Consider the following 110,357-nt stretch of genomic DNA (forward strand, 5'->3'; position numbering starts at 1 on the left):
GGCCAGCACCTGCGGCGGTGCCAGCACCTGCGGCGGCACCAGCACCTGCGGCGGTGCCAGCACCTGCGGCGGCACCAGCACCTGCGGCGGTGCCAGCACCTGCGGCGGCACCAGCGCCTGCGGCAGTGCCAGCACCTGCGGCGGCACCAGCGCCTGCGGCGGTGCCAGCACCTGCGGCGGCACCAGCACCTGCGGCGGTGACAGCGCCTGCAGCGGCGTCATCGTCGGTGGAGCCGTCCGGCAAGAGGGTGTTCATGGGCGAGCGCTGCAAAGGCGTGACGGTCTATATCCAGATCTACGACAACAGCCAACGGGACGTTGTCCGAACCTATCGCGAACCTTGGCAAAAAATGCTCGCCAATGTGCCGCCGATCGAAGACGTCAGCGAGTCCGCACGCAAGTACAACCGTCTGCCCCCCCGGCAGGTGAACCAGCCGACGGTGCGCTTTCACGACGAGGCCTCGATCGACTGTGCTGTCGCACTGGGCCCGCAAGTCGGTTATCCCAACTGGCTGGTCGAACCGTTGTCGCCTCGCCTCAATCCCACTCGCCGCACGGTCGAGGTCTGGATTCCGACCTCCGCGTCATTCCCCGCGCGGTAGGTCTTTCTGCGCCCGCCCGCGCGCCTGCACCGCCTCGCGCCGCGCGCGCAGCACCTCGGGCGTGAGCGACGCGGCCCATTCGCGCGTGGCGGCCTGCTCCAGCGCCATGCCTTCGGCAAAGCTGCGCGCATGGCCGTCGTCGATCAGGCGCTTGTAGACCGGCAGCATCTCGGGCAGCGCGCTCGCGATGTCGGCGGCCAGTGCCAGCGCCTGGGGCATCAGCTGCTCGGGCGTGGTCACGCGGTTCACCAGCCCCCAGCGCTCGGCCTGCTCGGCGCCGACGAAGTTGCCGCTGAAGGCCATCTCTTTCGCCCGCGCAATGCCGATGAGCCGCGACAGCCGCTGAGACAGCCCCCAGCCCGGGATCACGCCGATGCGCGCGTGGGTGTCGGCAAAGCGCGCCTCGCTCGACGCGATCAGCAGGTCGCAGGCCAGCGCCACCTCGAGGCCGCCGGTGATGGCCGCGCCGTTCACGGCGCCGATCACCGGGCGCGGAAAGTTCGCGAGCGCGGTGGCCACGTCGGTGCCGGCGTCGCCGGTGATGGCGCCGGGGTCGATCTCGCGCAGGTCCAGGCCGGCGCAGAAGGCGCGGCCCGCGCCGGTGAGGATCAGCACGCGCACGCTGTCGTCCTGCGCGAGCGCGTCGAGCGTGCGCACCAGCGCGCGCCGCAGCGCGAGCGACAGGGCGTTCATGGCCTGCGGGCGGTTCAGCGTGAGGCAGGCGCAGCCGTCCTGCGGGCGGGTGAGCAGGAGGATGTTGTCGGCGTCGTGGTCGGTTGCAGGTGTGTTCATGGCGTGTCAGTGTTGGGCGCAGGCCGGGCCGCGGCATCGTCGGAACGGACGAATCCGGCGGGCTTGTCCCGCTCACGACTCGAAACCCGCGCCCGCGTCGGCACCATGCGCCGCATTGTCTTCAATCCGTCCATCCTTGAATTTCACAGAGAAAGAAGGAGCGTCCCACCATGGACTTCAGCCTCACCCCGGCCCAGCTCGACCTGCAGGAACGAACGCGCCGCTTCATCGCCGAGGAGGTGATTCCGCTCGAATCCGACCCCCGGCAGGATTCGCACGGCCCCGCCGAGGCGCTGCGCGACGAGCTGGTGGCACGCGCGCGCCGCGCCGGCCTGCTCACGCCGCACGCATCGAAGGAACACGGCGGGCTGGGCCTGTCGCACGTCGACAAGGCCATCGTGTTCGAGGAGGCGGGCTATTCGCCGCTCGGCCCGGTGGCGCTCAACATCCACGCGCCCGACGAAGGCAACGTGCACCTGATGGAGGTGGTGGCCACGCCGGCGCAAAAGGCGCGCTGGCTGCAGCCGCTCATCGACGGCCACGTGCGCTCGTGCTTCTGCATGACCGAGCCGCCACCCGGTGCCGGCTCCGACCCGTCGATGATGCAGACCGTGGCCGTGCGCGACGGCGACCACTACGTGATCACCGGGCGCAAGTGGTTCATCACCGGCGCCACCGGCGCGGGCTTCGCGATCATCATGGCGCGCATGGAAGACGGTTCGTCGACCATGTTCCTGGCCGATATGGACCAGCCCGAGATCGTGATCGAGCGGCAGATCGACGCACTCGACAGCTGCTTCACCGGCGGCCACGGCGTGGTGCGCTTCGACGGCCTGCGCGTGCCGGCCACCGACGTGCTGGGCGCCATCGGCGAGGGCTTTCGCTACGCGCAGGTGCGGCTGGCGCCCGCGCGCCTCACGCACTGCATGCGCTGGCTCGGCGCCGCGCGCCGCGTGCACGAACTCGCCGCCGACTACGCCCGCCGCCGCCAGGCCTTCGGCCATGCGCTGGTGGAGCACGAGGGCGTGGGCTTCATGCTGGCCGACAACGAGATGGACCTGCACGTCTCGCGCCTGACCATCTGGCATTGCGCGTGGGTGCTCGACCAGGGCGGCAAAGGCCGCCACGAGTCCAGCGTGGCCAAGGTGCTGTGCTCGGAGGCCGAGTGGCGCGTGGTCGACCGCTCGGTGCAGATCCTGGGCGCGAGCGGCGTGTCGGACGAGACCGTAGCCGCGCGCATCTTTCGCGACATGCGGGCCTTCCGGATCTATGACGGCCCGTCGGAAGTGCACCGCTGGAGCATGGCCAAGCGCCTGGCCAAGGCCTGAGAGCGTAGGGGCGCAAGGCGCCGCCGCCCAAAATCGTCGGTTCCGACGACGCTGTGCGGCGGCGCGGCGCCAACAATGCGCTGGACTGCCGAACCGAACCCATCACCGGAGATTTCACATGCCCGAAGCCTATATCGTCGCCGCCGCGCGCACCGCCGGCGGCCGCCGCAACGGCCGCCTTGCCGGATGGCACCCGGCCGACCTGGCCGCCCAGGTGCTCAACGCGCTCGTGGAGCGCACCGACGCCGACCCCGCCCTGATCGAGGACGTGATCATGGGTTGCGTCGGCCAGGCCGGCGAGCAGGCCTCCAACGTGGCGCGCAACGCGGTGCTGGCCTCGCGCCTGCCCGAGTCGGTGCCCGCCACCTCGGTCGACCGCCAGTGCGGCTCGTCGCAGCAGGCGCTGCACTTCGCGGCGCAGGCCGTGATGTCGGGCACGATGGACATCGTCATCGCCGCCGGCGTCGAGAGCATGAGCCGCGTGCCCATGGGCCTGCCCACCACGCTGCCGCTGAAGAACAACCTGGGCTTCTACGTGAGCCCCGGCATGGAAAAACGCTACCCCGGCATCCAGTTCAGCCAGTTCACGGGCGCCGAGATGATCGCGCGCAACTACGGCATCGAGAAAGAAGCGCTCGACCGCTACGCGCTCGAAAGCCACCACCGCGCCATCGCCGCCACCAAGGCCGGCCACTTCGAACGCGAGATCGTGCCCGTGGCCGTGCGCATGGCCGACGGCACCGAGACCGGCGAGCTGCACACCACCGACGAGGGCATCCGCTACGACGCCACGCTGGAGAGCATCGCCGGCGTCAAGCTCATCGCCGAAGGCGGGCGCTGCACGGCGGCCACCGCCAGCCAGATCTGCGACGGCGCCAGCGGCCTCATGGTCGTGAACGAGCGCGGCCTGAAGACGCTGGGCGTGAAGCCGCTGGCGCGCATCCACCACATGAGCGTGCTGGGCCACGACCCGGTCATCATGCTCGAGGCCCCGCTGCCCGCCACGCAGCGCGCGCTGCAAAAGGCCGGCATGAAGATCGAGGACATCGACCTGTACGAAGTCAACGAAGCCTTCGCGCCCGTGCCCATCGCCTGGCTCAAGGCACTGGGCGCCGACCCGGCCCGCATCAACGTGAACGGCGGCGCCATTGCGCTGGGCCACCCGCTGGGCGCCTCGGGCACCAAGCTGATGACCACGCTGGTCAACGCCCTGGGCCAGCGCGGCAAGCGCTACGGCCTGCAGACGATGTGCGAAGGCGGCGGCATGGCCAACGTCACGATCATCGAACGGCTCTGACGAAGCCGGGCGGACCTTGCGCCGCCAACCTGGCAGCGCCCGCGGGGGCGGCGCTGACCTTTTCCGTTCCCTCAAAAAAAGAGATCGACGCATGATTCATGACACCGATCGCGGAGACAAAGAGAACACCCCCCTGTTGCGCATCGACGCGGTGTCGGTGCGCTTCGGCGGCATCGTGGCGCTCGACGGCGTCTCGTTCGACGTGCGGCGGGGCCAGATCTGCGGCCTCATCGGGCCGAACGGGGCGGGCAAGAGCACGCTGTTCAACTGTCTCTCGCGCCTGTACGAGTGCAGCGCCGGCCGCATCGAGTTCGACGGCCATCCGCTCACGCGCCTGCCGCGCCACCGCATGGCGGGCCTGGGCATCGGGCGCACCTTCCAGAACCTGGCGCTGTTTCGCACGATGACCGTGCGCGACAACGTGCTGGTGGGCTGCCACAGCAAGCACCATGCGGGCTTCCTGCGCAACGCCTTCCGGCTGCCCGGCGTGGCGGCCATCGAGTCGCAGGCGCGCGCGCGGGCCGACCAGCTGATCCACTTTCTCGACCTCGAGGCCGTGGCCGAACGCGAAGTGGCCGACCTGCCTTTCGGCACGCAAAAGCGCGTCGAGCTGGCACGCGCACTGGCGGCCGAGCCGCAGCTGCTGCTGCTCGACGAGCCGGCCTGCGGCCTGAACCACGAAGAACTCGAAAGCCTGGGCACGCTGATCCGCGACATCCGCGACCGCCTGAACGTGACGGTGCTGCTGGTCGAGCACCACATGAGCCTCGTGATGGGCGTGTCGGACAAGGTGGTGGCGCTGAACTTCGGCAAGAAGATCGCCGAGGGCACGCCGGCCGAGGTGCGCGCGCACCCCGAGGTGATCCGTGCCTACCTGGGCGAAGAGGCAGAAGCGGAGGCGATGGCATGACGACCAACATCCTCGAAGTGCGCGGCTTGCACGCGGCGTACGGCCCGACGCGCGTGCTGCAAGGCATCGACCTCGACATTCCCACCGGCCAGGTCGTGGCGCTGCTGGGCGCCAACGGCGCCGGCAAGACCACCACGCTGCGCGCGCTGTGCCAGATGATGGTGAGCACCGAGGGCCGCATCATGCTGGCCGGCCAGCGCATCGACGGCCGCTCCACCGAGCAGATCGCCAAGGCCGGCGTGGGCCACGTGCCCGACGGGCGCGGCACCTTCCTGGGCCTCACGACCGAGGAGAACCTGCGCTTGGGCGCCTACGCCCGCGCGAGCAGGGACGGCATCGACGCCGACATGGAGCGCGTGTTCGGCTACTTCCCGCGCCTGCGCGAGCGCCGCGCCCAGCAGGCCGGCACGCTCTCGGGTGGCGAGCAGCAGATGCTCGCCATCGGCCGCGCGCTCATGGGCAAGCCGCGCCTGCTGCTGCTCGACGAGCCCTCCTTCGGGCTCGCGCCGCTCATCGTGAAAGACATCTTCTCGATCATGCGGCGCATCAACAAGGAAGAGCGCGTGTCGATCCTGCTGGTGGAGCAGAACGCCAAGCTTGCGCTCGACCTGGCCGACTCGGCCTACCTCCTGGAAACCGGCCGCATCGTGCTCTCGGGCACGGCCGCCGACATCCGCCGCAACGACGCCGTGCGCAAAGCGTACCTGGGCGAATAAGGGCCACACACCGATGAATGCATTCCTGCACCAACTGCTGGCGGGCCTGGCCACCGGCGGCATCTACGCCAGCGTTGCGCTGGCGCTGGTGATGATCTACCAGGCCACGCACCACATCAACTTCGCGCAGGGCGAGATGGCGATGTTCTCGACCTTCATCGCCTGGAGCCTCATGCAGGCCGGCCTGCCGTACTGGGCCGCCTTCGTCGCGACCGTGGCCCTGTCCTTCGTGCTCGCGGCCGTGGTGGAGTTCACCGTGATCCGGCCCATGCACGACAAGCCGGCGCTGTCGGTGGTGGTGGTGTTCATCGGCCTGCTGGTGATCTTCCACAGCCTGGCGGGCTGGCTCTTCGGCTACACCATCAAGCAGTTCCCGAGCCCGTTCCCGTCGGACGCGTGGTTCGGCAGCGCCATGATGTCGGCGCACGAGATGGGCGCCATCGGCGTCACGCTGCTGGTGGTGCTGCTGCTGTTCGCCTTCTTCCGCTTCACGCCGCTGGGCCTGGCGATGCGCGCCGCGGCGCAGAACGCGGCCTCGTCGCGGCTGGTGGGCATCAACGTCGGGCGCATGCTGATGCTGGGCTGGGGCCTGGCCGGCGCCATCGGCGCGGTGGCCGGAATGATGGTCGCGCCCGTGGTCTTCCTCGACCCGCACATGATGACCGGCGTGCTGCTCTACGCCTTCGCCGGCGCGCTCATCGGCGGCATCGACAGCCCCGTGGGCGCCGTGCTCGGCGGCTTCATCGTCGGCGTGCTCGAGAACCTCATCGGCACCTACGTGGTGGGCACCGAACTCAAGCTGTCGGTGGCGCTGGTGCTGATCGTCGGCGTGCTCATCGTCAAGCCTTCCGGCCTCATGGGCCGCAAGTTGGTCACCCGGGTCTGATCGCATGAACTCTCCCCAAGCTTCCTCCCTGCCGACCGCCATGGCACCGCTCGCCGGGTCGACCGATGCACGCGCCACCGCCAAGCCCTCGCGCTCCCCGCTCGTGTGGGTCGGCCTGCTGATCGTGCTGGCCATCGGCATCACCTTCGTGGCGCGCGGCTACCAGCTGTTCCAGGCGACCATGGTGATCTCGTATGCCATCGCGTTGCTGGGCCTGAACATCCTCACGGGCTACAACGGGCAGATCTCGCTGGGCCACGGCGCCTTCTATGCCATTGGCGCCTACACCACCGGCATCCTCATGGAGCACGCGGGCGTGCCGTACTGGCTCACGGTGCCGGCGGCGGCCGTGGTGTGCCTGATCGTCGGCTACCTGTTCGGGCGGCCCGCGCTCAAGCTCGAAGGGCTGTACCTGGCGCTGGCCACCTTCGCGCTCGGCGTGGCGATGCCGCAGCTGCTCAAGTACAAGCACCTCGAGGCCTGGACCGGCGGCGTGCAGGGCATCGTGCTCATGAAGCCTGCCGCGCCCTTCGGCCTGCCGCTCAACGAAGACCAGTGGCTCTACCTGTTCTCGCTGTTCGTCGCGGTCGTGATGTTCTTCATTGCCCACAACCTGCTGCAAAGCGGCAGCGGCCGGGCCATGCGCGCCATCCGCGACCACGCCATGGCGTCGGAGGCGATGGGCGTGGACAACAGCCACTACAAGGCCATGACCTTCGGCGTCTCGGCCGCGTACACCGGTGTGGGCGGTGCGCTGTCGGCCATTGCGGTGCAGTTCGTGGCGCCCGATTCGTTCACGCTCTTCCTGTCGATCTCGCTGCTGGTGGGCATCGTGGTGGGCGGCGTGGGCACGCTGTACGGCGCGATCTTCGGCGCCATCTTCATCATGTTCGTGCCCTCGCTGGCCGAGAAGGTCTCCAAGGCCGCGCCCTGGGCGGTGTACGGCGTGGTGCTGATCGCCTTCATGTTCGCGATGCCCGGCGGCGTGGTCGGGCTGCTGCGCAAGCTCCAGGCACGCGTCGCCCGTGCACGATGACGCGACGCTGATCGCGAACGCACTGCAGCGGCTGGCCGGGCGGCTCGTGCCAGATGGCCATGCGGTGCAGGCCGTGCGCCGGCTTTCGGGCGGCGCCAGCCAGCAGACCTGGGCTTTCGATGTGACGACCACCGGCGCGGGCCAGACCTGGCCGCTGGTGCTGCGCCGCGCGGCCGATGCCAGCGGCGCGCGCGCCCTGGGCACCGCGGGCCTGGCGGCGGAAGCGCAGCTCATCGAGGCCGCACGCGCAGGCGGCGTGCCCGTGCCCGGCGTGCGCCATGTGCTGCAGCCGGCCGACGGGCTCGGCGAAGGCTTCGTCATGGACCGCATCGAGGGCGAAACTTTGGGCCGCCGCATCGTGCGCGACGAACGCCTGGCCGGCGCGCGCCGCGTGCTGGCGCGCCAGTGCGGCGCGGCCATGGCGCGCATCCACCGCCTGCCCGCACACGGCCTGCCGCCGCTGCGCACGGCCGCCGCGCGGGCCGAGCTCGACTTCCAGATCGGCCTGCACCGCAGCCACGGCACCGCGCGCCCCGTGTTCGAACTCGCGTTCCGCTGGCTGCGCGCGCACGCGCCGGCCGATGTGCCCGCGCCGGTGCTCGTGCACGGCGACTTCCGCAACGGCAACCTGATGGTCGGCGAGGAGGGCCTGCGCGCTGTGCTCGACTGGGAACTCGCGCACGTCGGCGATCCGATGGAAGACCTCGGCTGGATGTGCGTGCGCTCCTGGCGCTTCGGCCACGGCGCGCTGCCCGTGGGCGGCTTCGGCACGCGCGAACAACTGTTCGAGGGCTACACGGCCGAGGGCGGGCAGGTCGATGCCGCGCGCGTGCGCTGGTGGGAGGTGCTGGGCACGCTCAAGTGGGGCATCGTCTGCGAGGCCATGGTGCATGCCTGGCTCAGCGGGCGCGAGCGCGACGTGGAGAAGGCCGCCATCGGTCGCCGTGCGTCGGAGGCCGAGTCGGACCTGCTGGCGCTGCTCGCCCCCGAGGAGGAGGCCGCCTGATGCAGGACCGCCCCGACGTTGACGAGCTGCTCGAGGCCGTCGCCGCCTTCCTGCGCGAGCAGGTGGTGCCGGCCACCGAAGGGCAGGTCGCGTTCCATGCGCGCGTGGCCGCGAACACGCTCGACATCGTGCGGCGCGAAGTGCAGCTCGGCCCTGTCGCGCAGGCCAGTGAGTTGACGCGGCTGCACACGCTGCTGGGCCCTGGCGCACCCGCCGACCTGGCGGACGCCAACCGCCTGCTCTGCACCCGCATCGCCTCGGGCGAACTCGACGCCGCCACCCCCGGCCTGATCGACCACCTGCGCCAGACCACGCGCGACAAGCTCGCCATCAACCAGCCCGGCTATGCCGCCGGCACGAAGAAGAAAGACTGAGCCATGGACTTCGACCTGCCCCGCGACCTCGTCGACTACCTCGCCGAGCTCGACGCCTTCATCGACCGCGAGATCGCGCCATTGCAGGCGCAGGACGACAACGAGCGCTTCTTCGACCACCGCCGCGAATGGGCCCGCACCGACTTCGAGAACGGCGGCCTGCCGCGCCCCGAGTGGGAAGCGCTGCTGGCCGAGGCGCGCCGCCGCGCCGACCGCGCGGGCCACCTGCGCTTTGCATTGCCCGCCGAATTCGGCGGGCGCGACGGCAGCAACCTCTGGATGGCCGTGATCCGCGAGCACTTTGCGGCGCGCGGCCTGGGCCTGCACAACGACCTGCAGAACGAACACTCGATCGTCGCCAACAACCCCTTCGTGCTCGCCATTCGCGACTTCGGCACGCCCGCGCAGTGCGACGAACTCATCCAGGGCATGCTCGACGAGCGCGTGCGCCTGACCTTCGGCCTCACCGAGCCGCAGCACGGCTCCGACGCGACGCACATGGAAACCCGCGCCGTGCCCGAGGCACGCCATGGCCGCGCCGGCTTTCGCATCGACGGCGAAAAGATGTGGACCACCGGCATGCACACCGCCACGCACTGCGTGCTGTTTGCGCGCACGAGCGGGCGCGACGGCGACGCGCGCGGAATCAGCGCCTTGCTCGTGCCCGCGCAGGCCGAGGGCGTGAAGATCGAGGAGTACCTCTGGACCTTCAACATGCCCACCGACCACCCGCGCGTGAGCTTCACGAACGTGTGGGTGCCCGAAGACGCCGTGCTTGGCCCGCTCGACGGCGGCCTGGCCATTGCCCAGCACTTCGTGCACGAGAACCGCATCCGCCAGGCCGCGTCGAGCCTGGGCGCCGCCGACTACTGCGTGCGCGAGAGCGTCAAGTACGCGCGCGAGCGCAAGCCCTTCGGCGAGGAGCTGGCGCGCAACCAGGGCATCCAGTTTCCGCTGGTCGAGCTGGCCACGCAGGTCGAGATGCTGCGCCTGCTCATCCGCAAGACCGCGTGGCAGATGGACCAGATGCCCAAGCCGCAGGTCGAGAAGCAGCTGTCCGACAAGGTCTCGATGTGCAACTACTGGGCCAACCGCCTCGTGTGCGAGGCCGCCGACCGCGCGATGCAGGTGCACGGCGGCATCGGCTATTCGCGCCACAAGCCCTTCGAACACATCTACCGCCACCACCGCCGCTACCGCATCACCGAGGGCTCCGAAGAGATCCAGATGCGCAAGGTGGCGGGCCATCTCTTCGGCTACATGGGGCCGAACCGGGCCACCTCCGCCTGAACCGCTTTCCGACGACGACTGACGACGCAGGCCACCCGGCCACTCAGCAACACAGAAGGAGACACGCGACATGGTTCATCCGCTTTCCCGCCGCACCGCCCTGGTGGCTGGCCTTGCCACGCTCTGCATCAGCCTGCCGGCCCTGGCCCAGAAGAAGCCCGAAGCCGGCGTGAGCGACGCAGAGATCGTGCTGGGCATGCCCATGCCGCTGTCGGGGCCCGTGTCGGGCTACTCGGTGGTCGGCAAGGTGGCCGAGGCCTACTTCAAGAAGCTCAACGAGCAGGGCGGCATCCACGGGCGCAAGGTGCGCCTGTTGATCTACGACGACCAGTACTCGCCGCCCAAGACCGTCGAGGTGGCGCGCCGCCTCGTCGAGGAAGACCAGGTGCTCGCCATCTTCGGCAACCTGGGCACCGCGCCCAACATGGCCATCCAGCGCTACATGAACGCGAAGAAGGTGCCGCAGCTGTTCGTGCAGTCGGGCGCCGCGCAGTTCGACGACGCCGCCAAGTACCCGTGGACCGTGCCCTTCCTCGGCAGCTACCAGGGCGAGGGCCGCGTGTTCGCGCGCCACATCATCGACAACCGCCCCGACGCGAAGATCGCCGTGCTCATGCAGAACGACGACCTCGGGCGCGAAGTGCTCAAGGGCCTGCAGGAAGGCCTGTCGAAGCAGGGCAAGGCGAAGATCGTGGCGCAGGCCACCTTCGAGGTGACCGACCCCACCGTCGATTCGCAGGTGGTGCAGCTCAAGTCGTCGGGCGCCGACGTGCTCGTGATGGCCGCCACCGCGCGCACCGCCGCGCAGGCCATCCGCAAGGTCGCCGATGTGGGCTGGACGCCCGACCGCTACCTCAACTTTGCCGCCGCCTCCGTGAAGATGGCCTTCGAGCCCGCGGGCGCCGACAAGGCCAAGGGCGTGGTCGCGCTCGCCGTCTACAAGGAGCCCATGAGCCCGCGCTGGAGCCGCGACCCCGAGGTGCTCGAGTACCTCGAGCTGCTCAAGACCCACGCCAGCGGCGTCGACCCGAGCAACGGCAGCGGCGTGTCGGGCTACATCGTCGCGCAGCTCATGGCGCATGTGTTGCGCGAGGCCGGCGCCAACCCCACGCGCGAAAGCGTGCGCGTGGCCGCCAGCACCCTCAAGAGCCCGCGCATCTCGATGCTGCTGCCTGGCGTGGCCATGGCCAATTCGGCCGCCGACCTGCACGCCTATGCATCGATGCAGCCCGTGCGCTTCAACGGCGTGGACCTCGACCCGGTCGGACCCGCGCTGAACATGAAGTGAAACCCCCTTATCTACTCACGCCCTTCGGAGCCCACCCATGAGCCAGCCTGACGACCAGGACCCCCTTCTGTACGAACGCGACGGCGACGTCGTCATCCTCAGCTTCAACATTCCCAAGCGCCTCAACCCGCTCACCGTGCCGCTGCAAGAGGCCTTGCGCCAGCGTCTCGCACAGCTGCGCGACGAAGGCGAGGTGCGCGCCGTGGTGCTCACCGGCATCGGCAAATCGTTCTGCGTGGGCGCAGACCTGGGCAGCATGGACGCCAGCGCGCCCGGCAGCCTGGGCCAGCGCACGGCCGACGCGATGGAAGCGATGTCGAACCGCCTCATCGAAGACCTGCGCAGCATGCCCATTCCCGTGGTGAACGCCATCAACGGCCCCGCCGCGGGCGCCGGCGTGGGCGTGGCGCTGGCCGCCGACGTCGTGCTGGTCGCGCGATCGGCCTACTTCTACCTGCCCTTCATGCCGCGCCTGGGCATCGTGCCCGACCTGGGCACCACCTGGTTCCTCGAACGGCTCGTGGGCCGCGCAAGAGCCATTGGCATGTCGCTGCTCGGCGAGCGCCTGTCGGGCGAACAGGCCGCGCAATGGGGCCTCGTGTGGGCCTGCGTGGACGACGCCGAACTGCGCGCCCAGGCGGTGGCCGTCGCGCAGCGGCTCGCGCGCCTGCCCGCGCATGCGGCGCACGAGATCCGCGCCGTGTACGAATCGGCCGCGAGTCAGTCCCTCGTCGGCCAGATGCGCCACGAGGCCGAGCGCCAGCGCGAGCTGATCGACCGGCCCGACTTCGCCGAAGGCGTGAAAGCCTTCCTGGAGAAACGCGAGCCCGTGTTCCGCCGGCCATGAGCGCAGCTGCAGACGCCACCCCAGCAGGCATCGAGTTCGACGCCGACCGCCTGCAGCGCCACCTGCGGCAGGCGCTGCCCGAGCTCGAAGGCCCGATGCGCCTGGCGCGCATCGGCGGCGGACAGTCGAACCCCACCTTCTTCGTCGACTTCGACAACCGCGCGCTGGTGCTGCGCAAGCAGCCGCCCGGCGAGCTGCTGCCCTCGGCCCATGCGGTCGACCGCGAATACCGCGTGCTGCGCGCACTGGCCGACACCGACGTGCCCGTGCCGCGCACCGTGCTGTACTGCGACGATCGCGCCGTGGTGGGCACGCCCTTCTACGTCATGGAAAAGCTCGAAGGCCGCGTGCTGTCGAACTACGCGCTGCCCGGCATCGCGCCCGCCGAGCGCCGCGCGTACTACTTCGCCATGGCCGAAACCCTGGCGCGCCTGCACGCGGTGGACCTTGCCGCCGTCGGCCTCACCGACTACGGCCGCCCCGGCAACTTCTTCCAACGCCAGATCGCCCGCTGGACCCGGCAGTGGGAGGCGTCACGCACCCGCGAAGACGCGAACATCGAGCGCCTCATCGCCTGGCTGCCGGCCAACCTGCCACCGGGCGACCAGACCACCATTGCCCACGGCGACTTCCGTTTCGGCAACCTCATGTTCCACCCCACCGAGCCGCGCGTGATCGCCGTGCTCGACTGGGAGCTGTCCACCCTGGGCCACCCGCTGGCCGACGTGGCCTACAACTGCATGGCCTGGCACACCGGCGCCGACGAGTTCGAAGGCATGCAGGGCATCGACCTCGCGGCCGAAGGCATTCCCACGCAGGCCGAGTACGTCGCCCACTACCAGCAGGCCGGCGGCTGCGCCGAGCCGGTGACGAACTTCCACCTGGCGTTCTCGCTGTTCCGTTTTGCCGTGATCCTCGAAGGCATCGCGGCGCGCGCGAAGAGCGGCAGCGCTGCGGCGACCGATGCGGTGCAGGTGGGCGCGCAGGCCGCGGGGTTTGCGCGGCGGGCGGTGGCGTTGATCGATTAGCCGGTAGCGAACCGGCTGGTGCAGGGCAGGGCGCCCGTCAGCCGCCGATGGGCGAGCACAGCTCGACCAGCGTGCCGTCGGGGCAGCGCACGTACGAGACCACCTGCCCCCAGGGCTTGGTCACCGGCGCCGACAGCTGCGTGGCGCCGGCCGCGAGCGCGCGGCTGTGCGCGGCGGGCACGTCAGGCGTCACGAGGCCCAGCTCCATGCCCAGCGGTTGCGCGGATTCCGAGGCGGCGACATGCCCGCCCGGAAAGTTGGAGTCGCCGAGCGCGTGCGCGGCGAACGCCAGCGTGGTCTCGCCAGTTTCGAGTTCGCCATAAGTGCCCGATTCATGCAGGAAGCGCGTGGGCAGACCGAAGGCTTGCTCGAAGAACTTCAGCGATTGGGCGACGTCGGGAACGTAGACGATGGTGTAGCCGAGTTTCATGGTGTGCGGAGGGTGACTTGGTTACTGTGCTTCCAGCCGCTCAGCAATCTCGCGCGCCCCGAGTTCCCGCACCGTGGCCAGCCGCTCCAGCTGCGCCGCACGCGGGCGCGCCTTGCCTTGTTCCCAGTGATAGATCGTCTGGCCCGACACACCGACCAGCTGCCCATAGATCGCCGCGGAAAGCCCGAGCTTGGCGCGGTGCGCGGCCAGCCGGTTGGCGCTGAAGCGGCGCTTGGGGCCACCTGCGTCGGCGTCGTCGCCCGCAGCACCGGCTGCGGCCGGCGCTTGGCGCGCGGAGCCCTTGGCGACCTTGCGCAATTCCTTTTCAAGCGCGCTCACCTGACGGCGCAAGTCGGCAATCGATGCCCGGTGTGCGACGGAGGCCTTCTTGAGTGTTTCGATTTCCGCTCGCACTTCCTTGCGAGCGACACGGGAGATTTCGGCTTTGAGGATGGAGGCGATGTTTGGCATGAGGGGATTGTGCTCAATTTGGGGACACAAATGCGAAGCCGCGTAGTTTGTGATTTCAGTCGTTTGCGGACAACAGGGGCTGAAGGCTTCGGCGTACTTTTAGTTTCAGGAGTTCGACGCTGAGTCGAATGGTGTCAGTCCGTCGTTGTTTGCATGCGGCCTTTCGGCTATCTTGAAACAACTTGTACGGAGCGTGCCGCATGGTAGTGCGCGTCGCGAAAACGGTAGTGAAAACAAGAAATTCAAGGTGGTTTCTATGAGGATTGAGGGAGAGAAGACAGGTTCTATCGGCGCTTTCGCTTGTGCGATCAAGGCGATGTTGTGTGCTCTTTTGCTTGGCGCTTCAAGCGCGCACGCAGTGATTCCGATGACCGTCGAGCACCGAGTCGAAATGCTCGCTGGAGACGGGACTTTCTACGCCACCGATTGGTATCGCACAACACCAGAAGCCTGTGTTGCCAGCGAGTGGTTTATGAAAAAGGTGATTTACTACGAATTTGGTTGGCAGCTGCTAGCCACCGAACCACATGCATCTGTCTGCGCATGGGCTAACCGATATGGGTCTCCTGACGGTGCCCCGATCACTCGAGCCATCTCGGCGAACCAAGCGGTCTACTGTCCTGCCGGAAGCACGCAGCAGGGCTCGGGTTGCGGATGTACCGATGGCTTCATGGAGGACTCGGCCGCTGGCATCTGCGTAGGCGCGACGCCCAGCGAGCCCAAGCTGGCCCCTGACATGTGTTTGGCGTCCGAATCGAATCGATGGGCAGAAAGTGCGATTGGCAATCCCATACGTCCGACCACGGGGGAGAAGGTTACCGAGGAGGTTGACTACTCCGAACTGGGAATCGCGGGCATCGAGTTTTCTCGCATCTACAGCAGTCGTGCTGCGAAAGATTCCACCAACGCCCAGATGCTTGGACGGGGATGGTCACACAACCACGCCTGGACAATGCGAAAGGGACCAGAGGGGGCGTCCGTTGGTTTCAGAGCGGTCGTCTCGCCGGATGGGGGGCTTCGTGGGTTCTTCAAGGTAGATGGCGCAGCAAGCTGGACCACCAGAAATAGCACCGATAGTCTTATTGCGAGTGGTGATGGCTGGATTTACAAACGCGCGGAAGACGACAGTACTTTTGCTTTCTCCTCTGATGGAAAGCTTCAGACCAGGACGGAACGGGGTGGGAAGATTGCGTCGTATGCCTATGACGGGTCAGGGCGCTTGTCCTCGGTATCCAACGCATTCGGCCGTACGCTGGTTTTTTCATATGCCAATGGCAAGCTTTCTTCTGTCACGTTGTCAGATGGCCGAGTCGTCGCCTATACCTATGACGGACTCGGCCGTTTGGTTGCCGTCACCTATCCTGACGCCAAGAATCGAAAATTCCTTTATGAGAACAGCGCTTACCAGTTTGCGCTGACCGGCATCGTAGATGAGAGTGGGGTGCGATTCGCAACCTATTCCTATGATTCTTTTGGGCGCGGGATTTCTACAGAACACGCGGGGGGCGTTGATCGCTATCAGGTCAGCTATCCGAGTGGGGGGCAGACCTATGTGGTCGATCCCCTCAATACCGGGCGCGCTTACTTTTTCGCAACTCGTGCCGGCTACCTTGCGTTGGGTAGCAGTGCGGTGTCGGGAACAAGTTCGAATAGTGCCTCGTGGCGAGGTATCGACGACAACGGACTGATTGTTGGTGTCGACGACTTTCGAAGTGTGCGCACCAATATCTCGTGGAACATCTCTCGCCGATTGCCCACGGCGGTTATTCGGGCTTCTGGCACCCCCGAAGCACAGACCACCACGACCCAGTGGCATCCCACCTTCTCGCTCCCCGCGCTGGTCACCGAACCCGGCCGCACCACCGCCTACACCTACGACACCGTAGGCAACACGCTCTTAAGAACGGTCACCGACACCGCCACGAACAAGGCCCAGCTCTGGCAGTGGACCTACAACGCCCAGCAGCTGGTGGCCACAGCCACGGAACCCAACGGTGCGGTCACGAGCTATACCTATGACATCCGGGGCAATGCCCTCACGTCGACCAACGCGCTGGGCCACGTCACCACCTCCACCTACGACAACGCCAACCGCGTAGCCAGCACCACCGCCCCCAACGGCCTCGTCACCACCTACACCTACGACCTGCGCGACCGCCTGCTGACCCAGACCGTCGGCGCGGGCCTTGCCGGTGCGCAGACCACCACGTTGACCTACAAGCCCTTCGGCACCGTCGAATCGGTGACGCTGCCCAGCGGCCTCGTGCTCACCTACACCTACGACGCCGCCCACCGCCTCACCGGCTGGAGCAACAACCGCGGAGAAAGCGGCAGCTACACGCTCGACGGCATGGGCAACCGCACTGCCGAACAGATCAAGGACAGCGCCGGCAACGTGGCCTGGAGCGTGGCGCGCACGGTCAACAACATCAACCGCCTCTCGGCCGCCACGGAAGGCCCCAATCAGGCCAACACCTTCGGCTACGACGCCAACGGCGAACTGACCCGCACCACCAACGGCCTCAACCAGAGCACGCAGTACGGCCTCGACAGCCTGCGCCGCGTCAAGGCGGTGACCGACGCGGCCAACGCCACGGCCACCCTCAAGTACAACGCGCTCGACGCAGTCACCGAAGCCAAGGACTTCAAGGGCGTGGCCACCGCCTACACCCGCGACGCACAGGGCAACGCCACGGCCGAGACCAGCGCCGACACGGGCGGCGCCAGCACCCAGTACGACAGCCTCGGCCTGCCCAGCCAGATCACCGATGCCATGGGGCAGGCCACCACCATCGCGCGCGACCTGCTCGGCCGGCCAACCAGCCTCGTCTTCGCCGATGGCAAGACGACCACGCTGCGCTACGACCTCACGGCCACGAGCAAGGGCTACCTCTCGGAAGTCATCGACCGCAGCGGCGCCACCGAGTACACCCGCGACGCCTTCGGGCGCGTCACGCTCAAGAAGCAGACGCTCGCAAACGGTGGCGTGCAGCAGGTGAGCTACGGCTACAACGCCAACGGCACGCTGGCCAGCATCGGCTACCCCAACGGCGCCACGCTCACCCACCTGTACGACGCCACCGGCCGCCTCGCGGGCCTGAGCTGGAACGGCAGCCCGCTCGTCACCGGCATCGCATGGAACCCGCTCGGCCAGCCCACTGCGTGGCAATGGGCTTTTGCCGCCGCACCGCCGGCGTCCGTGGCCGCCAGCCGCGTGTACGACACCGCGGGTCGGCTCACCGGCACCGAGTTCAGCAGCTACGTGTACGACGCGGCAGGCCGCATCACCAGCCTCACGCAGAACCTGTACCGCCCCGGCGACGCCGACCCGACGCACACCACCGTCGCGAACGGCAACCTCACTTGGAGCGTCGGCTACAGCCCGGTCGGCCGCATCACCGGCTTCGATGCCACGGGCAACACCGCCAGCTTCGGCTACGACGCCAACGGCAACCGCGCGAGCAGCACGCGCGTGCTCGGCGGCCAGAGCACCCAGCGCACCTACACCGTGGGCGCGGCAAGCAACCGTCTGACGGGCTTCACCCAGAGCATCAACGGCGCGAGCAACACCAGCGTCACCTATGGCTACAACGCCAACGGCGACCTCGTGACCGACGGCCTGCGCAGCTACGCCTACGACGCCGAGGGCCGGCTGGCCGCCGCCACCACGGGCGCCACCGACATCAGCCCGACCACGCGCTACGCGCACAACGCGCTGGGCCAGCGCGTGTTCAAGACCGAGCCGCTGTACCCGCCGAGCCAGGGCGACGAGGCCGACCCGGGCTTCATGCAAAGCCTGATCGCGTTCTTCACCCGGCTGTGGAGCCCCGCGGCGAACCAGGCCGAGCAGCAGGGCTACACGTATGTCTACGACGAGCAGGGCACGCTGATCACCGAGGTGGGCAGCGGCGGCACCAACAGCGGTGGGCAGGCGCAGTACATCTACCTGCCGACAGCCAACGGCCCGATGCCGATCGCGGCGGTGATCAACGGTGCGACCTACGCCGTGCACAGCGACCACCTGAACACGCCGCGCAAGCTCACCGATGTGAGCGGGCAAGCGGTCTGGCAGTGGGGCTACAGCGCGTTCGGGGAAGACAAGCCGACGACGGCGAGGAATCGGTTTGCCGACTTGGATGTGACGCCGAATCCGGGTGCCACGGGCGTGTCAGAGGTGAAGTTCAACCTGGGGTATCCGGGGCAGCATGCGGATGAGGAGTCGGGGTTGTTTTACAACGGGTTCCGAACCTACATTCCTTCAATTGGGCGCTATACGCAAAGCGACCCGATCGGGCTTGATGGCGGATGGAATCAGTTTGGCTATGTCGACGGTGATGCTCTGAATTGGGCGGATCCCGACGGCTTGGCAAAGCAGCCCATGAAGCCAATCGACTTCGAGCCGCTGCGAGGCGGAGGAGGTCCAGGCGGTCCTGCTAGTGGCGGAGGCAATGGGCTTGGAGGCGGTGGCATCGGCGGCGGTGGACGGGTAGGTGGCTCTGGTGGAACCTCCGGTTCGACTTCTGCGCCTCCTCCTCCGAAATTTTGCCCTCCTTCAATTCAGTCTCAAGCTGAGGCGCTTCATCGACGAAATGGAAGAAACATAACGATTGAAACTCCTGGAAGAAGGATTCACTTCGATTTGATTGGTCCGGCACATAAGGGGGTAAATACTCCGCACGTGCAAAATAGCTATCCGAACATAAATCCGAATACGGGAAGGCAGTTTTGGAACAAAAATAAATCAGCAGAAGGAGTGCGTCCGATGGATCAGAGTGATATTAGATTGCTGAGAAATTATTTGGATCGTAAAAAATGAATGGCGACTGGTCAAAAACAAAACACGTCTGGACAGATGCTGATTTTTCCATGATGAGTTGGCATGATTGCAGAGTCTATGGAATCGAATTTCCAAAGGAGGATTTTAGTTTCCGGCTAGGCATTGACTATATTTTTGAATGGGTCAAGGCAGGAGGTGGGAATTTTTCTGGATTTTGGGTTGCGCCATGCGAGTTAACATTCTTCAATGTTTCTGACTTCGAAATTTCATTAAAGCAGCGTGACGAATTTCCATTTTCTTTGGGTGAGATTAAGAGGGGTGGTGAGAGGGTCGCGCCGAATGGAAAATTGAGAGAGTGGGGCTATGAAATTCAATTTGATCAGGGTTGGATTCGATTTCTTGCGACCGGATATTCCATGCGGTTGATGGCCGATCCAATACTGTCCGCATATCAAGACTTAGGTCGGAATTAGGAAGCCATATGACCATCCGAGCAGCTTCCGCACAATCAACGGTCCCATTAGCCCCGTCGGTGGAACTAGCAGTACTCAATGATCGAGAAGCTTGAACTCCTGGGGCGTCCGGTCAACTTTGCGGTCGTCCAACTCCCAGAGCGCAACTACCCGGGAGTGGTCATCCAAGGCGACACGCTGAATGGTCTGGTGCGCCGTCTTGAAGAGATGGGAAATCTCGTGAAATCCAAGCAGCCAGATGATCTAGAAGATTTGGCTGCGGAGATTCAGATGTTGTGGGAGCAGCTCTCTGCAGCGCGCGCTTCCTACGAAGCTACCTGCGCGGGGCTCGGTATCGAATTGCCGTACCCTAAGACGGTTCCGTGAACATGGACAGCACAGCTTTCCCGCTGAACCTTGCTCATCACTGCCCGAAGAATTCTCGAGCGATCGGCGGGTCAGGTAGCCCCATCAGGAAGGGGCCTTGACTCCGACGGATGGCACCATTCAGTGCTTGACGTCAATTAGTGATTGAAAGCGAAGTGCCTGGAACTGAAGAGCTGACATGCGAAATGGAAGCGATGAAGAAATACACCTTCTCTGTGGAGTTTGATGGCGGTACATACCTGTCTCAGGTAGATGCAGACAACGAGGTGGATGCTGTCGCGGCTTGGGGTGAGAAGTTTCAGACAGAAGCTCCGTTGGCAGCCCGCTCAAAGCGGCTAGTCCAAGCTGTTAGACGAGGCCTCTTCGACGAGAAGCTAACCAGAGTTGAAGGCCTGACTGGAACCTGGTGCTTCTCTACGCTATTTGCCAAAAAGGTTGTCTTGGGGCACGTCATTCTTACGGCTCAGGAAAAGATCGAAAACCCTTGATCGGGGTGGTTCGGTGTTGACCCAGACAGAGACGATGAATCACATACTCTTTCCGAAGGGCTTCGCAGTCACTAGACAAGAGAAGGCACCCGACATGAGTCTCGGAGGTTGCTTCTATGACTATCTTCGATCTGTCGATGGAAAGGTGGCGGGTGTCAGGTACTGGGTACTTGAGCCTGTGAAGTTCGAGGATCACCCTGTCTACTCCCAGTTCTTGAGTGATGGGCGGTTTCTCTTCAATCAGGCAGGCGACTACGTTGACATCGCGTTTGATGAACACTTCGCAGTGCTCCTTCAGAAGGAGCAACTTGCCGTCGACGTGGTGCAAGAATTTGGCGGGGAAAGCGTTGTGAGATGCGGGGAGAAATTCGGCATCGCTTTCTCGATGCCTGACGAAGGTTGACCAGCCGAAGAGCAAGAAGACATAGGGGATCTCCACATGAAATTTTCTTCAATTTCTCAAGCTCGAGCTGAGTCTTTCGACTTCAGTAGTGCGCACGTTGCGACGATTTCATCGAGCCTCTCAGCCCTTGCGAAGAAACTCAGCTTTGGCTTCAAGCATGGACTCGACGACCTGGAAGAGTGCAACATCGCCTACCTGAAACTGGATGACGGGTTTCACTTTTACCTTTGCAAGTACAAGAGTCGTCCCGAGAACACCGTGGAACTGTTCTTTCGCTCGAAGCTGGATGACTGGGAGTTTCGGATGGAGCAAGTGGCGGCTGCCCTGGGCATTACTTCATCCGAGCTTCTCTGGAAAAACGCCGAGTACATGAAGACCCCGTGAAGAGGTGCGATGTCCTCGCAAAGAGAAGGAAACGCTCCGAATGTTCGACTCGATCAATGATTCGCCAATCTCAGGCCAGGCGGTCGCCGAAGTGCTCATCGCCCAGTTCGGTCGAGATGAGCGTTGGCTACTGTTTGACATCGAAACTCTTTCGAACGGCGAGGCTCTCGCACTCGGCGATCTTTGGCATCGCACACAGCAGGCACCAATTTCTCTTACGACAGGAGATCTTTGCTCGGCGCTAAATCTGGCGAGTCAGATCGTTTTCCTTGATATCCGCATGGAGTTGGACCCAGCCGTCCAGCTCCTGATCGAGGATGGGTGCCGAGTGATTTCCCGGGAAGACTCATGCTGAGAAGATTCATCGACTGGGCACGGACAGTTCAGGCTGATCCCTCTCAGGGGAAAGAGAACATCGACATGCGACTGAACGAAAGCGAGCCTTCGGCCAATCCCTCGGCGCGCCTGGATGTCGATGCGCCGACAGCGATAGGTCGGATCACCGTCTGGGAAAGTGGTGACTACGAGATTGAATCTATCGATCTCGACACCGAGCGGTTGCTCTACGCTGATCGCGGGACCCTGCAACGGGACGATGAGACGTCGAAGAAGTTCTCCCCGATTTTTACGTCGTTGGGAGTTGTCGTGAGCCGCGAGAGGCTGCACGCCCGTGGAGCCCTCATTGAGGCCCTGTGGCTTCGTCTTCAAACCACACTGTCCACGTTCGCGGGGAAGATTGAGATGCGCGATTCATCCGTGATTCGCGATGTGAGACGTACCAGCAATGAAGCGTTCTTGCTCAGGGCGTACCTGGCCTTCCGGCGGCGTGTTGATGGCGAAGAGCTCGCGATCACGGTGGATATCCGGGGCGACGACAAGCAGATGGCGATTGAATCTGACGTGTGCAAAGAAGACGGTACGGTGTTGGTGATAGGGCCTCTTGCGAAGATTCAGTGGACTGAGAGTGTTCAGCCAGCGCTAGACGACTGGATGCGTGAGTTCGAGCAGTTCCTGTCAAAGAGCTAGGCAGAAATCGCCGCCGCCGTTTCGCGATTGAAGAGTTGATGTGCTGGCACGCTCGTGTCGAAGTCCGAAAGCATGGAGGTGGTCAGTGATGGATGAAGAAAATTCGAGTGATACCGAGAACGAAACGCCCTGCTACTACAGCATTCGATTGCTCATCACTCACCCGTCCATGTCAGCCGACGAGATCACCGTCGCCTTGAATATGGGACCCACGCACGCCTGGAGTGCTGGGGCGCGTCGTTTCACCCCGGGTGCGATGTGGAGTCATACCTCATGGACTGAGGGAAAGCGTTTCTTCTTCGAAGAGATCCATGATGTTCTGAAATGGCTGGAGGAAGCGCACGAGTTCGTCGCGCGCTTGTTGTCTTCTGGCGGCAAATTGCAGGTGATTGCGCAACTGCCGGGCGCCGTCAACATTGGCAGTGATCTATCACTAGAGACAATGGCGCTCGCTGCAAGACTTGGTGTTCGCATCGGCGTCGAGGTTTTTCCCAACATGCCAAGGCCGGCATAGGCTGGGTGCTTCGGGCGGACCCTTCGCACCTTTCGTTCGAAGATTTCTCGAACGGCCGCGATGCCCTCGCTGCTCTCGGGGCTAGAAATTCGTTAAAGAATCGAGGTGCAAAAAATGAGAAAAAGAAGGACAGGATTTTCTATAAATCCTAAAGATCGCCACGATGCTCGTGTTCTGTTGGAAGCCGCATGCGAAGCCCACGAATCTGGTGACTTGGCGGCGGCAATTCGGTACTACCGGCGTTCTGCCGCGCTTGGGTCACCAGAGGCTAAGGTCAATCTCGGAAACTTGTACAGCGCAGGCGAAGGCGTTACCAAGAACGCTCTGCTCGCCAAGCAGCTTTATAAGTCCGCGTTCAGGCGAGGGAGTGCGTATGGGGCGACGGCGCTTGGCTCGCACTATCGAAGTGAAGGCAATACCAAGTTGGCGAAGATCTGGTATCGACGTGCCGCTGCGAGGGGAGAAGAATGGGCTCGTGAATCCTTGGCGGAGTTGACTATCGGTCCTGGCAGTTCGAGCACATGAGACGGAGGGCGATCAGGGTGTTCAGCATGCCATTGACGACTGTGCCCGTGAGTTCGAGCGGTTCCTCTCAAGCAGTAAAGCAGAAATCGTCGCAGTCGTTTCGCGATTGAAAAAGCTGATGTGCCGGCATGTCCTTACATCGTTCATGGAGTTGTTTAGTCATGAGTGATTCGATTGACCCCATGGTGAATCTCGCATTCACCGAGCTGCTGATTTTCTGCCGACTCGGCAATTGCTCGAACGTGTTCAAGAAGAGTCTTGACCAGCCAGCAACTGACCCTGTCGAAGGATGGTCAGAAATGATGGCTCGCTCCGCCCGAAGTGAAGGGTGGTCTGTTGATTCGGCGGGGCTTGTGCTTTGCCCCGCGCATACGAAGCGAGTGCAACCAGAGAAGGGGTGAAAGGGGAAAATGGGTCGTCGTGGGGACCGCGACGGCACGGATTCCGAGCACAAGGTCAAACGCTTCTTGAATTCCGTTCCAGGGGGACTTCTATGTGGTACGCGGCACACGCACTGTTCTACTTCAAGCTGATTGATCAGAGCCAAGACTCCTTCCTCGTGCATGAGAACGTGTACGTCATCAATGCAGCTGACTCAGGCGAAGCAAGAGCCAAGGCGGAAATCATCGCCAGGGCAAACGAGGACTCAGGAGCTGAAGGGCACTTGGAGCTGAACGAAAAGAAGGCGAGCTACCTTTTCGCAGGCATCAGAAAAATAGTCGGAGCAGAAACAGCGCCGTTGCCTGAGCGCGCAGCGTTGGCGAGTGGACAAGAGCTGACCTATTCGGTGCTCGAGGTCGATACGTTCGATGAAGTTCTCGCCTTGGCAAGAGGCGAAATGGTGAACGTCTTGTATCGTGAGTAATCGATGGCGCTGAGGTCGGTCATTGCACACCGCCTTCACCAAGCGCCGCACGCAGTGACTGAGTCGTTGCGTCGGCGGCTTCGATCCGCCGCAACAGCTCCTCATTCACTAACCGCACCAACGCCCCCAACTCCGTGCGCGTCGGAAAGACTTCCTCCGTCTCCCCCACACGCTGCGGAACGATGAGCTTCTCGATGCACGCGTAGGCACGTTGCACCGCATGCAGACTGTCGACGTCATCACACGCCCGCAGCGCGAGCGATTCGGCACTGGCGGTTTCGGAAGATGGAGAAAGCGAAGACGCGTGCGCGGACGCGCGGGGAGATGCAGATGCAGCCATGAATGGCCTCCAAGGGTTTCGGTTTGCTGAAACCGACGCACCCGAGGCCAATCGGAGGCGGCGGCTCGACGGGTTGGCCTACCGGGAAACCACTTGCGTGAAACCGGCCGGGCTTGCGCCCGCCCATCGAGCCGCCTAAAACAGGAAGCACGAACGACGAAGCCGCAGACCCTGCGGGGTGGCTGCGGCTTTTACGTCGCAGTGATTTCAACGGGAGGCCAATCCCGATCACGCCCTGTGTAGACGTGACCGGCGCAGTATAGCCACGGACATGGCTTCGACGCCACGGGCAACACCGCCAACTTCGACCGCGACGCCAACGGTATCCGCGCGAGCAGCACGTGCCTGCTCGGCGTCATCCGAAGCGGCGTCCGAAGCACGACCGGTCGCAACGGTTTGAACCTTGGGCGGGTTCGCGATACCGGGATACCAGGAGTGGCAAGAGACGCTACCTCCCGGATAACACGCCGCGATCATCGCCATGCTCGGAACAATCGCGCTGATTAGCTCCGCGCGATTCAAGCGCGGATTTCAACCTGCCAGTCCAGCGATGCCCGGAACTCCGCATCTACTTGCGATTCTTCGAAGAGAGCTTGCCGACGCCGGTCTCACCCTCGGCGACGTGGCGAGCGCGATCGGCACGTCCGAACGGCGTGCACAAGACTTGATGGCGAACGGGACCATGAAACTGCGGGATATCGACAAGCTTGTCGAACTGCTGCACCTGGACTTCGACGAAATCCTGAGCGAGGTAGGCTATCCCCGACCATTCGGCGCGCCGCTGGCTCTTTCAGCTTCCGTTTCGAGCCGATTTGAAAAGGGGTGAATGGCGCGAGGCGCTCATTGCACACCGCTTCCACCAAGAGCTGCACGCAGTAATTGGCTGGTCGGGCGAGGGCGGATTCGCAGACCTGTCGACCTATCATCCGGCCCTGCTGAACCTCAACCCGCAGCACACGGCATCGTCACCTTTCATCCGCAAAGCAGACATGAAAAACGAGAAATGGGAAAAGACCATCCTGAGCGACACGGCGCACGAGCACCTCGTCGCGGAGCTGAGTTTCGATGGTCAGTTCCTGTTGCTGCTCGACCGCGAGGAAGGCCGGGACCAGCTCTGCGTTGCGTTCCCCGCGAAGGACGGAAGCCTGGGCTCACGGATTCCGCTGCCCGACTTCATCGCGCAACTGAACGCCGCGGCAGCCGACCTGCGCCGTTAGCGGGCCGAGGCGCCGCACCACCTCACGGCGCCGCCAGATACGCCTCCACCGCCTTCCCCCACAGCCCCTGCTGCCCGAGCAGCCCGTGCCCGCTCGCGCCACCCTCCAGCGTGAAGCTCTCGAAGCGCCCCTTGCCGCCCGCCTCGCGAAAGGCTTCGAAGTTCTTGCGGCTGTGCGACATCGCGTAGAACGGGTCGTTCTCGCCGTAGAGCCACAGCGTGGGTTTGGCAAAGGCCGCGCCGCGGCGGAAGGTGGCGGGGTTGATGGCTTCGGCGGCGTTGCCGGGGCACTTGTCGCCCATCCAGCCGCCGACGAAGTTGATGACGCCCTGGAACATGTCGGGGTGCAGGCCCGCGTAGGCGACGGCGAGGATGCCGCCGCGCGAGTGGCCTGCGATTTCCATGCGGCGGGTGTCGACGTCGGGGTCGCGCTGCAGCCATGCGACGGCGGCGTCGAGGTCGGCCACGGCGCGGTCGAAGCCGGCCAGGGCGATGGCGGGCTCGCAGCTGTAGTGCTCGCGCTTGGCGGTGAAGCCTTCGTCGTACAGGCCGTCCGATTGGCCGCGTCCGCGCCGCTGCGGATAGGCGATGAGCCAGCCGCGCTGCGTGAACCAGCGGGCGGTTCGCTCGGGGGCCCAGGTCTGCTTGAACAAGGCCGGGTCGTTGCCGATGCCGGTGGAGCCGTGGTTGAACACGACCGTGGGGAACGGGCCGGCGCCCTCGGGCTTGTAGATGACCATCTCGAGCGTGACGGGCGCGCCGTTCTCGACGAAGGGGGTGGGCACGCGCACGACACTGCGTTGCAGTGGCTGCTGCTGCCCTTGCGGCTGTTGCTGCTGCTGCTGCTGCGGCTCCGGTCGCTGCGCCCAGCCCGCGCCGCAGAAGGCGAAGAGCGACGCGAACGAGGCGGCCACGAGCGTGGCGGTGCGAAGGCGATTCATCTTTTTCTTCATGGGCGAGTGCTTTCGGAAGTGGGCAAGGACGCCGCCGCATTCTGCCCCGGGCCCTGCCGCTCGCTGTCGCGTGCCGCCGGCCCCCGCCACCGCAGCGCGCCGCTCGCGAGCACGACGCCGGGCACGACGAACGACAGCGCCAGCAGCGCGGCGCGCGTGACGGGCTCGTTCATCCACCATGCCGCGCCGAGGGTGGTCAGCACGGGCACGAGCGCGGACGACAGCGCGGCGCGTGCGGCGCCCAGCCGCGTGATCGCCACGCCGTAGACCACCAGCCCCAGCAGGCCGGCGACCACGCCTTGCCCTGCGGCCTGCATCGCGATGTCGGTCCACGGCGCGGCGAACAGTCGCGGCGGGCCGGCGAGCCACAGCAGCGGCAACAGCAGCAGGGTCGACGCGCCGTTGACGAAGGCCGCGCCCTGCCAGGCGCTCATGCCGCAGCGGCCGAAGGCCAGGGAGTAGACGGTCCACAGCAAGGCCGCCAGCAGAAAGAGCAGGTCGCCGCGCCAGTGCTGCTGGCGCAGGCCCTCGCCGAAGCTGCCCGCCGCGAACACGGCCATGCCGACAGCGATGCCCACCAGCCCGAGCAGGCGCAGGCCGTGCACGCGTTCGCCCCGGTAGACCCACGCGCCCAGTGCGGTGAAGAGCGGCAGGCTGCCGGCCATGAAGATGCCCATGTGGCTGGCGGGCGCCCATTGCGCACCGGCCAGCACCAGCAGGCCGAAGGGCAGGCCGCTGCCGACGACGAGCAGCACGAGCGCGCCGCGCGACGCACCCGGCGGCACGAGCCTGCCGCGCAGCCACAGCGGGCTGAGCAGCAGCGCGGGAATGCCGTAGCGCAGCAGCGCGATGTCCATCGGCCCGAGCGCGGTGGCGGTCACGCCGTGGCGCGACAGCAGCTGCCAGGCGCTGCCGATGAGGGCGGCGGCCAGCGCGGCGAGCGCGCCGGTCCAGAGGGTGCGAGGCGATGTCGTCATCGGGCCAGTCTGTGGCCCGGGCGGCGCGAAAGCTATCAGATTCGTGCGCCTGCTGCGCCGGCCGGCCCGAGCACGCGGCGGGCCTCGCCGAGCGTGACGCCTACTGCGCGCCGGAACACGGCGCCCAGGTGGCTCTGGCTGCAGTAGCCCAGGTCGTGCGCGAGGCCGGCCAGATCGCGCTCGCCGTCGGCCAGCCGCTCCATCGCCGTCGCCAGCCGCAGGTGCTGGCGGTACTGGTGCAGGCTCAGGCCGGTCTGCTGGCGAAAGCGCCGCGCCAGGTGAAAGGGCGAGCGCGACACGGCCTCGGCCAGTTCGTCCAGCGAGAGAGCAGGCCGCGCGCCCGGGCCGCTGCCTTCGGACAGCAGCAGCTGCCGTGCACGCGCGACGGCGCCGTGCCAGGGCGCCTGGTGCGGCGCGCTGCCCAGCACGGCAACGAGCGCGGCCACCAGGGCCGCGGCCTGGGCGCTGTCGGTGTCCGGCAACTGGCGCCGTGCCGCGTGCATGCGGTACAGCGCCTGCGGCGTCAGCAGGCAGACGCTCACGCCCGCAGCGCTTTCACCGTGGGCCGGGCTCACCGATGCCTGGCCGCTGACCACGAGGCTGTGCCGCACGGTCGCGGTCTCGGGGCGCAGCCGGTAGGCGGTGGCATCGCCGAAGCGGATGGCGGTGAGCGCGTCGGTCAGCCAGGTGTGATCGCCCGAGCGCACGTCGAGCCGCGTGCGCCCGATGGGGAAGACGACGCGCGGCGAGGCCACGGTGTACAGGTCGCTCCATGCCGGCCCCTGCGGCGCATGCAGGCGCACATGCGCCACTTCGAACCCGCGTCCTGCGTAAAGAAGGGTGCGGTCTTGAGGCATGGAAAGCGTGAAGGGCGGATCAGCCCAGCGCGGTCCAGCTGCAGCGCAGCTCGTACTGCGCGCCGCGGTAACTGAGCGTGCCCGTCGCGCCGGCCACGCGCAGCGCCACGGCCACCTGCGGCCGTTCGAGGCCGGTGCCGCGCGCGCGGATGAGCTGCTGGCGATGGTCGACGAAGCGCTGCTGCAGGGTGAAGCGCTCGCTCCCCTCGGTGCCCGGGCCGGTGCGCGCGACGACCAGTTCGGTCAGCTGGCCGGTCGAGAGGCTGAACTGGATCTCGACCGCGTACGGCCGGCCGTCGCACTGCAGGCTGCCGTTCGCGAAGGCGGGCGACAGGCCAATGAGCAGAAAGCAGGGCAGGGCGAGAGCGAGGAGGCGGCGGTGCATGTCGCAGAAGGTGCAGGTGCAGGTGGCGGCCCGCCACCATACCCCAAGCAGGTGAAACACACCCGCATACATCCGCACACACACCCGCCGGCGCGTCACCCCACCTTGCGCGCGCGCCCTTCCCAGTGCGGCTCGCGCAGCTTGTACTTGAGCATCTTCCCCGCCGGCGACAGCGGAATCTCTTCGCGAAACTCCACGCTGCGCGGGCACTTGTAGCCGGCGATCAGCGTCTTGCAGTGCGCCACCAGCGCCTCGGCGCTCAGGGCCTCGCCGGCGCGCAGCACGACCACGGCATGCACGCGCTCGCCCCACTGGTCGTCGGGCACGCCGACCACGGCGCACATCGAGACCTGCGGCAGCTGCGTGATGGCGTTCTCGACCTCGGCCGAGTAGATGTTCTCGCCGCCGCTCACGATCATGTCCTTGAGCCGGTCGACCACGTAGACGAAGCCGTCGGCGTCCATCACGCCGCCGTCGCCGGTGTGCATCCAGCCGTCACGCAGCACCTCGGCGGTCTGCTCGGGCTTGTTCCAGTAGCCGGCCATCACCATCGGCCCGCGCGCGGCGATCTCGCCGACGGTGCCGTTCGGCACGGGGTGTCCGTCGGCATCGACGATGCGCACTTCGGCGATGGGCACGGGCCGTCCGGCCGAGCGGCGGCGCGCGGCCGGCTGGTCGGGGTGGTGGCACCACGTGGGCAGCACGGTGACCACGGGCGACAGCTCGGTCATGCCGTAGAGCTGGCAGAAGCCCGCGCGCGGCAGCTTGTCGATGGCCTGCAGCAGCAGCGCGTCGTCGATGGGCGCGGCACCGTACAGCACCAGCTGCAGCGGCGTGGTGTCGAACTCGCCGAAGCGCGGGTGCTCGATGAGCCGCTTGAGCATGGTGGGCACCATGAAGGTCTCGCTGGCACGCTCGTTCTGGATGGCCTCGAGCACCTTCACCTCGTCGAAGGCCGGAATGATGACCTGCGTGCACAGCCGCATCATCAGCTGCAGCGTGAGGCCGGTGCCGCCCACGTGGAACATGGGCGCCATGTTCAGGCCCACGGCCTCGGCGGGGCGCGTGGCGGCCATGTTGGCCGAGAGCTGGCCGGTGTAGAGGTTGCCGTGCGTGAGCATCACGCCCTTGGGCAGGCCGGTGGTGCCGCCGGTGTACATCACGGCGGCCAGGTCGGCGCCGCCGCGCCGAGCGTCGGGCACGGGCTGCGCCTGCGCCATGAGCGCCTCGGCGTCGGCCATGCCGTCGGGCGCGGGGCCGTCGCCGAAGTGCACCAGCGTCTTCAGCGAACGCGAGAGTTCGCGCTGCTGCTGCGCCACGGCGCCGAAGTGCGCGTCGGACAGCAGGATGCGCGTGTCGCAGTCGTCCAGCGAGTACGCGACCTCGCGCGCGCTCCAGCGGATGTTGACGGGGTTGATCACGCCGCCCGCCCACCAGGTGGCGTACAGGTACTCCACGTAGCGGTCGGAGTTCAGCGCCAGCAGGCCCACGCGGTCGCCGGGTTGCAGGCCCAGCGACTGCAGCACGCCCGCCAGCCGCGCCACGCGGTCGACGAACTGGGCGAAGGTGCTGCGGCGCTCGCCGCACACGAGGGCGGTGGCGCCGGGGCGTTCCTGCAGGGCCTTGTGCAGGGGCTGGGTGAGGTCCATGGACTGCGGTCTCCGTCGGTCGGTTCGTTGTTGTGCGCCGAGTATGGAAGGGACGCGCCGCGCCGGCATCGTCGGAAGCGACGGGATCGAAAGCGCTGCGGCGGCCAAAGTCGTCCGAAGCGACGGTGACCGGCCAAGGGCTGCGCGCGACCATCGCCGCAGAACGACAGATTCGACTGACCGACCGAACGACCGACCGGAGACAAGCCATGCATTCCTTCCCGACCGACCCGGCGCGCCGCCGCCTGATCCACGGCGCCGCGCTCGCCGCCGCGGGCACCGCGCTGCCCTTCCTGGCGCGCGCCCAGGGCCTGTTCGGCAAGCAGCCGATCACGCTGCTGGTGCCGTACCCTGCGGGCGGCGCCACCGACGTGCAGGCGCGCGCGCTGGCCCTGGCGGCCTCGCGCGAGCTGAAGCAGCAGATCGTGATCCTCAACCAGCCCGGCGTGGCCGCGACGCTGGCGCCGACCACCATGGCGCGCAAGGCCGCGCCCGACGGCTACACGCTGTCGCTCATGCTGAGCTCGCTGTACCGGCTGCCGCACCTGCAGAAGGTGAGCTACGACCCGGCCACCGACTTCACCTACGTGGCCAACGTGACGGCCGCCACGCTGGGCATCACGGTGCGCCAGGACGCGCCGTGGAAAGACCTGAACGCGCTGCTGGCCGCGGCCAAGGCCAAGCCGGGCGAGGTGTCGTACGGCACCACGGGGCGCGGCGGCACCTCGCACGTGTCGATGGAGCGGCTGGCCGCGCTGGCCGGCGTGAAGTTCAACTTCATTCCCTTCAAGGGCGCGGCCGAGCTGTACAACGCGCTCATGGGCGGCCATGTGGACGCGGTCTCCGAGGCCGGCTTCGGCGCCGCCGTGGCGGGCGGGCGCGTGCGTCTGCTGGCCACCTTCAACGAGGCGCGCTCGCCCACGCGGCTGAACGTGCCGACCGTGAAGGAACTCGGCTACGACGTGGTGGCCAACGGCTCGTGGGGCATCGCCGGCCCGCGCGGCATGGACCCGAAGGTGGTGCAGGCGCTGCAGGAGGCCTTCCGCAAGGCCGTGGACGACCCCGAGTTCCTGCGCACGCTCGACCTGAACGACTACGTCCGGTTCTACATGGACAGCCCCGCCTACACGGCCTGGGCGCACAAGACCTACGCCGACGAGAAGCGCTTCGTGAGCGACCTGCGCATCAAGCTCGACGACTGAACCCGACCTTCCTTCCTGCTGCCATGACTTCTTCTTCCTCTTCTTCTCTTCACTGCTTCCTTCACCCCAAGGCCATCGCCTTCGTCGGCGCCACCGAGCGCTCGGTGTGGTCCAACGCGGCGCTCGCCAGCCTGCGCACGCTGGGCTACGCGGGCCAGCTCTACCCGGTCAACCGGCGCGGCGGCAGCTTTCATGGCATGGCGGCCGCCACCTCGGCCGAGGCCATCGGCGAGCCGGTCGACACGGCGCTGCTCATGGTGCCGGCCGACGCGCTCGACGATGCGCTGGCCGACCTGCAGCGCGCGGGCATCGGCAACGCGGTGTTGCTGAGTTCGGGCTTCGCCGAGGCCGGCGAGGAAGGCCGCGAGCGCCAGCGCCAGCTCACGGCCAAGGCGCGATCGCGCGGCCTGCGCATCCTCGGGCCGAACTGCCTGGGCTTCGTCAACTACGTCGACCGCTCGGCCGTGTGGACCGCCTCGCTGCGCGAGCCGCTGCCGGCGGGCACGCTGGGCATCGTGTCGCAAAGCGGCGCGCTCGCGGGGCAGCTGTCGTTCATGGCGCAGGTGCACGGCATCGGCCTGAGCCGCATGGTGTCGACCGGCAACGAGTCGGACATCGACATCGCCGAGGTCATCGACTACCTGGTGGACGACGAGCACACGCGCTCCATCGCCGTGTTCGCCGAGACCGTGCGCGACCCGCAGCGCTTTGCCGCCGCGGCCGAGCGCGCGCTGGCCGTGGCCAAGCCCATCGTGGTGCTGAAGATGGGCAGCAGCGAGATCACGGCGCAGGCCGCGCAGGCCCACACCGGCTCGCTGGTGGGCGACGACCGCGTGTTCGACGCCATGTGCCAGCGCCTGGGCCTGATGCGCGTGCGTTCCATCGAAGACCTGGTGTTCACCGCCGCCTTCGCCAGCATGACCGGGCCTTTCGCGGCGGGCGGGCTGGCGGCGGTGTCGATGTCGGGCGGCATGTGCGAGATCTTTGCCGAGCGCGCCGAGGAAGAAGGCCTGGCGCTCACGCCGCTCGCGCCCGCCACCGAGGCCGCGCTGCGCGAGGTGCTGCCGGGCTACGGCACGCCGCAGAACCCGCTGGACGTGACCGGCGCCGCCATGCTGCAGCCCGAGCTGTTCGGCAACGCGCTCGAAGCGCTGGTGCGCGACCCCGCGCTGGGCGCCGCCATCGTCGTGGCCGACGTGCCCAACGCACCGGCCAACGACACGCCGCTGAACCGCGCCGTGCTGGCGCAGGTGGCGCGCGGACTGTCGGCCAGCCCGGTGCCCGCCATCGTCTGCAGCCACTACGTGATGCAGGTGAGCGAGCGGTCGCGCGAGCTCATCGCCGAGACCGGCATCCGCCACATCGCCTGCGGCATCCACCATGCGATGAGCGCGGCGGGTGCGGTGCGCCGCTGGTCGGAAACGCTGCGCCGGCGTCAGGGCGCGCAAGGTGTCGCTGCTGCAGTGCCGGCCACGCCGCCCGCGCAGCCTTTGCGTTCGGAGCGCGAGACGCTCGACTGGCTCTCGCAGCGCGGCGTGCCCGTGGTGCCCGTGCGGTTGTCGCGCAGCGCCGACGAGGCCGCGCGCTTCGCAGAAGAAATCGGCGGCCCGGTCGTGCTGAAGATCGCCTCGGCGCAGATCGCGCACAAGACCGAGGTCGGCGGCGTGGCGCTCAACCTGCAGGGTGCCGACGCGGTGCGCGCCGCCTGGCAGGCGATGGATGCGCGCGTGCGCGCCGCGCGGCCCGAGGCCGAGATCGACGGCATCCTCGTCGCGCCGATGCGCCAAGGCGGGCTCGAGCTTTTCGTGGGCACCGTGCGCGATCCGCAGTGGGGCCCGGCGCTGGCCGTGGGGCTCGGCGGCATCTGGGTCGAGGCGCTGCGCGACACCAGCCTGCGCCTGCTGCCCGTGACGCCCGCCGAGGTGAAGGACATGCTGGCCGAGCTGCGCGGTGCGCGCCTGCTCGACGGCTGGCGCGGTGCGCCCGCGGCCGACCGCGACGCCATCGCCGAAGCCGTGGCCGCCATCGGCAACGCGGCGCTCGCTCTCGGCCCCGAACTGGTCTCGCTCGAAGTCAACCCGCTGCGGGTGGACGGTGGCACGGTCGAGGCGCTCGATGCGCTGGCCGTGTGGGGCGCGGCGGGCTGAACGACTTTCATCGTCAAGAAAACCAACAGGAGACCTCTTCATGCTGCAACGACGTCGATTCGCGCAATGGGGCGCGAGCGGACTGCTGGCCCCCGCGCTCGGTGCCCTGCCCAAGGCGCAGGCGGCCGACGCTTACCCGACCCAGCCGATCAAGGTGATCGTGTCGTCGGCGGCCGGCGGGCTGGTCGACGGCATCGCGCGCACCATCGGCGAACGCATCGCCAAGCCGCTGGGCCAGCCGGTGTTGATCGACCCCAAGCCCGGTGCCAACGGTGCCATTGCCGCGTCCTTCGTGGCCAAGGCGCCGGCCGACGGCCACACGCTGCTGTTCGCCGTCAACTCCTTCGTGCTCGCGCCGTTGCTGATGGCCAAGCCGGGTTATGACGTGTTCAAGGACTTCGCACCCGTGTCGTTGTCGAACTACGGCCTGCTCGTGTTCGCGGTGGGCGAGGGCGTGCCCGCGAAGAGCATGCGCGAGTTCGTCGCCATGGCCAAGGCCCAGCCCGGCAAGCTGAGCTTCGGCTCGGCGGGGCAGGGCTCGTCGGGCCACCTCTACGGCGAGAAGCTGATGCGCGACGAGGGCCTGCAGATGACGCACGTGCCCTACAAGGGCGGTGCGCCGCTGATGATCGACATCCTCGGCGGCCAGGTGCAGGGCGGCTTCGTCACCATGGGCGAAGCGCTGCCGCACGCGAAGTCGGGTCGCGCGAAATTGCTGGGCGTCTTCGGCACGCGCCGCATGCCGCTCGCGCCGCAGATCCCCACCTTCACCGAGCAGGGTTTCAAGGGCTACGAGCACGGCGGCTTCTGGGGCTTCTTCGCGCCCACCGGCACGCCGCAGCCGGCCATCGACAAGCTCGCCGGTGCGGTGCGCCAGGCCGTGGCGCAGCCTGATCTGCAGGAACGCATGATCGGTTTGGGGCTCGAGCCTTCGGGTGAGGGGCCGGGCGAGTTGATGGCGGCGGTGCGGCGCGAGAACCTGCTGTGGTCGCGGCTCATCAAGGACATGAACCTGAAGCTCGAATAAAGCCTGTTTGCAAGCGCCCGCGCTTATGTCGCGGGGCTGGGCACACAGGTGTGCCTGATGGCCTTGTAAATGCGCGCGATACGCGGCGCGAAATTTACACATCGCTGGCGCTTTGGTGTCCCCTACGCAGAATCGTTTGGACCGAAAAGAAACGATCGAAGGGGGAGTGGTTGTGGCTACGCAAGCAGCGCCGAAGAGCGGGTTCGACAAGTGGAAAGAGGGAATCCTTCGCGCGCCTGGAGACCCGAAGTGGGACTTCTGGGACAAAGAGATCAGGACCGCCGTCAGCGAGTTCAACCAGCACCTGGCGACCACCACGGGGTACATGCCGTTGGATTGGCGGGTCGTCAAGGCGATGGTGTGGGTCGAGTCCGGGGCGGGCAACCCCCAGTGGCTCATCAAGCCGATGCAGATCGGCGTTGTCGGCGACGCCGGCATGGATGCACTGCTCTCCGGCAACGAGGGCGGTGATCTGATCCTGCCGCCGATCTGGAAAGAGCGACTGACCGTGCTGTCTGTTCGCACGGTTCCGTCGCACAACATCCGGGCTGGCATCGGCTATCTTCTGATGAAGGCGGCGTACTACGAGCACCGCAGCGCGTCGCCCGCGGGGTCTTCGGTTTTTGACGTGACCGTCCAGCCTGGAGACAGCCTCGACAAGATCGCACGCGCCAACGGCTCGACCACTGAGATCATGAAAAGGCTGAACCCGACGGCCGGTACTCTGCGCGTTGGGCAAGTCCTGAAGTGCCAGAAGGCCGTGCTCCAACGCGTCATTGTGGGTTGGCGGCCGATGACGTCGGCGTTGCTCGTGGGACGGTACAACGGCGGCGGTGATGCCACCTACAAGACGAAGATCACTACAACGCTGCCACTCGTGCTCAGCGGAAGGGAATGAACATGCGTTCGGTAATTCTTGCAGCGACGATTCTCTGCAGCGTGTCTGCAATTGCAGCGCCGTCCCGTGCGTCCCGTGTGGTGCAGAGCGAGTACGCGATCCGGCTGGCGTGCGGGAATGAATTTTTCTCGATGGCTGACGTCCGTGAATGCCTGGACAAGAAGGAAGTGGAAAGCGAGACCAACTTGAAGCGCGCCGAAGCGAACCTGCTGCGCGCCATTGCCAAGTGGGACATCGAGCCTCCCTACATCGCGGCAACCAAGGCCAGGCTGGCTGCCGCGAAGAAGTCCTTCGCCAGGTACCGGGAGGACCATTGCGCCTACGCCAAGTCCGTGGGCGGCACGGCGATCGGCAACGCGCTCGAGATGCGGCGCGCGGCCTGCGTGGCCGAGCTCAACAACCAGCGCGCCGAGCAACTGCGGATCTCCGCGGCCGACGGCCAGTTCAAGTAGACGGGGCAGACGGTTATTTGGTCCGCGCCACCACGCCGCCGGCCACCAGCGCATCCACCGCCGCCCGCTCGAACCCGAACTCCCTCAGCACTTCATCCGTGTGCTCCCCCAGCGACGGCGCAAGCCGCTGCACACCGCCCGGCGTGGCCGACAGCGTGAACGGCACGCCGGGAAAGCGCAGCGTGCCTTCGGTCGGGTGCTCGGCGTCGTGCCACAGGCCGCTGGCCTTCAGCTGCGGATCGTCGGGCAGCTGCTGCAGTGTCTGGATCGGCATCGCCGGGATGTCGGCCTGGCGGAAGGCAGACACCCATTCGGCGGTGGTGCGCGCGCCGGTGGCGCGTTCGAGTTCGCCGAACACCACCGTATGGTTACGCACGCGCGCGGCCAGCGTGGCAAAGCGTTCGTCTTCGCGCAGCTCGGGCCGGCCCACCACTTCGAAGAAGCGCAGCCACTGCGCGTCGGTGTAGGGCACCAGTGCGATGTAGCCGTCGGCCGTGCGAAAAGGCTTGCGCACGCCCGAGCGGATCGAGCCGTACACCATGTCGTCGATGGGCGGCTGGAAGGTGTGGCCCCACAGGTGCTCGACCATGTTGAAGGCGGTCATGGTCTCGAACATCGGCACGTCGACCGCCTGCCCCTGGCCGCTGCGTTCGCGATGGAACAGCGCGGTGACGATGGCGTAGGCGGCGTACAGCGCCGTGGTCTTGTCGGCCACGAGCGCGGGCATGTAGCGCGGCTCGCCGGTGTAGATCGATTGCAGCTGCGCCAGGCCCGATGCGGCCTGGATGATGTCGTCGAAGGCCGGCAGGCCCGCGTACGGCCCTTCGTCCGAGAAGCCCTTGACGTGCGCGCTCACCAGCCGCGGGTTGAGTTCCAGCAGCCGCGCGGCGTCGATGCCGATGCGCGCCGCTGCGTCGGTGCGCACGGAGTGCACGAGCACGTCGCTGCCGCGCACCAGCGTGTCGAGCACCTCGCGCGCGGCGGGTTGCTTCAGGTCGAGCACGAGGCTGCGCTTGTTCCGGTTGCACGACAGGTACAGCGACGACATGCCCTTGTGGCGCGCGGGCCCGACCGAGCGGGCCAGGTCGCCCTGCGGCGCCTCGACCTTGATGACGTCGGCGCCCATGTCGGCGAGCATCTGGCTGGCCAGCGGGCCGAGCACCACGGACGAGAGGTCGAGCACCTTGACGCCTTCGAGGGCGCCGCGAAAAAGGGGAGGGGGCGTCATCGGTCAGTCCTCCAGGCGGATGCCGGTCTTGTCGATCACGCGCTTCCAGGTGTCGGCGTCCTGGCGCAGCACCACGGCGAACTCGGCGGCCGTGCTGCCCACGGGCTCGATGTTCATGTCGCGCATCTTCTTTTGCACCTCGGGCCTGGCGATGATGGCGGCGACGGCCTTCGACATCTTGTCCACGCGCGGCTGCGGCGTGCCGGCCGGCAGGAACAGCGCAATCCACGCATAGGGCTCGAAGCCCGCGTAGCCCGCCTGCTGGAAGGTCGGCACCTGCGGCAGCGTGGCCGAGCGCTGCGTGCCCAGTGCCGCCAGCGCGCGCAGCTTGCCGCTTTGCAGGTAGGGCAGGGCGGTGCCGGTGTCGAGCACGGCCACGCGGATGTGGCCGCCGAGCAGGTCGGTCACCATGGGTGCGGCGCCCTTGTAGGGCACGTGCGGCATGTCGACGCCGGCCTCTTTCTTGAACAGCTCGCCGTAGATGTGCGAGGTGGTCGCCACGCCGGTCGAGCCGTACGAATACTTGCCGGGCTCGGCCTTGAGCAGCGTGACGAGTTCGGCCAGCGTTTTCGCGGGCACGTCGGGCGTCACGACCAGGGCCGAGGTCGAGATGCCGATCTGCGACACGGCCGCGAAGTCTTTCACCGCGTCGTACGAGAGCTTGCGCTGCAGCGCGGGCATCTGTACGTGCGTGGTGATGGTGAAGAGGGCGGTGTGGCCGTCCTTCGGGGCGCGCGCCACGGCGGCGGCGCCGATGGTGCCGCTGGCGCCCACGCGGTTGTCGACGACGACGGGCTTGCCCCAGGCGGTGCCGAGTTCCTGTGCGACCAGCCGCGCGATGTTGTCGGTGATGCCGCCGGCGGGGAAGGGCACGACGAGCGTGACGGGTTGCGAGGGGTAGTCGGCCGGTGGCTGTTGCGCGGCGGCGGGCAGGGTGAGCAAGGCAGCCAGTGCGAAGCCGAGCGTGGAAGAAGAAAGACGTGTCATGGCGTGCGGTCTCAATCGAGCTTGATGTTCTTGGCCTGGATCACCTGCTTCCACCGCGCATGGTCCGCGCGCATGGTGGCGGTGAGCTGCGCGGGCGTGCTGCCGACCGGGATCACGCCCAGGCCTTCGATGCGCGCCGCCTGCTCGGGGCTTTGCACCACCTGGGCCACTTCTGTCGAGAGGCGCTGCGCGATGGGCTGCGGCGTGCCGGCGGGCAGGTAGATGCCGAACCAGCCGACCGACTCCATGCCGGCGAAGCCCTGTTCCTTGAAGGTGGGCACGCCGGCCGCGAGCGGGGCGCGTGCGGTGCCGACCACGGCGATCGACTTCGCTTTGCCGGCCGCGACGTGCGGGCCCACGCCCTTGGCCGAGACGAACACGGCATCGACGGTGCCGCCGAGCAGGTCGGTGATGGCCGGCGCTTCGCCCTTGTAGGGCACGTGCAGCAGCTGGATGCCCGCGGCGTCCTGCAGCACCTCGGCATACAGGTGGGCGCTCGATCCGTTGCCGTAGGAGCCGTACGAGTACTTGCCGGGCGCGGCGCGCGCGAGCTTGACGAAGCCGTCGAGGGTGTCGACGCCGAGCTTGTTGCTCACGGTGAAGACGATGGGCAGGCGGCCCGCTTCCGACACGGGCACGAAGTCCTTGAACGGATCGAAGCCGGCGTTGGGGTACAGCAGCGGGTTCTGGATGATGGAGGTGAGCGAGAACAGCACGGTGTAGCCGTCGGCCGGTGCGCGCTGCACGGCGGTGATGCCGATCTGCCCGTTGCCGCCGGGGCGGTTGTCGACGATGACGCTCTGGCCGAGCCGCTTGCCCAGGCCCTCGGCAACGATGCGCGCGAACACGTCGGTGCCGCCGCCTGCGGCGTAGGGCACGATCATGCGGATGGGTTTGTCGGGCCAGGTTGGCTGCTGCGCGAAGGCGCTGCTCGTGGCCAGGGCGGCGGCCAGCGCGAGGGCGTGGCGGCGGGTGAATCTGCTGTTGTGCATGTCTGTCTTGTCTCCGATGGTTTTTCTGGCTGGGTGCGATGTCAGGGCGGCAGGCTCACGACGGCCAGGCCGGGGCCGACCGACACGCCGTGGCGGTTCTCGCTCCACAGGCGCAGGTCGAGGCGGTGGCGGTGCGCGGCATCGGCGCTGTCGTCGATCCACTTGCGTTCGACCTGGCCGCGCACGGTGACGGTGTCGCCCGCGGTGTTGAACGACTTCATGCGAAAGCCGCGGATGGCATGCAGCACGCCGGCCGTGCCGATGTACTCGCGAATCGCGCGCTCCCACATGCCCTGCAGCAGCATCACGTTGGCGTACATCTCGGGGGCGCCGGTCGATTGGGCGTGCTCGGTGTTGTGGTGGATCGCGTTGAAGTCGCGGTTGGCGCCGGCGGCCATCACGAGGCGGTAGACGGTGAGGGGGAAGGGCACGGGGTTCAAGGTGTCGCCCTCGTTGACTTCTTCCCAGCGGCGTTGTGTTTGCCAGTTCATCTTGTTGCTCTGCTTGTGAGGCGTTGTGGGTCGGTTCAGGGCGCGTGCACAGGACATCGGGTACTCCCCTTCGCGAATGTCCCCCGGGGCTTCGCCCCTCCTCCTTGATTTCGCTGCGGGGAGCACCCAATGCCCTGCGCACGGGACGCAGTGCGCCGGTGCGGGAGGCCGCATGGCATCGGGTGTCTGTTCGCTAGTGCGGCAGGTAGTGGTACATGCCGAAGCGGCAGCGGGCCACGACCTCTTCGCGCTGGTTCACGATGTCGTACTCCCACGTCGTGAAGGCGCCCCTTCCCACCTTGGTCGCCTTGGGTTCGCAACGCACGAGCCGGTTGCCGCGCCGGCCCAGGCGGTCGCCCAGGCGCGCGGGTTGCAGGTAGTCGACCTCGTAGTCGGTCGCCATGTAGGCGGTGGTGGGCGGCATGCCTTCGGGGCGCGTGCCCTTGAGCGGGCTGCGCTCGGGTTCGGCGTTGCGCGCGTCGCTGGTGAACACGGGCGGCTGGCCCGGGGCCCACATCGGCGGCAGCGTGAGGCTGGCGAGGCTGGTCGATGGCGCGACGGCGTCGGGCCCGTGGTGCAGCGGGCAGTCGAACTCCAGCACCTCGACATAGCGGCGCACCGCGCCGGCCTCGATCACGTCGACGCCCCAGCGGATCACGCCGTTCGCGAAGTCTTCGCCCACGCGCGCCACCATCGGCGCCCAGGCGCTTTCCCAATCGTCCATGGGTGATTGCCTTCCTAGATGCCGATGAATTCGGCGACGTCGTCCAGCGGTGCGCGTTCGGTCTCGAGGGCGTCGATGGGCTTGTCGCGGTCGGCGTAGCCGATGGCCATGCCGGTGAAGAGCATGCGTTCGGGCGGCAGGTCGATGAAGCGGCCGATGGTCTGCGGGTAGATGGCCCAGCATTCCTGCGGACAGCTGTCCAGGCCCTCGGCGCGCAGCAGCAGCATCACGTTCTGCAACATCATTCCGAGGTCGGACCACTGCGGCGGGCCCATGCGGCGATCCACCGTGCAGAAGAGCGCGAGCGGCGCGCCGAAGAACTGGAAGTTGCGCGCAAACCATTTCAAACGCGCGGCCTTGTCCTCGCGCGGAATGCCCAGGCGCGCGTACATCGCTTCGCCCACGGCAAAGCGGCGGTCGCGGTAGGGCGCGACCAGCTCGCGCGGGTAGATGTCGTACTCGCTGCCTTCGCCGCCGGGCGTTTCCTGCACGCGGGTGCGCATGAGGGCCTTGAGTTCGTCCAGGCGCTCGCCGCCCACCACATGCAGGTGCCACGGTTGCAGGTTGCCGCCCGAGGGCGCGCGCAGCGCGGCCTGCAGCACGCGGCGGAGGGTGTCGGCCGGCACGGGGCGGTCGAGAAATTCGCGCACCGAGCGGCGGCTTGCGACGGCGTCGTAGACAGTCATGGTCATGCGGCGTTCTTTCGTTCGTTCATGAGGGTCACGCCCAGCTCGCGTGCCACCTCGGCGCTGTGCTGGCCGGGCGTCGCGGCGTGCGACAGGTCGGCGTAGGCATAGCCCGAGAAGCGCACCGGTGGGCGCACCTCAAGATACGCGCCTTCGGTCGGATGCGTGCGCTGTCGGAAAAGACCGGCGGCCTGCAGCTGCGGGTCGTCGGGCAGGTCGGCGATGTCGTTCACGCGCATCGCGGGCACGTTGGCCTTCTTCAGGATGTCGAGCCATTCGGCCGTGGTGCGCTCGGGCAGGATGGCGGCGGCGGCCTCGTACATGCGGCTCATGTGCTTGCGGCGCAGGGCCTTGTCGGCCAGCTCGGGCGCCTCGAGCACCTCGGGATGGCCGGTGGCCTCGAAGAAGCGCAGCCAGCGGTCGTCCAGGTAGGGCGCAATGGCGATGTAGCCGTCGCGCGTGCGCATGGGCTGGCGCATGGGGTCGATCTGGCGCGGGTACAGCGCGGGGCCGGTGGGCGGCACGAAGGTCTTGTCACACAGGTGCTCCACGAGGTTGAAGCTGGCGAGCGACTCGAACATCGGCACCTCCACCTGCTGGCCCTCGCCGGTGCGCAGCCGGTGCACCACGGCGGCGAGCACGGCGTAGGCCGCGTGCAGGCCCGAGACCTTGTCGGCCATGGTCATCGGCACGTAGCGCGGCTGCGGGTTGCCGTCGACCTTGGGCGGCAGCGAGGCGATGCCCGACGCGGCCTGGATGATGTCGTCGTAGGCCTGCAGCGCGGCATACGGCCCGCGCTGGTCGAAGCCGGTGCAGTGCACGTAGACGATGTCGGGGCGGATGGCGCGCACCTCGTCGTACGACAGGCCCGCACGCGCGATGGCGTCGCTGCGCACGTTGTGGATGAAGATGTCGCTGGTCTCGATGAGGCGGCGCATCGCGGCGCGGCCGTCGTCGCTTTTCAGGTCCCAGACGACGGAGCGCTTGCCGCGGTTCAGCCGCAGGTGCACGGGGCTCATCAGCGGCGTGACGGGCGGCGTGCCGATGATGCGGATGCTGTCGCCTTCGGGCGGCTCGACCTTCACCACCTCGGCGCCGAGGTCCGCGAGGATCTGCGTGCAGTAGGGGCCGAAGATCACCGTGGTGAGGTCGACGATGCGCAGGCCTTCGAGCATGCGGGGGGCGGTGGATGGTGTGGTCATGGGATGGGAGGTCATGCGGCGACGAGGCCCTGCATCTCGGCGGCGAGATGGCGCACGCGCTCGGGTCCGCCGAGCAACTGGCGGTTGAAGCCGATGCGCTTGAACCAGTAATGCAGGCCCAGCAGGTCGGTGATGCCCATGCCGCCGTGCACCTCGGTGGCGGTGCGGGCGACGAAGGTGCCGGTTTCGCTCAGGTGCGACTTGGCGTGCGCGGCGAGCAGCGCGGCTTCTTCGGGCAATGCGTCGAAGGCATGGGCCGCGTACCAGACCAGGGCGCGGCCGGGCTCCAGCGCGGCGGCCATCTCGGCGCACAGGTGCTTCACGGCCTGGAAGGAGCCGATCACGCGGCCGAACTGGCGGCGCTCCTTGGCGTAGGCCACGGCCTGGCCGATCATGGCTTCGCCCGCACCGAGCGTGTCGGCGGCGAGCAGGGCCCAGCCCGCGCTGCGCAGGCGCGCGAGCGTGGCGGGGCTGGCGTTGGGCAGTGGTTCGGCCTTCACCTGTGCGAAGTGCAGCTCGCCGAGCGGGCGCGTGGCGTCGATGCTGCGCAGTGCGCCGCGCGTGAGGCCAGCTGCATCGGCGCGCACGAGGTGCAGGCCGCCCGCGCGGTCGGCCACGATGAACACATCGGCCGCGCCCGCGTCGAGCACGAAGAGCGCGCTGCCGTCGAGCGTGCCGTCGGCATTGGCCGTCACGCCCGCGCCATCGCGCGCGCCGGCCACGGCCTCGGCGATGGCCACGCCGGCGATGCATTCGCCTGCGGCCAGGCGCGGCAGCCATTCATCCTGCTGCGCCGCGCTGCCGGCTTCGCGCAGCGCGAGCGGTGCGAGCACGGCGGTGCCGAGGAAGGGCGTGGGCGCGACATGGCGGCCCAGTTCTTCTGCGGCCAGCGCGGCGTCGAGCAGCGAGAGGCCGAGCCCGCCGAAGGACTCGGGCACGAGCAGGGCCGGCACGCCGACCTCGCACAGCGTGCGCCAGACCTCGCGGTCCAGCGGCAGGTCGTCGGCCGCGACGCGGCGCACGCGATCGAGCGGGCAGGCGCGTTCGAGGGCGCGGCGCAGGCTGTCCTGCAGCAGCTTCTGGTCGGCGGAGAGGGCGAATTCCATGGCGTGCTTTCTTTCAACCGATCAGGCGAGGCGGGGTTCACGCGGCATGTCCAGCCCGCGCTCCGCGATGATGTTTTTCTGGATCTGCGCGGTGCCGCCGCCGATGATCAAACCCAGGTCGAACATGTAGCGCTCCTGCCAGAGCGCCTGCGCGCGCAGGTGCGCGCTGCCGGGCATCAGGAGGCCCAGCTCGCCCAGCGCGTCGATGGCGAGCGCGGCCAGCTGGTGGCGCAGCTCGCAGCCCTGCAGCTTCACGACCAGCGCGGCCAGGCCGGGGTCTTCGCCCTTGGCCGCGGCCGTGAGCAGCCGCAGGCCGTGGCACTTCTGCGCCAGCACCTGGCCCTGCAGCCGCATCAGGCGGTCGCGCAGCACGGGCTGGTCGATGAGGCGCGTGCCGTCGACGGTCTCGGCCTGCATCAGCGTGGCGAGTTCCTGGTAGCGCTGGGTCGTGAGGTTGGGGTTGCCCAGCGAGCCGCGCTCGTGCTTGAGCGTGGCGTTGGCCACTTTCCAGCCGTCGCCGCGCTGGCCCACGATCTGGTGCTGCGGCACGCGCACGTCGGTGAAGAAGACCTCGTTGAACTCGGCGTGGCCCGTCATCGTCTTCAGCGGGCGCACCTCGATGCCGGGTGTCTTCATGGAGAACAACAGGTAGCTGATGCCCGCATGCTTCGCGGCGCCGGGCTCGGTGCGCACGAGGCAGAAGATCATGTCGGCCACGTGCGCGGTCGAGGTCCAGATCTTCTGGCCGTTGATGACGAAGTCGCCGCCGTCTTCGGTGGCGCGCGTCTGCAGCGAGGCCAGGTCGGAGCCCGCGCCGGGCTCGGAGTAGCCCTGGCACCAGACCACCTCGCCGCGCAAGGTGGGGCCGATCCACTCGCGCCGCTGCGCCTCGCTGCCCAGTTCGAGCAGGGTGGGCACCAGCATCGAGATGCCCTGGTTGCCCAGCGGCGGCGCCACGCCAGCGCGTGCGAACTCCTCGGTGATGAGGTGCGACGCCATGACGTCGGGCGCCGCGCCGTGGCCCCCGTACTCACGCGGCACGGTGCGCCCCGCGTAGCCGTGGTCCAGCAGCAGGCGCTGCCAGGCAAGGGCGTCGGCGTCGGGGCGTTCGGCGGTGCGCGCGAAGGCCGAGCGGTGGCCGTGCGTGGCCAGGAACGCGCGCAGCTCGTCGCGAAAGGCTTCGTAGCGGGGATTGAGCGTGAGGTCCATGCGGTGCTTGCCTTCGGTGCGCGCCGCGTTGCGCGGCGGTGGGTGTGTCTCCGTGTCGAGGCCCATGCTAGGGGCAACCCTCAGCCGCTCTCAATCGTCCGTTCCGACGATGTGACGCGCGGGGGGCGCTGCCTACCATCCAGCCCGAACGCCGCACGAGGTCCGCAAGAGACCGACACGGGGCCGGTGAGAGGCCCGCGGCCGCAACTTCTTTTTCACGAGAACGACGGAGACCACACCATGACACGTTCCCTCATTTCCGCCCGCCCCGGCACGCGCCGCCGCCTGCTGGGCGCCGGCCTGGCCGCCACGCTCGGTTTGACTGTCGCCTTCACGGCGCAGGCCCAGAAGCGCTACGACCCGGGCGCGAGCGACACCGAGATCAAGATCGGCCACATCGTCCCGTACTCGGGCCCGGTGTCGGCCTACGGCACCATCGGCAAGGCGGCGGCGGGCTACTTCGCCAAGGTCAATGCCGAGGGCGGCATCAACGGCCGCAAGGTCACGTTCATCTCGCTGGACGACGCCTACAACCCCTCCAAGACGGTGGAGCAGGCGCGCAAGCTGGTCGAACAAGACGAGGTGCTGGTGCTCTTCGGTCCGCTGGGCACGGCGCACAACCTCGCGATCCAGCGCTACATGAACGCCAAGAAGGTGCCGCAGCTGTTCGTGGCCACGGGCGCCACGCGCTTCGGCGATCCGAAGGCCTTCCCCTGGACCATGGGCTGGCAGCCCACGTACCAGACCGAAGGCAAGATCTACGCGCAGCACATCCTCTCCACCAAGCCCAACGCGAAGATCGCCGTGCTCATGCAGAACGACGACTTCGGCAAGGACTTTCTGAAGGGCTTTCTCGAAGCGCTGGGCGACAAGGCCAAGACGATGATCGTGGCGCAGTCGACCTACGAGGTGACCGACCCGACCATCGACAGCCAGATGGTCAACCTGAAGGCCTCGGGTGCCGACACCTTCTTCAGCATCACCACGCCCAAGTTCGCGGCGCAGGCGATCCGCAAGGCGGCCGACATCGGCTGGAAGCCCACGCAGTACCTGTCGAGCGTGTCGGTGTCGGTGTCGGCGGTGATCAAGCCGGCGGGCCCCGAGAACGCGGTGGGCGTGATCTCGGCCACCTACCTGCGCGACCCGGCCGACGACATGTGGAAGGGTTCCAAGGAGTACGAGGACTACAAGACCTGGTTCAGCAAGTACTACCCCTCGGGCGACCTGAGCGATTCGCTCAACGTGCTGGGCTACTCGTCGGCGCAGACGCTGGAGCAGGTGCTGCGCAAGGCGGGCGACGACCTCACGCGCGCCAACATCATGAAGGTGGCGGCCAACCTGCAGTACAGCCCGCCCATGCTCTACCCGGGCATCGAGGTGAAGACCTCGCCGACCGACTTCTACCCGATCGAGCGCATGCAGCTGGTGCGTTTCAACGGCACGCGCTACGAGCCCTTCGGCAAGGTGCTCGGCGATTGATCGACGTCACGCGGGCCGCGCTGTCGGCCCGCCATTCATTTCCCCTTTTCGTTTTCATTGAAGCTTCCATGACCTCCATCGTTCGACTGGCCGCCGCCCTGGGCGGCGCGGCCCTCCTGTTCACCGCCGGCGCGGCCCTTGCGCAGAAGAAGTACGACACCGGCGCCTCCGACACCGAGATCAAGCTCGGCATGGCCATGCCCTACAGCGGCCCGGTGTCGTCGTACGGCATCGTCGGCAAGGTCAACGAGGCCTACTTCAAGATGGTCAACGACAAGGGCGGCATCAACGGCCGCAAGGTGACGCTCATCAGCTACGACGACCAGTACACGCCGCCGCGCACCACCGAGGTGGTGCGCAAGCTGGTCGAGCAGGACGAAGTGCTCGCGGTGTACGGCAACCTGGGCTCGGCATCGAATGCCGCGATCCAGCGCTACATGAACGCCAAGAAGGTGCCGCACCTGTTCCTGGGCGTGGGCGCCGACCGCTTCAACGACCCCAAGGCCTACCCCTGGACCACGCCCTACATGCCCAGCTACGAGGGCGAGGGCAGCCTCTACGCGAAGAACATCCTCAAGACGATGCCCAACGCGAAGATCGCCGTGCTCTACCAGAACGACGACTTCGGCAAGGACCTGCTCAAGGGCCTGAAGAAGGGCCTGAGCGATAAGGCCTCGATGGTGGTGGCCGAGGCCTCGTTCGAGGTGGCCGACCCGACGGTCGATTCGCAGATCATCAAGCTGCAGTCGTCGGGCGCCGACGTGTTCGTCAACTTCGCCACCGCGCGCTTCGCCGCGCAGGCCATCCGCAAGGCCTGGGACATCGGCTGGAAGCCCAAGCAGCAGTACCTCACCTACGTGTCGGCCTACGTGAAGATGACGCTGGAGCCCGCGGGCCTCGAAAAGTCGAAGGGCATCATGGCCATGGCCTTCTTCAAGGACGCCGCGCAGCCGCGCTGGGCCAACGACCCGGCCACGCAGGAGTTCCTGGCCTTCATGAAGAAGTACGCACCCAACGAAGACGTGAACAACGCCGCCGGCGTGTACGGCTACGGCGTGGCGCAGGCCATGGAGACGGTGCTCAAGGCCTCGGGCGACAACCTCACGCGCGAGAACGTGCTCAAGCAGGCCACCACGCTCAAGAACATGCGCACCGGCATGCTGCTGCCGGGCATTGCGCTGAACACCTCGGCCACCGACTACTTTCCGTTCAACACGCTGCAGCTGGTGCAGTTCAACGGCAAGGAGTTCGAGCCCATGGGTGATTCGATCGCCGTGAAGTAGCCTTCGCAGACGCACGCTCAAAAGAACCACAGGAGACACACACCATGTTCGGACTGATGCAGGACCGCCCGCTGCTGATCTCGTCGCTGATCGACCACGCGGCCACCTTCCACCCCCACGTCGAGATCGTCGGTCGCACCGTCGAAGGCCCGGTGCACCGCACCAACTACCGCGAGGTGCAGCGGCGCTCCAAGCAGGTGGCCAACGCGATGAAGGCGCTGGGCGTGGCGCCCGGCGACCGCGTGGGCACGCTGGCGTGGAACACGTATCGGCACCTGGCGCTGTACTACGGCGTGTCGGGCTCGGGCGCGGTGCTGCACACGGTGAACCCGCGGCTCTTTCCGGAGCAGATCGACTACATCGTCAACCACGCCGAAGACAAGGTGCTGTTCTTCGACACCAGCTTCGCGCCGCTGGTCGAGAAGCTCGCCCCCAAGCTCAAGAGCGTGCGCGCCTTCGTCGCCATGACCGACCGCGCCCACATGCCGGCGATCGATGTGCCGAACCTGCTGTGCTACGACGAACTCATCGGCGCGCAGAGCGAGGACTACACCTGGCCCGAGTTCGACGAGCGCACCGCCTCGTCGCTGTGCTACACGTCGGGCACCACGGGCAACCCCAAGGGCGTGCTGTATTCGCACCGCTCCACCGTGCTGCATTCGCTGATGGAATGCGCGCCCGACACCTTCGGCGTGTGCTCGCAGATGACGCTGCTGCTGGCCGTGCCCATGTTCCACGCCAACGCCTGGGGCATGCCGTACTCGGCGCCGATGGTGGGCGCCAAGCTCGTCATGCCCGGCCCGCACCTCGACGGCCAGAGCCTGTACGAGCTCATGCGCGACGAGAAGGTGAGCTTCTCGCAGGCGGTGCCCACCGTGTGGCTCATGCTGTTCCAGTACTTCGACGCCCACCCCGAGATCGACACCCGCGCCATCGGCCTCAAGCGCATCGGCGTGGGCGGCGCCGCCACGCCGCGCGCCATGATCGAGCGCTTCGAGCGCGACTTCAACGCCGACTTCGTGCAAGGCTGGGGCATGACCGAGACCAGCCCCATCGGCGTGATCGGCAACCTGCTGCCCAAGCACCTCGCGCTCCCGAAAGAGGAGCAGACGACGGTCAAGATGCGCCAGGGCCGCGGCGTGTGGGGCGTGGAGCTCAAGATCGTCGACGAGAACGGCCAGCGCCTGCCGCACGACGGCGTGGCCTTCGGCCACCTGCATGTGCGCGGTCCGTGGATTGCGAGCGGTTACTTCCGCAGCGAAGGCGGCGACGTGCTCGACGCCGAGGGCTTCTTTCCGACCGGCGACGTGGCCAACATCGACGCCGACGGTTATGTGCAGCTGGTCGACCGCGCCAAGGACGTCATCAAGTCGGGCGGCGAGTGGATCTCGTCGATCGACCTGGAGAACGCGGCCAGCGCGCACCCCGCCGTGGCCGAGGCGGCGGTGATCGGCATCGCGCATCCGAAGTGGCAGGAGCGGCCGCTGCTGATCGTCGTGAAGCGTGCAGGCGCAGAGGTCACGGGCGAGGAACTGCTCACTTTTCTTTCGCAGCGCGTGGCCAAGTGGTGGCTGCCCGACGACGTGGCTTTCGTCGACAGCCTGCCGCATACAGCCACCGGCAAGCTGCTGAAGACCAAGCTGCGCGAGCAGTTCAAGGGCTACGTTGCAGCCAAGTCAACTTGATGACAGTTGTTCGTTCTTTCTGTGCATAACTCTGTGGGTTGCTTGAGGAGGCGGACCCGCAGAGCGAGCATTGGCGCGGCTTCGCACCACGTTGCCTGTTGATTGAGCAGCCTTGTCGTCCGTCCTTGCAGGAGAATGTAGGAGGAACGGATTCCAGACAAGTAAAGGGGACATGGTGGGAGAACTTCTTTCTCTCCTGCGCTTCAGCGCCGGCTCGGGCCACATCTGGCTGGACGAGCAGCGCATGCTGCTCATGCATGCCCGGGCCTTCGCCGAACTGCGCCGCGAACTGCTCGACTCGCTGGGCATCGAGCGTGCGCGCGGCCTGCTGGTGCGCATGGGTTTTGCTTCCGGCCTGCGCGACGGCGAGGTGGCCGTGCGCGAGCGCCTTGCCGGCATGCGCGCCGAAGACGCCTTCATGCTCGGGCCGCGCCTGCATTCCATCGAGGGCATCGTCTCGGTGCAGAAGGTGCAGGTCGACCTCGACGTGGCCACCAAGCATTTCTACGGCGAATTCCTCTGGGAGAACTCCTGGGAATGCGAAGCCCACGTGGCCGACTTCGGCTACGGGGAAGACCCGCAGTGCTGGTCGCAGATCGGCTATGCCTCGGGCTACACCACCGCCTTCATGGGGCGGCTGGTGGTGTTCAAGGAAGTCGAATGCACCAGCATGGGCGACAGCCGCTGCCGCATCGTCGGCCAGGCCGCCGAGGCGTGGAACGACGAGCACTACCTCGAGTACTTCCGCCAGCACCATGTGGCCGAGAAGCTCATCGACTTCAACCTCGGCCTGCAGCACCTGCGCCGCCTGCAGCCGCGCCGCGAGTACGACCAGAAGCTGGTCGGCGTGTCGCCGGGTTTCCGTGCCGCCTTCGAGCTCATGCGCAGCGCGGTCGACAGCGCCATCACCGTGCTGCTGCTCGGCGAGACCGGCGTGGGCAAGGAAGTGTTCGCTCGCTGGCTGCATGACAACGGGCCGCGCGGCAAGCAGCCCTTCATTGCCGTCAACTGCGCGGCGATTCCGGCCGACCTGATCGAGGCCGAGCTGTTCGGCGTGGAAAAGGGCGCCTACACCGGCGCCCACCACGCGCGCGCCGGGCGCTTCGAGCGCGCCCACGGCGGCACCCTGTTCCTGGACGAGGTGGGCGACCTGCCGCTGGCCGCGCAGGTCAAGCTGCTGCGCGTGCTGCAGACCGGCGAGGTCGAGCGCCTGGGCGCCGAGCAGCCCACCAAGGTCGACGTGCGCATCGTGGCCGCCACCAACGTCAACCTGCAGCAGGCCATGCAGGCGGGCAAGTTCCGCACCGACCTGTTCTACCGGCTCAACACCTTCCCGATCCAGATTCCGCCGCTGCGCGAGCGCACCGCCGACATCCCGGCGCTGGTGGCGCGCTTCGTCGAGAAGTACAGCGCGCTGTACGGCAAGAAGCTGCGCGGCCTCACCGACAAGGCCGCGCTCGACGTGCACAAGCACGCCTGGCCCGGCAACATCCGCGAGCTCGAGAACGTGATCGAGCGCGCCGTGCTGCTGGCGCCCGACCACGGCGACATCGAGGCCTGCCACCTGTGGATGCAGCCGCCGGGCGCGCCGCCCGACAACCAGCTCGACGCCAGCGGCAAGGTCGCCACGGGCGGGTCGGCTTCGGGCACCGACGCGAGCGAGCTGGATGCGCTGTGCCAGCGCGTGCTGGAGCAGAACATCGACATCGCCTCGCTCGAGCAGCGCCTCATGCAGACCGCGATGCAGCGCGCCAAGGGCAACCTGTCGCAGGCCGCGCGCATCCTGGGCATCACGCGCCCGCAGCTGGCCTACCGCCTGAAAAAGGAAGGCCTGCCCACGTCCTGAGCGGACGCTGGCCGGCGTTTTCCGGTTTTCACCATTTGATCAAGCTGCACCGCAGCAAATGATCAAACCAGCATCCGGGACTTCCCGGTGCTTCGGGCCCGCAGGCGCAGCGGGCCCATGCAAATCAATCACTTAGCCACGCTGGCACGCCCGTTGCCCTTATCAGGCCGGGCGGCGCTGGTGCCGTCCACCTGTTGATGGATTGAACAAGTGATGCCCTCGATGCAGCCCGACCCCCGCAGCGGCAGCGCCGCCCAGATGACCGGCCAGCCGTGCTTCGTGCGCGTCACCGGCACGCGCGGCACGCGCTTCGTGGCGTTCGAGTTCGCCATCGGCGACCCCGAGCTGGCCGTGGAGCTGGTGCTGCAGTTCGACCAGTTCCGCGAGTTCTGCGCGCGCCACGCGGTGCGCCACCTGAGCACCGAAGAGGGCGCGCGGCTGGACTTCGAACGCATGAAGTGGCGCTTCGGCGCGCCCGGCATCGACCACTGACACGCCCCGCATTTTTTTCCCGCGACAACCAAGGAGACACCCCGTGCAAGTCGACATCAAGACCTCGGACATCCGGCCGATCCGCCAGACCTTCTCGCACGTGGCGCGGCGGCTCGGCGACAAGCCGGCCTCGCGCTACCAGGAGGCCACGCTGGACATGCAGCCCACCGCCAACTTCCACTACCGGCCGCTGTGGGACCCGCAGCACGCGCTGTACGACAAGCGCCGCACGGCCCTCGTGATGGCCGACTGGTACAGCTTCAAGGACCCGCGCCACTACTACTACGGCGTGTACACGATGACCCGCGCGCGCCAGGGGGAAGGCGCCGACCGCCAGTTCGAGTTCGCCGAGAAGCGCCAGCTGCTGGCCCAGGCCGATGCGGGCGTGCGCGAGTCGCTGCAGCAGGTGCTGGTGCCGCTGCGCCACTACGAGTGGGGCGCCAACATGAACCACAGCTATTGCTGCGGCTACGGCTACGGCACGGCCATCACGCAGCCCTTCATCTATGCGGCCATGGACCGCCTGGGCATCGCGCAGTACCTCTCGCGCGTCGGCCTGCAGATCGACGCCAACTCGGGCCGCGCGCTGGACGCCGGCAAGGAAGCGTGGCTCGCACACCCGGCCTGGCAGGGCGTGCGCCGCCTGATGGAAAACCTCTTCGTCACCAAGGACTGGTTCGAGGTCTTCGTGGCCCAGAACCTCGTGCTCGACGGCCTGCTGTACCCGCTGGTCTACCGCCACTACGTGAACGCGCACAGCGCCGCCACCGGCAACGCGCTGGCGATGCTGACCGAGTTCATGAACGAGTGGTTCGACGAGAACGTGCGCTGGGTCGACGCCACGCTGAAGACCGCCGCCGACGAGTCGCCCGTCAACGCCGAACTGCTTGCGCAGTGGTACGCCAGCTGGCGCGACCAGGCCGTGCAGGCGCTGGCGCCGCTGGCCGCGCTGGCCCTGGGCGCGCAGGGCGCCGAGGTGCTGAAGACGTTGCACACCGCGCTCGATGCACGCGTGGCCCGGCTGGTGCGCACGGGCGCTGCCGCCTGAATCGATCGAACCAAGGAGACCACCCCATGACCACCGCCACCGCCGAAGTGTCCCGACCGCCCGTCTTCATCGCCCTACAGACCGGCGAGGCCGCGCGCGCCATCGTCGAGGCCATCGTGGCCGACAACCCCGGGGCCACCGTCACCGAGTACCCCGCGATGGTGAAGATCGACGCGCCCGGCCGCCTCGTGATCCGCCGCGAGAGCGTCGAAGCCCTGGTCGGGCGCCGCTGGGACCTGCAGGAACTGCACCTGAGCCTGATCTCGCTGTCCGGAAGCATCGAAGAGACCGACGACGAATTCACCCTCCATTGGGGCGCCTGAGCCCAGCCCCCACCGGACCACGACCAAGGACCACGCCATGACCACCCAAGCAGCAGCAAAGACCCCCACGACCCCGCGCCTCGGCCTGAAGGAACGCTACGCCATGATGACGCGCGGCCTCGGCTGGGAGACCACCTACCAGTCGATGGACGACGTGTTCCCGTTCGACAAGTTCGAGGGCATCAAGATCCACGACTGGGACCAGTGGGAAGACCCGTTCCGCCTCACGATGGACGCCTACTGGAAGTTCCAGGGCGAGAAGGAGAAAAAACTCTACGCCATCATCGATGCGTTCCAGCAGAACAACGGCCAGTTCAACATCAGCGACCCGCGCTACCTGAACACGCTCAAGCTGTTCCTCACCGGTGTCTCGCCGCTGGAGTACGCGGCGCACCGCGGCTATGCCATGGCCGGGCGCTCGCTGCGCGGCGTGGGCGCGCGCGTGGCCTGCCAGATGCAGTCGATCGACGAGCTGCGCCATGCGCAGACGCAGTTCCACACCATCAGCCACTTCAACAAGTACTTCCACGGCCTGCACGATCCGCAGCACATGCACGACCGTGTGTGGTACCTGTCGGTGCCCAAGAGCTACTTCGAAGATGCGATGAGCGCGGGGCCCTTCGAGTTCATCACCGCCATCTCGTTCTCCTTCGAGTACGTGCTGACCAACCTGCTGTTCATGCCCTTCATGAGCGGCGCCGCCTACAACGGCGACATGGCCACCGTCACCTTCGGCTTCTCGGCGCAGAGCGACGAGTCGCGCCACATGACGCTGGGCCTGGAGGTGGTGAAGTTCATCCTCGAGCAGGACCCGGACAACGTGCCCATCGTGCAGAAGTGGGTCGACAAGTGGTTCTGGCGCGGCTACCGCCTGCTCACGCTGGTCGCGATGATGATGGACTACATGCTGCCCAAGCGCGTCATGAGCTGGTCCGAGGCCTGGGAGATGTACTTCGAGAAGAACGGCGGCGCGCTGTTCGAGGACCTGGCGCGCTACGGCATCCGCATGCCCAAGTACCACGAGGTCGCCTCGAAGGAAAAGAGCCGCATCTCGCACGAGGCCTGGGCCATCTTCAACAACTACGGCCACGCCGCCAACTTCAACGTCTGGGCACCCAAGCCCGACGAGATGAGCTGGCTGGCCGAGAAGTACCCCGAGACCTTCGACAGCCTGTACCGCCCGCGCTTCGAGTGGCTGGCCGAGCAGGAGAAGCAGGGCAAGCGCTGGTTCAACAACACGCTGCCCATGCTGTGCCAGACCTGCCAGATCCCGATGGCCTTCACCGAGCCCGACGACCCCACCAAGATCTGCTACCGCGAGAGCAGCTACCACGGCATGAAGTACCACTTCTGCTCCGACGGCTGCAAGGACGTGTTCGACGGCGAGCCCGAGAAGTACGTGCAGGCCTGGCTGCCGGTGCACCAGATCTACCAGGGCAACTGCTTCCCCGAGGGCACCGACCCGACGGTGGAAGGCTTCAACCCGCTGGCGGCCGTGCTCGACTACTACCACATCAACGTCGGCGCCGACAACGGCGAGTTCAACACCTCGCCCGACAAGGCCAACTGGGAACGCTGGACAGGGCAGGACCTGTCGGCGGCCGAGCCCAAGGTGGCCTGAGCACCCGGCCCACCACCCCTCATCGACCCCCGCGCTCCCGCCGTGCCCCACGCACGGTGTGGGCGGCGCTCACCCCGAAACAAGGAGACCGACATGTCTGTTGTTGCACTCGCCCCCGGCTACACCGGCACCGTCATGGACAGCGAAGACCGCTTCCACGGCAACCGCCTGCTCTACATCGGCTGGGAAGACCACCTGCTCTTCTGCGCCCCCGTGTGCCTGCCGCTGCCCGCGGCCATGCCCTTCGGCGCGCTCGTCAGCGACGTGCTGCCCGGCGTGTACGGCAGCCACCCCGACTTCGAAAAGGTCGACTGGTCGAAGGTCGAATGGTTCGACTCCGGCAAGCCCTTCGCGCCCGACGCGTCGAAGTCGCTGGCCGACAACGGCCTGGTCCACAAGTCGGCGCTGCGCTTTCGCACGCCCGGGCTCACGGGCATCGGCGGCTCGTTCAGCTGAGTACCGGAGGGCCTTGCCATGAGCTTCCAGATCATGATCGAGCCGCTCGGCCAGGCCGTGGCGGCGCGCGACGGGCAGACCGTGCTCGACGCCTGCCTGCGCGCCGGCGTGTGGCTGCCGCACGCCTGCGGCCACGGCGTGTGCGGCACCTGCAAGGTGCAGGTGCTCGAAGGCGAATGCGAGCACGGCGATGCGTCCAACTTCGCGCTCATGGACTTCGAGCGCGACGACGGCAAGATCCTCGCGTGCTGCGCGACGGCGCAGGCCGACCTGGTCATCGAGGCCGAGATCGACGAAGACCCCGACGCGCAGTTCCTGCCGCTGGAAGACTTCGACGCCGAGCTGGTCGAGGCCCGCATGCTCACGCCCACCATCCGCGGCCTGTGGCTGCGCACCGACCGGCCGGCGCCGTTCCAGGCCGGCCAGTACGTGATGCTGCACGTGCCGGGCGTGGAGGGCGCGCGCGCCTTCTCGATCGCCAACGCACCCGACGACCACCTGGTCGAGCTGCACATCCGCCGCGTGCCCAACGGCCGCGCCACCGGCTGGCTGCACGACGAACTGCAGCTGGGCCAGCGCCTGCGCTTCACCGCGCCCAATGGCCGCTTCTTCGTGCGCAAGTCGGCGGGCCTGCCGATGATCTTCGTGGCCGGCGGCTCGGGCCTGTCGAGCCCGAAGTCGATGGTGCTCGACCTGCTGGCCGAAGGCTGCACCTTGCCGATCACGCTGGTGCAGGGCGCGCGCAACACCGAAGAGCTGTACTACCGCGAACTCTTCGAGCAGCTCGCCGAGCGGCACCCCAACTTCACCTACGTGCCCGTGCTGTCCGACCTGCCGGCCGACAGCGACTGGCACGGCGCGCGCGGCTTTGCGCACGAGGCGCTGAAGGCCCACTTCGCGAACGACTTCCGCGGCCACAAGGCCTACCTGTGCGGACCGCCGCCGATGACCGAGGCCTGCATCGCCACGCTGATGCAGGGCCGCCTGTTCGAGCGCGACATCTACATCGAGAAATTCTTCACCGCTGCCGATGCGGCCTCTGCAGCGCCGCGCAGCCCGCTCTTCAAGGCGTTGTGACGTGGAGCCAGTCATGAGCTTCTCTGTCGTCATCGGCAACACCCACGAGCACTACCTGTGCCGCGCCGACCAGACCCTGCTCGGCGGCATGGAGCAGCTGGGCCGCAAGGGCATCCCGGTCGGCTGCCGCGGCGGCGGCTGCGGCGTGTGCAAGGTGCGCATCGAGTCGGGCGCCGTGCGCCGCGAGCGCATGAGCCGCTGCCACGTCAGCGCCGAAGAAGAAGCCCAGGGCTACGTGCTGGCCTGCCGCGCGTACCCGCAGAGCGACCTGGCCCTGCGCGCCGTCGAGAAGCTGGCGCGCTGCATCGAGCGGCGCCTGGCCGCGTCGCAGCCCGCCGTTCCCCGTTCCCCCACCTGAACCTTTCCCTCACCCACCAAAGGAGACTTCCATGGCACTCACTGGCGTCATTCGCCCCGGACACGTGCAACTGCGCGTGCTCGACCTCGGGGCCGCCCTCACGCACTACCGCGACGTGCTGGGCCTGATCGAAACCGGGCGCGATGCGCAGGGCCGCATCTACCTCAAGGCCTGGGACGAGCACGACCACCACAGCGTCGTGCTGCGCGAAGCCGACGAGGCCGGCATGGACTTCATGGGCTTTCGCGTCGATTCGCCCGCCACGCTCGACCAGCTCGCCGCCGACCTGAAGGCCAGCGGCCTGGCCACCGACATGCAGTGGATCGACGCCGGCGAGCACCTGCGCACCGGCCAACGCTTTCGCTTCACCGTGCCCACCGGCCATGCCATCGAGCTCTTCGCCGAGAAGGAGAAGGTCGGCAACGGCATGCCGTATGAAAACCCCGAGGTCTACCCCGACGACCTCAAGGGCATGGCGCCTTCGCGCTTCGACCACTGCCTGCTGTACGGCGACGACCTCGACGGCACCATGAAGCTGTTCACCGAGGTGCTGGGCTTCCAGCTGGCCGAGAGCGTGGTGGCCGGCCCCGAGCGCATGCACATCGCGGCCTTTCTCACCTGCTCGACCAAGCCGCACGACATCGCGTTCATTCGCCATCCCGAGAAGAACAAGTTCCACCACGCCTCGTTCCTGCTCGACAACTGGGGCGAGGTGCTCAAGGCGGCCGACATCATCACCAAGAAGCGCGTGTCGCTGGACATCGGCCCCACGCGCCACGGCATCACGCGCGGCGAAACCATCTACTTCTTCGACCCGAGCGGCAACCGCAACGAGGTGTTCTCGGGCGGCTACATCTTCTACCCCGACAAGCCGCCGCTGGTGTGGACCGACGACGAACTCGGGCGCGCGATCTTCTATCACGACCGCAAGCTCAACGAGAACTTCCTGAGCGTGGTGACCTGAAGGAGACGGTGCGATGAAACAGTTCATGAACTTCATCGGCGGCGAGTTCGTCGCCACGACGAAGACCTTCGACAACCGCGCGCCGGTGGACAACCGCGTCATCGGCAAGGTGCATGAAGCAGGCGCGACCGAGGTCGATGCGGCCGTGCGCGCCGCACGTGCGGCACTGAGCGGCGAGTGGGGCCGCATGAGCGTCGCGCGCCGCGTCGAGCTGCTGCATGCCGTGGCCGACGAGATCAACCGGCGCTTCGACGACTTCCTGGCGGCCGAGATGGCCGACACCGGCAAGCCGCACGCGCTGGCCTCGCACGTCGACATCCCGCGCGGCGCGGCCAACTTCAAGGTGTTTGCCGACATCGTGAAGAACGTGCCCACCGAGAGCTTCGAGATGGCCACGCCCGACGGCGGGCAGGCGCTGAACTACGCCGTGCGCTCGCCGCTGGGCGTGATCGGCGTCGTGTGCCCGTGGAACCTGCCCCTGCTGCTCATGACCTGGAAGGTCGGCCCCGCGCTGGCCTGCGGCAACACGGTGGTGGTCAAGCCTTCGGAAGAAACGCCGGCCACCGCCACGCTGCTGGGCGAGGTGATGAACGCGGTCGGCATCCCGCCCGGCGTCTACAACGTGGTGCACGGCTTCGGACCCGACTCGGCCGGCGAGTTCCTCACCACGCACCCGGGCGTGGACGGCATCACCTTCACCGGCGAGACGCGCACCGGCGAGGCCATCATGGGCGCGGCCGCCAAGGGCGTGCGGCCCGTGTCCTTCGAGCTGGGCGGCAAGAACGCCGGCATCGTGTTCGCCGACGCCGATTTCGACAAGGCCGTGGCCGGCATCACGCGCTCGGCCTTCGAGAACTGCGGCCAGGTGTGCCTGGGCACCGAGCGCGTCTACGTGCAGCGGCCGATCTTCGACAGGTTCGTCGCGGCGCTCAAGGCCAGGGCCGAGGCGCTGAAGCCGGGCCCGTCGGAAGAGGCCGGCGTGGGCATCGGCCCGCTGATCTCGCGCGAGCACCAGCAGAAGGTGCTGTCGTACTACGCGAAGGCCGTGAAGGAGGGCGCCACCGTCGTCACCGGCGGCGGCGTGCCCTCGATGTCCGGCGCGCTGGCCGAGGGCCACTGGGTGCAGCCCACCATCTGGACCGGCCTGCCCGAGACGGCCTCGGTGATCCGCGAGGAAATCTTCGGCCCCTGCTGCCACATCGCGCCCTTCGACACCGAGGAAGAAGCCATCGCGCTGGCCAACGCCACCGACTACGGCCTGGCGACCACCGTGTGGACCGAGAACCTGGGCCGCGCGCACCGCGTGGCCAGGCAGGTGCAGGTCGGCATCTGCTGGGTCAACAGCTGGTTCCTGCGCGATTTGCGCACGGCCTTCGGCGGCGCCAAGTCGTCGGGCATCGGCCGCGAAGGCGGTGTGCATTCGCTCGAGTTCTACACCGAGCTGCGCAACGTCTGCATCAAGCTGTGAGGGCCCGGCGGTGAGCAACCCCGAAATCGCGAACAGCATCCGCACCGGCGCCTTCCACACCAACGTCCACGACCTGGGCGAGGGCGCGCCGGTGCTCTTCATCCACGGCTCGGGCCCGGGCGTGAGTGCGTGGGCCAACTGGCGGCTGGTGCTGCCGGTGCTCGCGCAGACGCGCCGCGTGATCGCGCCCGACATGGCCGGCTTCGGCTTCACCGAGCGCGTGCCCGGCGCGGCCTACACGATGGACGCCTGGGTGCAGCAGGCGCTCGACCTGCTCGACGCGCTCGACATCGAACGCGCCGACGTGGTGGGCAACTCCTTCGGCGGCGCGCTGGCATTGGCGCTGGCCATCCGCGCGCCGCACCGCGTGCGCCGGCTGGTGCTCATGGGCAGCGTGGGCGTGCCCTTCGCGATCACGCCGGGGCTCGACGCGGTATGGGGCTACACGCCCTCGTTCGCGAACATGCGCCGGATCATGGACGTGTTCGCGTTCGACCGCGCCCTCGTCACCGACGAGCTCGCGCAGCTGCGCTGCGAGGCCAGCATGCGGCCCGGTTTCCAGGAGACCTTCGGCGCGATGTTCCCGGCGCCGCGCCAGCGCTGGGTCGATGCCATGGCGAGCCCGGAGGCCGCCATTCGCGCCCTGCCGCACGAGACGCTGCTGATCCACGGCCGCGAAGACCAGGTGATTCCGCTGGCCACCTCGCTCACGCTGAGCCAGTGGATTCCCCGCAGCCAGCTGCATGTGTTCGGCCGCTGCGGCCACTGGACGCAGATCGAGCACAGCGCGCGCTTCGCCCGCCTGGTCGGCGACTTCCTGAACGAAGCCGATTGACTGATTGATTCACCCGAGAGAGCAAAGGACAGAACCCACCATGGACCCCACCCTCATCCAGCGGCTCGGCGACGAGCTCTACGACGCACTGCGCGAGCGCAGCGTCGTGGAGCCGCTCACCAGCCGGCACGCAGGCATCACCATCGCCGACGCCTACGGCATCCAGCAGCGCATGATCGCGCGCCGCCTCGACGCCGGCGAGCGCGTCGTCGGCAAGAAGATCGGCGTCACCTCGCGCGCCGTGATGAACATGCTGGGCGTGTTCCAGCCCGACTTCGGCTACCTGCTCGACGGCATGGTCGTCGGCGAGGGCGAGTCGATCGACAGCACCACGCTCATCCAGCCCAAGGCCGAGGGCGAGATCGCGTTTCTGCTCAAGCGCGACCTCATGGGCCCCGGCATCGGCAACGCCGACGTGCTGGCCGCCACCGAGTGCGTGATGCCCTGTTTCGAGATCGTCGATTCGCGCATCCGCGACTGGAAGATCCAGATCGCCGACACCGTGGCCGACAACGCTTCGTGCGGCGTGTTCGTGCTCGGCGATCACGCGGTCGATCCGCGCCGCATCGACCTGGCGACCTGCGGCATGGTGCTCGAGAAGAACGGCGAAATCATCGCCACCGGCGCGGGCGCCGCCGCGCTCGGCTCGCCGGTGAACGCGGTCGCGTGGCTGGCCAACACGCTCGGCGCACTGGGCATCGGGCTCAAGGCGGGCGAGGTGATTTTGTCGGGCGCGCTCGCCGCCATGTTCCCCGCCAAGGCCGGCGACAACTTCCGCGTCTCGATCGGCGGCCTCGGCGGCTGCTCGGTGCGCTTCCACTGAAGGAGACAACCCCATGACGACCACAACCAGGATCAAGTGCGCGCTGATCGGCCCCGGCAACATCGGCACCGACCTGCTCGCCAAGCTGCAGCGCAGCCCGGTGCTCGAACCCGTGTGGATGGTGGGCATCGACCCCGAATCCGACGGCCTCAAGCGCGCCCGCGAGATGGGCCTGAAGACCACGGCCGAGGGCGTGGACGGCCTCTTGCCGCATGTGCAGGCCGACGGCGTGCAGATCGCGTTCGACGCCACCAGCGCCTACGTGCACGCCGAGAACAGCGCCAAGCTCAATGCGCTGGGCGTGCTCATGATCGACCTCACGCCCGCGGCCATCGGCCCGTTCTGCGTGCCGCCGGTCAACCTCAAGAGCCTGCTGATGGAAGGCGGCGCGCGGCCGGCCAACGTCAACATGGTCACCTGCGGCGGGCAGGCCACCATCCCGATGGTGGCGGCCGTGTCGCGCGTGCAGCCGGTGGCTTACGGCGAGATCGTGGCCACCGTGTCGAGCCGTTCGGTCGGCCCGGGCACGCGCAAGAACATCGACGAGTTCACGCGCACCACGGCCGGTGCGGTCGAGCGCGTGGGCGGCGCGGCCAAGGGCAAGGCGATCATCATCGTCAACCCGGCCGAGCCGCCGCTGATCATGCGCGACACGGTGCACTGCCTCACCGAAGGCGCGCCCGACGAAGCGCGCATCACGGCCTCGGTGCACGAAATGATGGCCGAGGTGCGCAAGTACGTGCCGGGCTACAAGCTCGTGAACGGGCCCGTCTTCGACGGCCACCGCGTGTCGATCTACCTGGAGGTGGAAGGCCTGGGCGACTACCTGCCCAAGTACGCCGGCAACCTCGACATCATGACCGCCGCCGCGGCGCGCACGGCCGAAATGTTCGCCGAAGCGATGCTCGCCAGCCTCCCGCAACCCGAGCCCGCCGTGGCCTAGGAGCACCCCCATGACCACCACGACGAACACGAATCTGAAGGGCCGTCGCGTCACCCTGCACGACATGACGCTGCGCGACGGCATGCACCCCAAGCGCCACCTGATGACGCTCGAACAGATGACGCACATCGCCAGCGGGCTCGACGAAGCGGGCGTGCCGCTGATCGAGGTGACGCACGGCGACGGCCTGGGCGGCAGCTCGGTCAACTACGGCTTTCCCGCGCATTCCGACGAGGCGTATCTGGGCGCCGTGATTCCGTTGATGAAGCAGGCCAAGGTCTCGGCGCTCCTGATTCCTGGCATCGGCACCGTGGACCACCTGCGCATGGCGCACGGCCTGGGCGTGCACACCGTGCGCGTGGCCACGCACTGCACCGAGGCCGACGTGTCCGAGCAGCACATCACCATGGCGCGCCGGCTCGGCATGGATACGGTGGGCTTTCTCATGATGGCCCACATGGCCTCGCCCGAGACGCTGGTGCGCCAGGCGCTGCTCATGGAAGGCTACGGCGCCAACTGCATCTACGTGACCGACTCGGCCGGCCACATGCTGCCCGACGATGTCACGGCGCGCATCGGCGCCGTGCGCGCGGCGCTCAAGCCCGACACCGAGCTGGGCTTTCACGGCCACCACAACCTCGCGATGGGCGTGGCCAACTCGGTCGCGGCCGTCGCGGCCGGCGCCAACCGCATCGACGCCGCCGCCGCAGGCCTGGGCGCGGGCGCGGGCAACACGCCGATGGAGGTGTTCGTGGCGGTGTGCGACCGCATGGGCATCGAGACCGGTGTCGATGTGTTCCGCATCCAGGACGTGGCCGAGGACCGCGTCGTGCCGATCATGGACCACATGATCCGCGTCGACCGCGACTCGCTCACGCTGGGCTACGCGGGCGTGTACTCGAGCTTCCTGCTGTTCGCCAAGCGCGCGGAGAAGAAGTACGGCGTGCCCGCGCGCGAGATCCTGGTGGAGCTGGGGCGGCGCGGCATGGTCGGCGGGCAGGAAGACATGATCGAAGACACGGCCATCACGCTGGCCCGCGCACGCCAGGCCGTGCAGCAGCAACAACAGGAAGGAGTCGCGGCATGAAGCTCGACCAGAACACCATCGCCGCGCTCGCCGAGCACCTGGAGACCTGCGAACTCGAAGCGCGCGACACGCCCAAGATCACCGACGAGCATCCCGAGATGGACTGGGACGACGCCTACGCCATCCAGAACGAGATCCGCCGCCGCAAGCTCGCGCGCGGCCACCGCATCATCGGGCTGAAGGCCGGGCTCACCTCGCACGCCAAGATGAAGCAGATGGGCGTGACCACGCCGGTCTTCGGCTTCATGGCCGACAACTACGCGCTGCCTGAAGGTGGTGAGTGCAAGGTGAGCGAGCTCATCCATCCGAAGGTCGAGCCCGAGATCGCGTTCGTCACGAAGCGCGCGCTCAGCGGCCCGGGCTGCCACATCGGCGCCGTGCTCGCGGCCACCGACTTCGTGCTGCCGGGCATCGAGGTGATCGACAGCCGCTACCGCGACTTCAAGTTCGACCTGAAGAGCGTGGTGGCCGACAACACCTCGGCCTCGCGCTTCGTGGTGGGCGGACGCGCCGTGCCCGCGAGCGAGGTCGACCTGCGCACCGTGGGCATCGTGCTCGAGAAGAACGGCCAGCCCGTGGCCTTCGGTGCAGGCGCGGCCGTGCTCGGCCACCCGGCCGCGGCCATTGCCATGCTGGCCAACCACCTGGGCGCGCGCGGCGAGGAGATTCCGGCGGGCACGCTGATCCTGTCGGGCGGCATCACCGAGGCCGTGGCCGTGCAGGCCGGCGATGCCGTCACGCTGAAGGTGCAGGGCATGGGCAGCGTGGGGCTGCGCTTTGTCTGATCTGCATCAAGCACTGAACCACTGAAAGGAGTACACGATGCCCTTTGCACAGATCTACCTCATCGAAGGCCGCACCGAGGAGCAGAAGCGCGCGTTGATCGAGAAAGTGACCCGCGCCATCGTCGAAGCGGTCGACGCGCCGAGAGAAAACGTGCGCGTGTGGCTGCACGACATGCCCAAGGAAAACTGGGGCATCGGCGGCGTGTCCGCCAAAGACCTCGGACGCTGACCGGTTCGCGCCGCGGCGCTGTCTTCTTCCAGGCCCTTGCGAGTCGCCGACTCGCAAGGGCCTTGTGCTTTGTGCGTGGTCCTCGGGGCTTTGTTCACAGTTTCGCCCTGAGCCTATGTCTGCCGCGCCCGCTTTCGGACTCGTCCGATGGATGGAACGGGACCGTCTTCCTAAAGTCATCGGTCAACAAACCGCAAGAGTTGGCGCTGCGCGTGCGCGTGCCGCTGCGGTCCCGTTTTTTCATTCAGCAAGCACTAGGAATCTCATGGCAACCAAGAAGACGAAGGTCGTCGTCAACAGCAACGGCAGGAACATCGATCACACGGTGGAACCGGCAGCGAACGGCAAGGCGCCGGTCCGCATCAAGGTCCAGAAGGGCGCGAAATACCTGCTCAAGAGCGACGACGGCTTCGCGCCCGAGAACGTGACGCTCACGCGCGTGGGCAACGACCTGCAGATCACGCTCGAAGGCGAGACGAGCCCGGGCCTGGTGCTCGAGGGCTACTACGCGCAATCCGAACCCGTGGGCCTGTACGGCGTGGCCGAAGACGGCCAGCTGTATGCCTATGCACGCACCGACGGCGCGGGCGAGATCTACGCGCTGGCCGAAGGCCAGTCGGCGCCCGTGGCGCTGGGCGGCGATTCGTACGGCGCGGGCGCGCCGTACCTGGCCGGCACCGAAGCGGCCGGTGGCAACGACGTCTTCGGCGGCATGTTGCCCCTGCTGATGACCGGCGGCCTGGCCGCGCTCGGCCTCGGCGCGATTGCCGCGGCCACCGGCAGCGACGGCGATACCGCGCCGAGCCTTCCGCCTGTGATGCCCCCGCCCGACGTGCGTCCTCCCAGCAAGCCCGGCTTCGACGGCATCGGCGGTGCCTACGACGACGTCGGCCCGATCCAGGGCCAGATCAAGCCCGGCGGCCAGACCGACGACACGCGACCTGATTTTTTCGGAACCGGCACACCCGGCAATACCATCACCATGTACGACAACGGCAAAGAAATCGGCAAGGCCCTCGTGGGCGGCAACGGCGAGTGGCACTTCACGCCACCGAAGGACCTGGGCGAGGGCAAGCACGCCATCACCATCACCGAGAGCGATCCGGCCGGCCGTGAAAGCGAGCCTTCGGACTCGTTCGAGTTCGCCGTCGACACGACCCCGCCGCCCAAGCCCGACTGGAACGGCGGCAGCAGCAACGGCCCCGGCGCCGTCATCGACGACGTGGGCAGCCAAACCGGCCGCGTGCCGCCGGGCGGTGCGACGGACGACCAGCGTCCCGAGTTCAACGGCCAGGGCACCCCGGGCGACACCATCATCGTGAAGGACCACGGCCAGGAAATCGGCCGCGTCGAAGTGGACGGGGACGGCAAGTGGACCTTCACGCCGCCGACCGACATGAGCGAGGGCGATCACTCCATCACCATCGTCGAGCGCGACCCTGCGGGCAACGAGAGCAAGCCCTCCGACCCCTTCGAATTCGAAGTCGACATCACCCCGCCCGACCAACCCCAGGTGGGCGGCGCCAACGACAACATGGGCGAGTACCAGGGCCCCATCGCCCCGGGCGGCGTCACCGACGACCGCCAACCCGAGTTCCATGGCGAAGGCACGCCGGGCGACACCATCGTCATCTTTGACGGCAAGGAAGAAATCGGCAAGACCGAAGTGGATGAGAACGGCGCCTGGACCTTCACGCCGTCGACCGACCTGGACGAAGGCAAGCATTCCATCACCATCGTCGCGCGCGACCCGGCCGGCAACCAGAGCGATCCCTCCGACCCCTTCGATTTCGAGATCGACGTGACCCCGCCCGACGCCAGCAAGCTGGCCATCAAGGGCGTGGCCGACGACGTGGGCGACATCCAGGGCAACGTGCCTTCGGGCGGCAAGACCGACGACAGCCGTCCGCTGATCAGCGGCACCGGCACGACCGGCGACACCATCATCGTGACGGTCAAGGACAGCACGGGCAGCCGCGAGCTCGGCCGCGCGATCGTGGACGCCGAAGGCAAGTGGACGCTGCAGGTGAACAAGCCGCTCTTGCAGGGCAAGAACGAGTTCACCGCCATCGAGATGGACCCCACGGGCAACCACACCGCGCCCACCGCGCCCTACATCGTGATCCTGGACAGCGTGCCGCCGAGCGAGCCGGTGATCCAGAACGTGCAGGACGACGTGGGCCCGCACCAGGGCATGCTGCAGAAGGGCCAGGTCACCGACGACGCCCGGCCGACCATCATCGGCACCGCGCAAGCGGGCAACACCATCAAGGTCTACGACGGCACGAAGCTGCTGGGCCAGACCGTGGCCGACGCCAATGGCAAGTGGAGCTTCACGCCTGAAGCCAACCTGGCCGACGGCACGCACAACATCACCGCCACGTCCACCAACCCCGTGGGCCAGACCAGCACCCCCACCGGCATCTGGAACTTCGTGGTCGACGCCACGCCGCCGGGCCAGGTCACCGGCCTCGTCGTCTCCGACGACGTGGGTGGCAAGCAGGGCGCGCTGAAGGAAGGCGAGACCACCGACGACGACCTCCCGACCTTCAGCGGCAAGGCCGAGCCGGGCGCCACCGTGAACGTGTACGACAACGGCGCAAAGATCGGCGAAGCGCTGGTGGACGAGAACGGCAACTGGAGCTTCACGCCCACCGCGCCGCTGGTCAGCGGCGAGCACGCCTTCACCACCGAAGTGGTCGACCAGGCCGGCAACAGCAGCGGCCAAAGCGATCCGCTGAATGTGGTGGTGGATGCCATTCCTGGCGTCGTGACCCTCGGCAAGCTGATCGACGACCAGGGCACGATCCAGGGCGCCATCGCCCCCAACGGCAACACCGACGATGCGCGCCCCGAAATCCAGGGCACGGGCAAGGCCGGCAGCACCATCAAGGTGTACGACGGCGCGACCCTGCTGGGCGAGACGACGGTCAAGCCCGACGGCTCGTGGAGCTTCACGCCCGGCACGGCATTGACCGACGGCGCACACAGCATCACCGTGACCGCGACCGACAAGGCCGGCAACACGAGCGAGCCGACCCAGCCGTTCCACTTCACCGTGGACACCGTGCCACCGGCCACGCCGAGCATTGAATCGGCCCTGGACGACGTGGGGTCCAAGCAAGGCGCGCTGGTCAACGGCGGCGTGACGGACGACCCGTCCCCCACGCTCTCGGGCAAGGCCGAAGCGGGCAGCACCGTGACCATCAACGACAACGGCGCCTTGCTCGGCACCGTCGTGGCCGACGCCGAAGGCAACTGGAGCTACACGCCGACCACGCCGCTCAACGAAGGCGAGCACACCTTCACCGTCAGCGCCACCGACAAGGCGGGCAACACGAGCGCGCCTTCGGCCGAGTTCGTGCTGACCACCGACTACACGCCGCCGGATGCCAGCAAGCTGGCGATCACCGGCGTGGAAGACGACGTGGGCCTGGTGCAAGGCAACGTGGCCTCGGGCGAGAAGACCGACGACAGCCGTCCCGCGATCAGCGGCACCGGCACGGCGGGCGACACCATCATCGTGATGGTCAAGGACAACACGGGCAGCCGTGAGCTGGGCCGCGCGACCGTGGGCGCGGACGGCAAGTGGACGCTGCAAGTGAGCACGCCGCTGCTGCAAGGCAACAACGAATTCACCGCCATCGAAGTGGACCCCGCAGGCAATGCGACCGCGCCGAGCGCACCCTACACCGTGATCCTGGACAGCGTGCCGCCGAGCGAGCCCGTGATCCAGAACGTGCAGGACGACGTGGGCGTGCTCCAGGGCATGCTGCAGAAGGGTCAGGTCACCGACGACGCCAAGCCGACCATCATCGGCACGGCGCAAGCGGGCACCGGACGCGGCTTCTTTCATTCTTTTGAGAATTTCGAGCACCCATGCCGGTCCTGATCACCGGGGTCGCGAACCGCGGCCCGAGCCCCCGAAAGCATTGCACCGCAGGCCCTGGCGCCGCGGCCAACCGCGAGGCGCGTCGCGCATGAGCCGCTTCTTCGCCGCACCCTCGGGGCCCCTGGCGCGCCCCGCCCGCCGCATCGGCGTGCTCGGCCATGCGTTGCGCGAGCGCGAGTACGCGCGGCGCGTGCTGCGCGCGCTGGGCGTGGCGCCGCTGGTGTTCACCCGCGTCGACGAACTCGAGGCGCTGGGCGACCGCCTGAACCTGCTGTTCCTGGCCGACGTGCCCGAGGCGGCGCGCGAGGAGGCGCCGGACGTGCTGTCGTCGATGGGGACGAAGGTCGTTCGGCTGGCACATGAGGCGCCCGGCCCGGCGCCGACGCGGCACCTGCGGGGGCGTCCGCCCGCGGCGGCACCGGCGTTCGACGACTTCTACCGCACCATCCTGCTGTCGCTGCGCACGCGCGGCCTGGCGTGCGCGATGCCGGCACCGCTCGTGTGGGGCGCCTACAGCTTTCAGCCGATGGACCGCAGCGTGAGCTTCCCGGGCCGCACGCAGCGCGTCGACCCGGTCACCTTCGACCTCGCGCTGGAATTCTTCTTCAACGCCGAGCGCGTGCTGTCGATTCCGCGGTTGCGGCAGATGCTCAACCCCGTGCGCGGCGCGCGCAGGTTCTGGGGCAACGAACTCATCGGCACGCTGACGGACGTGGTGGACGAGCTGCAGCTGCACGGCGCCCACGGCTGGCGCCTGGTGCACTGCGAGCCCGAGGCGTTCCGGCTGGACCGGGTGCCGGTGGGCTCCTGAGGACGTTTCGGGCAAGAAAAAAGCCCTAAGTCGTTGAAAACTGAGGGCTTTTTTGACTTCTCCGCCAAGGCGGGGAAGTGGTGTTGGTGGCTCTTCACGGATTCGAACCGCGGACCTGTGGATTATGATTCCATCGCTCTAACCGACTGAGCTAAAGAGCCGTTCAGTACAAAACTGCACCGAAGCCCAAAATTATAGCCCAGGCTTTGGGCTCAGTTCAACACCCCGCGTTTTCTGCTCGATTTTTCTGCGTTCGAACGCATCGGATCGCACCCCGACTTAACCCCGATCGCGCCGCTGGCCCGTACAAGCTCGGGTGACAATCCTTCGATGTCTGCGCTGCCCCGCGCCCCTTCTTCTGCTGCCGCCACTGCGCGCGACGCCATGCCCGACGATCAGTTGATGCTGGCCTACGCCCACGGCGATGCCGCCGCCTTCGACGTGCTCTATGCGCGCCACGAAGGCGGCCTGTTCCGCTTCGTCAAGCGCCTGCTCGGCGCGCGGCTGGTGGCGCAGGCCGACGAGGTGTTCCAGGACACCTGGGTGCGGATCATCTCGGCGCGCGACAGCTTCTCGCCGCAGGGCGCCACGTGGCGCACCTGGGCCTTCACCATTGCGCACAACCTCGCGATGGACCGCCTGCGCGTGAGCGGACGCGAGGTGACGCTCGATGGCCATGCGACCGACGACGACGGCGACGCGGTGCCCGCGCTCGACCGTGGCGTGCACGGCGCCACCGACCTGTCGGCGCACCCGTCGGCCGAAGAGCTGGCGTTCTGGCGTGCTGCCGGGCGCCGGCTGCTGACCTGCCTCGACGAACTGCCGGCCGAGCAGCGCGCCGCTTTTCTCCTGCACCATGAAGACGGCCTGACCGTCGACGCGCTCGCGGTCCGGCTGGAGATCGGCTTCGAAACCGTGCGCAGCCGCCTGCGCTACGGGCTGCAGAAGCTGCGCGGCTGCATGGAACGCTACCTGTCGGTGCTGGAGCAGCGGGCATGAGCACCGGCATGGACAACGACGACCTGCACGACGCTCGACTGCGTCGCGCGCTGGACCACGCGCCCGACCGCGATGCCGTGCCTGCGGCCCCCACGCGCGAGGCGATCCTGAAGATGGCGCACAACCTCGCCGCGGCTTCCGCACCGACGACCAGCCGCCCGGCGGAGACCGCGCCGTGGTGGCGACGCCTGTTCGGCGGCGGCAGTCCCCGCTCGCGCATGCCGTGGAACGCGGCCTTCGCGACCGTGCTCGTCGCAACCTTCGTCACTGTGTTGTGGCATCGCGAGCCGGTGCCCGAAGCGGGGCTCGATGGCGAAGCGCAAGTGGCCGGAGCGCCCGCGTCGGCACCGCCTGCTCAATCGGCTGAAGCGCCCGCAGCGGCGTCGGTGCAAGCTGCGCCTCCTGCTGCGGCGCCGGCCGCAACGGCAGACATGACGCCGCCCGCTGCTCAACGCAGCGAAGCGGCGCGCGATGCGAAAGAGACCCTGAAGCAGCGCGAAACAACCGAAGCGCGTGACGCATCACGGCGGCGCGAAGTCGCTGCTGCGGCGTCGATTCAGAAGGACGAAGAACGGATGCTGGAAAGGGCGGCGCCCCCAGCCCCGGTGGTGCAAGCCCCGGCGCCTGTGTCGGCGCCCGCCGCACCCGCCATCGCGTCGGCGCCCATGCCCGCCGCGCCTCCCATGGCCGATGTCGGCCAGAGCCCGATGCCCTATGCCGCCGCACCACCAGCACCGGCCGCAGCACCCGCCGCGCCGATGCAGCAGCGCGAGCCCGCAGACACGGCCTCATCGCTCGCCGCACAAGGCGGTGCCAGCGCGAACGTCGCAGGCATGCAGCGCCGGGCTGCGCCCGCACCGGCTGCTGCCAAGGCTGCCGCACCACGCGCCGCTACCGAAGCCGTCATGACCGGCGGCTTCACGGCGCTGGATCGTTGGACCACCCTCGACATCACGCGCGCCGGCACCACCACACACCAGGCGCGCGGCGACACCGAAGGCCTGGCGGCGCTGGTGAACACCGTGGCGCGCGCGGCCACCGTGGCGGGCGGGGAGTTGAGTTCGCCGGTCGAGGCGCGCATCGAACTGCGGCGCGACGGCGCGTTGCTGGCCGTGCTCGAGATCGCCGGCGACCAGGTGCGGTGGACGCCGCAGCCGGGTGGCCCCGCCTCCATCGGCACGCCGCCGGCGCAGGCGCTCGAGGCGCTGCGCACGGCGCTGTCACGGACCCGCTGACGGCGACCGTGGCGGTCGCCGGGCCCGTGACGATTCAGCCGATCAGGCGTTCTTGAAGTCCGGCTGGCGCTTGGCCAGGAAGGCATCCATGCCTTCCTTCTGGTCCTGCGTGGCGAACAGCGCGTGGAACAGGCGGCGTTCAAACATCACGCCGTCGCTCAGGCCGCTCTCGAAGGCGCGGTTGACCGATTCCTTGGCCGCCATCACGGCGATCTGCGAGAAGCCCGCGATGATCAGCGCGGCGCCCAGCGCTTCGTCGGCCAGTTTTTCAAAAGGCACCACGCGGCTCACGAGGCCCGCGCGCTCGGCTTCGGCGGCGTCCATCATGCGGGCGGTGAGCGCCATGTCCATGGCCTTGCTCTTGCCCACCGCGCGCGGCAGGCGCTGCGTGCCGCCGGCACCGGGGATCACGCCGATCTTGATTTCGGGCTGGCCGAACTTGGCGTTGTCGGCCGCGATGATGAAGTCGCACATCATCGCCAGCTCGCAGCCGCCGCCCAGCGCGAAACCGCTCACGGCCGCGATGACCGGCTTGCGGATCGAGCGGATGGTTTCCCAGTTGCGCGTGATGTAGTCGCCCTTGTAGGTGTCGATGAAGCTGTACTTGGCCATCGCCGCGATGTCGGCGCCGGCCGCGAAGGCGCGCTCGCTGCCCGTGAGGATGATGCAGCCGATGGCGTCGTCGGCGTCGAAAGCCTTGAGCGCCTGGCCCAGCTCGGTCATCAGCGCGTCGTTCAGCGCATTGAGGGCCTTGGGGCGGTTGAGGGTGATGATGCCGACCTTGCCTGCTTCGGTCCGCACGTCGATGTTTTCGTAGCTCATGGTGTCGCTGTCTCCGGGGGAGGTGGGGAAAAAAACGCGTCCCACTATACCCAGCCGGGCTTCGGGCCCGCTGACGCGCGGGTGTTTCATTTGAGAATTATTCTCATCTAGAATGGCCGCCATGGACTTCCCGATGCAAGAACATGCCGTGCTGCTGCGGGCCTATGCCCGGGTGCAGGAGCGTTGCTCGCGCCTGCTGGTGGAGCAGGCCGCCCGGGTCGAGCGGCTCGAGGCGCAGATCGTGCGGCTGCGCGGCGCACTGGTGGCGCGCGACTCGGCGATTGCCATCGTGCGCGAGGAACTGGCGACGCGCGCCGCCAAAGGCAGCGCCTTGCCCCAGCGGCTGAATGCGCTGCTGGCGCCGGGCGGCCGGCGCCACCATGCGTTGCCGCCGGGGCCGCAGGTGCCGGCCGATCTGCGGGCCAAGTCGGTGCTGTGCGTGGGCCGTTCGGAAGCGGCGCCCGAGGCGCCTTCGCTGGCGCGCCAGCTCGTGGAGATTGCCGGCGGCCACTACCTGCACCACGACGGCGGCGACGAGGCCGACGACCCCGCGGCGCTCGAGGCGGGCCTGCGCGCCGCCGACCTCGTGATCTGCCAGACCGGCTGCGTGAGCCACGGCGCCTACTGGCGCGTGCAGGACCACTGTCGCCGCACCGGCAAGCCCTGCGTGCTGGTGGGCGAGCCGCAGCCGATGCTGTTCGTGCGGCCGCCGCTGGCGGCGGCCGTCGATCACCCGGCCTGAACGGAAGAAATCAAGGCTTGGCGGCGAGCCAGGCCGAGACCTTGGCCGCGTCGTGCGAGAACAGCCGCCACGTGGTCGAGCCCGTCGGCAGCGTGAGTGGCAGGCGCAGCAATCGGCGGTCGCGCGAGACGAGGGCGGTGCACTTCGTGGCATCGCCCAGGTACAGCGCCAGGTCGTCGAGCTTGGTGAGGCGCCAGGCCTGCGCGGGTTGCGACGCACCCTTGCGGCCACCGACGGCCGGCAGCTCGATGCCGAGCCATTCGTCGTTGGCAGAGAAGCCGGCCTTCTCGGCGGCGCCGCCGCGCAGCACCACCTTGATCTGCACGCTGCCGCCGGTTTCGGCCACGCGCAGGCCGAGCGCCTGCGCGGGTTGCGAGGGGTCGTCGAGCGTGGCCACGCCGTGCGCGCGCAGCAGGTCGGCCAGCGGGAGTTCGTCGGTCGAATGCACCCAGCGCGCGAGTTCCGGTGCGAACGAGCGTCCGCCCACGGCTTCGAGCGCGGCGGCAATGTCGGCCTCGCTGATCGGGCCGCCGTTGCCTTGCGTCCAGAGGTGGCGCATCACGTCGTCGAGCGTGCCCTTGCCCTCCTGGCGCAGCGTGAGGTCGAAGCACAGCGCCACCAGCGCACCCTTGGTGTAGTAGCTGACGGTGCTGTTGGGCGTCTGCTCGTCCTGGCGGTAGTACTTGACCCAGGCGTCGAAGCTCGCGTCGGCCACAGGCTGCACCAGCCGGCCGGGCGTCTGCAGCACCTGGTTGATGGTCTTGTTGAGCAGGCGCAGGTACGCCGCGTCGTCGATGCGGCCGGCGCGGCGCAGCAGCAGGTCGTCGTAATAGCTCGTGAAGCCCTCGAAGAACCACAGCAGCTGCGTGTAGTTCTCGCGGCTGTAGTCGTAGCTCGCGAACTCCGCCGGGCGCATGCGCTTGACGTTCCAGGTGTGGAAGTACTCGTGGCTGATGAGGCCCAGCAGCGTGGTGTAGCCCTCGGGCTGCTTCTTCTTCTCGCCGCGCAGCGGCAGGTCGCGGCGGTTGCAGATGAGCGCGGTGGAGTGGCGGTGCTCGAGCCCGCCGTAGCCGTCGTCCACCGCATTGAGCATGAACACGTAGCGGTCGATCGGCAGCTTCGGGCCGCCCCGCTTGCCGGCCTTGTCGCCATGCCAGAAGCGGATCTCGGCTTCGCAGATGGCCTTGGTGTCGGCAATGAGGCGTTCGGCGTCGAACGAGGCCGCGGCGCCCGCGATCACGAAGCGGTGCGGCACGCCGCAGGCCTCGAACTCGGCGCTCCAGAAGGCGCCCATCTCGACCGGGCTGTCGGCCAGTTCGTCGTAGCCGGCGGCGCGGTAGCTGCCGAAGCCGTGCTTGTCGGTCTTCGTCGGCACGAGCGCGGTGGCGCACGACCAGCGCGCGGCGTCGGCCGGCAGCGTGGGCGGCACGATCTCCAGCGCGTGCGGCGCCTCGGTCTGGCCTTCGACACGCAGGCAGACGCTGGTGCCGTTGAAGAAGCCGCGCGTGGCGTCGAGCCAGGCGGTGCGCACCGAGTTGTCGTAGGCGCACACCTGGTAGTGCAGCACCAGCGGCTGGCCCGGCACGCAGTCGACCTGCCAGCTGCATTTGTCGAGCTGCGTCAGCACCGGCTTGCGGCGGCCCTGCGTGGCACGCAGGCTCTGCAGGTTCTTGGCGAACTCACGCACGAGGTAGCTGCCCGGAATCCACACCGGCAGCGCCACGCGCTGCTGCGCGGCGGGCGCGGCGATGGTCAGCGTGACGGCGAACAGGCGCGCATGCAGGTCGGCGCACTCGACGCGGCAATGCACGGCGGGCGTGGCGGTGGCTGCGGCCGTGCGCCGGGAAGTCGAGGTGGTCGCCATCGGATCAGTTGGCGGCGGCGAGCTGCTTCTCGACCTGCTCGGCGGGAATCGCGCCCGGGACGCGGCTGCCGTCGGTGAAGATCAGCGTGGGCGTGCCGGTGATGTTGTACTTGCGGCCGAATTCCACGTTGCGTTCCAGCGCCGTCACGTTGCAGCTGGTGCCTGCGGCGGCGGGCTTGACGCTGCTTTCCATCCAGTCGGCCCAGGCCTTGCCCGGGTCCTTGCTGCACCAGATGTCGCGCGACTTGGCGGTCGAATCGGGGCCGAGCACCGGGTACAGGAACATGTAGACGGTCACGTTGTCGACCTTCTTCATGTCCTTCTCGAAGCGCTTGCAGTAGCCGCAGTTCGGGTCTTCGAAGACCGCGACCTTGCGCTTGCCGTTGCCGCGCACGATCTTGATCGCGTCCTTCAGCGGCAGCTTGTCGAAGGCGACGGCGGTGAGCTTCTCGACGCGCTCCTCGGTGAGGTTGCGGCGGGTCTTGGCGTCGATCAGATTGCCCTGCAGCAGGTAGTTGCCCTGTTCGTCGGTGTAGAGCAGCTGGCTGCCGCCCACGCGCACTTCGTACAGGCCCGGCACGGGCGTCTTGGTGACTTCCTCGATGGGCGGCAGTTGCGGGATGTGCGTCGGCAGGTTCTTGCGGATCTCGGCCTCGCCCGCGCCGGCGGTGGAGAGCGTGAGCAGCGCGCAGGCGGCGACGAGAAGGTGGCGGACGAAGGTCATCGGGAAGGTTTCGGGAAAAAGGTGGAGGGCTGGTGGGCGCGGGGCGTCAGGACTTCAGGCCCATGGCTTGTGCGGTGATCCAGTGCTTCACGAAGCGCGTGCGGTCGAAACCGCGCATGCCCCAGTTGCGCAACGCAGGCAGTGGACCCAGGTTGTGCGAGAAAAGTTGCTGCAATCCGTCGGTGGCCAGGCTCATCTGCAGCACATCGGCGCGGCGGGCGCGTTCGTAGCGGCGCAGCAGGCGGGCGTCGCCCACGCTGCGCCAGTAGTCGCGGGTGCGGATCACGTCGGCCAGCGCGGCCGCATCGGCCAGGCCGAGGTTCAGGCCCTGGCCGGCCAGCGGATGCACCGTGTGCGCGGCGTCGCCCGCGAGCACCCACGATTGGGTGGGCTGGCCGGGCATCGTGCCGGACCAGCGGTCGGCGATGGCGCGCGACAGCGGCCACACGGCGCGTTCGCTCGTGAGCCGCAGCGAGCCCAGCTCGCCGTGGCTGGCTTCGCTCACGGCGGCGCTGAACTCGTCGGCGCCTTGCGCGACCAGCTCGGGCACGCGCAGCTGGTCGACCGACCACACCAGCGCCAGCGTCTTGCCGTGCACGCCGCCCAGCGGCAGCAGGGCGAACACCTCGCCGCGGTCGTTGAACCACTGGCGCGCGATGCCGTCGTGCGTGTGCGCGGCCTCGAGCCGCGCGGCAATGGCGTGCTGCGGGTAGCGCGTGACCTCGTAGCTCACGCCCAGCGCCGCGCGCGAGGCGCTGGCCTTGCCTTCGCACACCACTGTGAGCGGCGCGGCCACGGGCTCGGCCACCACGTCGATCAGGGGCTGGAAGCGCACCGCGTCGGCCAGCTGCTGCTCGAGCGCGGGCACGTCGACGATCCAGGCCAGCGCCTCGACCTTCTGGCGCGCGGCGCTGAACTGCACCCGGCCGCCGTCGTCGCCATGCACCTGCATCTCGTGCACCGGCGTGGCATGGGCGGTGTCGGGCCAGGCGCGCAGCGATTCGAGCAGGGTGCGGGACGCCACGTTGAGCGCGTACGCCCGGATGTCTTCCTTGCCCGGCGGGGCCGGCGGCACCACCAGCGCGACACGCACGCGTTCGCGCGCCAGCAGCAGCGCCAGCGTGCGGCCGACGATGCCGGCGCCGCGGATACAAACTTCGGGGGAAAGGGCCATCGGATGATTGTAGGAGTTGCCTCGCGCACGGGCGCCGATACCCGTTCATGCGGGAGAATGCCCAGCGATTTCAAAGGAACCCCCACCGTGTCGCAGCCGTCCGCTTTCGATCTCCAGGCCACCATCGCCCGCCTGTTCGTGTACCCCGTCAAGTCGTGCGCCGGCGTCGAGCTCGACGAGATGCTGCTCACCGAAACCGGCCTGGAGTTCGACCGCGCCTGGATGGTGGTCGATGCGCAGGGCGAGTTCGTCACCCAGCGGCAGCTGCCGCGCATGGCGCTCATCCAGCCGCAGATGAAGCACACCGAGGTCGTGCTGCGCGCGCCCGGCATGCTGGCGCTGCACCTGGCCTTCGACCGCGTCGAGCAGCCGGTGCGCGTGCGCGTGTGGAAGGACGAGGTGGCGGCCTACGACATGGGCGACATCGCGGCCCAGTGGTTCAGCGACTTTCTTTCCGAGCCCGGCAAGCCGCAGACGCTGCGCCTGGTGCGCTTCGACCCCGAGCACCAGCGCCTGTCGAGCCTGAAGTGGACCGACGGCGTCGAGGCGCTGAACCAGTTCGCCGACGGCTTCCCGCTGCTGGTGGCCAGCGAAGGCTCGATCGCCGAACTCAACGAGCGCCTGGCGGCGGCGGGCCACGGCCCGGTCGGCATCGAGCGCTTCCGCCCGAACATCGTGCTGGCCGGCATCGAGTCGCACGACGAAGACCGGGTCGACGCGCTGCACGTCACCACCGGCGAAGGCGAGGCCGAGCTGCGCCCGGTCAAGCCCTGCACGCGCTGCCCCATTCCCGACATCGACCCGGCCACCGCGCTCAGCAGCCCCGAGGTCGGCGACATGCTGCGCACCTACCGCGCCGACGCGCGCGTGGACGGCGGCATCACCTTCGGCATGAACTGCATCGTGGTGCAGGGCGTGGAGCACATGCTGAAGGTGGGGCAGGTGGTGGGCGCGAACTACCGCTTCGAGTGAGGGGCGGGGCATGCGGCGTGCCTTCGTGGCCGTGTTGCTGGCCGTCGCGGCGCTGCTCTACGCCGGCAACCAGTCGCGCTGGGTCGCGCCGCCGCAGACCGCGCCTTCGCTGCTCGCGCACCGCGGCGTGCACCAGACCTTCGACACGCACGACCTGCGCAACGACACCTGCACCGCGCAGCGCATCCACGCGCCGACGCACGGCCTGATCGAGAACACGCTGCCGTCGATGCGCGCCGCCTTCGAGGCCGGCGCCGACCGGGTGGAGTTCGACGTGCATCCCACGCGCGACGGCCAGTTCGCGGTGTTCCACGACTGGACGCTCGAGTGCCGCACCGACGGCCGCGGCGTGGTGCGCGAACACACGCTGGCCGCGCTGCAGGCGCTGGACGTGGGCCACGGCTACACGGCCGATGGCGGCAAGACCTACCCGCTGCGTGGCCAGGGCGTCGGGCTGATGCCCAGCCTGGCGCAGGTGCTGGCCGCCTTTCCGTCGCAGCGTTTCCTGATCCACATGAAAAGCCGCGATGCGGCCGAAGGACGGCTGCTCGCGCGCCACCTCGCGCCGCTCGATGCGGCGGCGCTGGCGCGGCTCGCGGTCTACGGCAGCGACGAGCCCGTCGTCGCGTTGAAGCAGGCACTGCCGGCCGTGCGCGTGGCGCCGCGCGGGGCGCTGGTGCAATGCCTGCTGCGCTACGAGGCGCTCGGCTGGGCGGGCCATGTGCCCGAGGCGTGCCGGGGCGGGCTGATGCTGGTGCCCGCCAATGTCGCGCCCTGGCTCTGGGGCTGGCCGCACCGGCTGCAGCAGCGGCTGGAAGGCGTGGGCACGCAGCTGATCGTGGTCGGCCCCTACACGGGCGGCGACTTCAACGGGGGCATCGACAGCGCCGAGGCGCTGGCGGCATTGCCGACCGACTACCGGGGCGGCCTGTGGACCAACCGCATCGAGCAGATCGGGCCGCTGGTGCGCCAGCGCGCGTCCAACTGAGCCTCAGAAGCTCACGCCGGCGATCAGGATGATGTTCGCGTAGGGCGTGCATTCGCCCGTGCGCACGATGGCGCGGGCTTTCGCGCTGCGGCGCTTGAACTCCTCGTGCGACACCGTCTGCGGTGCGATGCCCAGCGACTGCGGGTACCAGCCCGGCAGCGCCTTTGCATCGCCTTGCAGCGCTTCGTCGGCCACCACGATGGCTTCGACCTGCATCTCGGACAGCACCGCCTTCAGCACATCGCTGATCCCCGGCACGCCGCGCGCCACGGCCAGGTCGATGCGGCGCGGGCCGTCGGGAATGGGCAGGCCGGCGTCGCCGATCACCAGCATGTCGCCGTGGCCCATCGAGGCGATCACGTGGGAGAGTTCGGCGTGCAGCAGGGGAGAGCGTTTCACAGCGTGATCCAGTCGGGGGGCAGGGGGCTGCGCAGCACGGCGTCGCGCAGCGGAATGGAGGGTTGGGCACCGGGCTGCTGGATGCACAGCGCCGCGGCGCGGATGCCCAGGCGCACGGCCTCGTCGAAGGATTGGCCTTCGCCCAGCGCCACGGCGAGCGCGCCCAGGAAGGTGTCGCCGGCGGCGGTGGTGTCGACCGCCTGCACTTTCGGCGCGGGATGGTGGCGCGCGCCGTCGGCGTCGACCGCCACGGCGCCGCGCGAACCCAGCGTCACGACCACGCGGGCGATGCCGCGCGCGCGCAGCGCCTGGCCGGCCTGCGCTGCTTCTTCGGGGCTGTCGACGTTCTGGCCCGACAGGGTCTGCGCCTCGATCTCGTTGACCACCAGCGTGTCGATGCGGGGCCAGAGCGCCTCGGCGATGGCTTGCACCGGCGAGGGGTTGAGCATCACCGCGCAGCCCGCGTCGTGCGCGGCGTTGATGGCGCGTGCCACCTGGTCCATCGGGGTTTCGAACTGCGCGACGAGGAAGGCCGCGCCCTGCACCTGCTGCGTCAGCGAGGCCTCGTCGATGGCGACGCGCGCGTTGGCGCCGGGAACCATCACGATGCGGTTCTGGCCGCTGTCTTCCACGAGGATCAGCGCCGTGCCGGTCGGCTCGCCCGCCACGGTGCGCAGCGCGGCGGTGTCGATGCCGTCGCGCGCGAGCGCCTCGCGCAGGGCCGCGCCATGCGCGTCGTCGCCCAGGCAGCCGATCATCTGCACCTGCGCGCCTTGGCGTGCGCAGCTCACCGCCTGGTTGGCGCCCTTGCCGCCGGGGATGGCGTCGATCGAGCGGCCCAGCAGGGTTTCGCCCGCGGCCGGCGCGTGCGGCACGCGCAGCACGATGTCCATGTTCAGGCTGCCGAGCACCACGATGCGCGGTGGCGAAGACGGCGTGGAGGAAGAAAGAGGCTGAAGGCTCACGAGGTGCGGGACTTGGAAGGTGTGGCGATGGTGGAAGGAGTGGGCGTCACGCCGGTTTCGCGAAAGCCCGCGTGGCGCGCGGTCGAGGCGCGCACGCGCAGCTCGGGCTGCAGCACGACCTTGCGCGCGTCGCGGCGCTTGCCGCCCATGCGCTCCAGCAGCATGTCGACCGCCAGCGCGCCGATGCGCTCCTTGGGCTGGGCCACGGTGGTGAGCGGCGGGCTGGTGTAGGCCGACAGTTCGATGTCGTCGAAACCCACGATGGACAGTTCGTCGGGCACGCGCACGCCGCTTTCATGCGCGGCGCGCAGCGCGCCGATGGCCATCAGGTCGTTGCACACGAACACGGCCGAGGGCTTCTGCTCGGTGCGCAGGATGGCGTGCATCGCCTCGTAGCCGCCCTGGCTGGTGAAGCCGCCGCGCCACAGCAGCGCGTCGGCGTTCGGCGCCGAGCCGGTTTCCGCGAGCGCCATGCGCCAGCCTTCGATGCGCTGCTCGCTCGAGGTCACGCCCAGCGGCCCGCCGATGCAGGCGATGCGCTTGTGGCCCAGCGACAGCAGGTGCCGCACCGCGAGCAGGCCGCCCTGCATGTGGGCGGTTTCCACCAGGTCGCAGGCGGGGTCGGCGATCTCGCGGTCGACCAGCACGGTGGGAATGCGCAGGCCGCGCAGCTGGGTGGCGAGCGAGTCGTCCTCGTCGGCGCCGGTCGACACCACGATGAGCCCGTCGATGCGGCGCTCGGCCAGCACCTGCAGGTACACGCTCTGGCGCCGGGGCTCGTCGTCGGTGTTGCACAGCACCAGCGTGTAGCCGGCGCCGAAGCAGCGGTCTTCCACGATGCGCACGATCTCGGCGAAGTAGGGGTTCGAGCTGTTGGGAATGAGCATGCCCAGCGTCGAGGTGGTGTTGCTCTTGAGGCTGCGCGCCATCGCGTTGGGCACGTAGCCCAGCTCGCGGATCGCCAGCTCGACGCGCTCGCGCACCTTGGCGCTCACGTGGCGCGTGTCGTTGACGACGTGCGACACGGTGGTGACGGAAACGCCCGCCTGGAGGGCGACGTCCTTGATGGTGGCCATGGTTGTCTTTGTTCCTGTGGAAGCTCAGGCCAGTCGACGATCGGCCCGGCGCTGGCGCAGGGTGTCGATGATGACGGCCACCACGATCACCGCGCCCGTGATGATGCGCTTGCTCGGCTCGCTCGCGCCCACCTGCGCCAGGCCGGCCTCGAGCACCGCGATGATCAGCACGCCGAAGAAGGTGTTGACCACCGAGCCGCGCCCGCCCATGAGGCTGGTGCCGCCGATGACCACGGCCGCGATCACCTGCAGCTCGATGCCCACGCCGGCGTTCGGGTCGGCCGCTTCGAGGCGGGCCGACTGCATCAGGCCCGCGAGCCCGGCCAAGAGGCCAGTCACGGCGAACACGATGATGCGGATCGGCCGCGGGTCGATGCCCGCCAGGCGCATGGCTTCTTCATTCGTGCCGATGCCCACCACGTGGCGGCCGAACACGGAGCGCGTGAGCACCAGCTGCCCTACGGCCACCAGCACCACGGCGAGCACGAAGGCGGCCGAGATGCCGCCGATCCACGGCGCGGCCAGGCCCGAGATGGCGTCGCCCACGTACTGCGTGCGCGAGTCGGTGACCAGGTAGGCGCCGCCGCGCACGGCTTCGAGCATGCCCAGCGAGACGATGAAGCTGGGCAGCCGCCAGGCGACCGACACCGCGCCCGTCACCGTGCCGCAGATGAGGCCGGTGGCCAGGCCCAGCAGGGCGGCCAGCGGCACCGAGAGCTTCCATTCGAGGATGGCGGCGGCCGTGACGGCCGCGCTCAGTGCGAGCACCGAGCCCACCGACAGGTCGATGCCCGCGATGATCAGCACGAAGGTCATGCCCACCGCCATCACGGCCAGCGCCGGGATCTCGTTGGCGATGGAGATGAAGGTCTCGCGCGTGAGGAAGTATTCGCTCATCGAGCCGAAGAGCGCGATCATGCCCAGCAGCACGACCGTCAGGCCCAGGTAGGTGCCGAGCTGGCCCTTGAGCGCGGACGGCGGCTTGCTGGTGGCAGCGGAAGAAGAAGGGGAGGCGGCGTTCATGGTCGTCATGCGTCGGCAGAAGTCGGGGCAGGGGCGGTGGAATCCGCCGGGGAGCCGGGCACGCGGCCCGTGGCATCGCTGAAGGCGGCGGCGAGCAGCGACTGTTCGCTCCACTCGCCGCGCTCGAACACCGCGACCAGCCGGCCGGCGCTCATCACGCCGATGCGGTCGCACATGGCCATCAGCTCGCGCAGGTCGCTGGACACCATCAGGAGCGCCTTGCCGGCGTCGGTCATGCGGTCGAGCTCGGCGTACAGGTCGGCGCGCGCGCCCACGTCCACGCCGCGCGTGGGTTCGTCCAGCAGCAGCACCTTGCATTCGCGGTGCAGCCAGCGCGCGAACACCACCTTCTGCTGGTTGCCGCCGCTGAGTGTCGACACGGGTTGTTCGATGCTGCGCGAGCGGATGCGCAGCAGTTCCACCAGCCGGCGCGCGATCTGCCGCTCCTTGGTGCGGCGCAGCCAGCCGGCGTGCGAGATCGCGCCGAGGTCGCTCAGCGTGGCGTTGACGCGGATCGGCTGCGACAGCAGCAGGCCCTGCGACTTGCGGTCTTCGGTGACGAGGCCGATGCCCGCGCGAATGGCCTGCATCGGCGAGCGCCAGCCCTTGCGCGCATGCCGCACGGGCTGCGCGGCGGGCGTGCCGTCGTGCAGCACGACCTCGCCGCGGTCGGCGCGGTCGGCGCCGAACAGCAGCCGCACGAGCTCGGTGCGGCCCGAGCCGACCAGGCCGGCCAGGCCCATGACTTCGCCCGCGCGCAGTTCGAGATCGACGTCGCGCACCACCTGCGCCCGGCCGATGCCGCGCGCGCTCAGCAGCACCGGGCCCGCCACGCGACGCGCGCGGCCTTCGTGCTCGTGCACCGCGCGCCCGACCATGCGCTGCACCAGTTCGGATTCGCGCACGCCGGCCATGGCGCGCACGTCGACCAGCTTGCCGTCGCGCAGCACCGCCACGCGGTCGGCGATGCGCTGCAATTCTTCGAGGCGGTGCGACACGTAGACGATCGCCACGCCGCGCAGCTTCAGCAGCTCGATCTGCTCGAACAGGTGCGCGGTTTCGCGCGGCGTGAGCATGGCGGTGGGCTCGTCGAGCACCAGCACGCGCGTGTCGTCCTGCAGGTTGCGCGCAATTTCCACCATCTGCTGCTGGCCGATGCCCAGCCGCGCCACCGGCGTGGCCGGGTCGATGCCGTCCAGACCGATCTTGGCGAGCTGGCGCTCGGCCAGCTCGTGCAGCGTGGCGCGGCGGATCCAGCCGCTCTTGTGCGGCAGGCGGTCGAGCAGCAGGTTCTCGGCCACCGACAGCGTCGTGACGAGGCCGAGTTCCTGCATGACCATGCGCACGCCCAGGCGCTCGGCATCGCGGCGCGAGGCCGGCGCGAAGGGCTGGCCGTCGAGCAGCATGCCGCCGCGCGTGGGCTGCACGAGCCCGCAGACGATCTTCGACAGCGTGCTCTTGCCTGCGCCGTTCTCGCCCGTGAGCGCGAGCACTTCACCGGCGCGCAGCTCGAGAGAAACGCCGTCGAGCACCGGCGCCGCGTAGTCCTTGCCGACCGTGCTCAGGGCGAGCACGGCGGTGGGTAAGGGCGGATTCATGGCGGCGTCGGTGGCGGCAGTCAAAACGGAGTCTTCTTCTTGTTGAGGGAAACGGAGGGCTTGGGCTTACTTGGACGACTTGGTGACGAGCACCACGTCGGTCTTCACTTCAGCCGGCATTTCCGATTGCTTCTGCTTGTCGGCGATGGCCTTCAGCGCGGTCTCGATGCCGAACACGGCCTGCTTGGCGGCGAACTGGTCGGCGGTGGCGAGCACGCGGCCGTCCTTCAGCATCGGCTTGATGGCGCCGATGTTGTCGTAGCCCACCACCAGCACCTTGCCGGTCTTGCCTGCCGCCTTGACGGCGGCCACGGCACCCAGCGCCATGCTGTCGTTGCCGGCCAGCAGGGCCTTCAGGTCGGGGTGCTCGCGCATCATGCCGGCGGCCACGGTGTTGCCCTTGTCGATTTCCCACTGGCCCGACTGCACGCCGACCACGGTCATGCCGCCGGCCTTCATGGCGTCCTGGTAGCCCAGCGTGCGCTGCTGCGCATTGAAGGTCGTCGACACGCCTTCGATGATGCCGACCTTGTCGCCCGACTTCAGCTCCTTGGCCAGCGCATCGCCCACCAGCTTGGCGCCGGCGCGGTTGTCGGGGCCGACGAAGGGCACCTGGATGCCCTTCTCTTTCAGTGCAGCGCCGTCGAGTTGGTTGTCGATGTTCACGACCAGGATGCCCTTGTCGATGGCCGCCTTGATCACCGGCACCAGCGCCTTCGAATCGGCCGGCGCGATGACCAGCGCGTTGATCTTCTGCGCCACCATCTGCTCGACCATCTTGATCTGGGCGGCGGTGTCGGTTTCGTCCTTGATGCCGTTGGCCACCAGCGTGTATTGCGCGGCGTTGGCCTTCTGGTGCGCCTTGGCGCCGTCTTCCATGGTGCGGAAGAACTCGTTGGCCAGCGACTTCATGACCAGCGCGACCTTCGGCTTGTCCTGCGCGAAGGCGGGCGTTCCGGCGATGGCGCCCAGCAAGGTCAGTGCGGCAGCGCTTTGCAGGGTACGGCGGGTGAACTTCATGGTGGATGTCTCCTGAAATGAGGGGTCAGAGCGGAACGCCGGTCTGTGCCGGGGGCTCCGATGTTAATCGAGGGAAACGTTTGCGCAAACGTTTGCTAGTCGGGTCTAACCCTGAGCTTTTGGGGCCGGAAAGCCGCTGCCAGAGGGTCTTCGTGCGCCGCTGAACGTCTGGGAAAAGGTGCGCGGCAGTGGCCGGAAGTGGGCCCAGCCCGGGGGAGAACCCGGTCAGCCTAAAATCGGGGGTTACCCAAGAGGACCTCCCATGAGTTTGCAATGCGGCATCGTCGGCCTGCCCAACGTCGGTAAATCCACCCTTTTCAATGCGTTGACCAAGGCCGGCATCGCAGCGGAAAACTATCCGTTCTGCACCATCGAGCCCAATGTGGGCGTGGTGGAAGTGCCCGATCCGCGGCTCGACCAGCTGAGCGAGATCGTCAAGCCCGAGCGCGTGGTGCCCGCCATCGTCGAGTTCGTCGACATCGCCGGCCTGGTGGCCGGTGCCAGCACCGGTGAAGGCCTGGGCAACAAGTTCCTGGCGCACATCCGCGAGACCGACGCCACCGTCAACGTGGTGCGCTGCTTCGACGACGAGAACGTGATCCACGTGGCCGGCAAGGTCGACCCGATCTCCGACATCGAAGTGATCCAGACCGAGCTGTGCCTGGCCGACCTGGCCACGGTCGAGAAGGCGCTGCACCGCCACACCAAGGTCGCCCGCTCGGGCGACAAGGACGCGCAGAAGCTCGTCGGTTTGCTCGAACGCTGCCAGGCCGCGCTGAACGAGAACACGCCGGTGCGCGCACTGGAGTTCACGAAGGAAGAGCAGCCGCTGGTCAAGTCGTTCACGCTCATCACGGCCAAGCCCGCGATGTTCGTCGGCAACGTGGCGGAAGACGGTTTTGAAAACAACCCGTACCTCGATCGCCTGCGCGAGTACGCCGCCAAGCAGGGCGCGCCCGTGGTCGCCATCTGCGCCAAGATCGAAGCCGACCTGGCCGAGATGGACGACGAAGACAAGAAGATGTTCCTCGCCGAAATCGGCCAGGAAGAACCGGGCCTGAACCGCCTGATCCGCGCGGCTTTCAAGCTGCTGGGCCTGCAGACCTACTTCACCGCCGGCGTGAAGGAAGTGCGCGCCTGGACCATCCACATCGGCGACACCGGCCCGCAGGCCGCTGGCGTGATCCACGGCGACTTCGAAAAGGGCTACATCCGCGCCCAGACCATCGCGTTCGACGACTACATCGCCTTCAAGGGCGAGCAGGGCGCGAAGGACGCGGGGAAGATGCGGTCGGAAGGCAAGGAATACGTCGTCAAGGATGGCGACGTGATGAACTTCCTGTTCAGTTCCTGAGTGCGCATCTCCTGCCTTGATGAGCCATCCCAAGATCGTCATCATTGCGGGACCGAACGGTGCGGGCAAGACCACTTTCGCCCGCGCCTTTCTTCCACAGGAAGCGCAAATCGCGCGATTCATCAATGCCGACCTGATCGCAGCCGGGCTGTCGCCCTTCGCTCCGGAGGCCGAAGCCATCAAGGCCGGGCGATTGATGCTGGTGGAAATCGCGGAGTGCGCCCGTCGCCGAGAGAGCTTTGCTTTCGAGACGACCCTGTCGGGACTGGGCTATCTGCGCCACATTGATGCGTGGAGAAAGTCGGGCTACCACGTGAGCCTTTTCTTTCTGGCCCTTCCGACGGCAGAATTTGCAGTGGCGCGCGTCGCCGAGCGTGTCCGGCAGGGCGGGCATCACATTCCCGAAGATGTGATTCGCCGCCGATTCGAGGCGGGGCGCCGGAATTTCGACGACCGCTATCGCGTCGCAGTGGACGCGTGGGCGCTGTACGACAACGCCGGCGAAGAGCCGGATCTCATCGAATGGGGAGAAGCACCATGACCCGTGAACAACTCATGCAAGCCAAGGACAAGGATCTGGCCGCTTCGCTGGTCGCGATCCGGCGCGCCGCGCGGGCCGCGCGCGAGGCCGCGGTGCGTACCAACACCGCCATCGTGGTTCAGCGGGGCCAGAAGCCCGTCCGTATCACGGCGGAAGAGCTCCGCAAGGCCGGCGTCAAGTAAGCCCCGGCTACTTCGCGGCCTGCTGCTTGCCCCACACCACCGTGTCGTCCACCGCATAGGCCGCACACGTCACCTTGCGTTCGGTGCAGCCTTTCAGATGCTCGGTCAGCGCGGCCGAGCTGGTTGCGGTGCCGAACTTCTGGTCGCTCGTGATCAGGAAGATGCGGGGCCGGGCCTGCAGCAGGAACTGGCGGTAGGCGTTGCGCACCGGGGTCGGGTCGGCGCCGATGGAGGGCAGGGCCTGCAGGTCCGACAGCTCGGCATGGCCGGAAGGCGCAGGCTCCCCGTTGGGGCCGAACACCACGCCGGTGCTTTTCAGCAGATCGCGCCATGTCGCCAGCTCCGTGGTCATGCGCTGCGGCAGTTCCATCACCCATTGCGCCGGGTAGGCGAAGCCGAGGTTCGCGCCGCCGGGCGCGATGCTGTCGGTCACGCCGACCAGCCGGCCCTCGGTGTCGAACAACCCGCCGCCACTGGAGCCTGAAGACACGGGCGCCGAGGTCTGCACGATCGGCAGTTGCCCGGGCGCGCGCGGACGCAGCGCCGAGATCAGGCCTTCGCTCAGCGTGCGTTCGAGGCCGTGCGGGCTGCCGACGGCGAACACGCGCTGGCCGACGCGCAACTCGGCGGCGGGCACGATCTGCACGGCGGGCAGCTGCAGCGGCGTTTCGCTCGTGAGCACGCACAGGTCGCGCGACGGATCGGGGTCGCGCACGATGCGGGCGATGCGCAGCGTGGTCGGGCCTTGCTCCACGGTGACGGCGACCGCGCCATCGACCACGTGGCAGGCCGTGGCCAGCGCACCGGAGGTCACGGCCACCGCGCTGCCGATGGCGGTCTGGTTGTTGCCGCGTTCGCCCTTCACGGTCCAGACGGCAGGCGAGACCTTGCGGAACACCTCCTCAGGGGTCAGTGCCCAGGCATGGCAGGCCGCGAGGCCGAGCCAGAGTCCGATGAGCGAGGTGCGGCGGCGCCGCGTGAAGTGGTGGAGCATTGCGGCCAGTGTAGGAAGCAGGTTCACGGTTTGCCGTAGGCGGTGACGCTGTCGCAGCGGGCGCCCGGAACCCGCGTGCGTTGTGGTTAGACTGCGCGCCCGCTGCATCCTCCGCCGGAAGGCTTTCATTTGCCATGCTCACTGTCCATCACCTGAACAACTCGCGCTCGCAACGTGTGCTCTGGCTGCTCGAAGAACTCGAGCTGCCTTACGAGATCGTCCATTACCAGCGCGACCCCAAGACCATGTTGGCGCCCGCTTCGCTGAAGGCCGTGCATCCGCTGGGCAAGTCGCCCGTGGTGACGACCGACGACGGCGCGACGCTGGCGGAATCGGGCGCGATCATCGAGTCGCTCATCGAGCGCTACGGCCAGGGCCGGCTCGCGCCCGCGCCGGGCTCGCCCGAGGCCTTGCGCTACCGCTACTGGCTGCACTTCGCCGAAGGCACGGCGATGTCGCCGCTGCTGCTCAAGCTGGTGTTCGACCGGATCGAGACGAGCAAGATGCCCTTCTTCGCGAAGCCGATCGCCAAGGCCATCGCGGCGAAGGCGAAGTCGGCCTTCATTCATCCGAACATCGCGGGCCATCTGAATTTCATGGAGGCCGAGCTCGGCCGCAGCGAGTGGTTCGCGGGCAATGAATTCACGGGCGCCGACATCCAGATGAGCTTCGTGGTCGAAGCCTCGCGGGCGCGCGGCGGCCTCGATGCGAAGCGGCCGAAGCTCATGGCCTACCTGGAGCGCATCCATGCGCGTCCGGCCTACCAGCGCGCGCTGGAACGCGGCGGCCCCTACGAACTGCTGAGCTGAGTTTTTTCGACCGCGCGCTTCATGACGGAAAGACGTATAGAAGCGCGTAGGTCATCGTCACATAGCGCAGGAACTTGCCGATCGCCATGTAGCCCACGCAGGGCCAGAACGGCAGCTTGAGCCAGCCGGCGACCGCGCACAGCGGGTCGCCCACGATCGGCAGCCAGCTCAGCAGGCAGGCCTTCGGGCCCAGCCGCTCGAGCCAGCCGAGCACGCGCAGGTGGTGTTTCGAGTGTGAGTACTTGTCGGCCACCTTGTGCGCGCCGTAGCCCATCCACCAGTCGACCGCGCCGCCCAGCGTGTTGCCCACGGTGGCCACGGCGATGGCCTGCCAGAACATCTCGGGGTTGAGTTTCAGCAGGCCGAACAGGATCGGTTCGGAGCCCACCGGCAGCAGCGTGGCGGACACGAAGGCCGCGATGAACAGCGTCGAAAGTCCGTACTGGGGGAGCGCAAGGAGCGCCAGGAGTGCGTCGAGCCAGGCTTGCATAAGGTCGGCGAAGTATAGGCAGCGCTCACGTCGCGACCGCGTCGGAGAAGGCCCCGCGAAATACTGGTGTTTACGCCTGTGTCGCAAGCGCAAAAAGGCGTCAATCGTTTCAGTCGCTGAAATGCCACGTGGCTACAATCGTGCCTCATTTTTCAGCAGCCGACCCGCACAGCACCCCTTCCCATGACCTTGCAGATCGGCACCCACACGCTGGAAAACCGGCTGTTCGTCGCGCCCATGGCCGGCGTGACGGACCGGCCTTTCCGCATGCTGTGCCGCGAACTCGGCGCGGGCTATGCGGTCAGCGAGATGGTCACCTCGCGCAAGGAACTCTGGAACACGCTGAAGACCTCGCGGCGCGCCAACCACGACGGCGAGCCGGGCCCCATTGCGGTGCAGATTGCCGGCACCGACGCGGCCATGATGGCCGAGGCCGCGGTCTACAACATCGAGCGCGGCGCGCAGATCATCGACATCAACATGGGCTGCCCGGCCAAGAAGGTCTGCAACAAGTGGGCCGGCTCGGCGCTGATGCGCGACGAGCCGCTGGCCCTGGAAATCGTGCAGGCCGTGGTCGATGCGGCGCAACCCTTCAACGTGCCGGTCACGCTCAAGATGCGCACCGGCTGGAGCGAAGACCACCGCAACGCGGTGAAGCTCGCGCGCGACTTCGAATCGGCCGGCGTGCAGATGCTCACCGTGCACGGGCGCACGCGCGAGCAGGGCTACAAGGGCCACGCCGAGTACGACACCATCGCCGCCGTGAAGGCCGCGGTGCGCGTGCCGGTGGTGGCCAACGGCGACATCCGCTCGCCCGAGAAGGCGCGCGACGTGCTCGCGGCCACGGGCGCCGACGCCGTGATGATCGGCCGCGCCGCGCAGGGCCGGCCGTGGATCTTCCGGGAGATCACGCATTTCCTGGACACCGGCACCCACCTGGCGCCGCCGCTGGTGGCGGAGGTGCGCCGGCTGCTGCTCGATCACCTGGTGGAGCACTACGCGCTGTACGGCGAGTTCAGCGGCGTGCGCACGGCGCGCAAGCACATCGGCTGGTATGTGCGCGCGCTGCCCGACGGCGAGGCGTTCCGCGCGCGGATGAACGCCATCGAAGACTGCGCCGGCCAGCTGCGCGCGGTCGACGACTATTTCCAGGGGCTTGCGGACCGCATGGACCGCATGCCCGCCCCGACGGCAGACGAGGAGCCGGCGGGAGAAGAGGAGACGGCCTGCGCCGTCGATTGAGCGAAGACAAAAAGAGAAGAAGCAAGCAATGAGCAAGAAACACATCGAGGACTGCGTTCGCAGCAGTCTGGACAGCTACTTTCGCGATCTGCGGGGCACCGAACCCGACGGCATGTACGAGATGCTCGTGCGCGTGGTCGAGAAACCCCTGCTCGACGTCGTCATGACGCGCGCCGAAGGCAACCAGTCCCGGGCCGCCCAATGGCTGGGCCTGAACCGCAACACGCTCCGCAAGAAATTGGTCGAGCACAAACTTTTGAAATAACTCCACGGCATATCCCATGGCTCAGACCGCACTCCTTTCCGTTTCCGACAAGACCGGCATCCTTGAATTCGCGCAGGCCCTGCATGGCCTGGGCGTCAAGCTGCTGTCCACCGGCGGCACCGCCAAGCTCTTGGCCGACGCCGGCCTGCCGGTGACCGAGGTCGCCGACCACACCGGCTTTCCCGAAATGCTCGACGGCCGCGTGAAGACGCTGCACCCGAAGATCCACGGCGGCCTGCTGGCGCGCCGCGACCTGCCCGCGCACGTCGCCGCCATCAAGGAGCACGGCATCGACACCATCGACCTGCTGGTGGTCAACCTGTACCCGTTCGAAGCCACCGTGGCCAAGCCCGGCTGCACGCTCGAGGACGCCATCGAGAACATCGACATCGGCGGCCCGGCCATGGTGCGCAGCGCCGCCAAGAACTGGAAGGACGTGGGCGTGCTCACCGACGCCTCGCAGTACGCCGTGGCGCTGGCCGAGCTCCAGGCCGACGGCAAGCTCAGCGACAAGACCAAGTTCGCGTTCTCGGTGGCCGCGTTCAACCGCATCGCCGACTACGACGGCGCGATCAGCGACTACCTCTCGGCCATCGACTTCGACGCCAGCATCGGCCAGCCCGCGCCCACGCGCTCGCTGTTCCCCGCGCAGAGCAACGGCCGCTTCGTGAAAGTGCAAGACCTGCGCTACGGCGAGAACCCGCACCAGCAGGCCGCGTTCTACCGCGACCTGTACCCGGCGCCCGGTTCGCTCGTGTCGGCCAAGCAGTTGCAGGGCAAGGAACTGAGCTACAACAACATCGCCGACGCCGATGCGGCGTGGGAATGTGTGAAGAGCTTCGACGAGCCCGCCTGCGTGATCGTGAAGCACGCCAACCCCTGCGGCGTGGCCGTGGGTGCCGATGCGCTCGAGGCCTACAGCAAGGCCTTCAAGACCGACCCGACCTCGGCCTTCGGCGGCATCATCGCCTTCAACCGCCCGGTCGACCTGGCCACCGCGCAGGCCGTCAACAAGCAGTTCGTCGAAGTGCTGATGGCACCGGGCTACACGCCCGAGGCGCTGGAAGTGTTCCAGGCCACCAAGGCCAAGCTCAACGTGCGCGTGCTTGAGATCGCGCTGCCGAAGGGCGGCAGCACGGATTGGGACAACGGCCGCAACGCGATGGACGTCAAGCGCGTCGGTTCGGGCCTCCTGATCCAGACCGCCGACAACCACGAGCTGGCGCTGGCCGACCTCAAGGTGGTCAGCAAGAAGCAGCCCACGCCGCAGCAGCTGCAAGACCTGCTGTTCGCCTGGAAGGTCGCGAAGTACGTCAAGAGCAACGCGATCGTGTTCTGCGCCGACGGCATGACCATGGGCGTGGGCGCGGGCCAGATGAGCCGCCTCGACTCCGCGCGTATCGCCAGCATCAAGGCCGAGCATGCGGGCCTGTCGCTCAAGGACACGGCGGTGGCCAGCGACGCCTTCTTCCCGTTCCGCGACGGCCTCGATGTGGTGGTGGACGCGGGCGCGGGCTGCGTCATCCAGCCGGGCGGCTCGATGCGCGACCAGGAAGTGATCGACGCGGCCGACGAGCGCGGCGTGGTGATGGTGTTCTCGGGCGTGCGCCACTTCCGGCACTGAGCTTGCGGCCCTGCGGGGCCTGCCCGAACAAGGCCAGGGTCGCTCACGCGGCCCTGGCTTTTTTTGTTGTCGTTATTCGTGCGTGCCGAAACGGTACTTCAGCTGGAAGCTGATCGCGCCGTAGAGGCGGTTCTTGATCGTCGGCACGTAGGCGATGTTCAGGCCCCAGTTCTTGCCCTCGATGGCGGCCGTCGGAATGATGGCGGGAAACCAGTTGCCGTTGCGGTAGTCGGGGTAGCCGTCGAAGCCACCCACCACCGCGCCGAACTTCACGCCGTAGAACTCGAAGGGCAGGATGTACAGGCCGACGTAGTGCGACTGGCGCCGGTTGCTGTTGTGGAAGGTGCCGGCCGTGACGCGGTAGGTGTCGTTCAGCGGGTACTCGAAGCCCAGGCCCGGGTTGGCGTTTTCCAGGCCCTTGCCGCTGTCGAAGTGGGCCGAGTAGAAGCCGGGGTTGACCCAGATGTTCTTCGGCTCGAAGGACTGCGCCAGCGCGAGGCCCGGCAGGAGAAGGGCACTCAGCAGCGGCAGCATGCGCAAGGGGGTCATGGGCGGGGCATCCTGAAATTTGGTCTGTCTCGCGGCTTCGATGGTGGCTGCGATGACGGCTTCCCTTGGGTCTGCGCGCGCGGGAACGGCCCCGCGAACGCCGGCGCAATATACACGCGGCCATCGCGAAAACGATGACATCAACTCAGGCGGGCCGCGCCAGGTACTTGCGAAACAGCTCGGCCAGCCGCAGCGCCGCCAGCGACAGCGGCTTGCCGCGCGGCGAGACGATGCCCAGCTCCAGCGGCGGCACCGGCATCGCGAGCGGCACGCGCTCCACCAGGTCGGCATACGGCGGCATGGTGAGCATGCCGGCCGGCCCGACCATCAGCGCGTCGCTGCGCGTGAGCAGGCCCCAGCTCACGCCGAACGAGGCCACCTCGATGCGGTGCTCCGGCAGCGGCAGGCCCTGCGCGGCGTACTGTTCGAGCAGGAAGGTGTGCTGGCTGCCCGGCGCCAGGTGCATCAGCCATTCGGCGCCCGCCACTTCCTCCCAGCGGGTGGCGCGGTTCAGCGGATGGCCGCGCCGGCAGAGCACCGCCATCTCGATCATGTCGAGCCGTTCGAACGCGAAGTCGGCATCGAGCGCCGCGGCCACCGGGCCGGCCACCGCGAAGTCGATCGTGCCTTCGCGCAGCAGCGGCAGCACCTGGGGGATCAGGCCGTCGAAGAGCTTGAGCTGCGCATGCGGCATGGCCTTGCGAAAGGCGCGCACCACCTCGGGCAGCACGCCCAGGAACACCATCGGCGTGACTGCGATGGCCACGCGGCCGTGCTGGCTGCCTTGCAGGATGCGGATGTCCTGGCGCGCGAGTTCGAGCTGCTGGTGCGCCAGCCGCGCGCGCACGGTGAGCTGGCGGCCGCACTCGGTGAACTCGATGCCGCGCGAGCTGCGCAGCACCAGTTGGGCGTCGACCTCGGCCTCGAGTTCGCGGATCGCCTTGGTCACTGCCGCCTGGCTCAGGTGCAGGCTGCGCGCGGCGGCGCGGATGCTGCCGGTGTCGGCCAGCCGCAGCCAGGCCTTGAGCTGGTGGTCCTTCATGCGGGGCATTCTGCCGGGCGGCGCCACCGGGTGATCCCCAGACAAACACAGGTTGTCATCGCGACAAGCGATTGTCTTTTCCGGTGCGCGGCCGATTTCTAGACTTTGCGCACCGGTCGTCTCATGGTGAGCGGCGGGCTTCTCACAGGAGATACCTTCGTGCCTGCACTGCTGTCATTCGCGTGGACCCGCCGCACCCTTTTGGCCGGGCTTGCCGCCATCGCCCTCGGCGCTTCGGCGCAGTACCCCGAGCGCCCGTTGAAGTTCATCGTGCCCTACGCCGCCGGGTCGGGCGTCGACGTCGCGGTGCGGCCGGTGGCCGACGCCATGGGGCGCGAACTGGGCCAGGCCCTGGCGGTGGACAACCGCCCCAGCGCCGGCGGCATCGTCGGCACACAGGCGCTGGCCACCTCCGCCCCGGACGGCTACACGGTCGGCTACGGCAACCTCGTCACGCTGAGCATCAACCCGGCCTTCTTCTCGAAGCTGCCCTACGCGCCGGAGAAAGACCTGGTGCCGGTCGGCCTGATCTCGAGCAATGCCTACGTGCTGATCGTGCGCAAGGACTTGCCGGTGCGCAATCTGCAGGAGCTGGTCGCCTACGGGCGTGAGCATCCGGGCAAGCTGTCGGTCGGCTCGCCCGGCATCGGCAGCGCGGGCCACCTGACAGGCGAGCTGCTGAAGGCCGAGACCGGGTTGACGATGGTGCAGGTGCCCTACAAGACCGGCACGCAGGCGGTCGGCGACATGGTCAACGGCCAGCTCGACGTGACCATCGAGAACATCTCGGCGGTGCTGCCGTTCATCCAGCAAGGCCGGGTCAAGGCGATCGCCGTGACCAGCGCGAAGCGCGCCGGCGTGCTGCCCGAGGTGGCGACGGTGGCCGAGAGCGGCGTGCCGGGCTTCGATGTGGTGGCTTGGGGCGCACTCATGGCGCCGGCAGGCACGCCGCGCAAGACGGTCGACCGGCTCAACACCGCGCTGCGTACCGCGCTGGCCGATCCGGCGGTGGTCCGGGCCAACGCCGCGCTGTCGATCGAGGCGCTGCCTTCGAGCCCCGAGGAGCTCAGCGCGCTGATGAAGCGCGAGAAGCCGCGCTGGGCCGACGCGGTGCGGCGCGCGGGCGTCAAGGGCGACTGACGAACGTCCGATCGATCGATCGATTTCATTTTTCTCAAGGAGACAACGCATGCAACTCTGGCAACTGGAAGCCGCCGATTTGGCGCGGCGCATCAAGGCGCGCGAGGTCTCGTGCGTCGAGGCGGTGCGCAGCAGCCTGGCGCGCCTGGAGGCCGTCAACCCGCGGGTGAACGCGGTGGTCGACGGCTGCGCCGACGAGGCCCTCGGCGCGGCGGCGCAGGCCGATGCCGTGCTCGCGAAGGGCGAGGCGACCGGGCCGCTGCACGGCGTGCCGGTCACGATCAAGGTCAACGTCGACCAGCGTGGGCATGCCACCACCAACGGCGTGGAGGCTTACCGCAGCGTCGTGGCGAAGGACGACAGCCCCGTGGTGGCGAACCTGCAGCGCGCCGGCGCGATCGTGGTCGGCCGCACCAACACGCCCGCGTTCTCGATGCGCTGGTTCACCGACAACGCAGCGCACGGGCGCACGCTGAATCCACACGACGCTGCGGTCACGCCGGGCGGTTCGAGCGGCGGCGCGGCGGCGGCGGTCGCGGTCGGCATCGGCGCCATCGCGCATGGCAACGACCAGGGCGGATCGATCCGCTACCCGGCCTACGCCTGTGGCGTGTACGGCCTGCGCCCGAGCTTCGGGCGCGTGCCGGCCTTCAACCCGTCAGGGGCGGGCGAGCGGCCGATGGTGGTCCAGCTCACGTCGGTGCAGGGGCCACTGGCGCGCAGCGTGCGCGACCTGCGGCTGGCCTTTGCCGCGATGGCGCAGCGCGATGTGCGCGACCCGTGGTGGGCGCCCGCGCCGCTGGAGTCGGCGTCGACCGGGCCCGTCAGCGTGGCGCTGTGCACCGAACTGCCCGGCTACGCCTGCGACCCCGAGGTGGCCGATGCGTTGCAGCGCGCCGCGCGCCGGCTGGAGCGTGCCGGCTACCGCGTCGAGCCTGCGCAGCCGCCGCGCCTGCGTGAGACAGCCGACCTCTGGCTGTCGCTGACGATGGCCGACAGCCGGCTGCTGGTGGAAGAGGCGCTGATGCGCGACGGCGACGACACCATCCGCCAGGCCTACCGCGCCATGGACGCGCACGCGCCGCAGTTCGACACGGTGGGCTACATGCGCGCCCTGGCTGCGCGCACGGGCCTGATGCGTGAATGGGCGCTGTTCCTAGAGCGCCATCCGCTGCTGCTGATGCCCGTGTCATGGCGCCATCCGTTCCCGGTCGACGCCGACCAGCGCGGCAGCGCCGCGATGCGGGAGATCCTGGATGCGCAGAGCCCGCTGCTGTCCACCGCGATCCTGGGCTTGCCGGGGCTGTCGGTGCCGATGGGGCGGCGTCACGGGCTGCCCACGGGCGTGCAGCTCGTGAGCGACCGCTTCCGGGAAGACCTCTGCCTGGCCGCGGCCGAGGTGCTCGAAGCCGAGGCCGGGCCGGTGGCGGCGATCGACCCCGCCTGAGCGGGGAGGGCGCGCGTCAGCGCTTACTGAAGATGTCGCGCGCCGCCGCGATGGTGGCCGCGATGTCGTCCTCGCTGTGCGCGGCGCTCACGAAGCCGGCTTCGTAGAGTGCCGGCGCGATGTACACGCCGCGGTCGAGCAGGCCGTGGAACAGTGCATTGAACTGGGCGTTGTCGGTGGTCATCACCGTCGCGTAGTTCTGCGGCAGTTCGTTCATGAGGAAGAAGCCGAACATGCCGCCTTCGCTGTCGGCGTTGAAGGGCTGGCCTTCAGCCGCCGCGGCGGCCTTCAGGCCGTCGACCAGCGTGCGGGTCTTCTTGGCCAGCGCCTCATAGAAGCCGGGCTTCGAGATTTCCTTCAGTGTGGCCAGGCCGCAGGCGGTGGCCACCGGGTTGCCCGACAGCGTGCCGGCCTGGTAGACCGGGCCCAGCGGCGCGAGCTGTTCCATGATGGCGCGCGGGCCGCCGAAGGCCGCCAGCGGCATGCCGCCGCCGATCACCTTGCCGAGCACCGTGAGGTCGGGCGTGATGCCCAGCACGCCCTGCGCGCCGTGCAGGCCGACACGGAAGCCCGTCATCACCTCGTCGAAGATCAGCAGCGCGCCGTGCTGCGTGCACAGCTCGCGGCAGCGCTTGGCGAATTCGGGCGTGGCGCGCACGAAGTTCATGTTGCCTGCGATCGCCTCGATCATCAGGCAGGCGATGTCCTTGCCGTGCAGCGCGAAGGCTTCTTCGAGCTGCTGCAGGTTGTTGTACTCGAGCACCAGCGTGTGCTGCACCACCTCGGGCGGCACGCCGGCCGAGGTCGGGTTGCCGAAGGTGGCCAGGCCGGAGCCGGCCTTCACGAGCAGCGCGTCGGCGTGGCCGTGGTAGCAGCCTTCGAACTTGACGATGGTCTTGCGGCCGGTGGCGCCGCGCGCCAGGCGCAGCGCGCTCATGGCGGCCTCGGTGCCCGAACTCACGAGGCGCACCATCTCCATCGAGGGCACCAGGGCCAGGATGGCTTCGGCCAGTTCGATTTCGCGCTCGGTCGGCGCGCCGTACGAGAAGCCTTCGAGCACGGCCTTCTGCACCGCCTCGACCACGGCCGGGTGGCCATGGCCCAGGATCATCGGGCCCCAGGAGCCGATGTAGTCGATGTAGCGCTTGTCGTTGGCGTCCCAGAAATAGGCGCCTTGCGCGCGCTGGATGAAACGGGGCGTGCCGCCGACGGCCTTGAAGGCGCGCACGGGCGAGTTCACGCCGCCGGGGATCACGGCGCGGGCGCGCTCGAAAAGAATGTCGTTCTGGTCAGTCATCAGTGTCGCGTGTCGTGCGGGGGTAAAGCGAAATCGGGAGGGGTGTCGGGTTCGTCGTCGTCTTCGTCGTCCTCAGGCTCGGCCCAGAACAGGCGGTCGGGCAGCACGTGGCCCATCCCGGGGCGGAAGCCCGCGTCGAGGCAGCGGTCCATGTAAGCGAGCGCTTCGGTCGTGGCCGCGACCAGGTCGGTGCCGCTGGCGAGCAGGGCCGCCAGTGCGGCCGAGAGCGTGTCGCCGGCACCGGCGAAGACGGCTTCGAGCCGTTCGTACTTCTCGCTGGCCAGCACCGACTGCGGCGAGGCCAGCACGTTGTCGATGAACTGGTCGGGCAGCACCATGCCGGTGACCAATGTGTAGGGCACGCCGAACTCGCCGGCGGCCTTGGCGATGTCGCGCGCGCCGGGCGGGCGCTCGCCGCTCCAGTCGGGCAGCAGCCAGCGCCACAGGGTGCTGTGGTTTCCAACCAACACCGTGGTCTGGGGCAGCACGAGATCGCGAAAAGCGTCCAGGTAGGCCTCGATCAGGTTCTCGTCCCACCACGACAGGTTGGGCATGTAAGCCACCACGGGCACGTCGGGATAGTCGGCGGCGGTCTCGGCGATGGTGCTCAACGCCTCGGGGGTGCCGGCAAAACCCACCTTGATCAGCTGGACTTCGACGTCTTCCAGGATGGCGCGCGCCTGCTCGGCCACGGCCTCTTCCTCGAAGGCGAAGTGGTCGAAGATCTCGGCCGTGTCGCGGGCGTAGGCGCCCGTCACCACCGGCAGGATGTGAGCGCCCACCGATCCCATGGCCAGTGCGTCGGCGCCCAGGCCGCCCGCGCCGCTCGGATCGCTGGCATTGAACACCAGCACGCAGGGGGGATTCAGGTCGCGTTCGCTCAGCGCCTCGTCGTCCTGCGAGGGGTCGTTAAGATTGCCCGGTTTGCGGGCGTTCTCGTCTGGATGTAAGTAGATGGTCATACGCCTGGCGAAATCCCCTGGATGGTGGCATAGGCGCGACGTTTACGGTCTGCCAGTGAGATACGCATAGATACACTCGTTGCATTTAATGAACAAGGACTTTAAGCTCCGATGAACACGAAAACTTGGATGTGCCTGATTTGTGGGTGGATCTATGACGAAGCGGTTGGTGTACCGGAAGACGGCATCGCGGCAGGCACGGCCTGGGCCGAGGTGCCGATGAACTGGACCTGTCCTGAGTGCGGTGCGCGCAAGGAAGACTTCGAAATGGTTGAGATCTGACAAGCATGGCATAGGGCTACGCGATCTGCGTCGATGTTCGGCGCGGCGGGCATCCAAGTCTCATGAGCAGGAGCGTTTGCAATGGGCCCGAATGGATCTGGTTACAAGGTGCTGGTCATCGACGACAGCAACACCATCCGGCGCAGTGCCGAGATTTTTTTGAAGCAGGGTGGGCACGAGGTTCTTCTCGCGGAAGACGGCTTCGACGCGCTCTCCAAGGTTAACGACCACAAGCCTCACCTGATTTTCTGCGACATCCTGATGCCTCGCCTCGACGGCTATCAGACCTGCGCCATCATCAAGCGCAACGCACATTTCTCCAATGTCCCGGTCGTCATGCTGTCTTCGAAAGATGGCGTATTCGACAAGGCCCGCGGCCGCATGGTCGGGTCCCAGGACTATCTCACCAAGCCTTTCACCAAAGACCAGCTGCTGCAGGCCGTGCAGCAGTTTGGCATTGTTCAACAGGAAGTGCAGTAATGCCGATTCGAAAAATCCTCGTCGTCGACGACTCCAAGACGGAACTGGTGTTCCTGACCGACCTCCTCCAGAAGAACGGTTTCTCCGTGAAGACGGCTGAAAACGCCGACGACGCGATGCGCCGCCTCGAGGAAGACCACCCCGACCTGATCCTCATGGACGTGGTCATGCCCGGCCAGAACGGCTTCCAGCTCACGCGCGCCATCGCCCGCGACCCGAAGTACGCGGCCATCCCGATCATCCTGTGCACCAGCAAGAACCAGGAAACCGATCGTGTCTGGGGCATGCGCCAGGGCGCGCGCGACTACATCGTGAAGCCGGTCAACGCGGCCGATCTGATGTCCAAGATCAGCGCGCTCGCCTGACCGGGAACCTGCGTACGCCATGGCGAATCGCGACGCGCTGCGCGCCTTCCAGTCCCGGCTTGCGAGCCGCCTCCAGGCCGCGCGCACCACGGGCGTGGCCGCGAACTGGCTGGCGGTCGAGGCGGGCGAGGGCAAGTACCTCTTTCCGCTGGCGCACGCCGGCGAAATCTTTCCCTGGACGCCGCCCCAGCCCGTGCCCTACACGGAGCCCTGGTTCCTCGGCGTCTCCAACCTGCGCGGCGGCCTGTATGGCGTCGTGCAGCTGTCGGCGTTCGCGTCCGGTGCGCCGGGCGCCCCCGCCGCCACCGAGGCGGCACGCATGCAATCGCGGCTCGTGGCATTCAACGAGCTGCTCGAAGTCAACTGCGCATTGCTGGTCGATCGACTGGCGGGGTTGCGGGGTGCGGAGGCCTTCACGGCCGCCGACGCCCCGGGCGCAGACGCACCTGCCTGGCATGGGCATCTGTACACCGACGCAGCAGGGGAGCGCTGGCAGGAAGTCAACCTGCAGGCGCTTTCGCAGCAACCCCAGTTTTTGAGTATTGGTGCGTAGTGCTTCGGCACATGGCACTGGCAACCACCTGAAGGACCGACCGTGAGCTCGATCGCCGACAAGTTCAAGAAATTACTCCCCGCGAACAACGGGAACGACAAGGCCCGCGTCGACGGCTCCGGTTCGATATCGCTCGACGATGTCGACACGGTTCAGGTTCCGGACGAAAAAACGATCCGCCTCGCCAAGAAGGGCGACGGCGTTTCCGCATCTGCCGCCGTGACCGACACCGGCTTCGGCGGCATCGACGCGTTGGGCGACCCCGCGTCCGTCGAGGCCGCCAACGCGGCCACGCTCGAAGCGGCCCCGCTGGCTGGCGTCACGGGCGGCGGCATGGGTGCCAACCCCGCCAAGCAGCAGCGCGTGCTGGCGATCCTGCTGGCCATCGTGGTGCTGGCGCTGTTGCTGGTCGCCGGCTCCGCCATTCTTCGCGCGGAACGCCTCGCGCAGCAGGTGGCGGCCACCGGTCAGTCGCTGATGCAGTCGCAGCGCCTGGCCAAGTCGATCTCGCAGGCCCTCGTCGGCAGCGCCTCGGCGTTCGTCGAAGTGAAGGACAGCGCCGACGACCTCTCGCGCCGCGTGCAGGGCCTGACCAACGGCGACGACGCCTTGCGCCTGGAAGCCGTCGGCAACCAGTACGACGAGGAGATGAACAAGATCAATCCTCTCGTCACCCGCGCCGACGCGAGCGCCAAGGCCGTGCTGGCCCAGCGCCAGATCCTGACGCAGGTGGGTGCCGCCTTGCGCGACATCAACCAGCAGTCGTCCACGCTGCTCGAAATGACGGAAACCGTCGCGTCGCTGAAGATGCAGCAGAACGCTACGCTGCCCGAAATCTCGGCCGCCGGCCAGCTCGTGATGCTGACGCAGCGCATCGGCAAGTCGACCAACGAGTTCTTCACGGTCGAGGGTGTGAACCCCGACGCCGTGTTCCTGTTGGGCAAGGACCTGAACACCTTCCAGGAAACCACCCGCGGCCTGCTCGACGGTAACGCACAGCAGCGCTTCCCCGGCTCTAAAGACCCGCAGACCCGCCAGCAGCTCGAAGCCATCCTGAAGACCTACGAGCAGATGCGCACACAGGCTTCTGCCATTCTGGGCAACCTGCAAGGTCTGGTGGCCGCGCGTGAAGCGCAGGCGTCCATCCTGACCGACAGCGAGCCGCTGCGTAAGTCGCTGGGCGACCTGCAAGAAAAGCTGTCCGCACGCACCGGCCTGGGCGCCGGCACCATCGTGCTGCTGTTCGTGCTCTCGCTGGCCGCCCTGGCTCTGGCCGGCGCCATCGGTTTCGTGCAGGTGCGCGAAGGCCGTGAACGTGCCGCCGTCGCCGAACGCGAACGTCTGGCTGCCGAACAGGCGTCCGACGAAGCCGGCCGCGTGAACAACGCCAACCAAGCCGCCATTCTTCGCCTGATGAACGAACTGCAAACGGTGGCCGAAGGCGACCTGACGCAGGAAGCGACCGTGACCGAGGACATCACCGGCGCCATCGCCGACTCGGTGAACTACACGGTGGAAGAACTGCGTTTGCTGGTGGGCAACGTGCAGAACACGGCAACCCGCGTGGCGCAGACGACGTCGCAGGTGGAAAACACCTCGACCGAGCTGCTGGCCGCCTCGACCGAGCAGCTGCGCGAAATTCGCGAAACCGGCCAGTCGGTGCTGACCATGGCCGAGCGAATCAACGGCGTGTCCACGCAAGCGCAAGAGTCCGCCACGGTGGCGCGCCAGTCGCTGCAGGCTGCGTCGTCGGGTCTGCAGGCCGTGCAGAACGCCATCGGCGGTATGAACTCCATCCGCGACCAGATCCAGGAAACCTCCAAGCGGATCAAGCGCCTGGGCGAATCGTCGCAAGAGATTGGCGAAATCACTGAGCTGATCTCGGACATTACCGAACAGACGAACGTGCTGGCCCTGAACGCCGCCATCCAGGCCGCATCCGCCGGTGAAGCCGGCCGAGGCTTCTCGGTGGTGGCGGAAGAAGTTCAGCGACTGGCCGAACGCTCCGCAGACGCCACGCGCCAGATTTCGGCGCTGGTGAAGGCGATTCAGACCGACACCCAGGACGCGGTGGGCGCCATGGAGCGCTCCACGCAGGGTGTGGTCGAAGGGGCGAAGCTGTCCGACAACGCGGGTACCGCGCTGTCCGAGATTGACCGTGTGTCGCGCCGACTCGCTGACCTCATCGAGCAGATTTCGCAGTCCGCCTCCCGCGAGGCCGATTCGGCCAACGTGGTGGCCGCCAACATCCAGCACATTTTTGCCGTGACGGAACAGACCGGAGAAGGCACGCGGACCACGGCCCAGCAGGTGCGCGAGCTCTCGCAGATGGCCGAAGAACTGCGTCGCTCGGTGGCTCGTTTCAAGATCGCGTAATGAAGCTCTCCCCCAGCCTTCGCGCACTTCGTGTCGCTTCGGCAACCCCCTTCCGGGGGCGACACCCGCGGCCCGGCAGAGCCGGTTCCGCGGTGTCCCTTGAAGTGACCGCGACGGTTGGATGCATTGAGGGCGCATGGCGCCCAGTGAAAAACTGACAGATACAGAACGGCGAGCAATCAACGTGTCGATTCAAACCCCTGCCACGGCCCCCCTCGCCGGCAACATGCCGGCCACCGAAGACCTCGGGCCGCTGGCCTGGGTGCTGGGAGAAATCCAGAAATCCCTCGACGGTGTCGGCAAGTCGCTGCGGCGTTTCGTGCGCGACGTGGGCAGTGCCACGGAGCCCGAGAGCGGCCCGCTGCAGATGGCCCGCCAGCAACTGCACCAGGCCGTCGGCGCGCTGCAGATGGTGGGCCACAGCTCGCCCGCCCTGGTGCTCGGCACCATCGAATTCGCGGTGCAGGGCTTCATCGCCGAACCGCAGCGCTGCACCGAGAGTGCCGTGCACAAGATCGAGCGTGCCGGCTTTGCCGTCACCGATTTCCTCAGCGCACTGCTGGCCGGCAAGGCCGTGTCGTCGGTGGCGCTGTTCCCGCAGTACCGCGATGTGCTGGAGCTGGGCGGCAATGAGCGCGTCCACCCGGCAGACCTGTGGAGCACCGCGTGGCGCTGGGTCGAGGTCAAGCCTGCGCTCACGCAGGCCGCGCTGGCCTGCGACCCCTCCGTGCGTTCGCGGCTCGACCGCGAAGTGCTGCAGCTGGTCAAGAGCAGCGATCCGCAGGCCGCGCGCCGGCTGCATGCGCTGTGCCTGGGGCTCGGTCGCGGTGCGCTGTTGCCGCGCGTCGCGAGCTTCTGGACGCTGGCCGCGGGCTTCTTCGAGGCCCTCGCGCTGGGCCTGATTCCCTTCGACACCTACGTCAAGCGCGCGGCCTCGCGCGTGCTGCTGCAGTACGCCACGCTGGCGCGCGGCGACAGCGTGGTGTCCGACCGCCTCGGCCAGGACCTGCTGTTCTTCTGCGCCCAGGCCGTGCCCGGCGCACAAGACGATGCCGCCACGCTGCGCACCGTGCGCAGCGCCTGGGGCGTCACGCAGGAGCCGAGCGTTGACTACACCGTGGTGCAGTTCGGCCGCTTCGATCCGCTGGTGCTCTCGCAGGCGCGCAAGCGCATCGAGACCGCCAAGGAAATGTGGTCGGCGCTCTCGGGCGGCGACATCACGCGCACGCGCCAGGTGGCCGACACCTTCGCGCAGCTCGGCGAATCGCTGCACAAGCTGCACCCGCCGAGCCAGCCGATGGTGCAGGCGCTGACGCACGCCGTGGACGCCTCGGTGCGTTCCGGCCAGCCGCCCGACACCGAACTGGCGATGGAAGTCGCCACCTCGGTGCTGTACCTCGAGGCCGCACTCGAAGACCTCGACCCCAGCGACCCGCAACTCACCGCCCGCACGCTGCAGCTGGCCGGCCGCATCGAACGTGTGCGCGACGGCGGCCGTTCCGAGCCGCTCGAGCCGTGGATGGAGGACCTGTACCGCCGCGTCAGCGACCGCCAGACCATGGGCACCGTGGTCGACGAGCTGCGCAGCCACCTGAGCGAACTCGAGAAGTCGCTCGACCAGTATTTCCGCCGCCCGGCCGAAAAGCCGCTGCTGCGCACCGTGCCCACCCAGCTCATGCAGATGCGTGGCGTGTTCTCGGTGCTGGGGCTCGAGCAGGCCGCGCACACCGTGCAGCGCATGCGCGACGACGTCGAACAGATGCTGCAGGTCAATCGCTCGCCCGTCGAGGAAATGGCCACCTTCGACGCGCTCGGCAACAACCTGGGCGCGTTGGGTTTCCTCATCGACATGCTGGGCTACCAGCCTGCACTGGCCAAGCGCCTGTTCGTGTTCGACGCTGAAGCCGGCGAACTCAAGCCGCTGATGGGCCGCCACGCCGCCGATGCCGCGGCTCCGGTCGAAGGCACCGCTGCACCGACCGCCGAGCCCGTGCTCAGCATCGAGGAAGTCGACGCGCAGATCGCTTCCAAGCTCGCCGCGCTGGCCACGCCCAACCGCAAGACCAAGCCGTCGCCGTTGGAAGAATTCAGCCGCAAGGCCGAGAGCTGGACCACCAAGATCAGCGGCCCGTCGGCATTGCCCGACACCGAGGTCACCGAGCTCGAAGAAGACGACCTGCAGAACATCTTCCTGGACGAAGCCCGCGAAGTGGTGGGCAACGGCCTGGCCGCCATCGCCGCGCTCGGCAGCCGTCCTGGTGACACCGAAGAACTCACCATCCTGCGCCGCGCGTTCCACACGCTCAAGGGCAGCTCGCGCATGGTCGGCCTCACCGATTTCGGCGATGCCGCCTGGTCGCTGGAACAGGTGGTCAACACCTGGCTGGCCGACCAGCGCGACGCCACGCCCGAGCTGCTGTCGAGCACCGAGCGCATGCTGCGCGATTTCAGCCAGTGGGTCGAAGCCATTGCCGCCGGCGATGCAGGCACCTGGCATTCGGCGCCGTTCAGCCGTGTGGCCAATGCGCTGCTGGCCGGCGAGCCCGTGCCCGTACCGGTGCGCGTGGCCGACGCCGAAGCGCTCGCGGTCGCTGCGCGCCACATCGCCGCGGAGCCGGCGCCGCTCGCTTTGCCGGAGCTGCCTGAGCTCCCCGACCTGTCGCTGACGCCGCAAGATGTCGCAGCCCCTGACGCCACGTTGGACTTCTCCGATTGGCAGCAGGCGCAAGAAGCGCCACACGCACCGACCAAGCCTGTCACACCCGAGCCCGACGACGATTTCGCGTCCACCGACTTCCTCGACTTCGAAGGCAAGCAAGAGACCGCGCCCGCGCCGCTCGACGTGCTGCCCAGCGGCGACGATTTCGATTTCCTCGCGCCCCCGAAGACGCATGCACCGGCCGAGCCCGCCGTGTCGCACGCCGAACCCGAGCCCGCCCCGGAAATCGAAGCGACGGTGCCGACCGCGTCGGGCCTGCCCGATCTCGAATGGACGCCCGAGCCGCTGCCGCTGGCTGCTGCTGAGCCTGTCACCGAGACGGTGGCGCATGTCGAAGTCATCGAAGCCGCCGAAGAGCTGCCTGCGCTGGAAGTGCCGGTCGAACCGCAGCCGGAATCGGAGCCGGTGCTGGCGAGCGTCGAAGTCGCACCCGAGGCGCCTGTCGCCGTCGAAGCGCTGCTTGAAGTCGTCGCTACGGAACCAGAATTCGTGCCGGAACCCGAGCCCGTGCTGGCACAGGCCGTTCCCGAACCCGAGCCGTCCATCGCGCCGAGCGCCGAAGACCAGGTCAAGGTGATCGGTCCGCTGCGCATCGGCATCGCGCTCTACAACGTCTACCTCAACGAAGCCGACGAATGGTCCCGTCAGCTCGCGACCGATGTCGGCGAATGGGCGCTCGAAACCCACGAGCGCCTGCCTGACTCGACCATCGCGCTGGCCCATTCGCTGGCCGGCAGCTCGGCCACCGTCGGCTTCCACAGCCTCTCGGGCATGGCCCGCCTGCTCGAATCCGCGCTGCAGCACCTGCAGATGCAGGGCAGTGGCACGCGTGAGCAGGGCGTGGTGCTGGTCGCCGCGGCCGACGAGCTGCGTCGCCTGTTGCACCAGTTCGCCGTCGGCTTCCTGCGCGACCCGTCCGAAGCGACGCTGCAGGCGCTGCGCGAAATCGCCGCCGCACCGATGCCGCCCGAAATCGCCGCGGCCCGTTTCGAGACGCTGATTCCGAAGCAGATCGTGGCCAACGACGCCTTTGCCGATGTGGCACTGGACGACAACGAAGACGCCATCGACCTGGCCGATGCGGTCGACGTCGACCTGTTCCCGATCTTCGAGGAAGAGGCAGCCGAACTGATGCCCCAGCTGGGCGAGGCGCTGCGCCAGTGGTCGCACCACCCCGACGATGCTGCGCCGCGCGCCTCGGTGCTGCGCACGCTGCACACGCTCAAGGGCAGCGCACGGCTGGCCGGCGCCATGCGCCTGGGCGAGCGCGCGCACCGCATGGAGTCCGAGATCGAACTCCTGGGCTCCCAGGGGGCCGAGCGCGCCGACATCGAGAAGCTGCTGGCCCGCCTCGACACGCTGCAACACACCTTCGACGCCCTGCGCGCGGCCGACGACGCCGCCCAGGTCGAGGTGGCCCAGCTGATCGCGACCGCCAGCCCGACCGCACCCGCCATCCAGCGCGTGCAGGTGGCGCCCGACACCCTGGTGTCGGCGAACGACGACCAGGCCGAGGCCGCTGCCGATGGAGCGCCGACCGAGTCCACTGCCTCGCCGTCTTCGCTGCCGCGTCCCGCGACGGCCATGCTCGCACCGTTGCGTGCGGCATCGAGCCAGGCCGTGCGCATCCGCACCCAGCTGCTCGACCGCCTGGTCGCGCAGACCGGCGAGGTCATCATCACGCGCTCGCGCCTGGAGGCCGAACTCGGCCAGCTGCGCGGTTCGCTGGCCGACCTCACGGGCAACCTCGACCGCCTGCGTCAGCAGCTGCGCGACATCGAGGTGCAGGCCGAAAGCCAGATGCAGTCGCGCCTGGCACAGGCCAAGGATTCGCAGCAGAGCTTCGACCCGCTCGAGTTCGACCGCTTCACCCGCGTGCAGGAACTCACGCGCATGATGGCCGAGTCGGTGAACGACGTGGCCACCGTGCAGCGCACCTTGCAGAAGACCGTGCAGGCCACGGAAGACGACCTGAGCGTGCAGGCACGCCAGACACGTGAACTGCAGCGCGGCCTGCTGCGCACGCGCATGGTGGAGTTCGAAGGCATCTCCGACCGCCTGTACCGCGTGGTGCGCCAGGCCTCGAAGGACACCGGCAAGCAGGTGCGCCTGGACATCGTCGGCGGCTCCATCGAAATGGACCGCGGCGTGCTCGACCGCATGACGCCCGCCTTCGAGCACCTGCTGCGCAACTGCGTGGCGCACGGCATCGAAGACGCGGCGGTGCGCGAAGCGTCCGGCAAGGACGCCAGCGGCCTCATCGTCATCGACCTGCATCACGAAGGCAACGACGTGTCGGTGAGCTTCCGCGACGACGGCGCCGGCCTCGACCAGAAACGCATCGCCGAACGCGCCCGCGCGCTCGGCCTGCTCGGCCACGACCAGGACCTGTCGCCCGAAGAAGCCACCGAGCTGATCTTCAAGCCCGGTTTCTCGACGGCAGGGCAGGTGTCCGAACTGGCCGGTCGCGGCATCGGCATGGACGTGGTGCGCGCACAGATCGCCGCGATCGGTGGCCGCATCGAAACACACAGCACGCCGGGCCAGGGCACCACCTTCAAACTGGTGCTGCCGCTGACCACCGCCGTGACGCACGTGGTGATGCTGCGTGCGGGCGAGGTGTCGATCGGCGTGCCGTCGAACCTCGTGGAACTCGTGCAGCGCGTGAGCGGCGCCGACCTCGAGGCCGCCTACCTGAACCACAGCTTTGCCTTCGGCAGCGAGCAGGTGCCGTTCTACTGGGCCGGTGCGCTGCTGCAGCACTCCATCCGCAGCGAACACGCCGCCACGAAGAACAACACGCTGGTGATCGTGCGAAGCGCGGCGCAGCGCGTGGCCCTGCACGTGGACGAAGTGCTGGGCAACCAGGAAGTCGTGGTCAAGAACCTCGGCCCGCAGCTCGCGCGGCTGCCCGGCCTGGCCGGCATCTCGGTGCTGGCTTCGGGCGCGGTGGCACTCATCTACAACCCGGTGGCGCTGGCGGCAGTGCATGGCGACCAGGCGCGTGCGCGCCAGACCGCCGCATTGGCCGCACCGACGCACGCCGCGTCGGCGGACGCCGGTGCGCCGCAAACCCCGGCGGCTTTCGCTCCGGTGGTGCCGCAGGTTCCGCTCGTGCTGGTGGTGGACGACTCCATCACCGTGCGTCGCGTCACGCAGCGTCTGCTGCAGCGCGAAGGCTATCGCGTGTCGCTCGCGGCCGACGGTCTGCAGGCGCTCGAACGGTTGCAGCAGGAGCGCCCGGCCGTGGTGCTGTCGGACATCGAGATGCCGCGCATGGACGGCTTCGACCTGGCCCGCAACATCCGCGCCGACACCGCGCTGGCCGAGTTGCCGATCATCATGATCACCTCGCGCATCGCCGAGAAGCACCGCGAGTACGCGCGCGACCTGGGCGTGAACCACTACCTGGGCAAGCCCTACTCGGAAGAGGAACTGCTGCGCCTGGTGCGTGCGTACACGAGCGAGTCGGCGCTGGCCGCAGCAGCCTGACCCGGGCCGGGGCTGCGGCCCCGGTCGGTCTTCTTCCGTTCAGGGCGCGAGCAGCGCCTTGCGCACCAGGTCGACCTGCCGCGCACATTCCATCTTGGTCATCAGCGAGGTGACCTGGCTGCGCACGGTGTGCACCGACACCCCTTGCACAACCGCATGCTGTTTGGATGACTGACCGGCCATGAGCGCGGTCAGCACGCGCGCCTCGGCGGGCGTGATGCCGAAGGCGCTGCAGAGGCTGTCGATCGAGGGCGTTCCCCGCGCCCGGTCGAAACGGATGCGGGCCAGCACCAGCGCCTCTTCGCCCAGGCTCAGACGCGGTGCCGCGCGAACCAACTCCAGGTGTTCAGGACCTGCCGGCCCACCGGCGATGGAGAGGCAGACCTGGTGATCCGATTGCGCAGCCTGCGCGAGGCCCGACACCAGTGCTTGCTGTGTCTGGGCAGACGGATGCCAAAGCCGTTGACCGCGCAGGCGCAGTGCGTGGTGGGTGCCGAAGAACTCCAGGGCTGCGGCCGATGCGTGCAGCACGGTGCCTGTGCGGGTCACCAGGAAGATCGCCTCGTCGAAGGCCGCGAATGCGGATTCGGCATCGCCGAGCCATTGCCGGGTTCTGAGGTCGCGTCGTGCCAGGCCTTGTCGCAGTGCATGGGTGACACGGCGCACCCGCGTGTTGTCCAGCAGCCCGCGCGCAGGTGCAGCGGTACTGCGTTGCACCGTCAGACCGCCGCGGCGTTGAGGGCCCTCTTCGACGATGCATGCCAGCATCTGCCGCGCACCGTGGCGGCACATGAAGTCGGCGTAGTAGACGTTCCTCGAAAGAAAAGCCGACGAGAACAACTCGTGCGTGTCGAACCAGCTTCCCGGCCGCGCGCCGAGGGTCGTGGGAATCAGGATGTCGTGGGCGCAGAAATGCTGTGCATATTCGCGCTCGGCAGTGGCCGAAATGTTGACCTGCTGAAAGCTCAACAGCTCATTGCCGTTCTCCAGCAGGATGAAGGTGACGCTGTCACCACCGATCACCTGCCGCATCCCGTGCAGCAGGTCGGTCCATGGCGGCTGGGGATCGTCCAGATGCGCGATGGCATCCAGCGTGCGGCGCAACGCGCTGTCCTGGTTCATGGACTTCCCCCTGTCTCCAGCAGCGGTGACTGCGCGAGCAGGCCTTTGCGCACCAGGTCGACCTGCCGCGCGCACTCCATCTTGGTCATCAGCGAGGTGACCTGGCTGCGCACCGTGTGCACCGACACCCCTTGCAACACCGCATGCTGCTTGGGTGACTGACCGGCCATGAGCGCGGTCAGCACGCGTGCCTCGGCGGGCGTGATGCCGAAGGCCCTGCAGAAGCCGTCGATGGACGGTGGCACGCGCGTGCCATCGTGGCGCATGCGGATGAAGACCAACGCCTCCTTGCCCAGACTGAGCTCGGGCGCGGCGGGCACGAGTTCCAGGCGGCACACACCGCCCGTGTCGTCCGGGACGGCAAGGCGCATCGGCTCGCGGGCCCGCGGCGCCTGCGTGAGCGCCGACTGCAAGGCGCGCTGCACATCGAGACCTGGATGCCAGAGCCGGCCGCCGCGCAGGCGCAGCGAATGCCCTTGGCCGAGGAGCTCCTGGGCCCGGGCAGAGGCGCGCAGCACGGTGCCTTGTGGCGTGGTCAGGCAGATGGCTTCGCCAAAACCAGCGAAGGCCGATTCGGCCGTGTCGAACCACTGGCGCGTCATCGCTTCGCGCTGTGCCATTCCCCGCCGCAGCGCGCCGGTGGCCCGACGCACCGTGGCGCTTTCCAGGTCACGCCGCGCATGGTCGGCAGGCATGTTGCGCTGCACGGTGAGGCCGCCGCGCCGCTGCGGGCTGTCTTCGATGATGAAGGTGAGCAGCTGCCGCATCCGGTGCTGGCACATGAAGTCGACGTAGAAGGCCTCTTTCGACAGCAGGGACGAGGAGAACAGCTCTTGCGTGTCGAACCAGCTGCCGGGCGCTGCACCGATGGTCAGCGGTGCCACGATGTCGTGCGCGAAGAAGTGTTCGGTGTAGACGCGTTCGGCGGCCGGCGAAACATCGTGCTGCTGAAAGTTCAGCAGCTCGCCGCTGTCGCCGATCAGGATCAGTGTCGCGCTGTCGCCGCCGATCAGCTGCTGCATGCCTTCGAGGAGCGCCGTCCAGGGCGGTTCCCGATCGCCCAGGTGCGCAATC

General features: G+C 67.9%; 110 protein-coding genes and 1 tRNA gene (1 of these 111 cut by a window edge). 73 read left to right on the forward strand and 38 right to left on the reverse strand.

From position 1 onward, the window contains the following. Positions 1–222: hypothetical protein (locus AC3WQM_RS15795; RefSeq protein ID WP_492679988.1), on the reverse strand; the 222-nt coding region annotated here is incomplete at its 3' end. 32 nt (positions 223–254) lie between these two features. On the opposite strand from AC3WQM_RS15795, the gene AC3WQM_RS15800 reads away from it, so the two are divergent. Further along, the gene (locus AC3WQM_RS15800) at positions 255–602 is read left to right on the forward strand and encodes a hypothetical protein (protein ID WP_492679990.1); all 348 of its coding nucleotides are present in this window, start codon (positions 255–257) and stop codon (positions 600–602) included. On the opposite strand, the gene AC3WQM_RS15805 is transcribed toward AC3WQM_RS15800, so the two are convergent. Beyond that, complete coding sequence (locus tag AC3WQM_RS15805) at positions 585–1,394, reverse strand: enoyl-CoA hydratase (RefSeq protein WP_492679992.1); 810 nt, start codon at positions 1,392–1,394, stop codon at positions 585–587. The two genes, AC3WQM_RS15800 and AC3WQM_RS15805, sit on opposite strands and share 18 nt — an antisense overlap. A gap of 170 nt (positions 1,395–1,564) precedes the next feature. Here AC3WQM_RS15805 and AC3WQM_RS15810 point away from each other — a divergent pair, with 170 nt between their 5' ends. From AC3WQM_RS15810 to AC3WQM_RS15865, 12 genes are all read left to right on the forward strand, one after another. Further along, positions 1,565–2,722 carry an acyl-CoA dehydrogenase family protein gene (locus AC3WQM_RS15810; RefSeq protein WP_062478158.1) on the forward strand — a complete coding sequence of 386 codons (1,158 nt, stop codon included), beginning with the start codon at positions 1,565–1,567 and terminating at the stop codon, positions 2,720–2,722. A 118-nt stretch (positions 2,723–2,840) separates the two neighbouring features. Then, the gene (locus tag AC3WQM_RS15815; RefSeq protein ID WP_492679994.1) at positions 2,841–4,019 is read left to right on the forward strand and encodes an acetyl-CoA C-acetyltransferase; all 1,179 of its coding nucleotides are present in this window, start codon (positions 2,841–2,843) and stop codon (positions 4,017–4,019) included. A 91-nt stretch (positions 4,020–4,110) separates the two neighbouring features. Beyond that, the gene (locus tag AC3WQM_RS15820) at positions 4,111–4,929 is read left to right on the forward strand and encodes an ABC transporter ATP-binding protein (protein WP_062478152.1); all 819 of its coding nucleotides are present in this window, start codon (positions 4,111–4,113) and stop codon (positions 4,927–4,929) included. Next, the gene (locus AC3WQM_RS15825) at positions 4,926–5,645 is read left to right on the forward strand and encodes an ABC transporter ATP-binding protein (protein WP_492679996.1); all 720 of its coding nucleotides are present in this window, start codon (positions 4,926–4,928) and stop codon (positions 5,643–5,645) included. Before AC3WQM_RS15820 ends, AC3WQM_RS15825 begins: the two co-directional genes overlap by 4 nt. Before the next feature lie 13 nt (positions 5,646–5,658). Continuing rightward, positions 5,659–6,531, forward strand: a complete 873-nt coding sequence (locus tag AC3WQM_RS15830) for a branched-chain amino acid ABC transporter permease (RefSeq protein WP_056577629.1) — start codon at positions 5,659–5,661, stop codon at positions 6,529–6,531. Between the two features lie 40 nt (positions 6,532–6,571). Next, entirely contained in the window at positions 6,572–7,567 is a 996-nt protein-coding gene (locus tag AC3WQM_RS15835; RefSeq protein WP_492679998.1) for a branched-chain amino acid ABC transporter permease, read from the forward strand. After that, positions 7,557–8,573: a phosphotransferase family protein gene (locus AC3WQM_RS15840; protein ID WP_492680000.1), complete on the forward strand. Its 1,017-nt coding sequence runs from the start codon at positions 7,557–7,559 to the stop codon at positions 8,571–8,573. Before AC3WQM_RS15835 ends, AC3WQM_RS15840 begins: the two co-directional genes overlap by 11 nt. Further along, a complete protein-coding gene (locus AC3WQM_RS15845) occupies positions 8,573–8,947 on the forward strand; it encodes a DUF6285 domain-containing protein (RefSeq protein WP_492680002.1) in 375 nt (124 codons plus the stop codon). The genes AC3WQM_RS15840 and AC3WQM_RS15845 overlap by 1 nt, the downstream gene beginning before the upstream one ends. 3 nt (positions 8,948–8,950) lie before the next feature. Then, positions 8,951–10,237, forward strand: coding sequence for an acyl-CoA dehydrogenase family protein (locus tag AC3WQM_RS15850; protein WP_492680004.1), 1,287 nt, complete (start codon positions 8,951–8,953; stop codon positions 10,235–10,237). A gap of 70 nt (positions 10,238–10,307) precedes the next feature. Continuing rightward, positions 10,308–11,525 carry an ABC transporter substrate-binding protein gene (locus AC3WQM_RS15855; RefSeq protein ID WP_492680006.1) on the forward strand — a complete coding sequence of 406 codons (1,218 nt, stop codon included), beginning with the start codon at positions 10,308–10,310 and terminating at the stop codon, positions 11,523–11,525. Between the two features lie 37 nt (positions 11,526–11,562). Next, complete coding sequence (locus tag AC3WQM_RS15860; protein ID WP_492680008.1) at positions 11,563–12,372, forward strand: enoyl-CoA hydratase-related protein; 810 nt, start codon at positions 11,563–11,565, stop codon at positions 12,370–12,372. After that, complete coding sequence (locus AC3WQM_RS15865; protein WP_492680010.1) at positions 12,369–13,400, forward strand: phosphotransferase; 1,032 nt, start codon at positions 12,369–12,371, stop codon at positions 13,398–13,400. Before AC3WQM_RS15860 ends, AC3WQM_RS15865 begins: the two co-directional genes overlap by 4 nt. A gap of 37 nt (positions 13,401–13,437) precedes the next feature. Here the strand turns inward: AC3WQM_RS15865 and AC3WQM_RS15870 are convergent, their stop codons facing one another. Both AC3WQM_RS15870 and AC3WQM_RS15875 read right to left on the reverse strand, forming a co-directional pair. Next, positions 13,438–13,830 (reverse strand): VOC family protein, encoded by a 393-nt coding sequence (locus AC3WQM_RS15870; protein WP_307696445.1) that lies wholly within the window; start codon positions 13,828–13,830, stop codon positions 13,438–13,440. 21 nt (positions 13,831–13,851) lie between these two features. Continuing rightward, positions 13,852–14,301, reverse strand: a complete 450-nt coding sequence (locus AC3WQM_RS15875) for a helix-turn-helix domain-containing protein (RefSeq protein ID WP_070062806.1) — start codon at positions 14,299–14,301, stop codon at positions 13,852–13,854. Between the two features lie 367 nt (positions 14,302–14,668). Between AC3WQM_RS15875 and AC3WQM_RS15880 the strand changes: the two genes are divergently transcribed. The 12 genes from AC3WQM_RS15880 (at position 14,669) to AC3WQM_RS15935 (ending at position 24,122) form a co-directional block, all read left to right on the forward strand. Then, a complete protein-coding gene (locus tag AC3WQM_RS15880; protein ID WP_492680012.1) occupies positions 14,669–19,117 on the forward strand; it encodes an RHS repeat-associated core domain-containing protein in 4,449 nt (1,482 codons plus the stop codon). Beyond that, positions 19,114–19,551: a hypothetical protein gene (locus tag AC3WQM_RS15885; protein ID WP_492680014.1), complete on the forward strand. Its 438-nt coding sequence runs from the start codon at positions 19,114–19,116 to the stop codon at positions 19,549–19,551. Before AC3WQM_RS15880 ends, AC3WQM_RS15885 begins: the two co-directional genes overlap by 4 nt. Before the next feature lie 78 nt (positions 19,552–19,629). Further along, the gene (locus AC3WQM_RS15890) at positions 19,630–19,917 is read left to right on the forward strand and encodes a DUF6959 family protein (protein ID WP_492680016.1); all 288 of its coding nucleotides are present in this window, start codon (positions 19,630–19,632) and stop codon (positions 19,915–19,917) included. A gap of 185 nt (positions 19,918–20,102) precedes the next feature. Next, the gene (locus AC3WQM_RS15895) at positions 20,103–20,405 is read left to right on the forward strand and encodes a hypothetical protein (protein ID WP_492680018.1); all 303 of its coding nucleotides are present in this window, start codon (positions 20,103–20,105) and stop codon (positions 20,403–20,405) included. A gap of 34 nt (positions 20,406–20,439) precedes the next feature. Next, on the forward strand, positions 20,440–20,808 hold the full coding sequence (locus AC3WQM_RS15900; protein WP_492680020.1) for a hypothetical protein: 369 nt from the start codon (positions 20,440–20,442) through the stop codon (positions 20,806–20,808). 36 nt (positions 20,809–20,844) lie between these two features. Next, positions 20,845–21,192 (forward strand): hypothetical protein, encoded by a 348-nt coding sequence (locus AC3WQM_RS15905; protein ID WP_492680022.1) that lies wholly within the window; start codon positions 20,845–20,847, stop codon positions 21,190–21,192. A 40-nt stretch (positions 21,193–21,232) separates the two neighbouring features. Beyond that, positions 21,233–21,547 carry a hypothetical protein gene (locus tag AC3WQM_RS15910; protein WP_492680024.1) on the forward strand — a complete coding sequence of 105 codons (315 nt, stop codon included), beginning with the start codon at positions 21,233–21,235 and terminating at the stop codon, positions 21,545–21,547. Further along, entirely contained in the window at positions 21,541–22,218 is a 678-nt protein-coding gene (locus AC3WQM_RS15915) for an immunity protein TriTu family protein (RefSeq protein WP_492680026.1), read from the forward strand. Before AC3WQM_RS15910 ends, AC3WQM_RS15915 begins: the two co-directional genes overlap by 7 nt. Before the next feature lie 88 nt (positions 22,219–22,306). Further along, entirely contained in the window at positions 22,307–22,732 is a 426-nt protein-coding gene (locus tag AC3WQM_RS15920) for a DUF4279 domain-containing protein (protein WP_492680028.1), read from the forward strand. A gap of 114 nt (positions 22,733–22,846) precedes the next feature. After that, positions 22,847–23,257, forward strand: coding sequence for a tetratricopeptide repeat protein (locus tag AC3WQM_RS15925; RefSeq protein WP_492680380.1), 411 nt, complete (start codon positions 22,847–22,849; stop codon positions 23,255–23,257). A gap of 161 nt (positions 23,258–23,418) precedes the next feature. Next, the gene (locus AC3WQM_RS15930) at positions 23,419–23,658 is read left to right on the forward strand and encodes a hypothetical protein (RefSeq protein WP_492680030.1); all 240 of its coding nucleotides are present in this window, start codon (positions 23,419–23,421) and stop codon (positions 23,656–23,658) included. Between the two features lie 92 nt (positions 23,659–23,750). Beyond that, entirely contained in the window at positions 23,751–24,122 is a 372-nt protein-coding gene (locus tag AC3WQM_RS15935) for a DUF4288 domain-containing protein (RefSeq protein WP_492680032.1), read from the forward strand. Between the two features lie 19 nt (positions 24,123–24,141). On the opposite strand, the gene AC3WQM_RS15940 is transcribed toward AC3WQM_RS15935, so the two are convergent. Further along, entirely contained in the window at positions 24,142–24,462 is a 321-nt protein-coding gene (locus AC3WQM_RS15940; RefSeq protein ID WP_492680034.1) for a hypothetical protein, read from the reverse strand. A gap of 481 nt (positions 24,463–24,943) precedes the next feature. Here AC3WQM_RS15940 and AC3WQM_RS15945 point away from each other — a divergent pair, with 481 nt between their 5' ends. Then, positions 24,944–25,288: a helix-turn-helix domain-containing protein gene (locus AC3WQM_RS15945; RefSeq protein ID WP_492680036.1), complete on the forward strand. Its 345-nt coding sequence runs from the start codon at positions 24,944–24,946 to the stop codon at positions 25,286–25,288. After that, positions 25,275–25,679, forward strand: coding sequence for a hypothetical protein (locus AC3WQM_RS15950; protein WP_492680038.1), 405 nt, complete (start codon positions 25,275–25,277; stop codon positions 25,677–25,679). The genes AC3WQM_RS15945 and AC3WQM_RS15950 overlap by 14 nt, the downstream gene beginning before the upstream one ends. A 22-nt stretch (positions 25,680–25,701) precedes the next feature. Here AC3WQM_RS15950 and AC3WQM_RS15955 read toward each other — a convergent pair whose 3' ends face one another. From AC3WQM_RS15955 to AC3WQM_RS15975, 5 genes are all read right to left on the reverse strand, one after another. After that, positions 25,702–26,619: an alpha/beta hydrolase family protein gene (locus tag AC3WQM_RS15955; RefSeq protein WP_492680040.1), complete on the reverse strand. Its 918-nt coding sequence runs from the start codon at positions 26,617–26,619 to the stop codon at positions 25,702–25,704. 8 nt (positions 26,620–26,627) lie between these two features. Next, complete coding sequence (locus AC3WQM_RS15960) at positions 26,628–27,608, reverse strand: DMT family transporter (RefSeq protein ID WP_492680042.1); 981 nt, start codon at positions 27,606–27,608, stop codon at positions 26,628–26,630. A gap of 35 nt (positions 27,609–27,643) precedes the next feature. Beyond that, entirely contained in the window at positions 27,644–28,465 is an 822-nt protein-coding gene (locus tag AC3WQM_RS15965) for a helix-turn-helix transcriptional regulator (protein ID WP_492680044.1), read from the reverse strand. Between the two features lie 19 nt (positions 28,466–28,484). Beyond that, a complete protein-coding gene (locus AC3WQM_RS15970) occupies positions 28,485–28,850 on the reverse strand; it encodes a hypothetical protein (RefSeq protein WP_492680046.1) in 366 nt (121 codons plus the stop codon). A 95-nt stretch (positions 28,851–28,945) separates the two neighbouring features. Continuing rightward, on the reverse strand, positions 28,946–30,499 hold the full coding sequence (locus tag AC3WQM_RS15975; protein ID WP_492680048.1) for a long-chain-fatty-acid--CoA ligase: 1,554 nt from the start codon (positions 30,497–30,499) through the stop codon (positions 28,946–28,948). A gap of 209 nt (positions 30,500–30,708) precedes the next feature. Between AC3WQM_RS15975 and AC3WQM_RS15980 the strand changes: the two genes are divergently transcribed. The 5 genes from AC3WQM_RS15980 to AC3WQM_RS16000 all read left to right on the forward strand — a co-directional run bounded on the left by AC3WQM_RS15980 (position 30,709) and on the right by AC3WQM_RS16000 (position 36,225). Next, positions 30,709–31,701 carry a tripartite tricarboxylate transporter substrate binding protein gene (locus AC3WQM_RS15980; RefSeq protein ID WP_062475192.1) on the forward strand — a complete coding sequence of 331 codons (993 nt, stop codon included), beginning with the start codon at positions 30,709–30,711 and terminating at the stop codon, positions 31,699–31,701. Between the two features lie 23 nt (positions 31,702–31,724). Next, positions 31,725–33,848 (forward strand): acetate--CoA ligase family protein, encoded by a 2,124-nt coding sequence (locus AC3WQM_RS15985; protein ID WP_492680050.1) that lies wholly within the window; start codon positions 31,725–31,727, stop codon positions 33,846–33,848. 40 nt (positions 33,849–33,888) lie between these two features. Continuing rightward, entirely contained in the window at positions 33,889–34,875 is a 987-nt protein-coding gene (locus AC3WQM_RS15990; RefSeq protein WP_139704328.1) for a Bug family tripartite tricarboxylate transporter substrate binding protein, read from the forward strand. A 136-nt stretch (positions 34,876–35,011) separates the two neighbouring features. Continuing rightward, positions 35,012–35,773 carry a LysM peptidoglycan-binding domain-containing protein gene (locus AC3WQM_RS15995; protein ID WP_492680052.1) on the forward strand — a complete coding sequence of 254 codons (762 nt, stop codon included), beginning with the start codon at positions 35,012–35,014 and terminating at the stop codon, positions 35,771–35,773. Positions 35,774–35,904: 131 nt separating this feature from the next. Further along, on the forward strand, positions 35,905–36,225 hold the full coding sequence (locus AC3WQM_RS16000; protein ID WP_492680054.1) for a lysozyme inhibitor LprI family protein: 321 nt from the start codon (positions 35,905–35,907) through the stop codon (positions 36,223–36,225). A gap of 13 nt (positions 36,226–36,238) precedes the next feature. Here AC3WQM_RS16000 and AC3WQM_RS16005 read toward each other — a convergent pair whose 3' ends face one another. The 9 genes from AC3WQM_RS16005 to AC3WQM_RS16045 form a co-directional block, all read right to left on the reverse strand. Next, positions 36,239–37,453: a CaiB/BaiF CoA transferase family protein gene (locus AC3WQM_RS16005; RefSeq protein WP_492680056.1), complete on the reverse strand. Its 1,215-nt coding sequence runs from the start codon at positions 37,451–37,453 to the stop codon at positions 36,239–36,241. Between the two features lie 3 nt (positions 37,454–37,456). Further along, the gene (locus AC3WQM_RS16010; protein WP_492680058.1) at positions 37,457–38,440 is read right to left on the reverse strand and encodes a Bug family tripartite tricarboxylate transporter substrate binding protein; all 984 of its coding nucleotides are present in this window, start codon (positions 38,438–38,440) and stop codon (positions 37,457–37,459) included. Between the two features lie 11 nt (positions 38,441–38,451). Next, complete coding sequence (locus tag AC3WQM_RS16015) at positions 38,452–39,432, reverse strand: Bug family tripartite tricarboxylate transporter substrate binding protein (RefSeq protein ID WP_492680060.1); 981 nt, start codon at positions 39,430–39,432, stop codon at positions 38,452–38,454. 41 nt (positions 39,433–39,473) lie between these two features. Next, positions 39,474–39,923, reverse strand: a complete 450-nt coding sequence (locus tag AC3WQM_RS16020) for a hotdog family protein (RefSeq protein ID WP_489061738.1) — start codon at positions 39,921–39,923, stop codon at positions 39,474–39,476. Between the two features lie 193 nt (positions 39,924–40,116). Further along, the gene (locus AC3WQM_RS16025; protein ID WP_095948015.1) at positions 40,117–40,647 is read right to left on the reverse strand and encodes a hotdog family protein; all 531 of its coding nucleotides are present in this window, start codon (positions 40,645–40,647) and stop codon (positions 40,117–40,119) included. 14 nt (positions 40,648–40,661) lie between these two features. After that, a complete protein-coding gene (locus AC3WQM_RS16030) occupies positions 40,662–41,333 on the reverse strand; it encodes a nitroreductase (RefSeq protein ID WP_492680382.1) in 672 nt (223 codons plus the stop codon). A 2-nt stretch (positions 41,334–41,335) separates the two neighbouring features. Continuing rightward, entirely contained in the window at positions 41,336–42,535 is a 1,200-nt protein-coding gene (locus tag AC3WQM_RS16035) for a CaiB/BaiF CoA transferase family protein (protein WP_492680062.1), read from the reverse strand. 11 nt (positions 42,536–42,546) lie between these two features. Continuing rightward, positions 42,547–43,641 (reverse strand): acyl-CoA dehydrogenase family protein, encoded by a 1,095-nt coding sequence (locus AC3WQM_RS16040; RefSeq protein ID WP_492680064.1) that lies wholly within the window; start codon positions 43,639–43,641, stop codon positions 42,547–42,549. Between the two features lie 21 nt (positions 43,642–43,662). Beyond that, positions 43,663–44,916 carry an acyl-CoA dehydrogenase family protein gene (locus AC3WQM_RS16045; protein ID WP_492680066.1) on the reverse strand — a complete coding sequence of 418 codons (1,254 nt, stop codon included), beginning with the start codon at positions 44,914–44,916 and terminating at the stop codon, positions 43,663–43,665. Positions 44,917–45,090: 174 nt separating this feature from the next. Here AC3WQM_RS16045 and AC3WQM_RS16050 point away from each other — a divergent pair, with 174 nt between their 5' ends. The 21 genes from AC3WQM_RS16050 to AC3WQM_RS16150 all read left to right on the forward strand — a co-directional run bounded on the left by AC3WQM_RS16050 (position 45,091) and on the right by AC3WQM_RS16150 (position 68,355). After that, complete coding sequence (locus tag AC3WQM_RS16050) at positions 45,091–46,329, forward strand: ABC transporter substrate-binding protein (protein WP_492680068.1); 1,239 nt, start codon at positions 45,091–45,093, stop codon at positions 46,327–46,329. Positions 46,330–46,397: 68 nt separating this feature from the next. After that, positions 46,398–47,612, forward strand: coding sequence for an ABC transporter substrate-binding protein (locus tag AC3WQM_RS16055; protein ID WP_492680070.1), 1,215 nt, complete (start codon positions 46,398–46,400; stop codon positions 47,610–47,612). A 44-nt stretch (positions 47,613–47,656) separates the two neighbouring features. Next, positions 47,657–49,297 (forward strand): 3-(methylthio)propionyl-CoA ligase, encoded by a 1,641-nt coding sequence (locus tag AC3WQM_RS16060; RefSeq protein WP_492680072.1) that lies wholly within the window; start codon positions 47,657–47,659, stop codon positions 49,295–49,297. 172 nt (positions 49,298–49,469) lie between these two features. Continuing rightward, entirely contained in the window at positions 49,470–51,143 is a 1,674-nt protein-coding gene (locus tag AC3WQM_RS16065) for a sigma 54-interacting transcriptional regulator (protein ID WP_492680074.1), read from the forward strand. A 222-nt stretch (positions 51,144–51,365) separates the two neighbouring features. Continuing rightward, entirely contained in the window at positions 51,366–51,635 is a 270-nt protein-coding gene (locus tag AC3WQM_RS16070; RefSeq protein ID WP_492680076.1) for a phenol hydroxylase subunit, read from the forward strand. A 43-nt stretch (positions 51,636–51,678) separates the two neighbouring features. Next, on the forward strand, positions 51,679–52,683 hold the full coding sequence (locus AC3WQM_RS16075; RefSeq protein WP_492680078.1) for an aromatic/alkene monooxygenase hydroxylase subunit beta: 1,005 nt from the start codon (positions 51,679–51,681) through the stop codon (positions 52,681–52,683). Between the two features lie 26 nt (positions 52,684–52,709). Further along, on the forward strand, positions 52,710–53,006 hold the full coding sequence (locus tag AC3WQM_RS16080) for an MmoB/DmpM family protein (protein WP_174250302.1): 297 nt from the start codon (positions 52,710–52,712) through the stop codon (positions 53,004–53,006). A 37-nt stretch (positions 53,007–53,043) separates the two neighbouring features. Further along, positions 53,044–54,627 (forward strand): aromatic/alkene/methane monooxygenase hydroxylase/oxygenase subunit alpha, encoded by a 1,584-nt coding sequence (locus tag AC3WQM_RS16085; RefSeq protein ID WP_492680080.1) that lies wholly within the window; start codon positions 53,044–53,046, stop codon positions 54,625–54,627. A gap of 93 nt (positions 54,628–54,720) precedes the next feature. Then, positions 54,721–55,083: a phenol hydroxylase subunit P4 gene (locus AC3WQM_RS16090; protein ID WP_369645214.1), complete on the forward strand. Its 363-nt coding sequence runs from the start codon at positions 54,721–54,723 to the stop codon at positions 55,081–55,083. Positions 55,084–55,101: 18 nt separating this feature from the next. Next, positions 55,102–56,160, forward strand: coding sequence for an NADH:ubiquinone reductase (Na(+)-transporting) subunit F (locus tag AC3WQM_RS16095; RefSeq protein WP_492680082.1), 1,059 nt, complete (start codon positions 55,102–55,104; stop codon positions 56,158–56,160). 13 nt (positions 56,161–56,173) lie between these two features. Beyond that, complete coding sequence (locus AC3WQM_RS16100; protein WP_492680084.1) at positions 56,174–56,518, forward strand: 2Fe-2S iron-sulfur cluster binding domain-containing protein; 345 nt, start codon at positions 56,174–56,176, stop codon at positions 56,516–56,518. A 31-nt stretch (positions 56,519–56,549) separates the two neighbouring features. After that, on the forward strand, positions 56,550–57,482 hold the full coding sequence (locus tag AC3WQM_RS16105; RefSeq protein WP_492680086.1) for a catechol 2,3-dioxygenase: 933 nt from the start codon (positions 56,550–56,552) through the stop codon (positions 57,480–57,482). A 13-nt stretch (positions 57,483–57,495) separates the two neighbouring features. Continuing rightward, positions 57,496–58,950, forward strand: coding sequence for a 2-hydroxymuconic semialdehyde dehydrogenase (locus AC3WQM_RS16110; RefSeq protein WP_492680088.1), 1,455 nt, complete (start codon positions 57,496–57,498; stop codon positions 58,948–58,950). 10 nt (positions 58,951–58,960) lie between these two features. Beyond that, positions 58,961–59,785, forward strand: coding sequence for an alpha/beta fold hydrolase (locus tag AC3WQM_RS16115; RefSeq protein ID WP_492680090.1), 825 nt, complete (start codon positions 58,961–58,963; stop codon positions 59,783–59,785). Between the two features lie 40 nt (positions 59,786–59,825). Continuing rightward, positions 59,826–60,608, forward strand: coding sequence for a 2-oxopent-4-enoate hydratase (dmpE, locus tag AC3WQM_RS16120; RefSeq protein ID WP_369630162.1), 783 nt, complete (start codon positions 59,826–59,828; stop codon positions 60,606–60,608). 13 nt (positions 60,609–60,621) lie between these two features. Beyond that, complete coding sequence (locus tag AC3WQM_RS16125) at positions 60,622–61,551, forward strand: acetaldehyde dehydrogenase (acetylating) (RefSeq protein WP_492680092.1); 930 nt, start codon at positions 60,622–60,624, stop codon at positions 61,549–61,551. A gap of 10 nt (positions 61,552–61,561) precedes the next feature. Continuing rightward, entirely contained in the window at positions 61,562–62,638 is a 1,077-nt protein-coding gene (dmpG, locus tag AC3WQM_RS16130; protein WP_492680094.1) for a 4-hydroxy-2-oxovalerate aldolase, read from the forward strand. Then, entirely contained in the window at positions 62,635–63,423 is a 789-nt protein-coding gene (gene dmpH, locus AC3WQM_RS16135; RefSeq protein WP_492680096.1) for a 2-oxo-3-hexenedioate decarboxylase, read from the forward strand. Before dmpG ends, dmpH begins: the two co-directional genes overlap by 4 nt. A gap of 37 nt (positions 63,424–63,460) precedes the next feature. After that, positions 63,461–63,652, forward strand: a complete 192-nt coding sequence (gene thmT / locus AC3WQM_RS16140; protein WP_056577722.1) for a 2-hydroxymuconate tautomerase — start codon at positions 63,461–63,463, stop codon at positions 63,650–63,652. 265 nt (positions 63,653–63,917) lie between these two features. Beyond that, a complete protein-coding gene (locus AC3WQM_RS16145) occupies positions 63,918–67,544 on the forward strand; it encodes an Ig-like domain-containing protein (protein ID WP_492680098.1) in 3,627 nt (1,208 codons plus the stop codon). 88 nt (positions 67,545–67,632) lie between these two features. Further along, positions 67,633–68,355 (forward strand): hypothetical protein, encoded by a 723-nt coding sequence (locus tag AC3WQM_RS16150; protein ID WP_492680100.1) that lies wholly within the window; start codon positions 67,633–67,635, stop codon positions 68,353–68,355. 84 nt (positions 68,356–68,439) lie between these two features. On the opposite strand, the gene AC3WQM_RS16155 is transcribed toward AC3WQM_RS16150, so the two are convergent. Then, positions 68,440–68,516 (reverse strand) — tRNA-Met (locus AC3WQM_RS16155). Positions 68,517–68,685: 169 nt separating this feature from the next. Between AC3WQM_RS16155 and AC3WQM_RS16160 the strand changes: the two genes are divergently transcribed. After that, the gene (locus AC3WQM_RS16160; protein ID WP_492680102.1) at positions 68,686–69,354 is read left to right on the forward strand and encodes a sigma-70 family RNA polymerase sigma factor; all 669 of its coding nucleotides are present in this window, start codon (positions 68,686–68,688) and stop codon (positions 69,352–69,354) included. Next, a complete protein-coding gene (locus AC3WQM_RS16165) occupies positions 69,351–70,589 on the forward strand; it encodes a hypothetical protein (protein WP_492680104.1) in 1,239 nt (412 codons plus the stop codon). Before AC3WQM_RS16160 ends, AC3WQM_RS16165 begins: the two co-directional genes overlap by 4 nt. A 42-nt stretch (positions 70,590–70,631) precedes the next feature. Here AC3WQM_RS16165 and AC3WQM_RS16170 read toward each other — a convergent pair whose 3' ends face one another. Further along, the gene (locus tag AC3WQM_RS16170) at positions 70,632–71,411 is read right to left on the reverse strand and encodes an enoyl-CoA hydratase (RefSeq protein ID WP_062481985.1); all 780 of its coding nucleotides are present in this window, start codon (positions 71,409–71,411) and stop codon (positions 70,632–70,634) included. Positions 71,412–71,544: 133 nt separating this feature from the next. Between AC3WQM_RS16170 and AC3WQM_RS16175 the strand changes: the two genes are divergently transcribed. Beyond that, the gene (locus AC3WQM_RS16175; RefSeq protein WP_492680106.1) at positions 71,545–72,153 is read left to right on the forward strand and encodes a DUF2325 domain-containing protein; all 609 of its coding nucleotides are present in this window, start codon (positions 71,545–71,547) and stop codon (positions 72,151–72,153) included. A gap of 10 nt (positions 72,154–72,163) precedes the next feature. Here the strand turns inward: AC3WQM_RS16175 and AC3WQM_RS16180 are convergent, their stop codons facing one another. The 3 genes from AC3WQM_RS16180 to AC3WQM_RS16190 are packed head-to-tail and all read right to left on the reverse strand — an operon-like array spanning position 72,164 to position 75,915. Then, positions 72,164–74,017: a M61 family metallopeptidase gene (locus AC3WQM_RS16180; protein WP_492680108.1), complete on the reverse strand. Its 1,854-nt coding sequence runs from the start codon at positions 74,015–74,017 to the stop codon at positions 72,164–72,166. 4 nt (positions 74,018–74,021) lie between these two features. Further along, complete coding sequence (locus AC3WQM_RS16185) at positions 74,022–74,741, reverse strand: DsbC family protein (RefSeq protein ID WP_062481991.1); 720 nt, start codon at positions 74,739–74,741, stop codon at positions 74,022–74,024. 46 nt (positions 74,742–74,787) lie between these two features. Then, positions 74,788–75,915 carry an FAD-dependent monooxygenase gene (locus tag AC3WQM_RS16190; RefSeq protein ID WP_492680110.1) on the reverse strand — a complete coding sequence of 376 codons (1,128 nt, stop codon included), beginning with the start codon at positions 75,913–75,915 and terminating at the stop codon, positions 74,788–74,790. Between the two features lie 87 nt (positions 75,916–76,002). On the opposite strand from AC3WQM_RS16190, the gene AC3WQM_RS16195 reads away from it, so the two are divergent. Then, on the forward strand, positions 76,003–76,887 hold the full coding sequence (locus AC3WQM_RS16195; protein WP_307638010.1) for an MOSC domain-containing protein: 885 nt from the start codon (positions 76,003–76,005) through the stop codon (positions 76,885–76,887). A 10-nt stretch (positions 76,888–76,897) separates the two neighbouring features. Next, positions 76,898–77,875, forward strand: coding sequence for a glycerophosphodiester phosphodiesterase family protein (locus tag AC3WQM_RS16200; RefSeq protein ID WP_492680112.1), 978 nt, complete (start codon positions 76,898–76,900; stop codon positions 77,873–77,875). A gap of 3 nt (positions 77,876–77,878) precedes the next feature. Here the strand turns inward: AC3WQM_RS16200 and rbsD are convergent, their stop codons facing one another. The 6 genes from rbsD to AC3WQM_RS16230 form a co-directional block, all read right to left on the reverse strand. Then, complete coding sequence (rbsD, locus tag AC3WQM_RS16205; RefSeq protein ID WP_492680114.1) at positions 77,879–78,274, reverse strand: D-ribose pyranase; 396 nt, start codon at positions 78,272–78,274, stop codon at positions 77,879–77,881. Next, positions 78,271–79,239, reverse strand: a complete 969-nt coding sequence (gene rbsK / locus AC3WQM_RS16210) for a ribokinase (RefSeq protein WP_492680116.1) — start codon at positions 79,237–79,239, stop codon at positions 78,271–78,273. The genes rbsD and rbsK overlap by 4 nt, the downstream gene beginning before the upstream one ends. After that, the gene (locus AC3WQM_RS16215) at positions 79,236–80,315 is read right to left on the reverse strand and encodes a LacI family DNA-binding transcriptional regulator (RefSeq protein ID WP_492680118.1); all 1,080 of its coding nucleotides are present in this window, start codon (positions 80,313–80,315) and stop codon (positions 79,236–79,238) included. Before AC3WQM_RS16215 ends, rbsK begins: the two co-directional genes overlap by 4 nt. Positions 80,316–80,339: 24 nt before the next feature. Continuing rightward, positions 80,340–81,338 carry an ABC transporter permease gene (locus AC3WQM_RS16220; protein ID WP_307696999.1) on the reverse strand — a complete coding sequence of 333 codons (999 nt, stop codon included), beginning with the start codon at positions 81,336–81,338 and terminating at the stop codon, positions 80,340–80,342. Positions 81,339–81,343: 5 nt separating this feature from the next. Beyond that, positions 81,344–82,936 (reverse strand): sugar ABC transporter ATP-binding protein, encoded by a 1,593-nt coding sequence (locus AC3WQM_RS16225; protein ID WP_492680384.1) that lies wholly within the window; start codon positions 82,934–82,936, stop codon positions 81,344–81,346. Positions 82,937–83,002: 66 nt separating this feature from the next. Further along, a complete protein-coding gene (locus AC3WQM_RS16230) occupies positions 83,003–83,956 on the reverse strand; it encodes a sugar ABC transporter substrate-binding protein (protein ID WP_492680120.1) in 954 nt (317 codons plus the stop codon). 262 nt (positions 83,957–84,218) lie between these two features. Between AC3WQM_RS16230 and ychF the strand changes: the two genes are divergently transcribed. Genes ychF through AC3WQM_RS16245 form a run of 3 tightly spaced genes read left to right on the forward strand, consistent with a single transcriptional unit; the run spans position 84,219 to position 86,033 of the window. Continuing rightward, complete coding sequence (gene ychF / locus AC3WQM_RS16235) at positions 84,219–85,310, forward strand: redox-regulated ATPase YchF (protein ID WP_307584454.1); 1,092 nt, start codon at positions 84,219–84,221, stop codon at positions 85,308–85,310. 19 nt (positions 85,311–85,329) lie between these two features. Further along, positions 85,330–85,851 (forward strand): ATPase, encoded by a 522-nt coding sequence (locus tag AC3WQM_RS16240; protein WP_099792943.1) that lies wholly within the window; start codon positions 85,330–85,332, stop codon positions 85,849–85,851. Then, positions 85,848–86,033 (forward strand): hypothetical protein, encoded by a 186-nt coding sequence (locus tag AC3WQM_RS16245; protein WP_489061681.1) that lies wholly within the window; start codon positions 85,848–85,850, stop codon positions 86,031–86,033. Before AC3WQM_RS16240 ends, AC3WQM_RS16245 begins: the two co-directional genes overlap by 4 nt. A gap of 7 nt (positions 86,034–86,040) precedes the next feature. Here AC3WQM_RS16245 and AC3WQM_RS16250 read toward each other — a convergent pair whose 3' ends face one another. Further along, on the reverse strand, positions 86,041–87,027 hold the full coding sequence (locus tag AC3WQM_RS16250) for a trypsin-like peptidase domain-containing protein (RefSeq protein WP_492680122.1): 987 nt from the start codon (positions 87,025–87,027) through the stop codon (positions 86,041–86,043). A 134-nt stretch (positions 87,028–87,161) separates the two neighbouring features. Between AC3WQM_RS16250 and AC3WQM_RS16255 the strand changes: the two genes are divergently transcribed. After that, positions 87,162–87,836 carry a glutathione S-transferase gene (locus tag AC3WQM_RS16255; protein ID WP_492680124.1) on the forward strand — a complete coding sequence of 225 codons (675 nt, stop codon included), beginning with the start codon at positions 87,162–87,164 and terminating at the stop codon, positions 87,834–87,836. 19 nt (positions 87,837–87,855) lie between these two features. Here the strand turns inward: AC3WQM_RS16255 and AC3WQM_RS16260 are convergent, their stop codons facing one another. Beyond that, positions 87,856–88,326, reverse strand: coding sequence for a YqaA family protein (locus AC3WQM_RS16260; protein WP_062479132.1), 471 nt, complete (start codon positions 88,324–88,326; stop codon positions 87,856–87,858). A 183-nt stretch (positions 88,327–88,509) separates the two neighbouring features. Between AC3WQM_RS16260 and dusB the strand changes: the two genes are divergently transcribed. From dusB to purH, 3 genes are read left to right on the forward strand one after another with little or no spacing between them, the layout of a single operon-like run. Then, positions 88,510–89,568, forward strand: coding sequence for a tRNA dihydrouridine synthase DusB (gene dusB, locus AC3WQM_RS16265; RefSeq protein WP_492680126.1), 1,059 nt, complete (start codon positions 88,510–88,512; stop codon positions 89,566–89,568). A gap of 28 nt (positions 89,569–89,596) precedes the next feature. Further along, the gene (locus AC3WQM_RS16270) at positions 89,597–89,833 is read left to right on the forward strand and encodes a Fis family transcriptional regulator (RefSeq protein ID WP_056577757.1); all 237 of its coding nucleotides are present in this window, start codon (positions 89,597–89,599) and stop codon (positions 89,831–89,833) included. 16 nt (positions 89,834–89,849) lie between these two features. Next, a complete protein-coding gene (gene purH / locus AC3WQM_RS16275) occupies positions 89,850–91,457 on the forward strand; it encodes a bifunctional phosphoribosylaminoimidazolecarboxamide formyltransferase/IMP cyclohydrolase (RefSeq protein ID WP_307696944.1) in 1,608 nt (535 codons plus the stop codon). Between the two features lie 72 nt (positions 91,458–91,529). Here purH and AC3WQM_RS16280 read toward each other — a convergent pair whose 3' ends face one another. Next, positions 91,530–92,006 (reverse strand): hypothetical protein, encoded by a 477-nt coding sequence (locus AC3WQM_RS16280; protein ID WP_056577761.1) that lies wholly within the window; start codon positions 92,004–92,006, stop codon positions 91,530–91,532. A 145-nt stretch (positions 92,007–92,151) separates the two neighbouring features. Continuing rightward, on the reverse strand, positions 92,152–93,048 hold the full coding sequence (locus AC3WQM_RS16285) for a LysR substrate-binding domain-containing protein (RefSeq protein ID WP_447747135.1): 897 nt from the start codon (positions 93,046–93,048) through the stop codon (positions 92,152–92,154). A gap of 159 nt (positions 93,049–93,207) precedes the next feature. Between AC3WQM_RS16285 and AC3WQM_RS16290 the strand changes: the two genes are divergently transcribed. Together AC3WQM_RS16290 and AC3WQM_RS16295 are read left to right on the forward strand one after the other, a co-directional pair. Then, the gene (locus tag AC3WQM_RS16290) at positions 93,208–94,188 is read left to right on the forward strand and encodes a Bug family tripartite tricarboxylate transporter substrate binding protein (protein ID WP_492680128.1); all 981 of its coding nucleotides are present in this window, start codon (positions 93,208–93,210) and stop codon (positions 94,186–94,188) included. 49 nt (positions 94,189–94,237) lie between these two features. Beyond that, a complete protein-coding gene (locus AC3WQM_RS16295) occupies positions 94,238–95,635 on the forward strand; it encodes an amidase family protein (RefSeq protein ID WP_492680130.1) in 1,398 nt (465 codons plus the stop codon). A 16-nt stretch (positions 95,636–95,651) separates the two neighbouring features. Here the strand turns inward: AC3WQM_RS16295 and hemL are convergent, their stop codons facing one another. Next, positions 95,652–96,932 carry a glutamate-1-semialdehyde 2,1-aminomutase gene (gene hemL / locus AC3WQM_RS16300; RefSeq protein ID WP_492680132.1) on the reverse strand — a complete coding sequence of 427 codons (1,281 nt, stop codon included), beginning with the start codon at positions 96,930–96,932 and terminating at the stop codon, positions 95,652–95,654. Beyond that, a complete protein-coding gene (thiD, locus tag AC3WQM_RS16305) occupies positions 96,932–97,894 on the reverse strand; it encodes a bifunctional hydroxymethylpyrimidine kinase/phosphomethylpyrimidine kinase (RefSeq protein WP_489061670.1) in 963 nt (320 codons plus the stop codon). The genes hemL and thiD overlap by 1 nt, the downstream gene beginning before the upstream one ends. 111 nt (positions 97,895–98,005) lie before the next feature. Between thiD and AC3WQM_RS16310 the strand changes: the two genes are divergently transcribed. From AC3WQM_RS16310 to AC3WQM_RS16335, 6 genes are all read left to right on the forward strand, one after another. Further along, complete coding sequence (locus AC3WQM_RS16310) at positions 98,006–98,176, forward strand: rubredoxin (protein WP_099792923.1); 171 nt, start codon at positions 98,006–98,008, stop codon at positions 98,174–98,176. An 81-nt stretch (positions 98,177–98,257) separates the two neighbouring features. After that, positions 98,258–98,656, forward strand: a complete 399-nt coding sequence (locus AC3WQM_RS16315) for a response regulator (RefSeq protein ID WP_021012487.1) — start codon at positions 98,258–98,260, stop codon at positions 98,654–98,656. After that, positions 98,656–99,021 carry a response regulator gene (locus tag AC3WQM_RS16320; protein ID WP_062479114.1) on the forward strand — a complete coding sequence of 122 codons (366 nt, stop codon included), beginning with the start codon at positions 98,656–98,658 and terminating at the stop codon, positions 99,019–99,021. The genes AC3WQM_RS16315 and AC3WQM_RS16320 overlap by 1 nt, the downstream gene beginning before the upstream one ends. Positions 99,022–99,040: 19 nt before the next feature. Then, a complete protein-coding gene (locus AC3WQM_RS16325; protein ID WP_489061669.1) occupies positions 99,041–99,574 on the forward strand; it encodes a chemotaxis protein CheW in 534 nt (177 codons plus the stop codon). A 42-nt stretch (positions 99,575–99,616) separates the two neighbouring features. Next, a complete protein-coding gene (locus AC3WQM_RS16330) occupies positions 99,617–101,950 on the forward strand; it encodes a methyl-accepting chemotaxis protein (protein ID WP_489061668.1) in 2,334 nt (777 codons plus the stop codon). Positions 101,951–102,134: 184 nt separating this feature from the next. After that, the gene (locus AC3WQM_RS16335) at positions 102,135–108,161 is read left to right on the forward strand and encodes a hybrid sensor histidine kinase/response regulator (RefSeq protein ID WP_492680134.1); all 6,027 of its coding nucleotides are present in this window, start codon (positions 102,135–102,137) and stop codon (positions 108,159–108,161) included. Positions 108,162–108,200: 39 nt separating this feature from the next. Here the strand turns inward: AC3WQM_RS16335 and AC3WQM_RS16340 are convergent, their stop codons facing one another. Beyond that, a complete protein-coding gene (locus AC3WQM_RS16340; RefSeq protein WP_492680136.1) occupies positions 108,201–109,283 on the reverse strand; it encodes a helix-turn-helix transcriptional regulator in 1,083 nt (360 codons plus the stop codon). Continuing rightward, positions 109,280–110,357: the 3' portion of a helix-turn-helix transcriptional regulator gene (locus AC3WQM_RS16345; RefSeq protein WP_492680138.1), read on the reverse strand. 83 nt of this gene lie beyond the right edge of the window; the window shows 1,078 of its 1,161 coding nt (coding positions 84–1,161); its start codon lies off the right edge, out of view; its stop codon occupies positions 109,280–109,282. Before AC3WQM_RS16345 ends, AC3WQM_RS16340 begins: the two co-directional genes overlap by 4 nt.

The organism is Variovorax sp. FW301-JW7, from assembly GCF_058788795.1.

Excerpts from the sequence above, each read along its gene's own strand:
- AC3WQM_RS16310 (WP_099792923.1), top strand. The coding sequence starts at position 98,006 with ATGAACACGAAAACTTGGATGTGCCTGATTTGTGGGTGGATCTATGAC.
- AC3WQM_RS15965 (WP_492680044.1), bottom strand. The coding sequence starts at position 28,465 with ATGCCTCAAGACCGCACCCTTCTTTACGCAGGACGCGGGTTCGAAGTG.
- AC3WQM_RS16005 (WP_492680056.1), bottom strand. The coding sequence starts at position 37,453 with ATGACGCCCCCTCCCCTTTTTCGCGGCGCCCTCGAAGGCGTCAAGGTG.
- AC3WQM_RS15850 (WP_492680004.1), top strand. The coding sequence starts at position 8,951 with ATGGACTTCGACCTGCCCCGCGACCTCGTCGACTACCTCGCCGAGCTC.
- AC3WQM_RS16230 (WP_492680120.1), bottom strand. The coding sequence starts at position 83,956 with ATGAAGTTCACCCGCCGTACCCTGCAAAGCGCTGCCGCACTGACCTTG.
- AC3WQM_RS16255 (WP_492680124.1), top strand. The coding sequence starts at position 87,162 with ATGCTCACTGTCCATCACCTGAACAACTCGCGCTCGCAACGTGTGCTC.
- dmpE (WP_369630162.1), top strand. The coding sequence starts at position 59,826 with ATGGACCCCACCCTCATCCAGCGGCTCGGCGACGAGCTCTACGACGCA.
- AC3WQM_RS16030 (WP_492680382.1), bottom strand. The coding sequence starts at position 41,333 with ATGACTGTCTACGACGCCGTCGCAAGCCGCCGCTCGGTGCGCGAATTT.
- AC3WQM_RS16025 (WP_095948015.1), bottom strand. The coding sequence starts at position 40,647 with ATGGACGATTGGGAAAGCGCCTGGGCGCCGATGGTGGCGCGCGTGGGC.
- AC3WQM_RS16185 (WP_062481991.1), bottom strand. The coding sequence starts at position 74,741 with ATGACCTTCGTCCGCCACCTTCTCGTCGCCGCCTGCGCGCTGCTCACG.
- AC3WQM_RS16240 (WP_099792943.1), top strand. The coding sequence starts at position 85,330 with ATGAGCCATCCCAAGATCGTCATCATTGCGGGACCGAACGGTGCGGGC.
- thmT (WP_056577722.1), top strand. The coding sequence starts at position 63,461 with ATGCCCTTTGCACAGATCTACCTCATCGAAGGCCGCACCGAGGAGCAG.
- AC3WQM_RS16170 (WP_062481985.1), bottom strand. The coding sequence starts at position 71,411 with ATGAGCTACGAAAACATCGACGTGCGGACCGAAGCAGGCAAGGTCGGC.
- AC3WQM_RS16125 (WP_492680092.1), top strand. The coding sequence starts at position 60,622 with ATGACGACCACAACCAGGATCAAGTGCGCGCTGATCGGCCCCGGCAAC.
- AC3WQM_RS15990 (WP_139704328.1), top strand. The coding sequence starts at position 33,889 with ATGCTGCAACGACGTCGATTCGCGCAATGGGGCGCGAGCGGACTGCTG.
- AC3WQM_RS15940 (WP_492680034.1), bottom strand. The coding sequence starts at position 24,462 with ATGGCTGCATCTGCATCTCCCCGCGCGTCCGCGCACGCGTCTTCGCTT.
- AC3WQM_RS15985 (WP_492680050.1), top strand. The coding sequence starts at position 31,725 with ATGACTTCTTCTTCCTCTTCTTCTCTTCACTGCTTCCTTCACCCCAAG.
- AC3WQM_RS16320 (WP_062479114.1), top strand. The coding sequence starts at position 98,656 with ATGCCGATTCGAAAAATCCTCGTCGTCGACGACTCCAAGACGGAACTG.
- AC3WQM_RS15830 (WP_056577629.1), top strand. The coding sequence starts at position 5,659 with ATGAATGCATTCCTGCACCAACTGCTGGCGGGCCTGGCCACCGGCGGC.
- AC3WQM_RS15980 (WP_062475192.1), top strand. The coding sequence starts at position 30,709 with ATGCATTCCTTCCCGACCGACCCGGCGCGCCGCCGCCTGATCCACGGC.
- AC3WQM_RS16050 (WP_492680068.1), top strand. The coding sequence starts at position 45,091 with ATGACACGTTCCCTCATTTCCGCCCGCCCCGGCACGCGCCGCCGCCTG.
- dmpG (WP_492680094.1), top strand. The coding sequence starts at position 61,562 with ATGACCACCACGACGAACACGAATCTGAAGGGCCGTCGCGTCACCCTG.
- AC3WQM_RS16060 (WP_492680072.1), top strand. The coding sequence starts at position 47,657 with ATGTTCGGACTGATGCAGGACCGCCCGCTGCTGATCTCGTCGCTGATC.
- AC3WQM_RS15855 (WP_492680006.1), top strand. The coding sequence starts at position 10,308 with ATGGTTCATCCGCTTTCCCGCCGCACCGCCCTGGTGGCTGGCCTTGCC.
- AC3WQM_RS15835 (WP_492679998.1), top strand. The coding sequence starts at position 6,572 with ATGGCACCGCTCGCCGGGTCGACCGATGCACGCGCCACCGCCAAGCCC.
- AC3WQM_RS16150 (WP_492680100.1), top strand. The coding sequence starts at position 67,633 with ATGAGCCGCTTCTTCGCCGCACCCTCGGGGCCCCTGGCGCGCCCCGCC.
- AC3WQM_RS15870 (WP_307696445.1), bottom strand. The coding sequence starts at position 13,830 with ATGAAACTCGGCTACACCATCGTCTACGTTCCCGACGTCGCCCAATCG.
- AC3WQM_RS16165 (WP_492680104.1), top strand. The coding sequence starts at position 69,351 with ATGAGCACCGGCATGGACAACGACGACCTGCACGACGCTCGACTGCGT.
- AC3WQM_RS16270 (WP_056577757.1), top strand. The coding sequence starts at position 89,597 with ATGAGCAAGAAACACATCGAGGACTGCGTTCGCAGCAGTCTGGACAGC.
- AC3WQM_RS16040 (WP_492680064.1), bottom strand. The coding sequence starts at position 43,641 with ATGGAATTCGCCCTCTCCGCCGACCAGAAGCTGCTGCAGGACAGCCTG.
- AC3WQM_RS15925 (WP_492680380.1), top strand. The coding sequence starts at position 22,847 with ATGAGAAAAAGAAGGACAGGATTTTCTATAAATCCTAAAGATCGCCAC.
- AC3WQM_RS16180 (WP_492680108.1), bottom strand. The coding sequence starts at position 74,017 with ATGGCGACCACCTCGACTTCCCGGCGCACGGCCGCAGCCACCGCCACG.
- AC3WQM_RS15800 (WP_492679990.1), top strand. The coding sequence starts at position 255 with ATGGGCGAGCGCTGCAAAGGCGTGACGGTCTATATCCAGATCTACGAC.
- AC3WQM_RS16220 (WP_307696999.1), bottom strand. The coding sequence starts at position 81,338 with ATGAACGCCGCCTCCCCTTCTTCTTCCGCTGCCACCAGCAAGCCGCCG.
- AC3WQM_RS16160 (WP_492680102.1), top strand. The coding sequence starts at position 68,686 with ATGTCTGCGCTGCCCCGCGCCCCTTCTTCTGCTGCCGCCACTGCGCGC.
- AC3WQM_RS16110 (WP_492680088.1), top strand. The coding sequence starts at position 57,496 with ATGAAACAGTTCATGAACTTCATCGGCGGCGAGTTCGTCGCCACGACG.
- AC3WQM_RS15930 (WP_492680030.1), top strand. The coding sequence starts at position 23,419 with ATGAGTGATTCGATTGACCCCATGGTGAATCTCGCATTCACCGAGCTG.
- AC3WQM_RS16105 (WP_492680086.1), top strand. The coding sequence starts at position 56,550 with ATGGCACTCACTGGCGTCATTCGCCCCGGACACGTGCAACTGCGCGTG.
- purH (WP_307696944.1), top strand. The coding sequence starts at position 89,850 with ATGGCTCAGACCGCACTCCTTTCCGTTTCCGACAAGACCGGCATCCTT.
- AC3WQM_RS15810 (WP_062478158.1), top strand. The coding sequence starts at position 1,565 with ATGGACTTCAGCCTCACCCCGGCCCAGCTCGACCTGCAGGAACGAACG.
- AC3WQM_RS15865 (WP_492680010.1), top strand. The coding sequence starts at position 12,369 with ATGAGCGCAGCTGCAGACGCCACCCCAGCAGGCATCGAGTTCGACGCC.
- AC3WQM_RS16000 (WP_492680054.1), top strand. The coding sequence starts at position 35,905 with ATGGCTGACGTCCGTGAATGCCTGGACAAGAAGGAAGTGGAAAGCGAG.
- AC3WQM_RS16280 (WP_056577761.1), bottom strand. The coding sequence starts at position 92,006 with ATGACCCCCTTGCGCATGCTGCCGCTGCTGAGTGCCCTTCTCCTGCCG.
- AC3WQM_RS16055 (WP_492680070.1), top strand. The coding sequence starts at position 46,398 with ATGACCTCCATCGTTCGACTGGCCGCCGCCCTGGGCGGCGCGGCCCTC.
- AC3WQM_RS15825 (WP_492679996.1), top strand. The coding sequence starts at position 4,926 with ATGACGACCAACATCCTCGAAGTGCGCGGCTTGCACGCGGCGTACGGC.
- AC3WQM_RS16090 (WP_369645214.1), top strand. The coding sequence starts at position 54,721 with ATGTCTGTTGTTGCACTCGCCCCCGGCTACACCGGCACCGTCATGGAC.
- AC3WQM_RS16225 (WP_492680384.1), bottom strand. The coding sequence starts at position 82,936 with ATGAATCCGCCCTTACCCACCGCCGTGCTCGCCCTGAGCACGGTCGGC.
- AC3WQM_RS15975 (WP_492680048.1), bottom strand. The coding sequence starts at position 30,499 with ATGGACCTCACCCAGCCCCTGCACAAGGCCCTGCAGGAACGCCCCGGC.
- AC3WQM_RS16175 (WP_492680106.1), top strand. The coding sequence starts at position 71,545 with ATGCAAGAACATGCCGTGCTGCTGCGGGCCTATGCCCGGGTGCAGGAG.
- AC3WQM_RS16045 (WP_492680066.1), bottom strand. The coding sequence starts at position 44,916 with ATGGGCCTCGACACGGAGACACACCCACCGCCGCGCAACGCGGCGCGC.
- AC3WQM_RS16325 (WP_489061669.1), top strand. The coding sequence starts at position 99,041 with ATGGCGAATCGCGACGCGCTGCGCGCCTTCCAGTCCCGGCTTGCGAGC.
- AC3WQM_RS16020 (WP_489061738.1), bottom strand. The coding sequence starts at position 39,923 with ATGAACTGGCAAACACAACGCCGCTGGGAAGAAGTCAACGAGGGCGAC.
- thiD (WP_489061670.1), bottom strand. The coding sequence starts at position 97,894 with ATGACCATCTACTTACATCCAGACGAGAACGCCCGCAAACCGGGCAAT.
- AC3WQM_RS15905 (WP_492680022.1), top strand. The coding sequence starts at position 20,845 with ATGAAATTTTCTTCAATTTCTCAAGCTCGAGCTGAGTCTTTCGACTTC.
- AC3WQM_RS15860 (WP_492680008.1), top strand. The coding sequence starts at position 11,563 with ATGAGCCAGCCTGACGACCAGGACCCCCTTCTGTACGAACGCGACGGC.
- AC3WQM_RS15815 (WP_492679994.1), top strand. The coding sequence starts at position 2,841 with ATGCCCGAAGCCTATATCGTCGCCGCCGCGCGCACCGCCGGCGGCCGC.
- AC3WQM_RS16245 (WP_489061681.1), top strand. The coding sequence starts at position 85,848 with ATGACCCGTGAACAACTCATGCAAGCCAAGGACAAGGATCTGGCCGCT.
- AC3WQM_RS15970 (WP_492680046.1), bottom strand. The coding sequence starts at position 28,850 with ATGCACCGCCGCCTCCTCGCTCTCGCCCTGCCCTGCTTTCTGCTCATT.
- AC3WQM_RS15920 (WP_492680028.1), top strand. The coding sequence starts at position 22,307 with ATGGATGAAGAAAATTCGAGTGATACCGAGAACGAAACGCCCTGCTAC.
- AC3WQM_RS15955 (WP_492680040.1), bottom strand. The coding sequence starts at position 26,619 with ATGAATCGCCTTCGCACCGCCACGCTCGTGGCCGCCTCGTTCGCGTCG.
- AC3WQM_RS15960 (WP_492680042.1), bottom strand. The coding sequence starts at position 27,608 with ATGACGACATCGCCTCGCACCCTCTGGACCGGCGCGCTCGCCGCGCTG.
- AC3WQM_RS16070 (WP_492680076.1), top strand. The coding sequence starts at position 51,366 with ATGCAGCCCGACCCCCGCAGCGGCAGCGCCGCCCAGATGACCGGCCAG.
- dmpH (WP_492680096.1), top strand. The coding sequence starts at position 62,635 with ATGAAGCTCGACCAGAACACCATCGCCGCGCTCGCCGAGCACCTGGAG.
- AC3WQM_RS16260 (WP_062479132.1), bottom strand. The coding sequence starts at position 88,326 with ATGCAAGCCTGGCTCGACGCACTCCTGGCGCTCCTTGCGCTCCCCCAG.
- AC3WQM_RS16010 (WP_492680058.1), bottom strand. The coding sequence starts at position 38,440 with ATGACACGTCTTTCTTCTTCCACGCTCGGCTTCGCACTGGCTGCCTTG.
- AC3WQM_RS16190 (WP_492680110.1), bottom strand. The coding sequence starts at position 75,915 with ATGGCCCTTTCCCCCGAAGTTTGTATCCGCGGCGCCGGCATCGTCGGC.
- AC3WQM_RS15890 (WP_492680016.1), top strand. The coding sequence starts at position 19,630 with ATGATCGAGAAGCTTGAACTCCTGGGGCGTCCGGTCAACTTTGCGGTC.
- AC3WQM_RS16215 (WP_492680118.1), bottom strand. The coding sequence starts at position 80,315 with ATGGCCACCATCAAGGACGTCGCCCTCCAGGCGGGCGTTTCCGTCACC.
- AC3WQM_RS15935 (WP_492680032.1), top strand. The coding sequence starts at position 23,751 with ATGTGGTACGCGGCACACGCACTGTTCTACTTCAAGCTGATTGATCAG.
- AC3WQM_RS15820 (WP_062478152.1), top strand. The coding sequence starts at position 4,111 with ATGATTCATGACACCGATCGCGGAGACAAAGAGAACACCCCCCTGTTG.
- AC3WQM_RS16095 (WP_492680082.1), top strand. The coding sequence starts at position 55,102 with ATGAGCTTCCAGATCATGATCGAGCCGCTCGGCCAGGCCGTGGCGGCG.
- AC3WQM_RS15900 (WP_492680020.1), top strand. The coding sequence starts at position 20,440 with ATGAATCACATACTCTTTCCGAAGGGCTTCGCAGTCACTAGACAAGAG.
- AC3WQM_RS16145 (WP_492680098.1), top strand. The coding sequence starts at position 63,918 with ATGGCAACCAAGAAGACGAAGGTCGTCGTCAACAGCAACGGCAGGAAC.
- AC3WQM_RS15845 (WP_492680002.1), top strand. The coding sequence starts at position 8,573 with ATGCAGGACCGCCCCGACGTTGACGAGCTGCTCGAGGCCGTCGCCGCC.
- AC3WQM_RS15880 (WP_492680012.1), top strand. The coding sequence starts at position 14,669 with ATGACCGTCGAGCACCGAGTCGAAATGCTCGCTGGAGACGGGACTTTC.
- AC3WQM_RS15910 (WP_492680024.1), top strand. The coding sequence starts at position 21,233 with ATGTTCGACTCGATCAATGATTCGCCAATCTCAGGCCAGGCGGTCGCC.
- hemL (WP_492680132.1), bottom strand. The coding sequence starts at position 96,932 with ATGACTGACCAGAACGACATTCTTTTCGAGCGCGCCCGCGCCGTGATC.
- AC3WQM_RS16065 (WP_492680074.1), top strand. The coding sequence starts at position 49,470 with ATGGTGGGAGAACTTCTTTCTCTCCTGCGCTTCAGCGCCGGCTCGGGC.
- AC3WQM_RS15895 (WP_492680018.1), top strand. The coding sequence starts at position 20,103 with ATGGAAGCGATGAAGAAATACACCTTCTCTGTGGAGTTTGATGGCGGT.
- AC3WQM_RS16315 (WP_021012487.1), top strand. The coding sequence starts at position 98,258 with ATGGGCCCGAATGGATCTGGTTACAAGGTGCTGGTCATCGACGACAGC.
- AC3WQM_RS16035 (WP_492680062.1), bottom strand. The coding sequence starts at position 42,535 with ATGACCACACCATCCACCGCCCCCCGCATGCTCGAAGGCCTGCGCATC.
- AC3WQM_RS15945 (WP_492680036.1), top strand. The coding sequence starts at position 24,944 with ATGCTCGGAACAATCGCGCTGATTAGCTCCGCGCGATTCAAGCGCGGA.
- dusB (WP_492680126.1), top strand. The coding sequence starts at position 88,510 with ATGACCTTGCAGATCGGCACCCACACGCTGGAAAACCGGCTGTTCGTC.
- AC3WQM_RS15885 (WP_492680014.1), top strand. The coding sequence starts at position 19,114 with ATGAATGGCGACTGGTCAAAAACAAAACACGTCTGGACAGATGCTGAT.
- AC3WQM_RS15805 (WP_492679992.1), bottom strand. The coding sequence starts at position 1,394 with ATGAACACACCTGCAACCGACCACGACGCCGACAACATCCTCCTGCTC.
- AC3WQM_RS16340 (WP_492680136.1), bottom strand. The coding sequence starts at position 109,283 with ATGAACCAGGACAGCGCGTTGCGCCGCACGCTGGATGCCATCGCGCAT.
- AC3WQM_RS15915 (WP_492680026.1), top strand. The coding sequence starts at position 21,541 with ATGCTGAGAAGATTCATCGACTGGGCACGGACAGTTCAGGCTGATCCC.
- AC3WQM_RS16285 (WP_447747135.1), bottom strand. The coding sequence starts at position 93,048 with ATGAAGGACCACCAGCTCAAGGCCTGGCTGCGGCTGGCCGACACCGGC.
- AC3WQM_RS16250 (WP_492680122.1), bottom strand. The coding sequence starts at position 87,027 with ATGCTCCACCACTTCACGCGGCGCCGCCGCACCTCGCTCATCGGACTC.
- AC3WQM_RS16015 (WP_492680060.1), bottom strand. The coding sequence starts at position 39,432 with ATGCACAACAGCAGATTCACCCGCCGCCACGCCCTCGCGCTGGCCGCC.
- AC3WQM_RS16100 (WP_492680084.1), top strand. The coding sequence starts at position 56,174 with ATGAGCTTCTCTGTCGTCATCGGCAACACCCACGAGCACTACCTGTGC.
- ychF (WP_307584454.1), top strand. The coding sequence starts at position 84,219 with ATGAGTTTGCAATGCGGCATCGTCGGCCTGCCCAACGTCGGTAAATCC.
- AC3WQM_RS16085 (WP_492680080.1), top strand. The coding sequence starts at position 53,044 with ATGACCACCCAAGCAGCAGCAAAGACCCCCACGACCCCGCGCCTCGGC.
- AC3WQM_RS16080 (WP_174250302.1), top strand. The coding sequence starts at position 52,710 with ATGACCACCGCCACCGCCGAAGTGTCCCGACCGCCCGTCTTCATCGCC.
- AC3WQM_RS16200 (WP_492680112.1), top strand. The coding sequence starts at position 76,898 with ATGCGGCGTGCCTTCGTGGCCGTGTTGCTGGCCGTCGCGGCGCTGCTC.
- AC3WQM_RS15875 (WP_070062806.1), bottom strand. The coding sequence starts at position 14,301 with ATGCCAAACATCGCCTCCATCCTCAAAGCCGAAATCTCCCGTGTCGCT.
- AC3WQM_RS16295 (WP_492680130.1), top strand. The coding sequence starts at position 94,238 with ATGCAACTCTGGCAACTGGAAGCCGCCGATTTGGCGCGGCGCATCAAG.